Origin of the sequence: Pelagibacterium lentulum (assembly GCF_003992625.1) — a bacterium.
GTDB lineage: Bacteria > Pseudomonadota > Alphaproteobacteria > Rhizobiales > Devosiaceae > Pelagibacterium > Pelagibacterium lentulum.
Window position 1 is genome coordinate 1 of the sequence record NZ_RZMW01000007.1, and the last position, 93870, is coordinate 93870.

Annotated in this window: 98 protein-coding genes, 1 tRNA gene, 1 pseudogene and 1 other annotated feature; of the genes and pseudogenes, 50 read left to right on the forward strand and 50 right to left on the reverse strand. The window is 57.2% G+C overall.

What is annotated here, in order from left to right; all coding sequences use genetic code 11:
• Positions 1 to 113: 113 nt before the first annotated feature.
• The 4 genes from EO133_RS01270 to EO133_RS01285 form a co-directional block, all read right to left on the reverse strand.
• Positions 114 to 1268 carry a flagellin N-terminal helical domain-containing protein gene (locus EO133_RS01270; protein ID WP_127070823.1) on the reverse strand — a complete coding sequence of 385 codons (1155 nt, stop codon included), beginning with the start codon at positions 1266 to 1268 and terminating at the stop codon, positions 114 to 116.
• 617 nt (positions 1269 to 1885) lie between these two features.
• Complete coding sequence (locus tag EO133_RS01275; protein ID WP_127070825.1) at positions 1886 to 2353, reverse strand: hypothetical protein; 468 nt, start codon at positions 2351 to 2353, stop codon at positions 1886 to 1888.
• Positions 2350 to 2685, reverse strand: a complete 336-nt coding sequence (locus tag EO133_RS01280; protein WP_127070826.1) for a rod-binding protein — start codon at positions 2683 to 2685, stop codon at positions 2350 to 2352. The genes EO133_RS01275 and EO133_RS01280 overlap by 4 nt, the downstream gene beginning before the upstream one ends.
• Entirely contained in the window at positions 2685 to 3785 is a 1101-nt protein-coding gene (locus EO133_RS01285; protein ID WP_244640724.1) for a flagellar basal body P-ring protein FlgI, read from the reverse strand. Before EO133_RS01285 ends, EO133_RS01280 begins: the two co-directional genes overlap by 1 nt.
• 288 nt (positions 3786 to 4073) lie before the next feature.
• On the opposite strand from EO133_RS01285, the gene EO133_RS01290 reads away from it, so the two are divergent.
• Together EO133_RS01290 and dksA are read left to right on the forward strand one after the other, a co-directional pair.
• Positions 4074 to 4493: a flagellar assembly protein FliX gene (locus tag EO133_RS01290; protein WP_127070828.1), complete on the forward strand. Its 420-nt coding sequence runs from the start codon at positions 4074 to 4076 to the stop codon at positions 4491 to 4493.
• A 184-nt stretch (positions 4494 to 4677) separates the two neighbouring features.
• Complete coding sequence (dksA, locus tag EO133_RS01295) at positions 4678 to 5097, forward strand: RNA polymerase-binding protein DksA (RefSeq protein ID WP_127070830.1); 420 nt, start codon at positions 4678 to 4680, stop codon at positions 5095 to 5097.
• A gap of 14 nt (positions 5098 to 5111) precedes the next feature.
• Here dksA and EO133_RS01300 read toward each other — a convergent pair whose 3' ends face one another.
• Both EO133_RS01300 and EO133_RS01305 read right to left on the reverse strand, forming a co-directional pair.
• A complete protein-coding gene (locus EO133_RS01300) occupies positions 5112 to 6692 on the reverse strand; it encodes an ABC-F family ATP-binding cassette domain-containing protein (protein WP_127070832.1) in 1581 nt (526 codons plus the stop codon).
• Positions 6693 to 6830: 138 nt separating this feature from the next.
• Positions 6831 to 9221: a S8 family peptidase gene (locus EO133_RS01305; RefSeq protein ID WP_164734832.1), complete on the reverse strand. Its 2391-nt coding sequence runs from the start codon at positions 9219 to 9221 to the stop codon at positions 6831 to 6833.
• Positions 9222 to 9522: 301 nt separating this feature from the next.
• Between EO133_RS01305 and EO133_RS01310 the strand changes: the two genes are divergently transcribed.
• Positions 9523 to 10146 carry an SH3 domain-containing protein gene (locus EO133_RS01310; protein ID WP_127070836.1) on the forward strand — a complete coding sequence of 208 codons (624 nt, stop codon included), beginning with the start codon at positions 9523 to 9525 and terminating at the stop codon, positions 10144 to 10146.
• A gap of 31 nt (positions 10147 to 10177) precedes the next feature.
• Here the strand turns inward: EO133_RS01310 and EO133_RS01315 are convergent, their stop codons facing one another.
• A complete protein-coding gene (locus EO133_RS01315; protein WP_127070838.1) occupies positions 10178 to 11659 on the reverse strand; it encodes a carboxypeptidase M32 in 1482 nt (493 codons plus the stop codon).
• A gap of 152 nt (positions 11660 to 11811) precedes the next feature.
• Between EO133_RS01315 and EO133_RS01320 the strand changes: the two genes are divergently transcribed.
• Positions 11812 to 12174 (forward strand): hypothetical protein, encoded by a 363-nt coding sequence (locus tag EO133_RS01320; protein WP_127070840.1) that lies wholly within the window; start codon positions 11812 to 11814, stop codon positions 12172 to 12174.
• A 203-nt stretch (positions 12175 to 12377) separates the two neighbouring features.
• Here the strand turns inward: EO133_RS01320 and flgH are convergent, their stop codons facing one another.
• Genes flgH through flgF form a run of 4 tightly spaced genes read right to left on the reverse strand, consistent with a single transcriptional unit; the run spans position 12378 to position 15701 of the window.
• Entirely contained in the window at positions 12378 to 13118 is a 741-nt protein-coding gene (gene flgH, locus EO133_RS01325) for a flagellar basal body L-ring protein FlgH (RefSeq protein WP_127070842.1), read from the reverse strand.
• Between the two features lie 58 nt (positions 13119 to 13176).
• On the reverse strand, positions 13177 to 14133 hold the full coding sequence (flgA, locus tag EO133_RS01330) for a flagellar basal body P-ring formation chaperone FlgA (protein ID WP_164734833.1): 957 nt from the start codon (positions 14131 to 14133) through the stop codon (positions 13177 to 13179).
• 25 nt (positions 14134 to 14158) lie between these two features.
• The gene (flgG, locus tag EO133_RS01335; RefSeq protein ID WP_127070846.1) at positions 14159 to 14944 is read right to left on the reverse strand and encodes a flagellar basal-body rod protein FlgG; all 786 of its coding nucleotides are present in this window, start codon (positions 14942 to 14944) and stop codon (positions 14159 to 14161) included.
• A 13-nt stretch (positions 14945 to 14957) separates the two neighbouring features.
• Positions 14958 to 15701: a flagellar basal-body rod protein FlgF gene (flgF, locus tag EO133_RS01340; protein WP_244640709.1), complete on the reverse strand. Its 744-nt coding sequence runs from the start codon at positions 15699 to 15701 to the stop codon at positions 14958 to 14960.
• Positions 15702 to 15983: 282 nt separating this feature from the next.
• Here flgF and EO133_RS01345 point away from each other — a divergent pair, with 282 nt between their 5' ends.
• The 5 genes from EO133_RS01345 to EO133_RS01365 all read left to right on the forward strand — a co-directional run bounded on the left by EO133_RS01345 (position 15984) and on the right by EO133_RS01365 (position 22265).
• Entirely contained in the window at positions 15984 to 16478 is a 495-nt protein-coding gene (locus EO133_RS01345; RefSeq protein ID WP_127070848.1) for a flagellar basal body-associated FliL family protein, read from the forward strand.
• A 9-nt stretch (positions 16479 to 16487) separates the two neighbouring features.
• A complete protein-coding gene (gene fliM, locus EO133_RS01350; protein ID WP_127070850.1) occupies positions 16488 to 17585 on the forward strand; it encodes a flagellar motor switch protein FliM in 1098 nt (365 codons plus the stop codon).
• Positions 17582 to 18007: a DUF6468 domain-containing protein gene (locus EO133_RS01355; protein WP_127070852.1), complete on the forward strand. Its 426-nt coding sequence runs from the start codon at positions 17582 to 17584 to the stop codon at positions 18005 to 18007. The genes fliM and EO133_RS01355 overlap by 4 nt, the downstream gene beginning before the upstream one ends.
• Complete coding sequence (locus EO133_RS01360; protein ID WP_127070854.1) at positions 18004 to 18819, forward strand: MotE family protein; 816 nt, start codon at positions 18004 to 18006, stop codon at positions 18817 to 18819. The genes EO133_RS01355 and EO133_RS01360 overlap by 4 nt, the downstream gene beginning before the upstream one ends.
• A gap of 95 nt (positions 18820 to 18914) precedes the next feature.
• Positions 18915 to 22265: a tetratricopeptide repeat protein gene (locus tag EO133_RS01365; protein ID WP_127070856.1), complete on the forward strand. Its 3351-nt coding sequence runs from the start codon at positions 18915 to 18917 to the stop codon at positions 22263 to 22265.
• 24 nt (positions 22266 to 22289) lie between these two features.
• Here the strand turns inward: EO133_RS01365 and fliP are convergent, their stop codons facing one another.
• Positions 22290 to 23090, reverse strand: a complete 801-nt coding sequence (gene fliP / locus EO133_RS01370) for a flagellar type III secretion system pore protein FliP (protein WP_127070858.1) — start codon at positions 23088 to 23090, stop codon at positions 22290 to 22292.
• A complete protein-coding gene (locus EO133_RS01375; RefSeq protein WP_164734834.1) occupies positions 23065 to 23697 on the reverse strand; it encodes a FliO/MopB family protein in 633 nt (210 codons plus the stop codon). Before EO133_RS01375 ends, fliP begins: the two co-directional genes overlap by 26 nt.
• A gap of 195 nt (positions 23698 to 23892) precedes the next feature.
• Here EO133_RS01375 and flgB point away from each other — a divergent pair, with 195 nt between their 5' ends.
• The 7 genes from flgB (at position 23893) to cckA (ending at position 30228) form a co-directional block, all read left to right on the forward strand.
• The gene (gene flgB, locus EO133_RS01380; protein WP_127070862.1) at positions 23893 to 24297 is read left to right on the forward strand and encodes a flagellar basal body rod protein FlgB; all 405 of its coding nucleotides are present in this window, start codon (positions 23893 to 23895) and stop codon (positions 24295 to 24297) included.
• Positions 24298 to 24369: 72 nt separating this feature from the next.
• On the forward strand, positions 24370 to 24783 hold the full coding sequence (flgC, locus tag EO133_RS01385; RefSeq protein ID WP_127070864.1) for a flagellar basal body rod protein FlgC: 414 nt from the start codon (positions 24370 to 24372) through the stop codon (positions 24781 to 24783).
• A gap of 12 nt (positions 24784 to 24795) precedes the next feature.
• The gene (gene fliE / locus EO133_RS01390) at positions 24796 to 25125 is read left to right on the forward strand and encodes a flagellar hook-basal body complex protein FliE (protein WP_127070866.1); all 330 of its coding nucleotides are present in this window, start codon (positions 24796 to 24798) and stop codon (positions 25123 to 25125) included.
• A gap of 183 nt (positions 25126 to 25308) precedes the next feature.
• The gene (gene fliQ / locus EO133_RS01395) at positions 25309 to 25575 is read left to right on the forward strand and encodes a flagellar biosynthesis protein FliQ (RefSeq protein WP_127070868.1); all 267 of its coding nucleotides are present in this window, start codon (positions 25309 to 25311) and stop codon (positions 25573 to 25575) included.
• A 13-nt stretch (positions 25576 to 25588) separates the two neighbouring features.
• Positions 25589 to 26350 carry a flagellar biosynthetic protein FliR gene (gene fliR / locus EO133_RS01400; protein ID WP_127070870.1) on the forward strand — a complete coding sequence of 254 codons (762 nt, stop codon included), beginning with the start codon at positions 25589 to 25591 and terminating at the stop codon, positions 26348 to 26350.
• 10 nt (positions 26351 to 26360) lie between these two features.
• Positions 26361 to 27446 carry a flagellar biosynthesis protein FlhB gene (flhB, locus tag EO133_RS01405; protein ID WP_127070871.1) on the forward strand — a complete coding sequence of 362 codons (1086 nt, stop codon included), beginning with the start codon at positions 26361 to 26363 and terminating at the stop codon, positions 27444 to 27446.
• Positions 27447 to 27684: 238 nt separating this feature from the next.
• Positions 27685 to 30228, forward strand: a complete 2544-nt coding sequence (gene cckA, locus EO133_RS01410; RefSeq protein WP_127070873.1) for a cell cycle histidine kinase CckA — start codon at positions 27685 to 27687, stop codon at positions 30226 to 30228.
• Positions 30229 to 30259: 31 nt separating this feature from the next.
• On the opposite strand, the gene EO133_RS20115 is transcribed toward cckA, so the two are convergent.
• A complete protein-coding gene (locus tag EO133_RS20115) occupies positions 30260 to 30415 on the reverse strand; it encodes a glycine zipper domain-containing protein (RefSeq protein ID WP_164734830.1) in 156 nt (51 codons plus the stop codon).
• A 192-nt stretch (positions 30416 to 30607) separates the two neighbouring features.
• On the opposite strand from EO133_RS20115, the gene recA reads away from it, so the two are divergent.
• Both recA and alaS read left to right on the forward strand, forming a co-directional pair.
• Positions 30608 to 31684, forward strand: coding sequence for a recombinase RecA (gene recA / locus EO133_RS01415; protein ID WP_127070875.1), 1077 nt, complete (start codon positions 30608 to 30610; stop codon positions 31682 to 31684).
• A gap of 187 nt (positions 31685 to 31871) precedes the next feature.
• Positions 31872 to 34535 (forward strand): alanine--tRNA ligase, encoded by a 2664-nt coding sequence (alaS, locus tag EO133_RS01420; RefSeq protein WP_127070877.1) that lies wholly within the window; start codon positions 31872 to 31874, stop codon positions 34533 to 34535.
• Between the two features lie 157 nt (positions 34536 to 34692).
• On the opposite strand, the gene EO133_RS01425 is transcribed toward alaS, so the two are convergent.
• Both EO133_RS01425 and EO133_RS01430 read right to left on the reverse strand, forming a co-directional pair.
• Positions 34693 to 35793: an OmpP1/FadL family transporter gene (locus tag EO133_RS01425; protein WP_127070879.1), complete on the reverse strand. Its 1101-nt coding sequence runs from the start codon at positions 35791 to 35793 to the stop codon at positions 34693 to 34695.
• A 251-nt stretch (positions 35794 to 36044) separates the two neighbouring features.
• Positions 36045 to 37256: an NADP-dependent isocitrate dehydrogenase gene (locus EO133_RS01430; RefSeq protein ID WP_127070881.1), complete on the reverse strand. Its 1212-nt coding sequence runs from the start codon at positions 37254 to 37256 to the stop codon at positions 36045 to 36047.
• A 151-nt stretch (positions 37257 to 37407) separates the two neighbouring features.
• Here EO133_RS01430 and EO133_RS01435 point away from each other — a divergent pair, with 151 nt between their 5' ends.
• Together EO133_RS01435 and fabF are read left to right on the forward strand one after the other, a co-directional pair.
• Entirely contained in the window at positions 37408 to 37851 is a 444-nt protein-coding gene (locus EO133_RS01435) for a MarR family winged helix-turn-helix transcriptional regulator (protein ID WP_244640726.1), read from the forward strand.
• Positions 37852 to 37902: 51 nt separating this feature from the next.
• Positions 37903 to 39183 (forward strand): beta-ketoacyl-ACP synthase II, encoded by a 1281-nt coding sequence (fabF, locus tag EO133_RS01440; protein WP_371870915.1) that lies wholly within the window; start codon positions 37903 to 37905, stop codon positions 39181 to 39183.
• A gap of 43 nt (positions 39184 to 39226) precedes the next feature.
• On the opposite strand, the gene EO133_RS01445 is transcribed toward fabF, so the two are convergent.
• From EO133_RS01445 to EO133_RS01465, 5 genes are all read right to left on the reverse strand, one after another.
• Positions 39227 to 40348, reverse strand: coding sequence for a baeRF11 domain-containing protein (locus EO133_RS01445; protein WP_127070884.1), 1122 nt, complete (start codon positions 40346 to 40348; stop codon positions 39227 to 39229).
• Positions 40349 to 40488: 140 nt separating this feature from the next.
• On the reverse strand, positions 40489 to 40914 hold the full coding sequence (locus EO133_RS01450) for a GFA family protein (RefSeq protein WP_127070886.1): 426 nt from the start codon (positions 40912 to 40914) through the stop codon (positions 40489 to 40491).
• A gap of 46 nt (positions 40915 to 40960) precedes the next feature.
• Positions 40961 to 41296 carry a TfoX/Sxy family protein gene (locus EO133_RS01455; RefSeq protein ID WP_127070888.1) on the reverse strand — a complete coding sequence of 112 codons (336 nt, stop codon included), beginning with the start codon at positions 41294 to 41296 and terminating at the stop codon, positions 40961 to 40963.
• Positions 41293 to 41667, reverse strand: coding sequence for a ribbon-helix-helix domain-containing protein (locus EO133_RS01460; RefSeq protein WP_127070890.1), 375 nt, complete (start codon positions 41665 to 41667; stop codon positions 41293 to 41295). Before EO133_RS01460 ends, EO133_RS01455 begins: the two co-directional genes overlap by 4 nt.
• Before the next feature lie 86 nt (positions 41668 to 41753).
• Complete coding sequence (locus tag EO133_RS01465; RefSeq protein ID WP_127070892.1) at positions 41754 to 42362, reverse strand: DJ-1/PfpI family protein; 609 nt, start codon at positions 42360 to 42362, stop codon at positions 41754 to 41756.
• Positions 42363 to 42517: 155 nt separating this feature from the next.
• Here EO133_RS01465 and EO133_RS01470 point away from each other — a divergent pair, with 155 nt between their 5' ends.
• The 5 genes from EO133_RS01470 to EO133_RS01490 all read left to right on the forward strand — a co-directional run bounded on the left by EO133_RS01470 (position 42518) and on the right by EO133_RS01490 (position 46630).
• Entirely contained in the window at positions 42518 to 43312 is a 795-nt protein-coding gene (locus EO133_RS01470) for an RNA methyltransferase (RefSeq protein WP_127070894.1), read from the forward strand.
• Between the two features lie 101 nt (positions 43313 to 43413).
• Complete coding sequence (locus tag EO133_RS01475) at positions 43414 to 44337, forward strand: DMT family transporter (protein WP_127070896.1); 924 nt, start codon at positions 43414 to 43416, stop codon at positions 44335 to 44337.
• A 209-nt stretch (positions 44338 to 44546) separates the two neighbouring features.
• Positions 44547 to 45164: a 30S ribosomal protein S4 gene (gene rpsD / locus EO133_RS01480; protein ID WP_127070897.1), complete on the forward strand. Its 618-nt coding sequence runs from the start codon at positions 44547 to 44549 to the stop codon at positions 45162 to 45164.
• A gap of 211 nt (positions 45165 to 45375) precedes the next feature.
• Positions 45376 to 45786, forward strand: coding sequence for a hypothetical protein (locus EO133_RS01485; protein WP_206513447.1), 411 nt, complete (start codon positions 45376 to 45378; stop codon positions 45784 to 45786).
• Between the two features lie 16 nt (positions 45787 to 45802).
• Positions 45803 to 46630, forward strand: coding sequence for a glutathione S-transferase (locus EO133_RS01490; RefSeq protein WP_244640710.1), 828 nt, complete (start codon positions 45803 to 45805; stop codon positions 46628 to 46630).
• Here the strand turns inward: EO133_RS01490 and sbmA are convergent, their stop codons facing one another.
• Entirely contained in the window at positions 46631 to 47872 is a 1242-nt protein-coding gene (gene sbmA, locus EO133_RS01495) for a peptide antibiotic transporter SbmA (RefSeq protein ID WP_127070899.1), read from the reverse strand. It abuts the gene before it with no gap.
• Positions 47873 to 48307: 435 nt separating this feature from the next.
• Between sbmA and ttcA the strand changes: the two genes are divergently transcribed.
• Positions 48308 to 49174: a tRNA 2-thiocytidine(32) synthetase TtcA gene (gene ttcA, locus EO133_RS01500; RefSeq protein ID WP_127070901.1), complete on the forward strand. Its 867-nt coding sequence runs from the start codon at positions 48308 to 48310 to the stop codon at positions 49172 to 49174.
• On the forward strand, positions 49171 to 49983 hold the full coding sequence (locus EO133_RS01505) for an inositol monophosphatase family protein (protein WP_127070903.1): 813 nt from the start codon (positions 49171 to 49173) through the stop codon (positions 49981 to 49983). The genes ttcA and EO133_RS01505 overlap by 4 nt, the downstream gene beginning before the upstream one ends.
• Here EO133_RS01505 and EO133_RS01510 read toward each other — a convergent pair.
• The 6 genes from EO133_RS01510 to EO133_RS01535 form a co-directional block, all read right to left on the reverse strand.
• Complete coding sequence (locus tag EO133_RS01510; RefSeq protein WP_164734839.1) at positions 49980 to 51203, reverse strand: multidrug effflux MFS transporter; 1224 nt, start codon at positions 51201 to 51203, stop codon at positions 49980 to 49982. The two genes, EO133_RS01505 and EO133_RS01510, sit on opposite strands and share 4 nt — an antisense overlap.
• A 142-nt stretch (positions 51204 to 51345) precedes the next feature.
• Complete coding sequence (locus EO133_RS01515) at positions 51346 to 52569, reverse strand: MFS transporter (protein ID WP_127070907.1); 1224 nt, start codon at positions 52567 to 52569, stop codon at positions 51346 to 51348.
• Positions 52570 to 52642: 73 nt separating this feature from the next.
• Positions 52643 to 53665 carry an alpha/beta hydrolase gene (locus tag EO133_RS01520; protein WP_127070909.1) on the reverse strand — a complete coding sequence of 341 codons (1023 nt, stop codon included), beginning with the start codon at positions 53663 to 53665 and terminating at the stop codon, positions 52643 to 52645.
• Between the two features lie 133 nt (positions 53666 to 53798).
• Positions 53799 to 54134 carry a Grx4 family monothiol glutaredoxin gene (grxD, locus tag EO133_RS01525; RefSeq protein ID WP_127070911.1) on the reverse strand — a complete coding sequence of 112 codons (336 nt, stop codon included), beginning with the start codon at positions 54132 to 54134 and terminating at the stop codon, positions 53799 to 53801.
• A 106-nt stretch (positions 54135 to 54240) separates the two neighbouring features.
• On the reverse strand, positions 54241 to 55482 hold the full coding sequence (gene arsK / locus EO133_RS01530) for an arsenite efflux MFS transporter ArsK (protein WP_164734836.1): 1242 nt from the start codon (positions 55480 to 55482) through the stop codon (positions 54241 to 54243).
• A gap of 71 nt (positions 55483 to 55553) precedes the next feature.
• Entirely contained in the window at positions 55554 to 55892 is a 339-nt protein-coding gene (locus EO133_RS01535; RefSeq protein ID WP_127070960.1) for an ArsR/SmtB family transcription factor, read from the reverse strand.
• A gap of 158 nt (positions 55893 to 56050) precedes the next feature.
• Between EO133_RS01535 and EO133_RS01540 the strand changes: the two genes are divergently transcribed.
• The gene (locus EO133_RS01540) at positions 56051 to 56803 is read left to right on the forward strand and encodes a TVP38/TMEM64 family protein (RefSeq protein ID WP_127070912.1); all 753 of its coding nucleotides are present in this window, start codon (positions 56051 to 56053) and stop codon (positions 56801 to 56803) included.
• Here the strand turns inward: EO133_RS01540 and EO133_RS01545 are convergent.
• Genes EO133_RS01545 through purQ form a run of 4 tightly spaced genes read right to left on the reverse strand, consistent with a single transcriptional unit; the run spans position 56778 to position 60358 of the window.
• Positions 56778 to 57182, reverse strand: coding sequence for a DUF6665 family protein (locus EO133_RS01545; RefSeq protein ID WP_127070913.1), 405 nt, complete (start codon positions 57180 to 57182; stop codon positions 56778 to 56780). The genes EO133_RS01540 and EO133_RS01545 overlap by 26 nt on opposite strands.
• Before the next feature lie 17 nt (positions 57183 to 57199).
• Positions 57200 to 57433, reverse strand: coding sequence for a BolA family protein (locus EO133_RS01550; RefSeq protein WP_127070914.1), 234 nt, complete (start codon positions 57431 to 57433; stop codon positions 57200 to 57202).
• A gap of 24 nt (positions 57434 to 57457) precedes the next feature.
• The gene (gene purL, locus EO133_RS01555) at positions 57458 to 59668 is read right to left on the reverse strand and encodes a phosphoribosylformylglycinamidine synthase subunit PurL (RefSeq protein WP_127070915.1); all 2211 of its coding nucleotides are present in this window, start codon (positions 59666 to 59668) and stop codon (positions 57458 to 57460) included.
• 30 nt (positions 59669 to 59698) lie between these two features.
• The gene (purQ, locus tag EO133_RS01560) at positions 59699 to 60358 is read right to left on the reverse strand and encodes a phosphoribosylformylglycinamidine synthase subunit PurQ (protein ID WP_127070916.1); all 660 of its coding nucleotides are present in this window, start codon (positions 60356 to 60358) and stop codon (positions 59699 to 59701) included.
• 187 nt (positions 60359 to 60545) lie between these two features.
• Here purQ and EO133_RS01565 point away from each other — a divergent pair, with 187 nt between their 5' ends.
• Entirely contained in the window at positions 60546 to 61199 is a 654-nt protein-coding gene (locus EO133_RS01565; RefSeq protein WP_127070917.1) for a glutathione S-transferase family protein, read from the forward strand.
• A 14-nt stretch (positions 61200 to 61213) separates the two neighbouring features.
• Here the strand turns inward: EO133_RS01565 and EO133_RS01570 are convergent, their stop codons facing one another.
• The 3 genes from EO133_RS01570 to purC form a co-directional block, all read right to left on the reverse strand.
• Positions 61214 to 62305, reverse strand: a complete 1092-nt coding sequence (locus EO133_RS01570; RefSeq protein ID WP_127070918.1) for an acyltransferase family protein — start codon at positions 62303 to 62305, stop codon at positions 61214 to 61216.
• A 307-nt stretch (positions 62306 to 62612) separates the two neighbouring features.
• Complete coding sequence (purS, locus tag EO133_RS01575) at positions 62613 to 62855, reverse strand: phosphoribosylformylglycinamidine synthase subunit PurS (protein WP_127070919.1); 243 nt, start codon at positions 62853 to 62855, stop codon at positions 62613 to 62615.
• 44 nt (positions 62856 to 62899) lie between these two features.
• On the reverse strand, positions 62900 to 63664 hold the full coding sequence (gene purC / locus EO133_RS01580; protein WP_127070920.1) for a phosphoribosylaminoimidazolesuccinocarboxamide synthase: 765 nt from the start codon (positions 63662 to 63664) through the stop codon (positions 62900 to 62902).
• Between the two features lie 287 nt (positions 63665 to 63951).
• Here purC and EO133_RS01585 point away from each other — a divergent pair, with 287 nt between their 5' ends.
• Positions 63952 to 64281 (forward strand): DUF1476 domain-containing protein, encoded by a 330-nt coding sequence (locus EO133_RS01585; protein ID WP_127070921.1) that lies wholly within the window; start codon positions 63952 to 63954, stop codon positions 64279 to 64281.
• Between the two features lie 58 nt (positions 64282 to 64339).
• Here the strand turns inward: EO133_RS01585 and EO133_RS01590 are convergent, their stop codons facing one another.
• The 8 genes from EO133_RS01590 to EO133_RS01625 all read right to left on the reverse strand — a co-directional run bounded on the left by EO133_RS01590 (position 64340) and on the right by EO133_RS01625 (position 69760).
• Positions 64340 to 65038 carry an RES family NAD+ phosphorylase gene (locus EO133_RS01590; RefSeq protein WP_127070922.1) on the reverse strand — a complete coding sequence of 233 codons (699 nt, stop codon included), beginning with the start codon at positions 65036 to 65038 and terminating at the stop codon, positions 64340 to 64342.
• Complete coding sequence (locus EO133_RS20470) at positions 65038 to 65454, reverse strand: antitoxin Xre-like helix-turn-helix domain-containing protein (RefSeq protein ID WP_127070923.1); 417 nt, start codon at positions 65452 to 65454, stop codon at positions 65038 to 65040. Before EO133_RS20470 ends, EO133_RS01590 begins: the two co-directional genes overlap by 1 nt.
• A 53-nt stretch (positions 65455 to 65507) precedes the next feature.
• The gene (locus EO133_RS01600) at positions 65508 to 66059 is read right to left on the reverse strand and encodes an RBBP9/YdeN family alpha/beta hydrolase (RefSeq protein ID WP_127070924.1); all 552 of its coding nucleotides are present in this window, start codon (positions 66057 to 66059) and stop codon (positions 65508 to 65510) included.
• Between the two features lie 18 nt (positions 66060 to 66077).
• A complete protein-coding gene (locus tag EO133_RS01605) occupies positions 66078 to 66485 on the reverse strand; it encodes a GNAT family N-acetyltransferase (RefSeq protein WP_127070925.1) in 408 nt (135 codons plus the stop codon).
• 48 nt (positions 66486 to 66533) lie between these two features.
• The gene (locus EO133_RS01610; protein WP_127070926.1) at positions 66534 to 66752 is read right to left on the reverse strand and encodes a helix-hairpin-helix domain-containing protein; all 219 of its coding nucleotides are present in this window, start codon (positions 66750 to 66752) and stop codon (positions 66534 to 66536) included.
• Positions 66753 to 66814: 62 nt separating this feature from the next.
• Positions 66815 to 68119: an adenylosuccinate lyase gene (purB, locus tag EO133_RS01615; protein ID WP_127070927.1), complete on the reverse strand. Its 1305-nt coding sequence runs from the start codon at positions 68117 to 68119 to the stop codon at positions 66815 to 66817.
• Positions 68120 to 68155: 36 nt separating this feature from the next.
• Positions 68156 to 68833, reverse strand: coding sequence for a ribulose-phosphate 3-epimerase (gene rpe / locus EO133_RS01620; RefSeq protein ID WP_127070928.1), 678 nt, complete (start codon positions 68831 to 68833; stop codon positions 68156 to 68158).
• A 78-nt stretch (positions 68834 to 68911) separates the two neighbouring features.
• A complete protein-coding gene (locus EO133_RS01625) occupies positions 68912 to 69760 on the reverse strand; it encodes a DMT family transporter (RefSeq protein WP_127070929.1) in 849 nt (282 codons plus the stop codon).
• Between the two features lie 143 nt (positions 69761 to 69903).
• Between EO133_RS01625 and EO133_RS01630 the strand changes: the two genes are divergently transcribed.
• Both EO133_RS01630 and EO133_RS01635 read left to right on the forward strand, forming a co-directional pair.
• Positions 69904 to 70641, forward strand: a complete 738-nt coding sequence (locus tag EO133_RS01630; RefSeq protein ID WP_127070930.1) for a cytochrome c biogenesis CcdA family protein — start codon at positions 69904 to 69906, stop codon at positions 70639 to 70641.
• Between the two features lie 128 nt (positions 70642 to 70769).
• On the forward strand, positions 70770 to 71945 hold the full coding sequence (locus tag EO133_RS01635) for a GNAT family N-acetyltransferase (protein WP_127070931.1): 1176 nt from the start codon (positions 70770 to 70772) through the stop codon (positions 71943 to 71945).
• Between the two features lie 165 nt (positions 71946 to 72110).
• Here the strand turns inward: EO133_RS01635 and soxR are convergent, their stop codons facing one another.
• Positions 72111 to 72632, reverse strand: coding sequence for a redox-sensitive transcriptional activator SoxR (gene soxR / locus EO133_RS01640; protein WP_127070932.1), 522 nt, complete (start codon positions 72630 to 72632; stop codon positions 72111 to 72113).
• A gap of 142 nt (positions 72633 to 72774) precedes the next feature.
• On the opposite strand from soxR, the gene EO133_RS01645 reads away from it, so the two are divergent.
• Positions 72775 to 73239 carry a hypothetical protein gene (locus EO133_RS01645; RefSeq protein ID WP_127070933.1) on the forward strand — a complete coding sequence of 155 codons (465 nt, stop codon included), beginning with the start codon at positions 72775 to 72777 and terminating at the stop codon, positions 73237 to 73239.
• Positions 73240 to 73257: 18 nt separating this feature from the next.
• On the opposite strand, the gene radC is transcribed toward EO133_RS01645, so the two are convergent.
• The 3 genes from radC to sfsA are packed head-to-tail and all read right to left on the reverse strand — an operon-like array spanning position 73258 to position 75536.
• The gene (gene radC / locus EO133_RS01650; protein WP_127070934.1) at positions 73258 to 73968 is read right to left on the reverse strand and encodes a RadC family protein; all 711 of its coding nucleotides are present in this window, start codon (positions 73966 to 73968) and stop codon (positions 73258 to 73260) included.
• Positions 73965 to 74798, reverse strand: a complete 834-nt coding sequence (gene map / locus EO133_RS01655; protein ID WP_127070935.1) for a type I methionyl aminopeptidase — start codon at positions 74796 to 74798, stop codon at positions 73965 to 73967. Before map ends, radC begins: the two co-directional genes overlap by 4 nt.
• Positions 74799 to 74825: 27 nt before the next feature.
• The gene (gene sfsA, locus EO133_RS01660; protein WP_127070936.1) at positions 74826 to 75536 is read right to left on the reverse strand and encodes a DNA/RNA nuclease SfsA; all 711 of its coding nucleotides are present in this window, start codon (positions 75534 to 75536) and stop codon (positions 74826 to 74828) included.
• Between the two features lie 135 nt (positions 75537 to 75671).
• On the opposite strand from sfsA, the gene EO133_RS01665 reads away from it, so the two are divergent.
• The 6 genes and pseudogenes from EO133_RS01665 to EO133_RS01690 form a co-directional block, all read left to right on the forward strand.
• On the forward strand, positions 75672 to 76445 hold the full coding sequence (locus EO133_RS01665; protein WP_127070937.1) for a competence/damage-inducible protein A: 774 nt from the start codon (positions 75672 to 75674) through the stop codon (positions 76443 to 76445).
• Complete coding sequence (gpt, locus tag EO133_RS01670) at positions 76442 to 76936, forward strand: xanthine phosphoribosyltransferase (RefSeq protein ID WP_127070938.1); 495 nt, start codon at positions 76442 to 76444, stop codon at positions 76934 to 76936. The genes EO133_RS01665 and gpt overlap by 4 nt, the downstream gene beginning before the upstream one ends.
• A gap of 24 nt (positions 76937 to 76960) precedes the next feature.
• On the forward strand, positions 76961 to 77539 hold the full coding sequence (locus tag EO133_RS01675; RefSeq protein WP_127070939.1) for a hypothetical protein: 579 nt from the start codon (positions 76961 to 76963) through the stop codon (positions 77537 to 77539).
• 63 nt (positions 77540 to 77602) lie between these two features.
• A tRNA-Leu gene (locus tag EO133_RS01680) sits at positions 77603 to 77688 on the forward strand.
• A gap of 344 nt (positions 77689 to 78032) precedes the next feature.
• Positions 78033 to 78176: a hypothetical protein gene (locus EO133_RS20385; protein ID WP_188681875.1), complete on the forward strand. Its 144-nt coding sequence runs from the start codon at positions 78033 to 78035 to the stop codon at positions 78174 to 78176.
• 193 nt (positions 78177 to 78369) lie between these two features.
• Positions 78370 to 79159: pseudogene (locus tag EO133_RS01690) on the forward strand (IS3 family transposase); the annotation flags it as partial.
• Positions 78672 to 78768 (forward strand) — a sequence feature (AL1L pseudoknot). Its footprint overlaps the pseudogene before it by 97 nt.
• A gap of 474 nt (positions 79160 to 79633) precedes the next feature.
• Here the strand turns inward: EO133_RS01690 and EO133_RS01695 are convergent.
• Together EO133_RS01695 and EO133_RS01700 are read right to left on the reverse strand one after the other, a co-directional pair.
• The gene (locus EO133_RS01695; protein WP_164734837.1) at positions 79634 to 80578 is read right to left on the reverse strand and encodes a sugar-binding transcriptional regulator; all 945 of its coding nucleotides are present in this window, start codon (positions 80576 to 80578) and stop codon (positions 79634 to 79636) included.
• 19 nt (positions 80579 to 80597) lie between these two features.
• Positions 80598 to 81311 (reverse strand): beta/alpha barrel domain-containing protein, encoded by a 714-nt coding sequence (locus EO133_RS01700; RefSeq protein ID WP_164734838.1) that lies wholly within the window; start codon positions 81309 to 81311, stop codon positions 80598 to 80600.
• Positions 81312 to 81436: 125 nt separating this feature from the next.
• Between EO133_RS01700 and xylB the strand changes: the two genes are divergently transcribed.
• The 10 genes from xylB (at position 81437) to EO133_RS01750 (ending at position 92183) form a co-directional block, all read left to right on the forward strand.
• A complete protein-coding gene (xylB, locus tag EO133_RS01705; RefSeq protein WP_127070942.1) occupies positions 81437 to 82951 on the forward strand; it encodes a xylulokinase in 1515 nt (504 codons plus the stop codon).
• Complete coding sequence (locus EO133_RS01710) at positions 82948 to 83865, forward strand: sugar phosphate isomerase/epimerase family protein (protein ID WP_127070943.1); 918 nt, start codon at positions 82948 to 82950, stop codon at positions 83863 to 83865. The genes xylB and EO133_RS01710 overlap by 4 nt, the downstream gene beginning before the upstream one ends.
• Positions 83858 to 84409, forward strand: coding sequence for an SIS domain-containing protein (locus EO133_RS01715; RefSeq protein ID WP_127070944.1), 552 nt, complete (start codon positions 83858 to 83860; stop codon positions 84407 to 84409). The genes EO133_RS01710 and EO133_RS01715 overlap by 8 nt, the downstream gene beginning before the upstream one ends.
• A 27-nt stretch (positions 84410 to 84436) precedes the next feature.
• The gene (locus EO133_RS01720; protein ID WP_127070945.1) at positions 84437 to 85474 is read left to right on the forward strand and encodes a sugar ABC transporter substrate-binding protein; all 1038 of its coding nucleotides are present in this window, start codon (positions 84437 to 84439) and stop codon (positions 85472 to 85474) included.
• A 93-nt stretch (positions 85475 to 85567) separates the two neighbouring features.
• Positions 85568 to 86323 (forward strand): ATP-binding cassette domain-containing protein, encoded by a 756-nt coding sequence (locus tag EO133_RS01725; RefSeq protein ID WP_127070946.1) that lies wholly within the window; start codon positions 85568 to 85570, stop codon positions 86321 to 86323.
• Complete coding sequence (locus tag EO133_RS01730; RefSeq protein WP_127070947.1) at positions 86323 to 87312, forward strand: ABC transporter permease; 990 nt, start codon at positions 86323 to 86325, stop codon at positions 87310 to 87312. Before EO133_RS01725 ends, EO133_RS01730 begins: the two co-directional genes overlap by 1 nt.
• A 333-nt stretch (positions 87313 to 87645) precedes the next feature.
• Positions 87646 to 90108: an alpha-ketoacid dehydrogenase subunit alpha/beta gene (locus EO133_RS01735; RefSeq protein WP_127070948.1), complete on the forward strand. Its 2463-nt coding sequence runs from the start codon at positions 87646 to 87648 to the stop codon at positions 90106 to 90108.
• A gap of 19 nt (positions 90109 to 90127) precedes the next feature.
• A complete protein-coding gene (locus EO133_RS01740) occupies positions 90128 to 90370 on the forward strand; it encodes a lipoyl domain-containing protein (RefSeq protein WP_127070949.1) in 243 nt (80 codons plus the stop codon).
• A 9-nt stretch (positions 90371 to 90379) separates the two neighbouring features.
• Entirely contained in the window at positions 90380 to 91141 is a 762-nt protein-coding gene (locus EO133_RS01745) for an alpha/beta fold hydrolase (RefSeq protein ID WP_127070950.1), read from the forward strand.
• A 61-nt stretch (positions 91142 to 91202) separates the two neighbouring features.
• A complete protein-coding gene (locus EO133_RS01750) occupies positions 91203 to 92183 on the forward strand; it encodes a sugar-binding transcriptional regulator (RefSeq protein ID WP_127070951.1) in 981 nt (326 codons plus the stop codon).
• 22 nt (positions 92184 to 92205) lie between these two features.
• Here EO133_RS01750 and EO133_RS01755 read toward each other — a convergent pair whose 3' ends face one another.
• Positions 92206 to 92661 (reverse strand): PfkB family carbohydrate kinase, encoded by a 456-nt coding sequence (locus tag EO133_RS01755; protein ID WP_127070952.1) that lies wholly within the window; start codon positions 92659 to 92661, stop codon positions 92206 to 92208.
• A gap of 54 nt (positions 92662 to 92715) precedes the next feature.
• On the opposite strand from EO133_RS01755, the gene EO133_RS01760 reads away from it, so the two are divergent.
• Positions 92716 to 93815, forward strand: a protein-coding gene (locus EO133_RS01760) for an IS3 family transposase (protein WP_371870951.1) whose coding sequence is annotated in 2 segments (ribosomal slippage) — positions 92716 to 92977 and positions 92977 to 93815 — 1101 coding nt in all. Because the reading frame shifts where the segments join, the coding sequence is not laid out codon by codon here.
• Positions 93816 to 93870 lie beyond the last annotated feature (55 nt).

The following is a 93870-nucleotide window of genomic DNA, read 5'->3' on the forward strand; positions in this document are numbered from 1 at the left end:
GCCGTCCATCTCTATCGCACAACCCAAAGGCATAGCCGGAGGGCGCTTTGACATGGCCCATAAAAAAGGCGGGCCGAAGCCCGCCAGTTTTTTTGAATATATCTGGAAAAGGATCAGAACAGGCGCAGAACCGACTGGTCGGCCTGGCTGGCCAGCGAGAGCGCGGTTTGCGAAAGCTGCTGGCGGGTCTGGAGGGCCAGCATGTTTGCCGCTTCTTCGTTGGTATCGGCAAGCGTCAGATCGGAGGCTGCGGTTTCCAGCGTGTTGATCATGTTCTTGGTGAAGTTTTCGCGGTTCTGCACGATCGAAAGGGTGGAGCCGAAGTCTGAAGCCTGCGAGCGTACTTCACCGAGTGCCTGTTGAACGTCGCGCAGGAAGCCGTCGATACCGGAGTCGAGATCGAGTTCTTGTTCCGCAATGTCGCGCAGTCCGAGCGTTGCCGAATTGATTGGGCGCACTTCGCCATCGCGGTTCTTCGCTTCAATTTCAAGGAATGAGGTTCCAAGCTCGTTGAACACAATCTTGAGCTGATCGCCGCGCAGAAGGTTGATACCGTTGACCGAGGAATCGTCAGCAAAGCCGTTCAACTCATTGCGCAACTCGTTGAACTGCTTGGAGAGGTTGGCGCGAACGTTATTGCCCTTGATCGTATCGTTGACCCCAACGGTGATGCCGGCATCCACAGCGTCACCACTGACCTCAAGGTCCTGCGTTGAAATATTTTCAATGCGCAAGGTGCCCTTATCGTTGGAGGCGCGAATGCGGTTCTTGAGATCGGGTTCGTTGTTGAGATAGGCAACCAGATCATCCAGCGTGTCGATTGTCTGAATCGGGTTGGCAGGATTGAGATTGCCGCCATCGAGCGTGTAGGTGCCGCCATCGATACTGCCGCCAGTGAGGGTAATCACGTCAGCGGCGCCGAGTTGTGCAACATCAACTGCGTAGCTCTGCACCATGAAGCTCTTGTCCTGGCGTGCCTGGCGCAGCGTGGATTGCATCTGCTCAAGCGTCTTGGTGATCGAGCTGAGGCCGTTATCGGCGGCTTCGATGATGCGGATGCCGGTGGACATGGAATCGAGCAGCGAACCGATATCGGATGCGCGGGCCTTGAGAGCCGACGAGGTGAAGAAGTTCGTTGGGTTGTCCAATGCAGAGTTGACCCGCTTGCCCGTTGCGAGCCGCGTTTGGGTCTGATCCATCATCTTGGACGTCCCCTGCAAGTGCAGGAGATTGGAGCGCACGGCTTTGGAAAGGGTCACATCGGACATGATTGCAAGGTCTCTCTCAAATAAACAATGGTCGAATCAGCCCCCCAGATACGAGCTGTTAACCATGATTTTGCTGACCAAGTGCTACCGAATGGTTAATAAACTTTGACTTAAGCCGTTAAAATTAACGCTTGGGTCTTAAATAGTCCGGTCGCGGAGAGAGAGGGAGGATTGTGGTGGGGACCAACGCTCGCGCATCTGACTGGCGAGCGCTTTTTGCTCCGGTGAAGGAGGGGGGAGCTCGGCAGCAATACGGCTTGCATCAAACAGTGTCGATGCAGAGACGGGAACGCTAGCGCATTGATCTGCATCGTCTTTATGGATGTATGGGACGTCCGGCGCATCGTCCCGGCTGGCGCGCAGGTCAAGGCCAGCGGTGGCGCTGCCGGTGATTCTCGCAATGCCGCGCTGGCGCGGTTTGGAGGGCCGTGCCGGGGCACTTGAAAGAACGCCTAAAGGGCCTTGCAGTAGTGTAATTGCGCCTGCCACGTGTTAACCATTTCATCCGGCAATGGGAAATTCTTGCCGGGTAAAATATGCCTATGCACGTGAGCAGGCCGTCAAGTAAATCGATAAAACTGTACTAAAATGGTACCGTTTTACTTTTGCGGGTAAGATTACGAGGCACGGTTGACCGAAATCCCTTTGAAAACCGGGGTGGCCTGCTGGGGTGAATTGCCCAGGGCATCATAGACTTTGGGAACCTCGTCGCGGCCGCATTGGCGGGCTACGTCGAGCAGGATGGTTTCGGAAACTGACTTTGCCGTGGCCAGAACCTTGAGGTTTTCTGCCATTTGCGTTGCCAGCGCCTCATGTCCGCGGCGAAGGATTTCAACACGTTCGGGCGCTTCGTTTTTGAGACGTTCCGCGGAACGCTGTACGGCGCGGGCGACCGTCACATAGTCCTGAGCCAATTGCGCCTTCTCGGCTGTGAGTGCGCCAGCTTCCCGAATATGACCGGCATGCAAGTGCATGGTTTCGCGGGCCATAACGTCGACAAGGCTGTTCAGCGCGCTTTCCGCGCGCTCACAAAGCGTTACAGCATCAAGCGTTTCAAGGGTTTCGAGGCGATCTGCAGCGCTCATCGTCTATAGGCTCCGATTGCAGCCGAAGCGGGCATAGCCGCCTGCGGCATCTGTTGTTGTTCCAAAAGAGTTGCGACAAGCTGATCGGCAATACCGATGCCGCCTGCCTTGGCCATTTGATCGGCATATTGCTCGGCCATCATGCCGCGCCAGGTTTCCTCGGCATAACCGCCGCCGAACATGCCGTCGGTTTCAAGGCCCTTGAACATTTCGCTGACCAGCGTGTTGAGAAACACGCCTTCGAGTTCCTGGGCCTTTTCCCGCAATTGGTTGACGGGGTCGGATTTCGACCCAAGGCCGTGGGCGAAGGTGTTGAGTGTTGCGATGCTCATCAGATCACCTCGATTTCGGCTTGCAGTGCGCCGGAGGTCTTGATCGCCTGAAGAATGGCGATGAGGTCGCGCGGGCTGATGCCCAAAGCGTTGAGGCCATCCACAAGCTGTTGCAGCGTGATCGATTCCGGTACGACTGCGAGCTGAGTCTCGTTGGTGATGACGTCGATCTGCGTGTTGGGTTCGATAGCCGTTTCGCCGAACGAGAAGGGCTCAGGCTGAACCACCTGTGGATTTTCGGCGATCGTTACGGTCAGGTTGGAGTGGGCAATGGCAACCGTGGAAACGCGCACTTCCCTGCCGATAACGATAATGCCGGAATTTTCGTCGATGACGATGCGGGCGGACTGGTCGGTCTGTACCACGAGTTGCTCGATGTCGGTCAGGAGGTCGACAATGTTGCCATTGAAATGGGCGGGCAGGGTGAGGCGCACAGTTGCCGGATCGGTCGGGATTGCAACCGGCACGCCGATCAGGTCGTTGATGGCAAGAGCTATGCGGCGCGACGTGGTAAGATCGGGATTGCGTAGCGACAGCCGCAGTGAATCCTGTGCGCCGAGCGAGAAGTTGATTTCGCGTTCGATCAATGCACCTGAAGCGATGCGGCCTGTGGTTGGCACGCCTGAGATTACCGTGGCAGCATCGCCCGAATATTCAAAGCCATTGATGAGAACCGAGCCTTGGGCAATGGCATAAACTTCGCCATCGGCACCGAGGAGCGGCGTTACGAGCAACGTGCCGCCCTGGAGGCTGCCTGCGTCGCCCAGCGCGGAAACCGTAACGTCGATGCGACTGCCTTGTGTCGAGAAGGCTGGAAGGTTGGCCGTCACCATGACTGCGGCAACGTTGGCGGTGCGCAGGTTTTCTCCGCGCGTGTTAACACCCATGCGTTCGAGCATGGCCTGCAGGCTTTGCCGGGTAAATGGCGAGTTGTTGAGGCTGTCGCCTGTGCCGTTGAGGCCCACCACAAGGCCGTAGCCCACGAGTTGGTTATCGCGAATCCCCTCGATCTCGACGATGTCTTTAATACGTGCCGGCGCAGCTTGTGCCGGGAGCAAAGGGGCAAGGAGCGACGTCAATGCGACTGCTCCTGCCATCATGATCCTGAATACCTTGTGCGTCATTGCTTTCCCGATTCCGTTGCTTGCCAACCCTTCCCCAAGGGCAGGCGAATGTTTCGGGTATAACAAAGCGAAAAGCGTGCCAGTTTTTGATGCCTGGTTATAAGGCGTTGTTTTATATAGATTTTAGTCGTATATGGGCAGCTTTTGCCTAGGCCGAGACAGGTGATGGCGGCATGAGTTGCCGGGCAATTAATGTAAAATTAACAGGTCTGGGCAAATTCTGCCGCTCAAGAAACGGTTAACCATAAGGGGCCGCGGCACATCATGCGGATCGGCGGAACAGGACGGCCATTGCCAAGTAGCGGAAGGACGAAAGTATCCGGCGCTCAGGGCGGTGGTGTATTTGAGCCTGACGTTGCCGGAGAGCCACAACGCGCTGCAAATATTTCTGCTTCGTCCACGGCGAATGGCATCGGTGCGCTGCTGGCGATGCAAGCCGTGGAGGATGCGGTCTATGGGCGGCGTAAGGCGATGAAGCGGGCGAATCTGTTGCTCGATACGCTTGAGGAAATGCGGTTGGATTTGCTGGCCGGCCGTGTGAGCGAAGGGCGTCTCAACCGCGCTATCGCATTGTTACAGCAGGCGAAAAGCCATTCCGAACCTGGGCTGGACGAGGTTGTTGCCGATATAGAACTGCGGGTCAGGGTGGAATTGGCAAAGCTCGGCAAATACCCCAGCTTCTAGCAAATGCCCGAAATTGTTTCGAGTTAAGGCGCCCAAATTTCCTGAAGCGGGGCCCAGCGCCTAATTCTGCTTTCTTGTGGAAGTCTTGAGCTGCATTCACCTTCACCGCGAATCTTTGTTGCCCGCCCATTCCGCAGACTCTATATAAGCGGCGACCCAGTGTCTGAGGGGAGTGAGTCTATCGATGTCGGTTGAAGCCCTTGCCGAAAGTTATCGTCCTTCTGAGGACGAAGACTTCATGAACGCACGCCAGCGAGAATACTTCCGCAAAAAGCTTGAGGCGTGGAAAGACGATATTCTACGTGAGAGCCGCGGAACACTCGAGAATTTGCAAGAAGAGAGTACCAATCATCCTGACATTGCCGATCGTGCATCGTCGGAAAGTGATCGGGCTCTGGAATTGCGGACGCGCGACCGCCAGCGCAAGCTCATTGCCAAGATCGATTCGGCCCTTAAGCGTCTCGATGAAGGCACCTACGGCTATTGCGAGGAAACGGGGGAACCCATAGGGCTTGCTCGTCTCGACGCACGGCCGATTGCAACCCTGAGCCTTGAGGCCCAGGAAATGCATGAGCGGCGCGAAAAGGTCTATCGCGACGACTAATCGCCGGTCAGGCGTTAGCCGAGCTGAATTTTCCGGGTGATGCCTATCGCTTCGAGAAATGGCTGGTCATGGCTAACGACAAGCAAGGCGCCGTCATAGGCACGCAAGCCTGCCTCGGCGGATTCGATCGCCTCGATGTCGAGGTGATTGGTTGGCTCATCGAGAATGAGCAGTTGCGGTGGCTCGCCGCCTGAAAGCACGCAAGCAAGCCCTGCACGCAAAATCTGCCCACCGCTAAGACTGCCCACTTTCCGTAGCGCTGCATCGGCCCGGAACTTGAAGCGGGCGAGGGCTGCGCGGCACATATTTTCCGTTGCGCCAGGATTGAGGCGGAGGAAGTTATCCCGAATGGTCAACGCCGGATCAAGCAAGCTCACCTGCTGGTCGAGCAGGGCATGGGGCACAAGGATCTCCACTTTCCCTTGATTGGCGGGCAGGATGCCGGTCAGTAATTTGAGCAGCGTCGTCTTGCCCGACCCATTGGGGCCGGCAAGGGCAATCCGCTGCGGGCCAATTATTTCGAGCGAAAGATCCCTGATGGCCGGATTGTCGAGATCGTGGCCGCCAGTAAGGTTCTCGATTGTCACGACGCGTTTTGTCGACGGCAGGCCGCATGAGGGCAGGGTGACGGAAAGCGGTTCGAGCCGTTCGATTTTTTCCTGTGCCGAATGCACTTCGCCCATTGCTTGCTGGCGCTGCCGGTTGGCAATACGGGCGTTCTCGCCGCTGGTATTTTCGGCCCGGCCCTGCATGGCATTGAGCAAAATGCGCGGCACGCCACCCTTGGCCTTACCCTTTTTGCCCGTCGAATCCTTGCGCGCCTTACGCTCCTTGACGATCTGGGTCTTGCTCTCGATCCGGGCAAGGCTTTGCCGGGCCGTTTCGAGATCGTGACGGGCGGCTGCAAGTTCGAGCGCCTTGCGTTCCCGATAGTGGCTCCAATTGCCGCCATAGGTCGTTGCGCCCAGCGTTGTCAGTTCCACAATCGTATCCATGGTCTCAAGCAATTCCCGGTCGTGGCTGACAACGACAGCCCCGCCGCGCCATGCTGCAAGCATATCGATGATTGCCAGCCGGCCAGCGCGATCGAGATTGTTGGTGGGCTCATCGAGCAGAATGAAATCGGGCCTGGCAAAAACGAGCGCCGCGAGCATGGCGCGGGTGCGCTGTCCGCCCGATAGAATTTCAAGTGACGTCTCCGGCGCCGCTTCGATACCGAATTGGGCGAGAGCGGCCGCCAGACGCGCTTCCAATGTCCAATCGGTATTGGCGAGATCCTCAGCATTTGCAGTGCCTGCCTCGGCACGTGCCAGAAGCGCCAGCGCTTCGGTGATGCCAAAGACCGACGCGATGGTCTCGCCCGGTTCGGGTTGGAGCGTTTGTCGAAGGGTGCCGATGGTGCCTTCGATGGTGACGGTGCCCACATGAGGGGCAAGGCGACCGGCAATGATGGCCAGCAACGTGGATTTCCCCACACCGTTACGGCCCACGAGGCCTGCGCGTGCACGCGGGAAACTCAGGCTAAGATCGGAAAAGAGGTTTTGCCCGTCAGGTGTCGACCAGGAAAGATTTGAAACAGTGATTTGAGCAGGCATGGGTGCGGATATCCGTCATGACAGAAGAATGGCGAGTAGCTGTCAGGTGGAAATCCAATTGGGCACACATCCTGTTGGTGTTTCGGATGGCTGAGAAGATAGGGTTTTGGCGCTTGTTGTCAACGCCATCGATAAAACTCAGTAGCTGTGGCGGAACGCGGCCGCAACGGCGGCTGCTTCATTGCCTGCGATGTGGCCTGCATCGGCGCTATAGACAAAGCCGAATTCCAAAACCGACTGCTCGAAGGGCGAGAATTCATAGGAAAGCCCGAGATCAACCTGTCGGCCTGATGTCTGCAAGGTCGTATCGACACGCTCATATGTGAGATTGCCGTCAGGATCGCGATGGGGAACCATAAAACTCATGGCGCCGGATTCAACCCGCAAGGGCTGGGACAGCGTGAAGGTCAGCCGGTCCTTGTCGGCCCAGAGGTCAGCGAAGCGCAGGCCGAGCTGATAGCCGGTAAAACTGGCCTCATCGACCGATGCGAGTAGGCCGGTGCCAGCCCCGCCAGCGGCAATTCCATATTCAATGCCGCCAAAAAGCGCGATGGCTTGCGACAACTCGGTGGAGGCCGAAAGGCTGAAGGTGCTGATGGCGGTATCTGCGGGCGCACCGAAGCCACCATTTGCCGTCATACCGAGGAATGCGCCTTGTTCGGCCAACCGGGTTGCGCCGAACTTGATCGTTACGGGATCGAAATCGAGGGACAATACGCCGCCGATGCCCGACAGGCTGCCGTCGAGCGTTTCGCTATGGGTGCCGATAAATCCGAAGGTTTCAACCGCGCCACCTTCAAAATTGTAGCGGCTGACGACCGCGCTGGTATCCTGCGCGAACGAAAGCACAGAGGAACCGGCTACGTTTTCGCTGCTGAGGCCCAGGCTGTCCTGCAGGAACTCATGGCCATCGACGGCCGAAATCCCGAAGGACCAATTGCCCATTTCCACCGATTCCGATGACTGCAATTGATCGAGACCCCAAGAGCCACGGTCGATGATGGCATTGGTATTGGAGACTGGCGTAATGCGCGGGATTGCGCGGGAAGTTGCAACGCTGGAGCGGGAGGACGTAACCATATTGCCCAGGGAGAGATCGAAGGCGCTCAAAGCAAAATCGCCGTTGAGGTCGTCATAAACGACCATATCGACATCGCTCAAGCCGCGCGCGAGGCCGTCGCCAAAGGCGGAGGAGCCACGCAGAAGGGTGTTGTCGACCAAATGGCGTTCGGCTGTTTCGATGGTTGAGCCGTTGGAGAGATAGGAGACGTTGCCAATAGGGCTGAGGGCAGCAGCCACATCCAAAAAGCCGTGACCAAACTCCCAATCGTAGGATTTTACGATTCCGTTGCCGAAGTTGACGGTGCCGTCACTGCTGAAGCCGGGGATGTCCATGTTGGCGGAAGCCAGCAGGCGCCGTGTCCAGTCGCGCGGCGATAGATTTGGGAAGGCTTCGGCCAGAAGGGCAACCGAACCTGTGACGATTGGGGCGGCATAGGACGTGCCTGTGCCGCTGGCGTAGGTGTTATTGCCCACTGCCGAGGCTGCCCAAGTCGTTCCATCTGCGGTGATGCAGTGCTGGGCGGTTGCGCCGCAAATCGATGAAAGACGGTCAATTGCCGTAATATTGAGATTGCCATCGTAATTTACGAGTGCGTTCGCGACCGTGATGTATGATTCCGACAATTGGGGAAACAGTACTGCGAAACCCGCGGTCGCATCAGCATCGTGCGGATCGTTGAGTGTTTCGTCGTTTGAAAGTGCCCAAACGATGACGCCATTGTTCTGGAACTGATCAAGGGCAGCAATGTAGCTGTTCCAGTGGACAGTGTCGGATCCATAGAAGTGTTTCAGCGCTGTCGCTGCACTGACATTGTGTGTCGCCATGCGGTCTTGGACTTCGGAAATCAGAAGTTCACCGCCGCCGAGCGCCGCGCGCTTGTTATAGCCCCAGGAGTTGTTTTGTGCCACGGCACCTAGATTGGCCGCGTGCAACGTCGCCTGTGCGAGATAATCAGGATTGAAATTCCCGGACGTAAGGACTAGGCGAACATCAGGAGCAACCCCCATCATCTCGCCAGCGTTGGCGCCGATGAGTGATGCTACGTGGGTGCCGTGGTGTGCCGGTGCAGCAGGGTCATAGGCCGTATTAAATACTGTCCCTGCAAAAACCTCATGCGTTTTCCGGAAACCCTCGTCGACAACATGCACCCAGTGTCCTTGGCCGTTCGGTCTTTTGCCGGTCAAGCCTGCGGACATTGCGATGTGCAGGCGAGCCGCAGTGTAGGGATGGCCAATAAATCCGCCAAGATCGTAGTCGACAAACTGATAGCGAGCGGAGTTTCTGATCTGATTGGCGAGTGTTGAATTGAAATTGCCAGAGTAGTCCAGCGTATGCCAATTGCCTGAGCCGGACGGTGGCGACCAGTCACCACCCCCGCCACTGCCTCCACCACCGCAGGCGGCAAGTGCGAGGCACAACACTATTGCGGCGCTTCCGGTCGCCAGACTACGCGCTTTCGCTGTCATCGTTTCCCCAAATCGCGGCGGGCGATAAGCCCGAATCATTGCCTTCTGGCATAATGCCGACCAGCAAACTCCGTAACAATACGGATCAAATTCTTGCCGAAGGCGTCGGATGACCTGTTCTGCTTGGAACGATCAGTTTCGGGCGGATTTTTACTATAAAAGGGCCGGTGCTTCTTGGGGTTCAAACTGTAGTTACGCGATTGCGACACCTTCCGACAAATTCATGCAGCGTTCAGCATGAAAGGTGATATTTGCGGTCAGTGAGCAGCGCGTAGGCGATGCAGCAATCGGGAATGAAGCAATGATCAAACGGATTTTGAGCTTGGTTGCATCGGGGGTGATCCTGATGCTTGCAATGCCGGTGACGGCCAATGCCCAGGAAATGTATGCCACCACAACGGTGAACCTGCGCACCGGGCCGGGCACCAATTATGCCATTTTGGGTGCGCTGCGCCCCAATGAGATTGTAACCGCCCTGCGGTGCAACGCGACAAATACCTGGTGTGAAGTCACCAGTAGGGTGCAACGTGGCTGGGTTTCCGCGCGATATCTTGCGCCGCTTTCCGACAGCACGCGGCCGACCTTTCCGGTCCGTCCTCAGCCGTTGCCCGTGCCGCAACCAGTGCGCCCGCCGGTTCCGCCGCGCCCCGGTATTACGCTGCCGGTTGAACCGCAGGTGTGTTTTTACGACGATTACAACTATGAAGGGCGCGAGATGTGCGCGGGTGCTAACGACTACGCCCGGACGCTGACCCGGCTTTGGGATGACAGCATTCGATCTGCGCGCCTGGATCGCGGTGTTGAGGTCATGGTTTGCACCGAAGCTTATCTGCGCGGTCGTTGTGAGACGATTGACCGTTCAATCCGGGATTTCGGGCAATTTGCCGACGACATCTCGTCCTATCGCGTGACCGCCACGCGCTGAGCAAGCAGATTATGGGTGGCGCCTGGCGGCGTCACCCGTAGCGCTTTTTCAGATGCGCGATGAAAAATTGCGGATCGAGCGGGGCGCCGGTTGCGCGGGTTAAAAGCTCGGGCGTCGAATAGCGCGAGGCTTGCTGCCAGATATGCTCGGATCGCCAAGCGTTGACCGCATGGAAATCGCCACGGGCGATGTCGTCATTGAGCGATGGGTGAGCCTTTTCGATTGCTGCCCATTGCTGGGCGGCCATCATCGCGCCGAGCGTGTAGGATGGGAAATACCCAAACGCGCCAGCGGGCCAGTGAACGTCCTGCATCGGGCCATCGGCGGGGTTGTCGATGGTTTTCAGGCCCAGATAGGCTTCCATCTTCGCGTCCCAGACTTCCGGCAGGTCCACAACAGACAGCGCGCCTGAAATCAGGTCCTGCTCGATTTCAAAGCGCAGGATGATATGGAGCGGGTAGGTCACTTCATCGGCATCCACGCGGATAAAGCCGCGTTCGACCATATTGACGCGAGCAAGCACATCCTGCGCCATCCAGCCGGGCAGCGCGTCCGCGCCCAGATGCTCTTGCAGGTGCGGCAAGGCCCAGTGCCAGAAGGGCTCGGTGCGGGCCAATTGCTGTTCGACAAAGAGCGACTGGCTTTCATGGATGGCCATGCCGCGCGCCTTGCCCACCGGCATATGGCTCAAATCGCGGGGCAGACCCTGTTCGTACAGTGCGTGACCGGTTTCGTGCAGGATGCCCATGAGGGCGGTCAAAAACTCATCGGTCCGGTAGCGGGTGGTCATGCGCACGTCGGTGGGCACGCCGCCGCAGAACGGGTGGTGGGAGACGTCCAGCCGTCCATGGGTAAAATCGAATCCCAGTGCTGCCATCATGGCGAGGCCGAGGGCGCGCTGGTCTTCAATGGCGAACGGGCCTGTTACAGGCTTGAGTGGCAGATCGGCTTGGTTTTCAAGGGCTTCGGGTACGAAATCGACGAGAAAGGTCTTGAGCTGGTCGAAGATGGGCGCGATCTCGGCGGCGCGATTGCCCGGATCGTATTGCTCCATCATCGCATCGTAGGGGGCAAGGCCGAGCTTGTCGGCGCGCATGGCGGCTTCCTCGCGCGCCAGTGCAACGACGCTTTCAAGCGCGGGGGCAAAGCCTGCCCAATCGTTTTTGGCGCGCAGATCGCGCCAGAGCTGTTCGGAGCGCATATTGGTGCGGGTCTGTTCGCGCACGAAATCGGCGGGAAGGCAGGTTGCGTTAGTGTAAACGCGCTCAAATTCAGCGAGCGAGAGCTTCTGTTCGGCGGAAAGGTCTTCGCTTTTCGCAGCGTCCAGCCAATCGGCGATTTCTGGCGCGGTGAACGTTTCATGTCTCAGCCCGGCGAGATGCGCGACCGCCTCCGCGCGTTTTTCACCGCCGCCCACGGGCATGTTCGTTGCCTCATCGGCAGAGAGAATCGCGATGGCATGATCGACTGCTTCGAGCTTGCGGCCAAGGGCTTCGAGTTGGGCATAGGACATGAACGACTCCGTTATGCGTACTGTTTAAGTGATGTAGCCGCACCCCGCGCCGAGGTCCATAGTCGGGCATTTTAACAATATGGGTTGGTGAATCTTAGGCCATTGGTCTCACGATAGAGGTCGTTGCGAGCTAAAATGCAAAGGGCCACGCTATGAAATTCAAACCATTTATTCTCGTTCTCGGACTGGCAATCGTGCCCGTTTCTGCTTTTGCGCAGGATTCGGGAACCGGCGAGGAGGCCGGCGATAACTGCCGCCCGAAAACACTGGCTCAAGCCTTTGGCTTCGAGGCCATCGCCGGTTGTCTTCCCGACGCTGCCCAGCGCGGGATCGATACGGCCACAACAGCGACGCAGCAAGGCGGCCTGGCCGTTGCCGCCAGCGCGTCAGAAGGCCGGGTTACAGAAGCACTTGATCGGGCACGCGAACAAAGCGGCGGTGCCGCTGGCGGCGGAAATCGTCCGGACAACGCCGGTGGTGGTCGCCCGGATGGTGTGGGGCAAGGCAAGCCGTAGGCCACGACGGAACGCGAAAAAGGGACGCAGCCGGGAAAGAACTGCGTCCCTTTTCGTTCAGGCCCGCCGAGGGGACAGGCCTTGTTCAAACCGCGCGCCAGAAAATGGGGAAGCTGCGCGGTTTGGGGGAAGTTGGCAGGTCCGGCGAAAATGTTCGCCGGGCGCTTTGCCGTTTGTTGGTAAGGCCGGTTAAGGCTTCCTCGTCAGAAGGGCAGGATGGCGTCGAGGAACTGCTGGCCGTAGCGGGGCTGCTGGACGTCGGTGATCTGACCGCGACCGCCGTAAGCAATCCGGGCTTCCGCGATCTTGGATGAGGGGATCGTGTTATCCGAATTGATGTCTTCGGGGCGCACGATACCGGCAACGATCAGGTCGCGCACTTCAAAGTTCACGCGCACTTCCTGTCGGCCTTCGATCACGAGATTGCCGTTGGGCAGGATCTGGGTGACGACCGCTGCAACCTGGGTGGTCATACGTTCGGAGCGATTGACCGAGCCATTACCCTGGTTGGATATGCCCGAACTCGATCCGATGGCGGCGTCTGCGTTCACATCCGCGGGGGTCACTGCGTTAAAGACAGAGCCCAAGGCGCCGCCAAGGCCGACTTCATTGCTCGAAGTGCGCGAGGTCGACGTGGTGTTGCCGATCTGGGCGCGGTCGTCGATGGTCACAAGAACTGTCAGGATGTCGCCGAGCTTTGCAGCGCGCTGATCCTTGAAAAAGCCGCGCGCGTCAGAGCGGAACAGAGAGTTCGGCTGGTAGCTGGCAGGTTCCTGCGCGGGCATTGGCATAGAGACTGGGCGATAGCCTGCCGTCACGGTCGGATCGACGATAGGCGTCAATTCCGGCGCGCGGCCGATATTGTTGATCCGATCGGTGGTAGCGCAACCGGCAACGGTTGCAACCAGCATCAGGCCTGTAACGATTTTGCTGAGAGCGTTCATTTGAAAGGTTTCCCGTTTTTGAGCCGCACTGCTTCCCCAAGCGCTGCGGTGAATTTGGTTATTCGAGTCCGGCAACCTGCTGGTTGCCGCCGGTGACAAGGACGACGCCGTTTTCAATGGCGGTGCCCTGCAGCACCTTCTTGGTCATTGGATTGAGCACATTGACAGGCTGGGACATGCTGGCCGCGTTGAGGGCCTGACCTCGCGTGGTGAGCGTCAATGCTCCCTGCCGGTAGATGATGGTGACATGTTCGTTGCGCGAGATCAGCTCTGGCGCTGCAATGTCGTTTGGCCGGATCATGACACCCTGGCGGATCTGACGCTGCAGCTGCTTTCCAACCAGGTCTTCGATGGCCACGATGCCGGTGTTTTCAGCATAGGTGAGCGGTACCTTGCGCATCTCGAAATCGTTGGCGCCAAGGATGGTGCCTGCGGGCAGTGAGCGCGAAAGGTGCGGAGTTTCGACCATGAACTGAATCTGGCCGGAAACATCGAGCGGTGTATCCAGACCGGCGATCTGAAAGCGCGCCGAAAAGGTGGAAGAGCCAGGCAGGTAGCGCAGGATGACGAGCGATGCAGGGTTGTCGAGATCGCCAGCCATGATTTCAGGCAGCGGACGATCCAGCGCCAGTTGCATATCCATGGTCGCATTGAGAATGCCGCGCGCTTTCAGGTCATCGGCAATAATGTCAGCGATCAATGGCATATCGACCGGCACACCCGCCCGAGCAATGCGCACCCGGTCGATGCCGGTTGCGTCAAAATCATTCAGACCCGCGCCTTGCACGGCCTGGACGATGGTGTCGAGATCGAGCACGCCAGCGGTGCCGGGGGCCGGTGCCCGAAATACCGGAGTTTCGGCCATCAGACCGGCATTGTCGAATATATCGCCGATGGTGACGATTGCTGAATTTACGATGACATCGCCGCGCAATTGAGGTGCGGCCTGCGCGCTGCTGACCGCAAGGGACAGCATCAGGGTCGTTGCAGCTTTTTTGAACAGCGAGATCGACATCGTCATTTCCCCCTAGTTGAGCCGGTTAGCGAAGGTTCGAGGTGGCCTGAAGCATCTGGTCCGCACCGGAAATGATCCGGGCATTCATCTCATATGCGCGCTGAGCGGCAATCAGATCTGCCATTTCGGTGACGGCATTGACGTTGGCGGCTTCAAGATAGCCCTGCAAAAGGTTGCCCATGCCATCGGCATCAGGAACGCCTATCTGCGCTTGACCGCTGGCTGCGGTTTCAACAAACAGGTTGTCACCGATGGCTTCCAGGCCGCCCTTGTTGGTAAAGCGGGCCATCTGAAGCTGGCCAAGTTGTACCGGAGCGGCATTGCCAGCAATGAACGCTTCGATAATCCCGTCACGGCTGATGGAAACTGCGGTGGCATCTCCTGGAATAATGATGCCGGGCTCGATCTGGAAACCGTCGACGGTTACAAGCTGGCCGGTTGCGTCGCGTTCGAGCGTGCCGTCGCGGGTGTAGGCTATGCGGCCATCGGGAAGGGCAACGGTCAGGAAGCCTTCGCCGCGAATGGCGACATCAAGCTCGCGCTCGGTCGGGGTGACGCTGCCTTGCGTCATGACGCGGGCGGTAGCGGCGACCTTGACGCCCGAGCCGATCTCGATGCCCACGGGAACCTGAGTCCCGGCGTCGGAGGTTGCCGAGCCTGCACGGCGGTAGCTTTGGTAAAGCAGGTCCTGGAATTCGGCGCGCTGGCGCTTGAAACCCGTGGTCCGCATGTTGGCAATGTTGTTGGAAATAACTTCCACATTGCGTTCCTGAGCGGCCATGCCCGTCGATGCGATATAAAGAGCTTTCATAATCTATATGTCCTTAAGCTTGGGTGTCGCCCAGACGCTGAATGGCGGAGCGGCGCAGTTCATCCTGGCGCTGCATGAGTTCGGCAAGTGAGGCATAGGCGCGCGAAACACGGATCATTTCCGACATTTCGAGAATGCCCGAGACGTTGGAGCGCTCGACGGCACCCTGAACGGCGTAGGTAGCTTGCGCTGCGATAGGTGCGCCGCCGGCAAACAAGGTGCCGCCTTCGCGGGTCAATTGCTGCGGATTGGCAAATTCGACAATCATCAGATTGCCCTTTTCGCCGGCGCTGGAACTCATGGTGCCATCAGCAGCGATGGCAATGTCGGTTTCGTCCGCGTCGAACTGAAAGACGTCATTATTGGTGGAAAGGACCGGATGGCCGCTCTGATTGACCAGAATGCCCTCGGCGTTGATTTCAAAGACGCCGTTGCGTGTCCAGCGGTCGCCCTGCGGCGTGCGAACGGCGAAGAAGCCTTCGCCCGAAAGGGCGACATCCAGCGGGTTGCCGGTGGTCGTGATGGCGCCTGCTTCAAAGTTGTGCAGCGTTGCCCAGTCATGGACATAGGACAAGGGCTGATCGCCGCGCGGAAAGGTGCGGTCGCGGGCAACCGGCATCTGATATTCTTCAAACAGGATGGCTTCAGACTTGAAACCCGTTGAATTGATGTTGGCCAGATTATTGGCAACCACATCCATCTGGCGCTGCAGCGCCATCTGCTTGGAAAGGCCAATAAGTTGCGCGTTCTGAATCATGCGCTTTTCCCTCGTTCGGTTTGAGATGGCCACTTCCCCAAGCGGCAAGCTCGTGTCCATTGCATTGCATGATGCGTGCCAAACTGAGAATTTTAATAAAATCAATGTGTTGAGGTGAATGCGGTGGTGGATTTAGGTGTGCAACCCTGGCTGGTAGGTAAAACTTACCCGGCAAATCCTGCCGGTTTGGCGTAAATGGTAACTATTCGTTAACCCTGTCCAGATTAGCTCGTTGGTGAAGAAAACGCCCGGTCAGCGGGCAGATTCGTTTAGGGGCATGGCATGACTGACGTAACCGAGCGCGAAGACCTCCAGCAGGAGGACGGTCAGGAGAGCCAAAAAACAAGCCGCAAGAAATTCATTCTTATTGGTGCCATCGGCGTTGCGCTTCTCGCGGTTGCGGGGGGCGGCACATTTTTCCTCACCCAATCGATGGGCGGTGGGCGTGCTGCTCATTTGGCCGAGGTGCATGATCCCGTATTCTATGATTTGCCGGAAATTACGGTCAATCTGAGTGGAGATGGCACCGATATTGCCTTTCTCAAGCTCCTGATTTCCCTCGAACTGCGCGATCAGTCGATGGTCTCGATGGTCGAACCGCGCATGCCGCGGGTGCTCGACGCCTTTCAAGTCTATCTGCGCGAGCTGCGCCGTCAGGACCTCGATGGGTCAGCGGGCATCTACCGGCTCAAGGAAGAGTTGCAGCGTCGGGTCAACCTCGCGGTCTATCCGGCGACGGTGGACAATATTCTCTTTAAAGAAGTGCTGATTCAGTAGGGGCGGGCAATGAGCGCAGAAAACGACGATACCGACGGCGCCGGGCTCAGTGAAGACTGGGCAGCAATGCTGGAGGCCCAGGAAGGCGATGATGGCGTCGATCGCGTTCTCAATCAGGATGAAATCGACAACCTGTTCGGTTTTGATGCCAGCGCGGCGGAAAATGTCGAACTGAGCGGCGTCAAGGCGCTGATCAATTCTGCGCTGGTGTCCTATGAGCGCTTACCGATGCTCGAAATCGCGTTCGACCGGCTGGTGCGGTTGGCCACGACGACATTGCGCAATTTCACATCGGACAACGTGGAAGTCGCTCTGGATTCGATTACGTCGGTGCGGTTCGGCGACTATCTCAATTCAATTCCGCTGCCTGCCATCCTTTCGGTCATCAAAGCCGAGGAATGGGACAATTTCGGGCTGTTTACCGTCGACAGCAATCTCATCTATTCGATGATCGATGTGTTGCTGGGCGGACGGCGTGGATCCAATGTCATTCGCATTGAAGGGCGCCCCTATACTACGATCGAACTGGGTCTGGCCCAGCGTATGATCGAGCACATTCTCGACGATATGCACAAGGCGTTCGAGCCGTTGGGTCAAGTGACGTTCAAGCTCGACCGGATGGAAACCAATCCGCGCTTTGCCGCGATTTCCCGTCCGGGCAATGCGGCAATTCTTGTCGAACTTCGTATCGATATGGATGATCGCGGCGGCAAGATCGAAATTCTTCTGCCCTATGCCACCATCGAGCCCATCCGCGAGCAGTTGCTCCAGATGTATATGGGCGAAAAGTTCGGTCGCGATCCGATCTGGGAAGGGCATCTGGCAACCGAGATTTATCAGGCCGATACCGAAATCCACGCTATCCTGCATGAACTGGACCTGCCCATTTCCCGTGTTCTCAAGCTCGAGGAAGGCGATACGATCATGTTCGACCGCGGCCCATCCGATCCGGTGACGCTCAAATGCGGCGACGTGGAAATCACCAAGGCCGTCATGGGCCATATCGGTAAAAATATTTCGGTACGCGTAACGCGTCCTCTCAACCCACCCAAAGTAACAATGGCAGCGTTCGAGGCCATGGACGAGAAAGCGGAGAAAATAAAATGAGCGGCCTGCCACTTGGATTGATCATCGAGCTTTCAGTAGCAATTCTGCTCGCTACGACAATCGGCTACTGTATTGTTCTGAACCGCAAGCTCAATAACCTGCAGGCTGACAGGACTGCCCTACGTCAGATGGTGGGCGATCTCGTCCAGGCCACCACCATGGCCAATGGCGCAATCAAGGGCCTGCGGGAAACCGCAAGCGAGGCTGACGAGCAACTCAAATCCCGCCTCGATGAAGCAGAGCAGTTCGCCATCGAACTGGCCAATCACATTACGTCCGGGCAGGCCGTTCTGGAGCGCATCTCCATGATCACCGAGGCTGCGCGGCACCAGAATTCGCCCGATGCCATTGACACCAAGCGTGCGCGCAGGGCTCTCAAAACGCTCATGGACCATCAGCGTCGCCGGGAGCATGCTGCATGAGATCGGTTCGTCTGCTGCCCATAGTTGTTATGGCTGCATCCTCTCTTCTGGTTCTGAAGACTGTCGGTATCGTCAGCGGCGAAGGCTACACGTTGACTGGTGTCAATATGGCCTTTGCACAGGAACAGGAGCAGGCGGAAGGGCAGGTGCCTGACTTTCTTGCCGATATGCAAGCCGCCGAGCTGGCCGATGGAGAAGAGGTTCCGGGGGGGTATTCGCAGGAAGATCTGGCTGCTGCCGAAGCGGCGGCCAGTTCTCTCTTTAGCGGTATTCCGAGCACGTCGGTGGGTGAAGACATCATCTATTACGAGCTTGACGGGACGCGCTATCAATTGCTTGATGCCAACGGTGAGCCAACAACCCAGCAGGTTGTCTTGCAGCGCCTTGCAGAACGTCGCATCGAACTGGATTCATTCGCTAGCGAACTTGAAACGCGACTTGCGGTGGTCGAGGCAGCGGAGCTGCGGCTTCAAGAGCGGATGGCCGAGATCTCAGCGGTGGAAGCGCGGATCGACGAACTCGTCGCTCAGCGCGAGGCGGAAGAATCCGCGCAGTTTGCAAGCGTTGTTGCCATGTATGCCGCCATGCGGCCGGCAGATGCGGCCAATATCTTTAACGAACTGGACATGTCGGTTCTCACACGCGTCAGCCGGGAAATGAATCCTCGCGCGCTTGGCCCGATCCTGGCCAAGATGCGACCCGAACGTGCGCAGCAGCTTACGATCCGTCTGGCATCGAGCGAAGAACCGGCGCCGCAGAATATGGCGGTCGGCTCAGAGTTTTCGCATTTGCCTCAAATTGTTGGGCAATAAATAGCGCGATTTAAATCGGAGTTCGGTTGCGAAAAGTAAGGCCATTTTAAGAGCTGCCCCATACCTTTGGTCGCGAATATAGACGGTTAGGCAGAATGCTTATGATGACCCAGAACGGGGCGACCTTCATCTCCCGGCCTATGCGACGCATCGCATGGGCCGTTGTTATGCTGTTCATGCTGCTGACATCGGCTTCGGTGGTAAAGGCTCAGGAGCGGTTTGAACTTGAGGTTCAGAACCACGAAACCTTTGGGCGTCTGATCGTTAATTTCCCTGATCGTATGGCGCTGCCCGGCTATCAGGTGAGCAGCGAGAATGGCGTTCTGGCCATCACATTCGACGAGGCGCTGCGCGGCATTCTGCCTGACGTTCCGCTTGCGCTTGGTAACTATGTTTCTGTCGCTCGCATCGACCCGGGCGCAACGGGCATCCGCATGGGGTTGCGAGGGCCGATCCAAGTCAACACGATTGAAGCTGGTGAAGCCTTATATATCGATCTCCTGCCGCCCAACTGGGTTGGACTGCCGCCGTCGCTGCCGCCGGAAGTGATCGCGAGACTGTCCGAGCGCGCCGAAGAGGCGGCGCGGCTTGCCGAAGAGCGCCGTCGTGCCGAACTGGTCGAGGAATTTAACCCCTTAGCAAAAGTACGCGTTGGCCGTCATCCGACCTTTGCGCGCGTGATTTTTGACTGGAATGTCGGCTCGCAAGCGGAGTTTGTGCAAAATGGGACCGAAGCCAGCATTAAGTTCGATTGGCCGGTTCCTATCGATCTCTATGCGGTCTTGTCCGACATGCCTGCGGAGATCGTTTCGGTCGAAAACAGCGTCAACCCGTCAGGCAGTTTCATAAATCTCGAACTCGCGCCAGACGTCGTGGCGCGGTTTTATGAAGAAAGTCCGGCGCAGTTCATTCTCGATATCGATGTGCCAGACGCCGCTCAAACGGTTGTCGATGCCCGCGACCTGGCACGTAACACACCAATCTCGAGCAATCGGAGCGATTCTCTGGTCATTCCCGCTGCGCTCAATGGTAGTGGTTCGCCTGCGATCGACCCCGAACCACAGGCAGTCGTTCAGCCCTATGTCGATGTCGTCGGCACCTCGGTACGGGTTGTCTTTCCGTTCAGGCGCGATACCGCTTCGGCTGTATTCAGGCGCGGCAATGTTGTCTGGATGCTTTTCGATACCAATGCACAGGTGCAGGCGCCGGGCCGGGATCCTGTCTATGATTCCCTGATTGCCGATTTTGCCGTTCATCAAAGCGGTGGCGCACAGGTCATCCGTATGGAAATGACCGAAGACCGGCTGGCAACACTTGGTTCGGAAGGCCGCGCCTGGGTGCTCTCGCTGGGCGATGTGCTGCTCAATGCGACTGTGCCGATTGCACTGGAGCGCCGGCAGAACTCGACCGGCCTCTTTGAGATGACCGCCGATCTTGAGCGGCCGTCGCGCGTTCATCATTTGCGCGACCCTGACGTGGGCGACATTCTTGAAGTGGTAACGGCCTATCCGCCGGCGCGTGGCATCGTGCGCGATTTCCGCTATGTGGATTTTACCGCACCCAGATCGGCGCATGGCCTGGTGATCCGGCCAAACCATGATGAGATCGAGGTGTCGATCGATCGCAACCTTGCTGTCATTTCCGCAAAGGAGGGCCTTACGCTCTCGGCTGTGCAGGCGTCCCAATTCCGCCTGCCGGAAGAGCCGCAGAACGCGACAATGGATTTGCTGAATGCCTATGTGACCCAGCCAGAACAGTTTGCCCCACGCCGCGATGAAATTCTGGCGCGCGTTACGGTGGCGCAGGGCAGGGAACTTGATCGGGCGCGCCAGCAATTGGCCGAATTCTATATTGCAAACAATCTTGCGCATGAAGCGCTTGGCATCTTGCGGGTCATGGGCGATGAGCAGCGCCCAGTCGACAGACCTGAGGCCGTGCTGATTGCGCAAGGCGCTGCAAATGCTCTTGCAGGGCGTTCTCAGGAGGCCATTGCTGCACTGACTTCCAACAGCGTCCGGTTTGAGCCGGACGCAATGCTCTGGCGTGCAATCGCGCGCAGCGAGATGGGCGATTATGAAGCGGCGAGAATGGATGCGATTGGCGCAGAGCAGATCGTGAAATCCTATCCCAACTGGGTGGGCGCGCGCTTCGCGCTTGCAGGGGCCCGCGCCGCCATCATGGCTGAAGATGTCAGCACAGCCAGCCGGTTTCTTGCCAGCGCAACACTGCCGCAGTTGACGCGAGATCAGGCTGCACAATATCAATTGCTGACCGGGATGCTCGATGAGTTGCAGGGCCGCGATCTTGATGCCATTGAAAGCTATGGCCGCGTCATAACCGCCGACCGTCGACCAACGACGACCCAGGCGGTGCTGCGTACGATGTCGGTGCTTGATCGTATGGAACGCCTCGATGTCGCCCGCGCAGTCGATACGCTTTCGGTTCAGGCAGCAATCTGGCGGGGTGACCGCACCGAGCTGGCTGTTCTCGAGCTGCTAACCCGGTTGCAATATCGCAATGGAGATTATCGGGATGCTTTCCAGATTACGCGCGATGCTGCGGCGCGGCATCCGGATTCGCCGGTTCTGAGCACAATGCTCGACAATGCGCGAACTGAATTTGCATCACTTTATCTTGACGGTGCGGCCGATGGCATGGATGCCGTGGAAGCACTGGGGATCTATTACGATTACCGTCATTTGACACCTCCGGGATCGCAGGGCGATTTGATGATCCGCAATCTGGCGGGGCGCCTTATCAAGGTTGACTTGCTCCATCAGGCGGCCGAACTGCTTGAATATCAGATTGACAATCGTCTCCAGGGCGCAGCGCGCGCGCAAGTGGCCGCCGATCTTGCGGTGGTCCATATCGCCAACCGCGCTCCTCAGAAGGCACTCGATGCGCTTTACCGGTCGCGGATCGCTAACCTTCCGCCGGCGCTGGAGCGTCAGCGTCGTGTGTTGGAAGCTCGCGCGCTGGTGGATGCCCGGCGGCACGACCTCGCGCTGGACATCTTGCAATCGGTGGAAGGACGCGATGCGGATATGTTGCGTATCGATGCCTATTGGAATGGACAGCGCTATCAGCAGGCGGCCGAGTTGATCGAGCGCGTTTATCTCGATGACTTGCGCCGCGGCGCCTTGAGCCCCGTGGCCAGAGCCAATCTGGTCAAGGCGGCCGTCGGCTACGTCATGGCAGGGGATATGATCGGGCTTTCACGGCTTAATGGCCGCTATGCCGATGCGCTTTCCACGACGCCGGAATGGCCGCTGTTTGCCTATGTCTCGGAATCTGTGGAGATTACTGAACGCGAATTCCGCGAGATTGCGCGTCAGATTGCATCGACCGACTCGCTCAATGCTTTCTTGAACGCCTATCGCGATCTCTACACCGCGGAAAATGCGATTACGCCCATAAGGGCGGCGCGTGTAGCGGAAGCGAGTTGACGGCTCAACCGGCTAGCGCCTCAGCTAGCCGGTGAAACTTCGGATCAGCGATCCGGCAACAAGGTGCCACCCGTCCACGAGCACAAAGAAGATGAGCTTGAAGGGCAGTGAAATGATGACTGGCGGCAGCATCATCATGCCCATGCTCATAAGGACCGATGCCACCACCATGTCGATAACGACAAAGGGCAGGAACAATAGAAACCCGATCTCAAACGCTCTTCGCAATTCCGAAATCATGAAGGCGGGGATCAATATCCGCAGTTCGAGATCTTCCGGCTCGTCGGGAACGGGCGTCTCTGTCAGATCGAGAAACAGCAGAACGTCGCGATCGCGCACATGAAAGCGCATGAATTCGTGAACCGGCCCGGATGCAAGCTCAATGGCTTCGGACATTTCCACCTGCCCATCGATCAAGGGCGCGATACCCGCATCGTAACTGGCCTGAAGCGTTGGTCCCATGATGAAGGCGGTCAAAAAGAGCGCCAATGAAATCATCACGGAGTTTGGTGGTGCTGTCTGCAGGCCGATGGCCGTGCGCAAAAGGGAAAGCACGACCACGATGCGCGTGAAGCTCGTTACCATTACGAGAATGGACGGCGCGAGCGCCAGTATGGTGACGAGCGCGATCAATTGTATCGCGCGTTCGGTCAGCCCGGTATCGTCACCAAAATCGATCGATATGTCCTGCGCGCTTGCTACATCGGGGATGATGGCAAAGGCAAGCGCCAGAGATACCAATATGCCAAGGCGCAACAGAAGGTTCCAAGGCTCGACAAGCGAACCGGAAGCCCCATTGTTATCGGGATTTGCCCTCGTCGGCATATTCGGTTTCAACTGCATCCGGCGCGGTTTCCTGCAGGTCCCCGGTTTTATTGGGACCAAAGCCGTTCTTAGCTGAGTCGTTACCTTCATTGGGCCGATTGTCGGACTTTCCACTGACAAGTTCGTCAGTGTCATCCTTTATAGAGCGTAGAAGTGCCGTATGGCGCAGCGACGATCCCTTGCGCGGCTTGTCCGAGCGCAGCCGGGCGATGTTGGCCTTGTCCTCATCTTCCTCGGTTCCGGCCGGTGCTGCCGATGCAATAGGCTGTGTGCCGGGGAGAGGCTGGCCACGGCGCGGGGCACGAGCCGGCAGGGAAGGCGGGGCTGGGAAGCCGGCGTCGACGACCAGATCGTTCGGCCCGCCGGTCACGATGAGATACTCCACCTCGTCGCGGCGAATGATGATTGCCTGACGTTTCTGATCGATGGCAACGGAGTCGATAATGGAGAGGCGCTTGTTGCGTCCACGACCCACTGAGCGCGTGGCTTCACCCAGCATCTTGATGAGCCAGACAGCGAAGACGATCAGAACCAGCACGATTCCCAAGGCGAGAATCATCGTTACATATGTCGCCTCAAAGCCAAGCAGATTCGTAATCGTTTGCACCCACATCTCCTGAGTCGTTTATTAAATTTGCCTATTCCAGCGGAATCGGCAGGCAGATTTTGCCTACCATAGCCCCGAAATGTGCCAAAATGCGATAAATCTTGAGGCTTTGGTAAGTATTGTTAACACCCCGTTAACCATCGCTGGGCAACATTTGCCGGGTCAGCAATGCTTATCAATTCAAGGCCCGCTTAAATGGCTATCGGCGATCTTCCAATCTTTACTGCTCTGCGTGATCGCATGCAGTGGCATCAGACCCGGCAAACACTACTTGCCGAGAATGTCGCAAATGCGGAGACCCCCGGCTATGAGGGGCGAGACCTGAAACCTTATGCGTTCAGCGACCATCTAACGCGATCACGGGCCAGTGTCAGCACCGTGACGACAAATGCACGACATTTTTCCGTCGGTGGCTCAGCGGCAGACGCCTACGGGGCGAAACGGATGAATAATTTCGAAGTCACGCCCAAGGGTAACGGGGTCACGCTGGAAGAGGAAATGATGAAGGTCACGACCAACCAGATGGATTACCAGGCTGTGACCACTCTCTACTCCCGCTCGATGCGTTTGGTTCGTATCGCATTAGGAAAACAAGGTTGATCGCACGGTAGTTCCCTGCATTGCGGCAAGAACATGAAGGCCACACGATGCTGAGGTGGCAAGGAAGGGCCTATGAACGATTTTATGACGTCAATCAAAATTGCGGGCAGCGGGCTTAATGCGCAGACAGCGCGCATGCGGGTGATTGCCGAGAATATGGCCAACGCGGATTCGGCGGGTAATACGCCGGGTGAAGATCCGTACCGGCGCCGCATTCCGACATTTCATGCGACCCTCAACAGGGAACTCAATGCTCACGAAGTGCGGATCGGCCGGCTGTCTTATGACATGTCCGCCTTCGATACGCGCTTTGAGCCGGGCCATCCGGCTGCCGACGAGAACGGGTATGTCAAGTATCCCAATGTCAATACGCTGATCGAAACGATGGATATGCGTGAAGCGCAGCGTACTTACGAAGCAAATCTTAATGTCGTGACGGTTTCGCGCCAGATGCTGGGCCGCACACTCGATATTTTACGCGGCTAGGGGCAATAGAAGATGTCAACTCCATTCAATATAGCGGTTGCGGCTTACGGCAACGTTTCCAAACTCGCTTCCGAGCAGCCAGCTGCACATGTGTTGCCTGTGGCCGGAGAAGTGCCGGGCGCAGGTGGCGATTTCGGACAACTTCTCAGCCAGCAGCTTGAAGGTATTTCTGCGGTGGGTAAGGTCAGCGATCAGGTCAGCCTCGATATGGTCAATGGCAATGCCAATGTCGTTGACGTGGTTACGGCGCTGGCAGAAACCGAAGTGGCCATGGAAACCATGGTGACGGTGCGCGATCGCGTGATCTCAGCCTACGAAGAAATCATGCGGATGCCGATCTGACCCTGGCATTGGCGCGTCGGTCCCCGATTTTAGGCCGGTCGAACTTTTGGTGCCCTAGTCCTTGTGCAGGGTTCCGGGTTCGGCCGGTTTCGCATTTTCTGGTGGGAGCCGCTGTCTGCGCGAACAATTCGGTTAATAATGGGTTTAGACTAGCCTCGATTCGGGATTGGCAGGAGCCATAACATGGGTGGTGCAGAAACGCTGGATATCGCCCGCGACGGGATTTGGACGCTGATCCTGATCTCAAGCCCCATGATGCTTGTCGGGCTGGCTGTCGGCGTCATTATCGCGTTGTTTCAGGCGCTTACGCAGATTCAGGAAATGACCCTGGTCTTTGTTCCCAAGATCGTGGCGATCTTTATCACCATGTTGTTTGCCCTGCCGTTTATGGGCGCGACCATGGGCAGCTATATGGATCGGGTGGTCGATATGATCATCATGGGCGGCTAGAAATGGCCGTGTCATGACAGTCTCGTGGGGCCCGGACGTCGCCTATTACTTTTTGCTGCTGTTCGCCCGTGTCGGCACCATTATGATGCTGCTGCCTGCCATTGGCGAGCAGACGATACCTGCTCGCATCAGGCTTGGTTTTGCCCTGGCGTTTTCCTTCGTTCTTTATCCCCTGATTGCCCCTGAACTCGCTGCGACGCCTGCTACGATTGCCGGTGTCGTTGGAACCGTTGCCCATGAATTTGCGGTGGGATTGATCATTGGCGGGCTGATCCGGCTCATTTTGGTGGCCGCGCAGGTAGCAGGGGCGGTTATCGCCTATCAGATGGGGCTTTCGATGGCACAGACGGCCGATCCGACACAGGGCGGCGTGCAAGGCGCGATCGTGGGCAATTTCCTCGCCTTTACCGGGGTAACGCTGATCTTTGTCACCGATATGCACCATATGCTTCTGGCCGGAGTTTATGAGAGCTATTTCTATTTTCCGCCCGATGCGCCGCTGATGTTCGGCGATGCCGCAGAGATGGCTGTCCGGATCATCGCGGGCGGATTTGTGGTTGGTGTGCAGATGGCTGCGCCGCTTTTGGTCTTTGGTCTGGTCTTTTATCTCGGGCTTGGCATTCTCGGGCGCCTCATGCCGCAGATCCAGGTGTTCTTCATGGCGATGCCCGCCAATATCATTATCGGGCTCATCCTGTTCGCCACACTGCTTGGCCTGATGATGACCTGGTACATGACGCATCTGGAAAGCCAGTTCGCGATGTTCAGGGGCTAGGAGGGCGTAAGTGAGCGATCAACCCGAACAGAGCGAAAAGACCGAAGAGCCAACCCTGAAGCGGTTGGAAGACGCGCACAAGAAGGGTGACGTTGCAAAGAGCCAGGAGGTGACGACCTGGTTCATGATCCTTGGTTCGGCCCTGGTTTTTGCCTTTATCGCGCCATCGACGAGCGCATCGGTCATGCAAAGCCTTAAAGGCGTCATCGAGCATGCCGATAAGTTCGAGGTCGGTGGGGATGCTTTCGGGCAGTTTTTTTATCTGATTGCAACTGCCGTCCTGGGCGCGGTCCTTATCCCCATGGCGCTGCTTGCCGTTTGCGGAATTGCCGGCAACATGGTGCAGCACAAGCTGGTGTTCTCGGTCGATCCGATAAAGCCGAAACTCAAGAAGGTTTCGCCGATCTCTGGGTTCAAACGATTGTTCTCGACTGAAGCACTGGTCAATTTCGCCAAAGGGCTATTTAAGCTTGTAGTCTTTTCGACCGTGATGTTTGTCGTTGTGTGGCCAGAGCGTGACCGTCTGGACACGATGGTGACCGCCGACCCGATGATGATCCTGGCGATCTTTCAGGAATTGGGCATCAAGCTCTTTGTCGTAACCTTGATTACGATCACTATCGTTGCGCTGCTCGACTTTATGTATATGCGCCACAAGTGGTGGAAGCGTCAGATGATGACGCTCAAGGAAGTCAAGGATGAGCACAAGCAGATGGAAGGCGATCCGCACATCAAGGCGCGCATCCGTCAAATTCGCCTTGAGCGCAGCCGTCGTCGCATGATGGCTGCTGTTCCCGATGCCACGGTCATCATAACGAATCCGACCCACTTTGCCGTTGCTTTGAAGTATGATCGGGAGATGGCGGCACCTGAAGTGGTTGCCAAGGGCGTCGACGCACTGGCCCTGCGTATCCGGGAGTTGGCCGGCGAGCATGAAGTACCCATCATCGAAAATCCGCCGCTGGCGCGTGCGCTTTATGCAGGCACCGAGGTCGGTGACCAAATTCCAGCCGAACACTTCAAGGCTGTCGCCCAGGTTATTGGCTATGTCATGCGTTTGCGTCAAAAAACGAGTTGGAAAGCAACCAGGCGTTAAGCGGACAATGCGCCTTAGAGCGGTTCAGGTTCTGATGGAATCAAAACCCGGTTCTAAGTCTTTGTTTTGTCGCGTGTCCGAACCGCAAAACCGTTTCCACTTTTGCTGGACAGGCTCTAGGATCGTGAACTGTTAGTCCCGTTTAATCCGCACTACCCAAGGCAAAGCCGGTTTTGCTACCAATAGAAACTACGATTCGGTAAGCACCGGACCTTGAATACAAAGGACATGAAGAGCAATGGCAGTGGCCCCTGTGCATGAGGACAGCTACCCCGAGCCGGTGGTTGCGCGCCCGTCCAGTGGCACGGCTGTGTGGCGCGTTCTGCTGCTGGCGCTGGTCTTTATCGGGGTTGCCGTTGGGTTTTCGCTGATGGGCGATGCCGTACCTTCTGACATGATTCTGCTTTTTCTCGGCATTCTGGCGGTTTTTGGGGTCTTCTCCCTTTTTGCCCTTGCGGCGGGCCTTTTCCGTTTCGTTGGCGGGGAAGACAAACGCACTGTTTCGCGCGCGATCGTGGATAGCCTGCCCTATGGCGCGGTGGTTACCGACCGGGATGGCAAGATCGTCTATGCCAATGCCGCTTATGCCGACCTTTCCCGCGACATTGCCAAAGGGATGCCGGTCGGAGTGCCGCGCCTTTTTGCCAGTCAGCCCGAAGCCAGTGAAGCGGTTTATCGTCTATCCCGCGCTGCGCGTGACGGGCGTACGGTTGTCGAGGATATCAGGATTGGCCAACCCAATGGCGGCACCAAATGGCAGCGCGTGAGCGTGCGCCCCTTGCCCGCATTTGAGGGCGACAACGGCCGTTCCGTCATCTGGTCGGTTGAGGACATTTCCCGCGACAAGGAAAGTCAGGAAAATTTCTACGCCGAATTGCAAAAGGCAATCGATTATCTCGATCATGCGCCGGCCGGATTTTTCTCGGCCAATTCGCGCGGGCGCATTCAGTATCTCAATTCAACGCTGGCCGATTGGCTCGGCTACGATCTTGCGGCGTTCGAGCCTGGCGACCTCGATCTGAACGAGATTGTGCAAGGCGATGGGGCAGGGTTGCTGCTCGGTGGTGGGCAGGACGGAACAGTGCGAACCGAGATCGTCGATCTCGATCTCGTGCGTCAGGACGGCACGAGCTTTCCTGTGCGTTTGCTGCATCGGGCGGCCCGGCTTGCCGAAGGCGAGTTGGGCGAAACACGTACGCTGGTGCTCGATCGCTCCCGTGCTGGCGATGGCAATGAAGCCTTGCGCGCGGCCGAAGTCCGCTTTTCGCGGTTTTTCAACAATACACCGGTGGCGATCGCTGCGCTGGACCGGGAGGGGAAGGTCGTCCGCACCAACGCGCCCTTTACCCGGATTTTCGGTCTTTCGACCGGCGAGCGTGGTATTGAGGGCCTCGATATTGCATCGCTGATTGGCGAGGACAGTCGCGCCAAACTGGCGAAAGCGTTTGAGGAGGCCAATGCGCATCGCTCCGAAATCGCACCGGTCGATGCCAATGTGCGCGGCGAGCAGCAGCGTAACGTTCGGATGTATATTTCCGGGGTGGAGCGCTCCGAGGACAGCAACGAAGCCATGGTGCTCTATGCGCTGGACACGACTGAGCAACGGCTTTTGGAAGAGCAGTTTGCACAGGGGCAAAAAATGCAGGCAGTCGGTCAGTTGGCCGGGGGCGTGGCGCATGACTTCAATAATGTTTTGACCGCCATTATCGGGTTTTCTGATCTGCTGCTCATCAAGCACAAGCCCTCGGACCCTTCGTTTGGCGATATCATGTCGATCAAGCAGAGTGCCAATCGGGCGGCCGGACTGGTGCGGCAGTTGCTGGCCTTTTCACGCCGCCAGACGCTGCGTCCGCAGGTTCTCGATATCCCACAGCATATCGATGACCTTACGGTTCTGCTCAAGAGGTTGATCGGCGAGCATGTTTCGCTCGATGTCGAGCATGCGCGTGAGGTTTGGCCGGTTCGGGCCGATCTTGTGCAGCTTGAGCAGGTCATTATCAACCTTGTGGTCAACGCACGCGATGCGATGCCCGAGGGCGGGCAGATTATCCTGCGCACGCGCAATGTTGATGTCGGGGAGGCTGAAACCTATACCTATCGCGGCATGCCGCCTGCCGATTACGTTCTGATCGAGGTTGCCGATACAGGAACCGGCATGAGCGCCGAGATCATGGAAAAGATTTTCGAGCCATTCTTTTCGACCAAGGAACTGGGCAAGGGGACAGGTCTCGGACTCTCGATGGTTTACGGCATCATCAAGCAGACTGGCGGCTTTATCTATCCTGAATCCGAGGTGGGTGTCGGTACCACGTTCCGGCTGTTCCTGCCGCGCCATATTCCGATCGAGGTCGAGGCGCCGCAAAAGGCTGTTGCAGCACCGATCAAGGACCTTACGGGCCATGAGCGCATTCTCATCGTTGAGGACGAGGAAAGTGTTCGCGCGTTCTCCGCGCGCGCGCTATCGGCGACCGGTTATGAGGTGCTTGAAGCAGGATCAGGCGAAGAAGCACTTGAAGTGCTCGACGAAATCGATGGCGAATTGGACCTTCTGATTTCCGACGTTGTGATGCCGGAAATGGACGGGCCAGCACTGCTAAAGCACGTGCGGCAGCGTTATCCTGATCTCAAGGTCATCTTTGTTTCCGGCTATGCGGAGGAAAGTGTGCGCCGGGACCTTGAGGATGATCGCAGCGTCGAGTTCCTGCCCAAGCCCTATTCGCTCGACCAAATCAACACCAAGGTCAAGGATGTGCTCTCCGGCAAGCAGGCAGAGGAGGATTGATCGTGTTGGCCGGAATTTGTCGACGAGCCGTTTAATCTTTATTGCGTTTGCTGCCTAATGCGACAAAGACGCCGCCGATTGCAGCGCCAATCGCAATTCCAACGCCGATGTTGTCTATAGCAACGCCTATCACCACGCCAATCGCAACACCGATGGCTATGCGTGTGCCCATATTTACTCCGATCATATGATTCTCCCCGCGAGTTGGCATCTTATGACAGCGTCGCGACTTCGCCCAGATTTAGAGCATTGTATGTTCTCATTTTGTCTCTTGACATAAGGCGTACAAAATGAGAACAAATATGCAACAAAAGAATTTGTGTTGAGGGGTCACAGGCGCGTTGCGCTGACCGGGCCAAGGTGAAATAAGGAGACAGATATGGCTGGAAGTCAGCTTCGCGTTGTTGACGGGGGTTCTATGGATAAGGGCAAGGCACTTGAGGCCGCTCTGGGACAGATCGAACGCAGCTTTGGCAAGGGCTCGATCATGCGACTGGGGGAAAATACCTCGGTCAATGTCGAGTCGATTTCCACCGGCTCGCTGGGTCTTGATATTGCCCTTGGCATTGGCGGGTTGCCGCGTGGCCGCATTGTCGAAATTTTCGGGCCGGAAAGCTCGGGCAAGACGACCCTCGCGCTGCATGTGATTTCCGAAGCGCAGAAAAATGGCGGCATCTGCGCTTTTATCGATGCCGAGCATGCGCTTGACCCTATCTATGCACGCAAACTCGGTGTCAATGTCGACGAGTTGCTTATCTCCCAGCCCGATGCCGGTGAACAGGCGCTGGAAATCGCCGATACGCTTGTGCGCTCTGGTGCGATCGATGTTCTTGTTGTGGACTCGGTTGCCGCTCTCACTCCGCGCGCCGAGCTTGAAGGTGAGATGGGCGACTCGCTGCCCGGCCTTCAGGCGCGGTTGATGAGTCAGGCCATGCGTAAGCTTACGGCCTCGATTTCCCGCTCGAAATGTATGGTGATCTTCATCAACCAGATCCGCATGAAGATCGGTGTGATGTTTGGCTCGCCTGAAACCACAACCGGTGGCAATGCGCTCAAGTTCTATTCTTCGGTGCGCCTCGATATCCGCCGGATTGGGGCGATCAAGGATCGCGAGGAAGTCGTCGGCAACCAGACCCGTGTGAAGGTGGTCAAGAACAAGCTGGCTCCTCCGTTCCGTCAGGTCGAATTCGACATCATGTATGGGGAGGGTATTTCCAAGACCGGTGAATTGCTCGATCTGGGGGTCAAGGCGGGCATTGTTGAAAAGTCAGGCGCCTGGTTCTCCTATGACAGTCAGCGACTGGGGCAGGGGCGAGAGAATTCGCGCCAGTTCCTCAAGGATAATCCCGAGATCAGCCTGCAGATCGAAAATGGGGTCCGGGAAAGTGCGGGCTTGTTGGCGACCGATCTCATGATTGCCGGTGGCGACGAAGATGCTGCCGAGAGCGAAGACTGATCTGTTGGTTTTCACGCGCTATTGTGCAAGTGATATGGAAAGGCACCGGGCGACCGGTGCTTTTTTGTTTCATGAAGGCGCCAAGGTGGTCGCGGCACGATTGCAACTGGATGCCGGGCAAGATAGAAGGCATTTCCGGTAGTCTTTGAGCGCAACCGCCGCTCGTGAATGTTTCCAGGTTCGATATATGACAAGCGTAAACGATATTCGTTCGACCTTTCTTGAATACTTTACGAAACACGGCCACGAGCAAGTGGCGTCGAGCCCGCTGGTTCCACGCAACGATCCGACATTGATGTTCACCAATGCGGGAATGGTCCAGTTCAAGAATGTCTTTACCGGCTTGGAAAAGCGTCCCTACAGCCGCGCAACGACCTCGCAGAAATGCGTGCGCGCCGGGGGCAAGCACAACGATCTCGATAATGTCGGCTTTACCGCCCGGCATCTGACGTTTTTCGAGATGCTCGGCAATTTTTCTTTCGGCGATTACTTCAAGGAAAACGCGATCGAATTGGCCTGGAACCTGGTCACCAAGGAGTTCGGTCTGCCCAAGGACAAGCTGCTGGTCACCGTTTATCACACCGATGATGAAGCAGCCGATTACTGGAAAAAGATTGCCGGCTTTGCCGACGACAAGATCATCCGTATCCCGACATCGGACAATTTCTGGAGCATGGGCGATACCGGACCTTGCGGACCCTGCTCGGAAATTTTCATCGATCGCGGCGAGCATGTCTGGGGTGGTCCTCCGGGCACGCCGGAAGAAGATGGTGATCGGTTCCTTGAGTTCTGGAACCTGGTTTTCATGCAGTATGAGCAGACCGCCGATGGCGAGCAGGAACCGCTGCCGCGCCCTTCGATCGATACGGGCATGGGCCTTGAGCGCATGGCCTCGATTATGCAGGGCGTCGATAGCGTTTTTGAAACCGACATGTTCCGGCATGTGATCGATGCTGCTGCGTCTGCTGTCGGCCGGGCGCCGACGTCTGAGACAGTTGCCTCCTATCGGGTGATCGCCGACCACTTACGCTCGATGGCATTTCTGATTGCCGAAGGTGTTCTGCCGGCCAACGAAGGGCGTGGATACGTGCTGCGGCGCATCATGCGCCGGGCCATGCGCCATGCGACATTGCTCGGGACCAATGCACCGACCATTTTCAAGCTCGTGCCGTCGCTGGTGCGCGAGATGGGGCAGGCCTATCCTGAACTGGTGCAGGGCGAGGCGATGATCGGTGAAACGATCCGCCTTGAGGAAGAGCGCTTTCTCAAAACGCTCAGCCGCGGCTTGCAGATTCTCGAAGAAGAGACAGCAGAATTGGGCAAGGGTGACGTTCTTGCTGGTGAGACCGCGTTCAAGCTTTATGACACCTACGGTTTTCCTTTGGATTTGACCCAGGATGCTCTGCGTCTGCGTGAGATCGGTGTCGATCAGGCAGGGTTTGACGCAGCGATGGCCAAGCAGAAGGCAGAAGCGCGCAAGAACTGGTCGGGCTCTGGCGACGCAGCAACGAGCGCGGTTTGGTTTGCCGTTGCCGATAAAGCCGGTGCGACTGAATTTCTTGGCTATGAAAGCGAGGAAAGTGATGGGGCTGTGGTTGCGCTGGTGCGTGATGGCGCCGAGGTTGGGAAGCTGACCGCTGGCGAGGAAGGCTTTGTGGTTTTAAACCAGTCGCCATTTTATGCCGAAAGCGGCGGGCAGATCGGCGACATGGGCATCATGATTGGCGATGGTATCGAGGTCGAGGTGCTTGATGTCACAAAGCAGGCCGGTGGCGTTTTTGCCCATAAGGTGAAGGTGAGCAAGGGCGCGCTTGAGGTCGGCACTCCCCTTACACTGAAGGTCGATCACGGACGTCGCACCGCGATCCGTGCCAATCACTCGGCCACACATCTGTTGCATGAGGCGCTCTGTGAGGTTCTCGGCAGCCATGTTGCGCAAAAGGGGTCGATGGTCGGTCCCGACCGGTTGCGGTTCGATTTTTCGCACACCAAGCCTTTGAGCGACGCTGAAATTGCCGAAGTCGAGCGCATGGCCAATGCCATTGTGCTGCAAAATAGCCCGGTTGAGACACGGCTGATGGCAGTCGATGACGCCGTTGCCGCCGGTGCCATGGCGCTGTTTGGCGAAAAATACGGTGATGAAGTGCGTGTGGTCTCCATGGGAACGGCGCTTGAAGGCGAGAAGGCCGGAAAAACCTATTCTATGGAGTTGTGTGGCGGTACGCATGTGAGGCGCACCGGAGAGATCGGCCTCGTGACGATCGTTCAGGAAAGCTCTGTTGCATCTGGTGTGCGCCGCGTCGAAGCACTGACCGCCGATGGCGCGCGGGCTTATCTTGCCGATCAGGATGCACAATTGCGCGCTGTGGCCGCAGCGCTCAAGGTTGCGCCGCGTGACGCCGTATCGCGTGTCGAAGCGTTGATCGATGAACGGCGTCAGCTTGAGCGGCAGGTTTCTGACTTGCGGCAAAAACTCGCCATGGGTGGCAGCGCTTCGAGCAATGGGGATGCCAGCGAAACAATCAGTGGCGTGCCTTTTCTCGGTCGAGTGGTCGAAGGGCTGCAGCCCAAGGACCTGCGCGGACTTGTCGATCAGGGCAAAAAGCAGCTCGGGTCCGGTATTGTGGTCATCGTGGGTGCAACCGAAGATGGCAAGGCAGGTATCGCCGTAGGCGTCAGTTCCGATTTGACGGAAAAATATAGCGCGGTCGATCTCGTGCGCACCGGCTCTGCCGCCTTGGGCGGGCAGGGCGGCGGCGGGCGTCCCGACATGGCGCAAGCCGGTGGGCCGGATGGGAGCAAGGCTGCCGATGCGGTTGCGGCAATCAAGGCGCAACTGGCCGGCCTCTAGAGCGTGTTCAGAGTAAGTGGATACCACTTATTCGGCTCGGAAGCGCGACTAACAATAACTTGGAGGCGTGCCTTTGCTGGACACGCTCTGACAATAGAAAAGGGGATCGATCCAATGGACCAATCCCCTTTTTGCATCACACTATATGGCACTTGCGTCAGAACGTGCCCTTGAAGCCGCCGCTGATGGCCATAACGGTGCCGTTGCCCCAGCTTTCTCCATCGAGATTTGAGCCAGAGCCTATCGTGCTGAGCGAAATTCCGCCGTTGAATTGAACGCCTTCTGCCGCGTCATAGGCTGCGCCAAGCGTTACACCCCAGCGATCGGTTTGCGATCCTGTTTCCAGAACACTGCCGGAAACAGGCGTCGATGTACCCCGGTCCCAGGTTACGCGACCCAAAACCGTCAGATCCGGCGTAAGCTGGTGTCCGACGCCACCCGAAACGACCCAGCCATCGCGATACTGGAAGTTGGACGACAGAGTGCCGCCGGCTGTCGCCACGTCAAGCGAGTCCAAGATAGACCAATTCACCCATTTGACGGAGGCCAATGCCAGCCAACCCGGAGCAATACCTGTCTGGCCTTTGATTTCAAAGGTCTGCGGCGTGGTAGCGTCGGCAGAAGCTGGCGCACCAAAGGCTGTACCTTCGAGTTCATAGTCAATCGCGGCGTTATAGATTGCACTGACCCGCATCGCATATTCAGGAATTTCATAGGCAACGCCAGCGCGCCAGCCGACGCCCCAGCCGTCAATCGAGAGCGGGGCGGTAGTGGTCAGACTGGTCGGGATGTCCGCATTGTATTTGAGGTATTGCGCTGAAACGCCACCAATAACGCTGGCGATGCCGGGACCGACCTCAATGCCGTAAGCGCAGGTCAGGCCCAGATCAAGAGAACGTAGTTCTTCGGTTGCTGACTTACCCATTAAGGCAGCATACGCAACATCCCGCTCCGTGCCGGACCCCCAAGGGTTCATCGCGGATGCAAGGCAGGACGTGTTTTCCATTAGGTCGGCTTTGAAGCCAACATTGAAATAGATGCGATCAATGGAATTGGCGACTTCCGAGCCACCGAAGTTGATGCCCTGATCGATATGTACAAAGCTGACCACGGCGCGGGTCGCGTATGTATCAGGATCGAAAAGTAAATCCCAGTCATATCCATTGGCTTCAAGCCCGCCAGCATTGGCGGTGCCTGCGCTCAATGCGCTGATTACAAGGGCGGTGAACGCACTTGCCCGGTGCAGTTTGAAACTCATTTAGCTCTCCTCCGGCTACGTATTGAGTAGTCCGTCCCTTTAACCCCGCGCGCCTGATAACCTATCGTTAAGGATGATTGATTGACGCTTGCGTTAAGATTGATCCGATTTGGACAGGAGGTCAATCGCGGCAGCAATGTGGCGGGCATAAATCCACGAGAATACGTATCATTGTGTGAAAAAGAGCACACGAAAAAGCCGCCCCCGAGGGAGCGGCTCTCTTTTTGCCGGCCTTTTCAGGCGGCCTGGCGTTATGCCATGGCCTTTTGCAGGTTGGCATCGACCGCGTCGAGGAAGCCCATTGTGGTCAGCCAAGGTTGATCGGGGCCAACCAGAAGCGCCAGATCCTTGGTCATCTGGCCGCCTTCGATAGTGTCGACAACAACCTTTTCCAATGTCGCTGCAAACTTGGCCAGTTCAGCGTTGTCATCGAGCTTTGCGCGATGGGCAAGACCGCGTGTCCATGCAAAGATTGAGGCCGTGGAATTGGTTGAGGTTTCCTTGCCCTGCTGGTGTTGGCGGTAGTGACGGGTCACGGTACCATGAGCAGCTTCCGCTTCCACTGTCTTTCCATCCGGTGTCATCAGCACGGAGGTCATCAGGCCCAATGAGCCAAAACCTTGCGCAACGATGTCGGACTGCACGTCACCATCATAGTTTTTGCAGGCCCAGACATAGCCGCCCGACCACTTAAGGGCTGCTGCAACCATGTCGTCGATCAGCCGGTGCTCGTACCAAATCTTTGCTGCCTCGTACTTTTCCTTGAATTCGGCCTGGAAAACTTCCTCAAAGATGTCCTTGAAGCGCCCATCATAGACCTTCAGAATGGTGTTCTTGGTCGAAAGATAGCAGGGCACGCCACGCTGAAGCGCGTAGTTGAGCGATGCGCGTGCGAAATCCCGGATGGAGTCATCGAGGTTGTACATGGCCATGGCCACGCCCGATGACGGCGCATCGAACACTTCATGTTCGATTTCCTGTCCATCATCACCCACGAACTTGATGGTCAGTTTGCCTTTGCCGGGAAATTTGAAGTCGGTCGCGCGGTACTGATCGCCGAAGGCATGACGCCCGACGATAATCGGCTGGGTCCAGCCGGGAACAAGGCGTGGTACATTTTTGCAAATGATGGGCTCGCGGAAAATAACGCCGCCAAGGATGTTGCGGATGGTGCCGTTGGGCGACCGCCACATCTTCTTGAGGCCGAATTCTTCAACGCGGGCTTCATCCGGCGTGATGGTGGCGCATTTGACGCCGACGCCGTGCTTCTTGATTGCGTTGGCCGAGTCGATTGTCACCTGATCGTCGGTCGCATCCCGGTTTTCAACCGAGAGGTCGTAATATTCGAGATCGATATCGAGATAGGGGTGGATCAGTTTATCCTTGATCGCCTGCCAGATGATGCGGGTCATCTCATCGCCGTCGAGTTCGACGACCGGATTGGCGACTTTAATCTTGCTCATGAATCACTCCTCGGCGCGCAATTAAATATCCGGCTCTGAGCGAGCCGGAAGGAAAGGCTGGCGCCCCTATAGCATTGGTGGGGCAAAGCGCAAAGGTCTTCGAGGGAGAATGGAGGTGTGCTGTGCGGCGAGGGCAGATGACTTGACAGCCGTGTATATGCACGGCATAGATTTGCGCGTGACCGACGAATTCAAAGACTGCCTGGTTCTCAATACGCGCATGGCGGCGCGCGCGATTACGCGCCGCTATGATCGGGCATTGCGTCCTTACGGGGTAACGGCGGCGCAGTTTTCGATTCTGGCGACGATTGCGCGCAAGCCTGGGCATTCGATAACGGAAATGGCCAAAGGGTTGGCCATGGACCGCACCACGCTCTCGCGCAATCTCGATTTGCTCGCGGCCAAGAAACTGATCGTTTTGAACGATGGTCCGACCGGGAACAGCAAATTGTGCTCGACCACGCAGATGGGGGCTAAACTGCTTGAAACCCTCATGCCCGAATGGCGAAAGGCGCAGGCGGAACTGCGTAAGTTGCTGGCCGAACAACCGCTTGAGGATTTCCTAGCCAGTTTGAAGCGCCTGTCGGCGCTTTGAGCGGGCCTCTATTTGCCTTTCGTCGTGTAAATACACTACAGGAGTTTTTAAGTGCTGAAATCAGATGGAAGTGATCCGGTTGTCGTCACCGGCATGGGGGCGGTTAGTCCGCTTGGGGTCGGTGCCGACATCAATTGGGAGCGGCTGCTGGCGGGCAAAAGCGGCATCGTGCCAAATGACCGGTTCGATGTGAGCGCCTATGGCTCGCAGATTGCCGGGCTGGTGCCGCCCAAATCGCGGGATGAAAACGGATTCGATCCAACCGATTTCATCGACCCGAAGGACATCAAAAAGATGGACCTATTCATCCAGTACGGTCTTGGCGCGGCGCACGAAGCGCTCGAACAGGCAGGTTGGACGCCTCAGAGCGATAAAGACCGGGCGGCGACGGCGACAATTATCGCATCGGGCGTGGGTGGTTCTCCAATCATGGCGCAGACCGCGCAGACAATTGCCGAGAAGGGACCCAGACGACTCTCACCATTTACCGTGCCAGCTTTTCTCGCCAACCTGGCAGCGGGATGGATCTCGATCCGCTATGGGTTCACCGGGCCTATCGGAACACCGGTGACTGCTTGTGCCGCGTCGGCTCAAGCGATAGGTGACGGGCTGCGGTTGATCCTGACGGGAGAGGCCGATGTGGCTGTAGTGGGCGGCGCGGAGGGATCGGTCGATCCGATTTCGATTGGCGGTTTCGCCGCGGCCAGGGCACTCTGCACCAGCTTCAACGATAAACCCAAATCCGCCTCGCGGCCCTTCGATGCGGCACGGGCAGGGTTCGTTTTGTCCGAAGGGGCAGCGGTTCTGGTGATTGAAAAATTGAGCCACGCGAGGGCGCGGGGAGCTACGCCGCTGGCGATCGTTTCGGGGTATGGCACTTCAGCCGATGCCTATCATCTCACGGCAGGGCATCCCGAGGGCCTGGGGGCGCAGGTGGCAATGCGCAATGCGCTCAGGATGGCGGATATTTCCCCGGAAGAGGTGGATTACATCAACGCGCATAGCACCTCGACTGAGGTGGGCGATGCGGCAGAAATCGCGGCCATTTCCGGTGTGTTCGGCGCGCGGGGCAAAAGCCTTGCCATATCCTCGACCAAATCGTCGACCGGGCACCTGCTCGGTGCGGCTGGAGCGATAGAGGCAGCGTTTTCGGTCATGGCACTACGCGATCAGATTACGCCCGCAACGCTCAATCTGGAAAATCCCGATCCTGATGCAGACAGGTTCGACCTTGTGCCGAAAACGCCGAAGAAAAAGGCGTTGCGGCATGTGCTGTCTAATTCCTTCGGCTTTGGCGGGGTCAATGCGTCGCTGGTGTTCAGCCGGGTGTAACATGTACCGGTTGGGCACTGGATGCCCAACCGGTAGGCTCTGATCAGAGTGCGTAGCGCAGCACTGCGGCGAGCGACTTGCCGCCAGGAATATCGCTTTTGCGGGCACCTAGGACGCGCGCGCCATTGTTGAGCGCCCGTCCCATGATCTCATCGACAACGCCATAGTTGGCAGCGGTTTCTTCCTTGTCGAAGCTGACAGCGCCGGTTTCTTCGTCCACGGCACCATGTACCACTTCATCGATGTCAACAACGAGCGTATCGATTGCGCCGAACGTGGCTGCCTTTGCAGCGTCGGAAATGTCGGAGATCGCGCGGCCTTCGTTGGAGCGCTGCTTGAAGAGCTTGGCAAACTCGGCCAGTTCGGCTTCGTAGCTCTTGTCGAGAACCGGAATGGCAGCCTGCGCGATTTCACCCTCGGTCGAGCGATCATTGGTGCTCGTGATGGTGTCGGGCAGCAGATGCGAATAGGTGCAGACCGAACGAAAAATCGATGCCATCGGGTCTGTTGCAGCAATGATCAGCGGGGTTTCGCGGCCCGAAAGAACAGGACGCAATGCAGTATCGACCATGCGTGCAAACTGGGTCAGGCGGACCTTCTGGCCCTCCGATCCTGTGATCCTGCGCTTTGCGGAACGGTCATTGAGTGTCGAGCGTCCTAGTGCGCTGGCCGCGTCACTGGGCAAATCGGGTACGCGGATAATCTGCGGGGGGAGATCGGAGAATGTTTCGATCAGGCGAACGTTGTTTTCCGAGAGTGCCAAAACGAAGGCGCTGTGGGGGAAGGTGATGGCGCGCAAAAGCGGCTTGAGATGAAAGCGATCCGAAACTTCGATATTGGCTTCCAGTTTGTTGGCCAGGCGATATGTGCGCACCGAATCCGGTGTGGCGAACACGGCAAGCGAATTGGCCTGAACGCGCCAGAACTCATCGTCTTCGAGCAGATCGTCCAGCGCCTCGCCAAGTGTCGCAAGTCTGCGCTTATCGAAGCCTTTGGCTTGGAGTTGCTCTATGCCTTCCTTGACCAGATTGCCCAACTTGATGCGTGCCTTTTCGATTTCGGACGTGACCGGGGTTGTGGGCACATAGATCGAAACGCAGGCGTCGGCGCGTTTTGCGTTAAGGGCCTTGAAATCGGGCAGGGTGGGAGTATCGACATAAAGCATGGATTTTCCTCATTTTTTAATTTTTCGTGTCGGGGTCGCCTATGGAGATAGGCCCCCGCTCAGGGTTTACAACCAGTCCGCGACAATAAGGTTGCGGCAGTCCTTCTAACGCCCGATTTCGGGCAGCAAGATGATCTTGATCAATCCTTTGGCCGGTAGGTCTGGTGTCGGGCAATAGCTTCGGGCAAATGATCCCAATCGAGATGGCTGCGCGCGAAGATGAGTTGGTTGGGCGTAAACCAGTCGGGATTGTCGAAAACGCCTGTAGCGATCAGAACGATTTCGGGCGCGCGGCTCGTCCGGGCAAAAAGCGGCGTGCCGCAGCGGGGGCAGAAATGGCGTGTGATTGTTGCGCCGGAATTGGCCGTGCGGGCGAAGCCTTTCGTCTCCCCGGATATAGCAACGGATTTTTCCTGCATTATAGTGATCGTCGAATGCGCCGTTCCGCTCGCCTTGCGGCAATCAAGGCAAGCGCAGAGCAGCATCGATAGCACCGGGCCCCTGGCCGAAAGGGTGACGGTACCACAGGCGCATGAGGCGGATTCGTCGATAAGTGTTTTTTCCATGATGAGAAGCTGTCACGCGGCGCGCGCCGATGCAATCGCGATCAGCCTATTTCGCAGGAAGTGCTGAGGCGAAGGCGTAGGATATGTCCAGCCATTCGGCAAGGTTTTCGTCGTCTTCCAGCACATCGCCATCCACGATGACAAAGCCCGACATTTTGCGGCCTTGCATGTCCATCTCGTGGCACCCAGGGCGGAGGAGAGCAGCGGCCATGCCGTCCTTGCCGACGCGGGCGAGCAGGGTGCCTTCTTTCATCACGCCCGCCACCATGTTGCCGCGAGCCATGAAGCAGATGCCGCCGAACATCTTCTTTTCGACGGTGGGCGTTTTAAGCGATAGATAGTCGCGGACACGGCCTGCCAGTTCTTCGAGTGCCTGGTTCATGCAGAGAGACGCGCTATGCTGGCTGTTCTGCGGTTGCGCTCGCGCGAGAGAATCGTATCAGCATCCAGCGACCGGATCGGGATATTGCTGTCGAGCGGTATCTCGCCTTCGAGCTGCAATGCGAGGTAGCGTCCGCAACACACGCGCAGGAACGAGGCGAAGTTATCGACGTTGTGCCCTTCTTCCAAGGCTTCGCTATAGAGCCGCGTCATGAGTTGGGCGAGGGACAGGCCGTCGCGTTTGCCTATTTCCTCGAGCGCGCTCCAGAAGAAGTTTTCCAGCCTGACGCTGGTTGATACACCGTCTATGCGCATGGACCGGGTCTGGACATCCCAGAGCTCGGGATCGGCGCCGATGAACAATCTGCACATGGTCTTTCTCCCTTTCGTCCAGTATGCCTCCATACCGGCGGTGTGAGAAGCGCGATTTCTTTGATCGCGCTCCTCTAGAGCCGGGTTCAGGCTGCCGCAGATGCCTGACTGGCCCCATGTGAAATGCGCGTGCCGAGAACCGTCAGGAACTGCCCGATCCATGCCGGATGCGCAGGCCAGGCTGGCGCCGTCACGAGGTTGCCGTCAGTCACGGCCGCATCGATTGCGATATCCGCGTATGTTCCGCCAGCAAGTTCGACTTCCGGGCGGCAGGCCGGATAGGCCGAACAGGTGCGACCCTCAAGAACGCGTGCGGCGGCGAGTATCTGCGCGCCATGGCAGACGGCAGCTACGGGCTTGTCGGCGTCGAAAAAGTGTTTGACCATCGCGATAACCTTGGGGTCGAGCCGCAGATATTCAGGCGCGCGACCGCCGGGGATAACCAGTGCGTCATAGGCTGATGCATCGATAGCGTCGAAGGTTGCGTTGAGCGCGAAGTTATGCCCGCGCTTTTCGCTGTAGGTCTGGTCGCCTTCAAAGTCGTGGATCGAGGTGGCGATCGTGTCGCCAGCCTTTTTGCCGGGGCAGACGGCACTGACCTCATGCCCGACTGCGAGCAGGGCCTGGAACGGCACCATCGTTTCGTAGTCCTCGCCGAAATCGCCGCAAAGCATAAGAATTTTCTTGCCAGACATGCCTTCCTCCTCTGATGTCGTGGAGAACAATTGTCGCACGATGCGGCGCGGGGCTGGTGTTAATCGGATACTACATCGCGCGGCGGGCTTGATCGTTTTGGCGTTGCCGCGTAATCCCGGCGCGCACTGTCTTTAAAGCGCCCAAAGGAATTCCGATGGCCGGAACCGATACGTCAAAAGAGTTTGTCTTTCGCCCCAGCCCGGCGATCATTCTCGTCGAGCCACAGCTAGGCGAAAATATCGGCACGGCGGCGCGGGCCATGGCCAATTTCGGGCTTTGGGATATGCGGCTGGTCGCGCCGCGCGATGGCTGGCCCAACCCCAAGGCGGTTGCCGCGGCGGCCAAGGCCGATCACGTGATCGATCGCGTTCAGGTTTTTGACACGCTGGCCGAGGCGATTGCCGATCTGACGCTGGTTTACGCGACGACCGCGCGCAGCCGGGAAATGTTCAAACCGGTAATCGGGCCTGATGTGGCTGCCGACACTATGACCGCACATATCGGCGCAGGGCATAAGGCGGGCATATTATTCGGGCGCGAGCGCTGGGGTCTCAATAATGAGGAGGTCTCGCTTGCCAATGCCATTGTGACGCTGCCTGTCGAGCCTGCCTTTGCCTCGCTCAATATTGCGCAAGCGGTGCTGGTGCTCGCCTATGAATGGCGGCGCGCGGCGCTGAGCGGAGAACCTCTGCCGTTCGATGAGGACAAGGGTGTGCCCGCAACCGGAGAGGAGATGGTGGGGCTGGTCGAACAACTCGGCGATGCGCTTGATCGCAGCAATTTCTTCAAATCGCCAGGCAAGCGGCCGGGCATGATGAACAACATCCGGTCGATGTTTACCCGCGCCGGTTTCAACCAGCAGGAGGTGCGGACGCTTCGCGGCATCATCGCTTCGCTGGACCGGCGGCATGAGAGGCCAAATCCCTTTCGGGTGAAGAAGGGGGAATGAGCGAGGGGGATTGTAGGTGATTTGCAGTGCGTATCCCGCCCCCAATTGAGCCGCACCCGCTCGCGTGCTAGGGCTAACGTTTCAGTTTGCAAGTGAATCCTATGCCTGCCTCATCCGCGTCTCCAGCCATCAGGACCCATGCCCCTGAAAGTGGTATTGCCTTGATGGTGTTGGCCATGTTGCTCGTCCCGATTGGCGACACGCTGAGCAAGCTTCTAACCGACATCATGGGGCCTCTGGAAATCGGGTTCTGGCGATTTTTGCTGCAGGGCGGTATTTTGACAGTCGCCGTTCTCGTGATGCGCAAGAAGCTGACCGGAGCGCCGATCTGGCTTCTGATCGTGGGCGGGGTATCCTCGGCCACGACGCTTGCGGCGTTGATCGGAGCGTTTGCGGTGATGCCGATTGCAACGGCGATTGCGATCTTTTTCGTCGAACCGCTTATCCTTACGGTTCTGGCCGGACTGATCCTGCGTGAACCGACGGGCTGGCGGCGCTATATTGCGGTGGCTGTCGGTCTTATCGGAGCCATTATCGTTATCCGCCCAAGCTGGTCCATTTTCGGATGGGCGAGCCTGCTGCCCCTGCTGGCCGCGTTCGCCTTTGCGATCAATGCAATCACCATGCGCCAGCTTTCAAAGCATCTCGATTCCCTTGCGATCCAGTTCTGGTTTGCGATTATTGCGGCGATATTTCTTGGTGTGATGCAGTTGTCGCTCGGTGATCTCGATCTTTTCAGTTTCACCAACGGACTGGATCTTTCCGGCCCGTGGTTCATGCTGTTTTGCATGGGGCTTTTGTCCGGGCTGACGTTTTTCCTGATTACCGAAGCCTTCCGCCGCACGCCCGCGACAACCCTGGCGCCGTTCCAGTATCTTGAGATCGTGGGGGCGACGGCATTGGGCTATATCGTCTTTGGCGACTTCCCCGACTTCTGGACATGGGTGGGTACGGCGATCATTCTGGCGTCGGGGCTTTATGTGTTTGATCGCGAGCGCCGGGCAAAAAAGCACGGCCTGGCTTGACTTTCGGGCATTCGGGCAATAACTAGCAGCCATCCTGATCGGTCGTTTAAGATTGGTTGGGCGCACCCGAGACCGTCGGTTTGCCGTACCGGTTGGGCCAAAGGCTTGAACCGGTTTCGTTTTTTCGCACGGTCTGTCAGCTTGCAGAAGCGATTTTGCAATGCAGAGGAGGGCGCAGTCTTTAAAATTCTGATGAAAAAGGACATGCGATGTCAAAGCGTCATACGCAAAAGCACAAGATCGACCGTCGCCTCGGCGAAAATATCTGGGGCCGCCCCAAGAGCCCGCTCAATGCACGTGCCTATGGTCCGGGCCAGCACGGCCAGCGCCGCAAGGGCAAGCTCTCGGATTTCGGCATTCAGCTCCGCGCAAAGCAGAAGCTGAAGGGCTATTACGGTTCGATCACCGAAAAGGCATTCAAGCGCGTTTATGCTGAGGCTGCCCGCCGCCGCGGTGATACCGGTGAAAACCTCATCGGCATTCTGGAAAGCCGTCTGGACGCGATCGTTTACCGCGCCAAGTTCGTGCCGACCGTTTTCGCAGCGCGTCAGTTCGTCAACCACGGCCACGTTATGGTCAATGGCAAGCGCGTTAATATTCCGTCCTACAACTGCAAGCCGGGCGACGTTGTTTCCATCCGCGAGCGCTCCAAGCAGCTCACAATCGTGCTGGAGGCCGTTCAGCTCGCAGAGCGTGACGTGCCCGATTACATCGACGCCGATCACTCCAAGATGACCGCGACCTATGTGCGCGTTCCGGCCCTGGGCGATGTACCTTACCCGGTCCAGATGGAGCCGAACCTGGTCGTGGAATTTTATTCGCGCTAAGCGAAATTCTAAAAGTTTTCCAGAAAAGGCCGTCTGTTCGCAGGCGGCCTTTTTCTTGCGCGAATGCTTGGCTGCCGGGGGGCATTTAAGCCTATTCCCAGGTCTAAAAGTTAAGGATAGAATGTAGAGCAATAAAAATACTGCATGGTGCAATGCAGAATGGACGGCTATTCGGTTTGTTTTTGTTTTTCAGAATGGACGGAGAATAACCATGAAGCGTCTATTTATTGCTGGTCTTTCAGCTATTACAATTTTACCGCTTGCTGCAAATGCCACAGACGACATCTCCAGTCTGCCGTTGGTCAGTGAGGTCGCTCCTGGCGCGATCCAGATCAGTCCGCATGTCCCGCATATGGGTGAGCACTGGGCCGTGCCGGCCAATCTTCCGGGCGGTCCAATCTATTGCGTGATTGAAGGGAGGGTCGTTTGCGTCGAATATATGTTCGATCAGGCCGATCTGGCGGAGGGTATGAGCTGGACGCGGCTGGATACCGGTATCGAAACGCCGCCGATAACGCATATCGATGTTGAATTCATGCCAGATGGAATCGAGCCGCATCCGGTGCCGCTTTATCAATTGCATATCTATTTTGCGGATCGAGCGGTTCTCGAGGGGCATTAAGCCCGGAAGCTGTTGAATGCGGATGTCGAGGGTTTCCAGACCGATAATTTATCACATTCCTATCTGCCCCTTTTCCCAGCGTATTGAGATATTACTGGCGTTAAAAGGGGCAGAGGAGCAGGTCGATTTCTTCGTGGTCGATGTGACGGTCCCGCGGCCCGATTGGCTGTTGCGGCTTTCGCGCGGGCGCACGTCCATGCCATTGGCCGTCATGCCGGATGGGCGCGTGATCTCGGAAAGCCTTGATATCCTTGAATGGTTTGATTTTGAAATTGGAGAAGGCCCTATCGCCCGGCGAGATGCAGCCGAGTTGGCTCTCATCGCTCTGGCGGAAGGTTTTACCGATGCCGGTTATGCGCTCATCCTGAATCAGGATTGGAGCAAGCGCAGCGATCTCGTGACCGCGTTGCTGGACCGGTACGCGGAACTCGATGACGTGCTCAACGCCTGTAGTCCAGTCGGACCGTTTCTTGGGCAGCGGTTCGGATTTGTAGAAGCTGTATTCGCACCGATCTTCCAGCGCTTCGCCTTTCTCGAATATTACGAGAATTTCGCGTTGCCGGCGACTTCACGATACAGTCGGGTGGCGCGCTGGCAAGATGCCTGCAAGGCCTATCCAATGGCGCAGCAGGTCACACGCGAAGAGATCGTCAAACTCTATTACGACTATTCAAAAGGTGCTCCCAACGGCGCTTTGCCGCCGGGGCGATGTCGCTCCAGCTTTTCGTTCCTACCCCATTGGTCGGAACGGCCATGGCCGCCGCGTGAGAAATATAGCTATGCGGCGACCGATGCAGTTCTTGGGCTCGTATGCACCGATATCGAACCCGTGGCACGATTCTGATTATTGCGGCACGACCGCAATATCGGCGTCGGGCGCTTCGAGATCGCGAGGGATTTGACTCTCGAAAGCGCGAAGCCGCTTGTAGACCGAAATTAACTCGATAATCGTGGTCCAGGAATTGGCCAGGTACTGGAAGGAGTTTTCCACCCGGTCGAAAGCGTTGGCGACCTGCTGATAAATGCCCAGCGTGATGGCGCCGGTAACGATCGAGGGGCCGAGCGCGACCAGCGGTACGAAGTTCGAGCCTTGCAGATAGGTGAAGCGGGCCACGTTAAAATAGAGATAGTGCAAGTAAAGCCGGAAATAATTGCGTTGCACGGCAGCGAAGAATTCGCGGAATGAAACCGGGTCGGCGCGATCAGCATCGTCTTCACCATAAACCAGTTCCTTGCGCAAAGCGGCCTCAACCTTCTGGTTCTCAAATTCGAGGCCTGGCAGCTTGATGCCGACAACGGCGAGAAGCACCGTGCCGAACGATGCCGAGAGCAATGCAACGAAAACGAGGCCGCCATCGACTTGCCCGATCAAAGGAATTTCCGCGATCTGCTGGGAGAGCGAATAGAGCAGGGGCAGGAACACCGCCAGCGTGATCATTGAGCCCACGAAAGTCGTGCCGAGCGAGCGGACGATCTGGGCAAAGCGCATGGTGTCTTCCTGAATGCGCTGGGCAGCCCCTTCGATATGGCGCAGATTCGGCCAGAAATGCATGTAGTAAAAGCTCATGGCGCGGCGCCAGCGGAACACGAAATGGGCGTTGACGAAGGCCAGTAGTACGGCCACTGCTATGTTGGGGATAAGGACGATCAGAACGGTGAACATTTCACCATAGAATTCTTCGATTGTGAAATTGCCCGGAGCGGTCAGCGCTTCCTGTACGAGATTGAAAAACCGGCCATACCAATCGTTGAGCCAGGCAGATACCTGGACCTGGAAATAGATCGTCAGCAGGATCGAGACGGCGATTACGACAGACCACCAATACCAGCGGTTGCGCTTGAAGAAATACCACGGCACGCAGAAGCCGTAGCCAACCATAAGCACGTATTGGTAGAGCCATACACGGTCGGCATTAAAGAATGGATCCGGATCGAGTTCTGTTGGTTGAACAGCAAGGATGGCCCCCAAACTGAGTATTGTCTGCAACTGCCCTCCTGCAAGATGCCAGATGAGCATGAACAGGACGACCCAAAGTACGGCCGATGAAAAATATAGCCTTGGCTCGGGAAAAAACGATCGAAACACTTGGCACCCCTCGTTGCTGCGCCGGTGCGGCCCCATGCGCCGCGATGGTTCATTTATGTACTGTCATAAATGATACGCAATAGAGATGAGCGCAGATTGCGGCGGCTTTGCGCGAGCTTTTGTCAACAATCCCGTGTTTGACGCTGAGCCATAACAAATTTGATCAAAATTGCCTGCGCTCACTTCAGCATGACGCAATGGATGGCTGCTAAGTATGAGGTGTGTGCAAAGGGGTGCTCCACCGGCAGATGGTGTGCCCGCTGACAAAATGCAGCCATTTCATCTCTGCGTCACCCAAAGGATGGCGGTGCCACTGCCCCCAAGCTGGCACTTCCATCCAGCGGGGCTTTTCTCATCAGCTTTGAGCCTGTATCAAGGCGCGCATATTCGCAGCCTTCTTCCATCGATTTTCAGGCTGTGCGCGGAGAAACGACCATGAGCACAGCCGAACCACTTGCGCTTGCCGACGACGACAGCAATTGCCATCCGATGTTCCGCAACGCGCCTTCGGGTGTAGAGTTCAACAAACTGCGCAAGAGGCTGATCCGGCAAGTGCGCGAAACCTTGGATTCGTACGGAATGGTGCGGCCGGGTGCAAAATGGCTGGTCGCCCTTTCGGGGGGCAAGGACAGCTATGGCCTTCTGGCCATTCTGCTCGATTTGAAATGGCGTGGGCTATTGCCGGTTGATTTGCTGGCCTGCAATCTCGATCAGGGCCAGCCTAATTTCCCCAAGCACATTCTGCCTGAATTTCTTGAGGCCAACGGCGTTGCGCATCGGATTGAATATCAAGACACATATTCGATCGTGACAGACAAACTGCCGCAAGGCAGCACCTATTGCTCGCTTTGCTCGCGGCTGCGGCGCGGACATCTTTACCGGATCGCCAGAGAGGAAGGGTGCTCGGCGCTGGTGCTTGGCCATCATCGGGAAGACATTCTCGAAACGTTTTTCATGAACCTGTTTCATGGCGGCAAGCTGGCGGCCATGCCGCCCAAACTGCTTAACGATGAGGGGGACATGGAAGTTCTGCGCCCCTTGGCGCTATGCGCCGAGGCGGACCTGGAGCGGTTCGCGCAGGCGATGGATTTCCCAATCATCCCATGCGATTTATGCGGGTCGCAGGATGGTCTGCAACGCAATGCCATGAAGGCCATGCTCGATGATTTCGAGCGCAAGATGCCAGGGCGCAAGGATGTAATGATCCGCGCCATGGGCAATATCAATCCTAGTCATATGCTTGACACACGCTTGTTCGATTTTGCCTCTCTTATGGCCAAGACTCCCGGTGATTCCCTATGAATATCGATCGACTTGCTGCGATTTTGCGTGACGCAGCGAAAGCTGAGATCCTTCCGCGCTTCCGCCAACTTGAAGCCGGTTCGGTTGAAACCAAATCCCATGCGTTCGATCTTGTGACCCAGGCCGATCAGCAGGCCGAAATCGCCATCACAAAGGCGATAAATGAAGCCTCCCCGCATATGGTTGTCATCGGGGAAGAAGCGGTCGCGGCCAATCCTGCCTTGTTGTCGCAATCTCTCGGCGATGAGACAGTGATTTTTATCGATCCCGTGGACGGAACATGGAATTTTGCCGCCGGGCTGCCGCTTTTTGCGGTGATGGCCTCGGTGGTGCAGCGCGGCGAGACGGTTGCCGGTGTGATTTACGATCCGCTGGGCGACGACTTTCTTATGACGGAGAAGGGTTGTGGCGCCTGGCATGTTTTTGCGGACGGCCATCGCGTGCGCCAGAAGTTTGCTGAACCGGCTCCCCTGGATGCCATGGGGGGCGTGGCGTCGGCATCGTATTTGCCAGATGAAACCCGTCGCGAAGTCATGGGCAATCTGGCCAAGGTACAGATGTTTGCCAGCTATCGTTGTGCGGGCCATGAGTACCGGTTGGGGGCAGGGGGCAACCTGCATTTCATGATGTACAACAAACTGATGCCCTGGGATCATCTGGCAGGCGCCCTGATGATGGAAGAGGCCGGCGCCCATGTCGCGCGGTTCGACGGCTCGAAATACGAGCCGCACCATCGCGATGGTGGATTGCTGATCGCGCCGGATGCCGAAAGCTGGCAGATCGTCCGGCGCGAGGTGTTTACCGTTTAGTGCGCCTCGACAACCGCCTCGTCCTGATACTCCTCTCCGACGCCGAACAGTTTGCCGTTTTCAGCGATCAGGATGAAGATCAACGCCACTATGCCAAGGATAAAATAACCTGCGGCGATGGGAATAACGGTGCCGTTGAAAAACTGGCCGATAATCGTGCCCAGCAGCGCTCCGCCGACTGTCTGAATCAGGCCGAAAACCGATGATGCCGTGCCGGCAACCGCTCCAAGCGGTTCCATGGCCAGAGAGTTGATATTGGCCATCGACCAGCCGAACATGAACATGATGATCGAGAGCAGGCCGAAAAACAGCCAAAGCGGCATGAAACCTGTAAGCGCGATGGCAAGCCAGATTCCGCTTACGATCGTGAAGACGATCATCGCGCCGTGGCTGAGGCGGCGCATTCCCACTTTACGGACAATGCGTGAGTTGGTGAAGGACGATATGGCCATCAGGCCCGCCATGGCCGCGAAGGCCACGGGGAAGTACGCACCGAGCCCGTAGATATCGACATAGATCTGCTGAGCCGTGCTGATGAATCCAAACAATGCACCGAAGATGAACATGGCGGAAAGACCATAATTGAAGGCCATGCGGTTGGTTACAACCAACCGGAAGCCTTCAACGATGACGCCAAGGCGCAGCGCGCGGCGGTTTTCCGGCGCGAGGGTTTCGGGCAGGCGGATGAAGGCCCAAAGCGAAATCGCAAAGCCAAGCATGGCCATGAAGATGAAGATATATTCCCATGGTCCCGTCAGCAGCAGAATCTGGCCGATTGCCGGGGCGATGACGGGAATGATCATGAAGACCATGAACACAAGCGACATGACTTCGGCCATGGCCCGGCCGCCGAACTTGTCGCGCACAAGTGAGGTTGCGATAACGCGGGTAGCCGCGGCTCCCATGCCCTGGATAAAGCGCAGCACCAAAAGCGTGGCGAATGTCGGCGAAAATGCTGCCGCGAAAGCGGCGATCACATAGATCGCAAGGCCGGCCATAAGCGGTGCTCTGCGACCAAATCTGTCAGAGAGCGGGCCGAAGACGATCTGGGCGAAGCCAAAGCCCAGCATATAGGATGTAAGAACGAAGTGCCTGTCGTTCTCGTTGATGACATTGAGTGCCTCGCCCATATAGGGCAGCGCGGGCAGCATGACGTCAATCGCCAATGCGTTGAGCGCCATCAATCCGGCGATCAAGGCGATGAATTCAGGCCGGGACACGTCCCGGTTGCTGCTGGATATGGTGGTCATTGGGAAACTCGCGAAAATGAAAAGGCGCGGTTCGGGCCGCGCTTCTTCGTAAAACTTGAACCCATTGGACGGCTTTGACAACCCCAAAACCGTCAAACACGGAGGCAGGTTGTCAGGTTGCCGCTGCTATAAATGCGGGGGCCTTGTTCTCCCTTATCGGTAGGTGAATTGCTGCGGAAAACAGGCCAATCAGGATGCCCAGATACCAAACAAGGTCGTATGAGCCGGTCATGTCGAAGGCCAGACCGCCAAGCCAGACGCCGAAAAACGATCCGATCTGGTGGGAAAGGAAGGCCACGCCATAAAGCATCCCCATATAGCGCGGGCCGAAGAACAGGCTGACAAGGCCTGCGGTCAGCGGCACCGTAGCGAGCCAAAGCAGGCCTAGTGTCGCCGCATAGATATAGGCACTGACCTCGGTAATCGGTAGCAGCAGGAACGCGGCTGTGCCGATCGCGCGCAGGAAATAGATGACAGCGAGCAGGATCTGCTTTGGCAATCTGTCACCGAGCCATCCGGCAAGCAGAGAACCGGCCACATTGAACAAGCCGATCAGCCCCAGCGCCCAGGAGCTGGCTTCCGGAGTCAGGCCGCACTGGATCAGGAAGGCCGGGAAGTGGACCGTGATAAAGGCGAGGTGAAAGCCGCAGACGAAAAATCCGATAATCAGCAGGCGATAGGAATTGTGGCCCAACGCTTTTGCCAGCGCCTGCATGAAGGGCATGTCGGCGTCGCCGGGCGCGCTGTTGGTCCGGCCCCGCAGGGACGCAGAGAGTGGCACGACCATCAGGATAATGAGCGCGAGATAGACCAGTGCCATCTGCCAGCCGAAATTGGAAATGAAGGCCTGACCAAGCGGCGCGAACACGAACTGGCCCATGGATGAGGCAGCGGTGGCAATACCAAAGACGAAGGAGCGCTTTTCCGGCGGCACGGCGCGGCCGAAGGCGGCCATGACGACGCCGAAGGATGCGGTGCCGATACCAATCCCCATCAGAACGCCACCGGTAACGATGAAAAGCTCAACCGTTGGGCTGAAAGCTGCGAGCAGCAGGCCGATGGCGTAGATAACTGCGCCAATGGCAAGGGTGCGTCCGGTGCCAAATTTGTCGGCAAAGCCTCCTGCAAAGGGCTGTGTGATGCCCCAGACGAGGTTTTGCACGGCCAGCGCCATTGCATACCCTTCCCGCGACCAGCCCAGATCGGCGGTCATGGGCAACATGAACAGCCCGGCGGTCGAGCGTGTGCCAAACGTCACGAGTGCTATAAAACATCCGGCAGCAATGATGAGGGGGAGCGGTATGGGCAGCGGTGCCCGCGCGGTCGTTGTCGTCATGGAAGGAGACTCGTCTTATCGGCAGATAACGATATACGCGGCCAGCGAAATCCCGAAACGAAAAAAAGCGATGCTATCCATCACCAGAACTGATGATTGCCGATGGCGCGGGAGACACGCGCCGCCCGAGAAAATCCAGAATGCGGTCAAGCGCATCCTGTCCTGCGTCAATATCGAGGTTGAACTGATATTCGTGTTGCAGCGGCGGCTCGTGATCGATTGGGAAGAACAACGCTTCGACCGGAACGCCCTGTGCTGTGAGGCGTTCGGCCATACGGACCGATTGCGGCGTGAGCGGGTCGGCATTGCCCCCGGTAATAAAAGTGGCCGGGAAATCGGGTGTTACGAAATTGGCGACAGAGGCGGTCCTGACTTCAGGATCGTTCATGAAATCGCGCGTGCCGGTATAGGCCCATAATACGGTACGCAAGAACCAGCCAAACTGGCCATCCAGATCGACTCCGCCCAGGTCGTAGGCTCCGCAAAACAGCAGGATGGCTGCCAATCGGTGCGACGCAATCGACGGTTCTACCCCCACCATTTCACCATATGAGGGATCGGTGATGATGGCGGCCGCCTGCGCGGCGAGCTGTGCGCCTGCGGAATCGCCAGCCAATACGATAGTATTCGGGTCGATATTGAGCGCAGGGGCATTGTCAACGAGGTAGGCGAGTGCGTCCATGACCTGTTGCGTTTGCGTGGGATACACGGCCTTAGGCGCAACCGTATAATCGATGCCGACTGCGGTATAGCCGTGGCTTGCCAGAATGCGGAGGTAGTTGGCTACCCCTTCCTTGCTGCCAGCCACCCAGGCCCCGCCATGTACCCAGACAATGGTCGGCAGCGGGGTTTGTGTCCCTTCGGGATAAAAGACATCGAAGACTTCATAGGGACTTTCGCCATAGGCCAGATTGTGCTGGCCTGTGATGCCGGGCGGAACATGCGCCTGGAGCGCTGACATCGCAGTTTCATCGCCTTGGGCGAAGATATAGCGAATGGCCAGAACCGATGGCACCGGGCTGACTTGAAACGCCACATATATGCCGGTGGCCAGAACGCCAAGGACGAGAAAAGTCCCGAGAATAAAGCGCTTCATGGTTCTGCCGCCCCCGGTTTCGCCCTGCCGTCATTGCCTCTGACATTACAGGTTTTCGGGAGCCAATCATATGAAAAAGCCCGCAACGCGCCATTGCATTGCGGGCTTCAGAATTGACTGATGAGGGGATGGATCAGGCGCTTTGCTTGACCGCGATCCCGGCATTTTCCATATGGCTCTGGAGTTCGCCGGCCTGGAACATTTCACGCACGATGTCGCAACCACCGACAAATTCGCCCTTAACGTAGAGTTGGGGAATGGTCGGCCAATTGGAATAGGCCTTGATGCCTTCGCGCAGTTCGTCGGTTTCCAGCACGTTCGCACTGCCATACTCAACGCCGAGATAGTTCAAAATCTGGACGACCTGCCCGGAAAACCCGCATTGGGGGAAGTCCGGCGTGCCCTTCATGAACAGCATCACGTCGTTGGACTTGATCTGATCTTCGATGAACTGGTTGATGTCGCTCATAGTCGCTGGTTCCTTTCGTCCGCGAGAGGGCGGCGTGTAATCGGTCTTTGCCGATAGATAGGGGATGAATGCCGCCATGTCGAGGGTGCGGCCCTTCACCTTTGCATTAGGCGAAGGGACCGGATGGCGCGAGCCTTCTATTTTTCTGCGTCATGAAATGAACGGCGATAAAGGCGAGGCCTGCCGCGATGCCGGTGACGAGCAGGATAACAAGTGCGCCCTGAATCGAAATTCCAGCCATCAGAAGGGCGAAAATGAATGGGGCGAAGGCAGACGAAAACTGCCGGGCCGCGGTGAGCATGCCGACATGGTGGCCATAGGTTCCGCTGCCGAAAGCTTCAAGCGGCAAGGTTCCGCTGACAATCGAAATGAGGCCCGAGCCTAGCCCAAACAGAACAACGAACAGAACGATGCCGGCTATCGCTGGTGTTGTCGTCAGAAGTGTCGTCAGGCTCGCGATCAGCAGGAAGGCTGCAAGGATCGCCAGCACCGTCTGGGGCAATCTCCCGCCAAAGATCATGTTGATCAGCCGACTTGCGACTTGAGCCGGTCCAAACAGCGTTGCAGCGGCGACACCGGCAGCGCCAAGGCCCAGTGCGGTCAGCAGCGGCACCATATGCAGCAGGAGTGCGGAGAGCACAAAACCCTGAAGAGCGAAGCCGCCCATCATCACGAACAGCAGGGCCCTTGTTTTCCCTACCGAAGCGGGCGCGGGCACGTCCATAGGCGGATTTTCCGAAATAATCGCTGCGGCCGCCGACTTGCGCCTCTTGGCCAGCCGGGAAAGCCACGCATGAATTGGCAGGCATACCAAAAGATTGAGCGCGGCAAAGCCCAGATAGATTTCGCGCCATGTCAGGTGTTCATGCAGGGCCGCCGTCAACGGCCAGAACAGGGTCGATGCAAAACCCGCGATCAATGTAAGATGGGTGATCGAACGCTGCGCTCCGCTTTTGCCAATCTGCACGATGGCCACGAAAGCGGTGGCATAGAGCACAAAACAGGCCGCCAGCTCCATCGTGATAAGTGCAAGAACGAAGCTGTATCGCTCGGGGGCCAAAGCGCATATCGCCAGTGCAAGGGAAGCGGCGATCGAGCCAATGGTCATAACCTTGCCGGCGCCATGGCGATCTGCCAACCGCCCGGCATAGGGCGCTAAAAAGCTTCCCAAAGCCAAAGCCACGGAGAGGGCACCGAAAACCCATTCGGTCGCTATGCCGAACGTGTCGGCCATCGCTGGGGCGAGAATGGGAAAGCTGTAATAGAGAGTGCCATAGCCGACGATCTGTGTAATGGCCAGGCCGAGTACGGCCGATATGGGCACTTTATTTTCTGCGGACTGGAACACGAAGCGATGCCCTTTGCCAAGTTGTACGATTGTATTTCTATATTACCAGTATAATCGAACTATGACATGGGCTAGTCGCGAATGGGTGCCTTGTGCTGGTGCCCTGCAAACCGTTCGGGCTGGCTACCTTCGACGCAGCATTGGTCGGACAGGAAGTCGATAAGCGCTTGCATGGCGGGATACTGGGCGCGGCAGATCAGTGAGGTGGCTTGCCGTTCCTGGCCGATCAAGCCAGTTTCAACAAGCCGTTTGCAATGGTGCGAAAGCGTGGACGCTGGAATGCCGAGGCGCTCCTGAATCCGGCCCACGGGCATGCCTTCGGCTCCGGCGCGCACAAGCACGCGGTAGATGGTGAGACGCGTCGGATTTCCGAGAGCCTCAAGCTGCGAAGCGGCCTGTTCGAGATCCATGGCATGAATGTAAGCGGAAGCGAAAACTGCGGTCAATGCTATTTCTATAACACTCGAAATAGAGGGGCCTTGTGCCGCCAAACCACCCGTGCAAAGCTTACCGTCTGCAATGCGCTTTGAAAGATCAGCGGCGCGATGATCAAGGCCTGCCCCTAACGATGAGCGATGTTGACGGCCACGACTTGGCTGGACTTCTTAAATACGTTGTTTCCGTTGCCATATTCGCTGTGGTCGCGATCAGTGCCTATTATCTGATTGTGGGCCAGTTCAGCTTTTCCGCCTTCGCCCGCGAGTATGGTGAACTCAATGCCCGCATTGCCGAGCATCCCTGGCGGGCGGGTGCGGTGGGTATCGGAATATATACATCGCTGGTTGTGCTGCTGTTGCCGGGCGCACCTTTTTTCGCCATTGCGTTCGGGCTGGTCTATGGCTGGCTGTCGGCCTCGATTGTGGTCCTTATGGGGACCGGTATCGGTGTTGCCGCTCTTTATGGGGCGGTGATCTGGCTCTTGCCCGAGCATATTAGCGGGCGTGCGGGGACCGCGCTTGAGAAAATGGCCAAGGGCCTTGAGCGCAACACGATGATCTACCTTCTTTTTCTCCGTATGATGCCACCGGTGCCCTTCACGCTGCTCAATGTTGCCGCGCCTGCGCTCAAAGTGCCGTTCTGGATGCAGCAGGGCACGACGCTTGTAGGCATGGCGCCACGGATTGCCGTTTATGCTTTTGCGGGGGAAAGTCTCCGGGCGGTTATCGACCAGCGGATTGCGGCCTGCCAGGGTATTCCCGATTGCAGTCTCGACCTGTCGGTCGATGAATTTCTCACCGATGACATCGTGCTTGCTCTCGTATTGTTGGCTATTGTGTCGCTCGCACCGCTGATTATCAGGCGCTGGATGAGGGCGGGGTAGGTTTCTTCTCTGTGGCGCCCAGCCCATTGAGCACTTCGCGCGTGATGCCGAACGCGGAAATCACGTCCTGATGGCGCCTGAAGCCGATGAGTTCGCGCTGCACGAAGTAAGCCCAGACCGCTTTTCGCGCTTCAGCGAGTTCATCGGCCTTGTTATCCGGATCGGCGGCGCGCAGGGCATCCATGGTTTTGGCGACGCGCTGCTCAGCGGCGTTGAGCGAAGAGGCGCGCTCGCCCATGATCTCATGCTCGAGAACAGCATGACCGCCTTCCAGAGCGTTTCCAGAAAAAGTGGACCCCACTTTTTCGGTTCGGGAAGGCGATCTGCCTACCGAACGATTGACGGCCTTGATCAGATCGAGGCTGTCACGCAGGGACATCGCCGCTCGCCCTGGTGCTAATCCGGCACACTGGTCGTCAAGGCCAGTGCGTGCAACTCGCCACCCATATTGCCCTTGAGCGCAGCATAGACGAGCTGATGCTGCTGGACCCGCGATTTGCCGCGAAATTCTTCGGAAACAACGGTTGCGGCGTAGTGATCGCCGTCCCCGGCCAGATCGCGGATGTCAACCTTGGCATCGGGTAGGGCCTGTTTGATAAGGCTCTCGATTTCGGCTGCATCCATTGGCATGTGAGGCTCCAGATTTGGTTGGGATCAGTTTATTGTAGCGCCCATGAAAGCCGGGAACCAGCCCTCGTAAGCGTCTCTCAACTCTTTGATCGATATGGGATCGGTGGTTCCAAGCTTCAAGCCATCCCCGCCGGTTGTGCCGATGCGGATCGCGGAAACCGGCGCATTGGCAAGGACGGCTTCGACTTCGCTTGCAGGCAGGGTAACGAGATAGCGGCCCTGATCTTCCCCAAAGAAGGCCGCAATGGCTTCTGAGGGCGGGGTGCCTATAACGGCGCCGATATTGCCCTTGATCGCCATTTCAGCCAGTCCCAGCGCCAGCCCGCCATCGGACAGGTCGTGCACCGACGTTACCTGCCCGCCGCGAATGAGCGAAAGAACGAAATGGCCAACGGTCTTTTCGTGGTCGAGATCGACATGGGGTGCCGTGCCTTCACGCCGACCGATGACGTCGCGCAGGTAAGCTGATTGCCCCAGATGAGTACCCCAGCCATCGGGTGCGCCGACCAGCACAATCGCCTCACCATCAGCAACAAAACGATTGCGGGCCATCTTGGCGTAATCGGGGATCAGCCCCACACCGGCGATGGTTGGCGTGGGCAGAATGCCGCGGCCGTTGGTTTCATTGTAGAGCGACACATTGCCCGAAACGATCGGGAAATCGAGCGCCGAACAGGCTTCGCCGATGCCTTTGATGGCAAAAACAATCTGCCCCATGATTTCAGGGCGCTCGGGGTTGCCGAAATTGAGGTTGTCGGTTGCGGCAAGCGGTTCGGCGCCTGTCGCGATAAGGTTGCGCCAGCATTCCGCGACGGCCTGCTTGCCGCCCTCGAAGGGATCGGCTTCGCAATAGCGCGGGTTCACGTCGGATGAGAAGGCCAGCGCCTTGGTGGGGTGGCCCTCGACCCGCACGACACCGGAATCGCCGCCCGGGGTTTGCAGAGAGTTGCCCTGGATGAGCGTATCGTATTGCTCATAAACCCAGCGGCGCGACGAGTTATTGGCCGAACCAAGCAGCGCGAGCAGGGCCGCTGCGATGTCCTTTGGTTCAAGCGCGGTCTGATCGAGCGGCGCCGGAATGGTGGGTTCCACCCATGGGCGATCATATTCGGGGGCTTCGTCGCCCAGTTCCTTGATGGGAAGGTTGGCCACTTCCTCTCCCTGGAACAGAACACGGAAGCGCAGATCGTCCGTGGTCTTGCCGACAGTGGCGAAATCGAGTTCCCATTTCTCAAAGACTGCGCGGGCCTGCGCCTCCTTTTCGGGATGCAGGACCATGAGCATCCGCTCCTGGGACTCAGACAGCATCATTTCATAGGGAGTCATGCGCTCTTCGCGGACCGGCACGGCATCGAGGTTGAGTTCGATGCCGAGATCGCCCTTTGCGCCCATTTCGACCGCCGAGCAGGTCAGCCCGGCAGCGCCCATGTCCTGAATGGCGATCACGGCGCCAGTGGCCATGAGTTCAAGGCAGGCTTCGAGCAGGCGCTTTTCGGTGAAGGGGTCGCCGACCTGAACGGTGGGCCGCTTTTCTTCAATATCGTCGCCGAATTCGGCAGATGCCATTGTCGCGCCGCCCACGCCATCACGGCCTGTTTTCGCGCCGAGATAGACGACCGGCAGTCCGACGCCCTTGGCTTCGGACAGGAAAATCTTGTCGGTATCGGCGAGACCGGCGGCAAAGGCGTTGACCAGAATATTGCCATTGTAACGGGCGTCAAATTGCACTTCGCCGCCAACGGTGGGCACGCCAAAGGAATTGCCATAACCGCCAACACCGGCAACGACGCCGGAAACCAGATGTCTGGTTTTCTCGTGATCGGGTTCACCAAAGCGCAGGGCATTCATCGCAGCGATGGGCCGGGCGCCCATGGTGAAAACATCACGCAGGATGCCGCCAACGCCAGTCGCTGCGCCCTGATAGGGCTCAATGAACGAGGGGTGATTGTGGCTTTCCATCTTGAAGACGACAGCCTGGCCATCGCCAATGTCAACGACACCGGCATTTTCGCCCGGACCCTGAATGACGCGCGGTCCCTTGGTGGGCAGCGTGCGAAGCCATTTTTTCGAGCTTTTATACGAACAGTGCTCGTTCCACATGGCCGAGAAAATACCCAGTTCCGTATATGTCGGCTCGCGCCCGATCAGATCGAGGATTTTCTGGTATTCGTCGGGCTTCAGGCCGTGGCTGGCGACGAGTTCGGGGGTGATTTCGATGTCGTTGCGAAGGGTCATGGAGCGGAGCCTGCCAGTTCTGCGGGTCGGTCAGGCCAGAAGGCCAGCGAAGATGCCGCGGCCATCGGTGCCGCCGTGCTCGGGTTCGATCAGGTTTTCCGGGTGGGGCATCATGCCCAGCACGTTGCCCCTGGCATTGGTGATGCCGGCAATGTTGTTGATCGAGCCGTTGGGATTGGTCTCAGGGGTATAGCGAAAGATGACCTGTCCGTTACCTTCAATCGATGCGAGTGTCTCGGTATCGGTGAAGAAATTTCCGTCGTGGTGGGCCACCGGGCAGCGGATCACCTGACCATCCGAATACTGGTTGGAGAAGGGGGTATTGGCGTTTGCGATTTCCAGCTCGACTTCGCGGCAGACGAATTTCAGTGAAGCGTTACGCATCAGGGCGCCGGGCAGAAGGCCCGCTTCTGTGAGGATCTGAAAGCCGTTGCAGACGCCAAGCACCTTGACGCCCTTATCGGCACGCTCGCGAATGATGTCCATCATGGGGGAGCGGGCGGCGATGGCGCCGCAGCGCAAATAGTCGCCATAGGAGAAACCGCCGGGAATGACGATCAGATCGACATCGGGCAGTTCAGTCTCCTGATGCCAGACCACAGCCGGCGCCTTTCCGCCGATCTTGGTCAGCGCCGCGATCATGTCGCGGTCGCGATTGAGGCCGGGAAAGACGACAACGGCGGATTTCATCACGCGGGTCTCGCTTATCGATTTTGGGACGGCTGCAGATGCGCGCCTTGTCGGGATTTCCGTGACAAAATGCAAGGGGATTCGGCGTAATGGGGAAAAAAATGAAACCGGGTGTCGGAGATCGGGTCGGTGGAACGTCTTCTGCATATGATAATATCGCGACTGCGCAATCACACGGAGCATTTCAATGCCCCCGATCATTACTGCATTTGAACGGTCTCCCGATGGCGGCAAAGGTCTGGCGCGGGACACGCGGGTTCGCTGGGCGCTGGAAGAGGTGGGGCAAAATTACGAAGTTCGTCTTGTTTCGTTCGGTGCGATGAAGGAACCCGCGCATATGGCACTTCATCCTTTCGGGCAGATACCGACTTTTGAAGAGGGCGGCCTTGCCATTTTCGAAACAGGGGCGATCGTATTGCACATCGCGGAAAGCCGCGCGGGCCTTTTGCCGGACGATGCGAATGCGCGGGCGCGAGCTATCACATGGATGTTCGCCGCGCTGAACACGGTGGAGCCGCCAATCCTTGAGTTTGCGAATGCCAGGCTACTTGAGAATGATAAGCCTTGGTCGGCGCAACGTTTGCCTCTCGTTGCGGATCGTGTCCGCGACCGTCTGACCCAGCTTTCCCGCCGTCTTGGCAAGTCCGACTGGCTCGATGGCACGTTCAGCGCGGGTGACCTGATGATGGTATCGGTGCTGCTCAGATTGAAGCCGTCGGGCATGCTGGACGAATATCGGAACCTCTCCGCCTATGTTGCGCGCGGCGAAGCGCGGCCCGCTTACAAACGGGCCTTCGACGCCCAACTGGCGGTCAATACCGGCCAACTGCCTAGGCGCTGATAGCGTCGAAGCGGCTATTCGGCTGGCGCTTGAACGGGCTTTTCCGCCGGCGTCCATCGGCTGCCAGGCGCACCAGGAACAACAGCCCAGGCCGGGCGCTCGAAGAGGAAGCGGCCAAAGCCGATCTTGCCGATGATCCAGTAAACGACTGCCGGGCCGGCTATGGCGACGAAAAGGACCAGAAGGCTGGCTAGCCCTGCATCGATATTGGGCACGACTGCCAGCAGCAGCGTCCGGAAAATGCCCATTGGAATGACGAAGCTGAGATAGATCACGATAGAATGAGCGCCGACCCAGCGGAGCCAGCCAAAAGCGCGGGCGTTTCCGATTAGCGCCGCTATTGCGCAGACCGCCATTGCGCCTGCGATGGCAAGAGCGAAAGTTGCGCCGGGAATATGCGCAATGCCGGTGACGATGTGGCCATAGGCAACGATATGTCCGGGGGCAAAGACGAGGGCTGCATTGAGGAGGGCCCAAAGCATTAATGCGCCCGCAGCGATCATCGGACGGGCTTGAACCTTGTCGGCAAAGGAGAAGATATATGGTGCCAGTGCGTACCCGGCATAGAAATAGACGAAATAGCTGGCTGTATAATTGAGAATCGAGATTGGCGTGTGTATCGGCGCGATGGAGCATAGCGCTGCTACGATCAACACCGCCCAGTGGGGCAATCGTGCCTGGTAGAACAGCTTTGCCATCAGGCTGAAAACGGCCAGCGCATAGATGAACCAGAGGATCGAATAAGGCTCGTAGATTGCGCTTGCGAGCATCGCGACAGTGCCTGCCGGGTCGCGGTCGACAAGCAAATGTTTGAATCCGATCAGGATGATGGCCCAAAGAGCGTAGAAATAGATGTAATGGACGATCCGCCTGTCGGCATAGTGACGCCAGGGCCGGGCAATGACGGCGCTGAGGAAAAGACCTGAAATCAAGAAAAATTCCGGCATGCGGAAGGGCGCCGCAAAGCCGAGGACATAATGCATGAAGCCCACGCGCTCGGTGGCTTCGCCCACGCCGAAAGTGGCGTGCATCATCACAACAAGGATGATGGAAATCCCCTTGGCGATATCGACCCAGTTATGTCGTTGTTTGGCTTGAATGCTCATCTTGCGTCCCCACACGCTCGTGCCGGTTTGGCGGCGAGACTAGCGCGCAAAAGACCAAAGGATTGCTTTACAAAATGACCAGATTTCCGGGCTGGTTAAGAGAATGAAAAAAGCCGGGCTAAAAAGCCCGGCTTTCTAGGCGCTTTCGCCCGAATTTCCGTCTGCTCAGACGGGCACGGTGCCATAGGCGGCAACCATGATGCCCAGAGCAACGAAGAACATGGCAGAAAGGGTCACTGTTTTAAGCATAGGTCAGGACTCCTGGCGCGCTGCTTTAATGCACGGCCTTTGATTTAACATTGAGAGGTTAACCGATGATCTCGATTGCGAAGTTTTCGATCACCGTGTTGGCGAGCAGCTTTTCGCACATGGCCTCGATCTGGGCTTTGGCCTCATCGGCATCTGCGGTTTGCAGTTCCAGATCGAAAACCTTGCCCTGGCGAACGGATTGAACGCCGTCAAAGCCCTGACTGTGCAATGAACCTTCGATGGCCTGACCTTGAGGGTCGAGTACACCATTTTTCAGGGTGACGATGACGCGGGCTTTCATATTTTTGGTTCCGTTCACGGTTTTTCAGGCAGTTGGCGGAAAAGCTATTGTACCAGACGAGGGCCGGTGGTCAGGGCGTTTTCGGCCTCGACCAGGATACCGAGGCGCTGGGCGACTTCGCGATAAGCATCGACGAGGCCACCGAGATCCTCGCGGAACCGGTCCTTGTCCAATTTGTTGCGGGTCTTGACGTCCCACAGGCGGCAATTGTCCGGAGAAATCTCATCAGCCAGAACGATTCTCATCATGTCGCCTTCAAAGAGGCGGCCACATTCGATCTTGAAGTCCACGAGCTGGATGCCGACACCCATAAAAAGCCCGGTGAGGAAATCGTTGACGCGCACAGCAAGCGCCATGATGTCATCGAGCTCCTGGGGCGTGGCCCAGCCAAAGGCCGTGATGTGCTCTTCCGATACCATCGGATCGTTAAGCGCATCGTCCTTATAGTAAAATTCGATAATCGAACGCGGAAGCTGTGTGCCGGATTCAAGACCGAGACGCTTGCAAAGCGAACCGGCCGCGACATTGCGCACAACCACTTCGATCGGGATGATTTCAACTTCGCGGATCAATTGCTCGCGCATGTTGATGCGGCGCACGAAATGGGTCGGGATGCCCAGCGTGTTGAGCTTGGAAAAGACAAATTCCGAAATTCGGTTGTTTAGCACGCCCTTACCATCGATCACTTCGTGTTTAGCGCCGTTGCCAGCGGTCGCATCATCCTTGAAATGCTGAATAAGGGTTCCGGGTTCCGGGCCTTCGTAAAGGACCTTGGCCTTGCCTTCGTAAATCTTGCGACGACGGTTCATTTCACCTGTCCGTTGGTCTGCAGATATTGGACACGGGGTCCAGTGTGCGCGCACTCATGCGCTCTTTTGACCACTCTTTGCAACCCCCTTTGCGTAAAGGTGAGGGGAATGCTGCGCATTCATATAGCGATTCCCACTCTTGTTGCCAAAAAACACATGGGCAGGTGGAAAATGGGGTGGGGTGCGACCTGGTTGTCGTTGATTTGAAATGCCGAAACGCATATCTCGAATCCATCAAATGCCGTATAGTACGGCCAGTTCAGGACAAAAGGTGAGGGATAGAACTCATGTCTTCGTTTGAGGAACGCGAAAGAGCTGAAGAAGCCAAATTTGCATTTGACGCAGAGTTGCGTTTCAAGGCCGAGGCGCGGCGGAACAAGCACCTTGCCTATTGGGCTTGCGACGAGATCGGTATCGAGAGCGCCAATGACCGCGCAAATTACCTGGCGGAAGTGATTACAGCCGATCTGACAGAAGCCGGGCCTGAAGATGTCGTGGTGAAGATCAAGGCTGATTTTGAGGCGCATTCCGTCCAGATCGATGAAGCAACAATCCGTACGAAGGTTGCGGAGTTCGATGAGCTGGCCAAAAGGGAAGTTATCGACGAGGCCAAATAGGTCCTGCCGGATATTTTGCTATCAGCCCCGCATCATTGGATGCGGGGTTTTTTGTGGCCTACTCTGCTTTGGAAATTGTTGGTTGGGGCGAGCCGGACCACTCAAAATGCCAGCAATCGCCCAGCCTTATGTTCTGGATGATCGCGGGCCGGAAGACGGCGAGGCATTCGCCGCCGTCAAAGCGCACCGATGGGTAAACCAGGCCGCTGGATTTTTGTGTGAGCAGCGTCCGGGCCAGAGCCTGCCCGTGTGGATATGCGACCGAGGGATCAGGATCGAGAAAGGGTTCACTGGCAAAAGCGCTAGCATCATGGACGCGGGTTGAAAATCCGGCGCGCAATTCTCGATAGGCCGTCAGATTTTCAAATGTCGCTGTGGCGATGAGTTCCTGAGTCAGGTGCCAGGCGACCTCGGCTTGCGCGGTCTTTACGGCGGCCTGGCCATAGGCTGCATACCAGGCGCCGCGCTCTTCGCCGTTAAATCGGTTGCCGCCTGCACGCGTATAGCAGAATGCAGCGTTGATATAGGTCCAGCCAAAGCCATGCGCGGCTGTCACCAGTTCATCCTGCGTAATACCAAAGGGCAGGGGCAGATGCGGCGTGTGCCTTGCAGATGTCAGGGTTTCGATTTCTTCGAGAATAGACAGTTCTGTAGGGTCGTCGGCAAGCGGGGCCATTGCCGGTTCGGCGATATAGGCGGTTGAGATCAGCCGGATGGTATCCGGTTCAGCAAAATCGCGTTGGGGTAATTGGACCATTACATCCCGCCGCGCAGGCCATCGATGTGGCGCCGGACGGCCATCATGGCGGGGATGCCGCCATCGATCATGACTTCTAATGGAGTCTTTCCGGCAAAGCCCGGCCCGGAATTGGTTGTCTTGGGCCAACCATAGGTCAGTGGGCCGTTGAACAAGAGGCGCAAGCCTTTGAACAAACCGATCATGAGGCTGGCGCGTGTTACCTTGTCCTGATCGAGCAGGCCCTTGAATGTGCCCGCTTTCATGCGGCCCCAGGTGGCGCTGGGAACATCGAACAGGGCGGCCGCTTCCGCATTGGAAAGTTGCCAGGCCTCGGCGATGCGTACGACAGCCTTGACCACCGCAGCGATGCGGTCGCGCTCGTTGATCGGGCGTACCGGATTCGCTTCTGTGGGCAGTTCAAAGATCGCAGACATGACATTTCACCATTTGACTGGCAAAATCATATCATATGATGCGAAATTGTCAATCAAATGCGGCCCATCAGGCGCGTGAACATCAGCAGGCCTTCTGGCCAGGGGCCGTGCCCGGATTCGACATTTATGTGTCCGGCATCGCCCGCGATATGGAAATCGGAGCCCCAACAGCTTGCAAACTCAGCCGCGCGCTCAATTGAGCAATAGGGATCGTTGCTCGAAGCAACGAGCATTGAGGGGAATTTGAGCGGATCGCGTGGCAGCCCCTGAAACGGCGCGGTAGCTTCCGGCACGTCGGGATGTTCATCCACATCGGGCGCTGAAACCAGAAAAGCGGCTTTGACCTTGGTGTCTGCAAGCTTGCCATTGGCTGCAACGATATTGAGCACGCCGAGCGAATGACCGACCAGAACGACAGGCCGGGTCGCCATCATGATTTCACGTTCGAGCGTTTCCGACCAGTCATCAATCGAAGGGGCGTCCCAATCCTCCTGCTCCACAAAGCGGGCATTACGGATCTTTTCGACCCAGCGTTGCTGCCAGTGGCCTGGGCCGGAATGGCCAAGGCCGGGAACAATCAGAATATCGGCGTCAGCGGTTTTCATGGATTTGAGGTTAGGGCCTTAACTGTTGACGTGAAAGCGGAATGTATCGGCGAGCCGTTCACATCCAGCCTGTTCGTAAAAGGACACTGCGCCGGGCGCCGAGGTCAAGAGGCAAGACTTGACCTTTGGTGCCGCCTTCGCCGTCTCTTCGAGCAGCCGCCTGCCGATGCCGTTGCCTTGCGCCGATGTGTCGACAGCGAGATCGGAGCAGTAGAGGCAATAGGCGTAGTCCGTTATCGAACGCGCCACGCCGACAATCTTTCCCTGATCGTCACGCGCGACAACGATCACATCGGCATTGGCAAGCATCTTTTCAAGGCGCGGCGTGTCCTCGATGGGTCGACGCTCGGCCAGCCCGGAAGCGATAAGAACCTGCTTGAACTCGCTCACAGACAGATTCGGTTCCAGCGCGTAAGTTATTGGCATCAGATTCAAATTCCGAGGTAAGGGTTGGAGCAGTTTCGTGCCAGTCGTTCAAGACTTCTTGTAGTCGAGCCCTTTTGCTGCAAGCGCCTCGCCCAGAATTCGTATCGCTTTGGGGCCGACACCATGAATTGCCAGAAGCTCATTTTTCGAGTGGCTGGCAACATCTTTTAGGCTGGCGATGCCGTTGTAAGACAGTTCGCGTGCGGCAGTCTTGCCAATTGCGTTGGGCAGGTCGCCCACAGGGCGAATGTCGGGTGTCGGGGCCATCGCTTTATCTCCTCTTTGTCGTAGCCAAAGATACAACGTGCGGCGATGGCCGTTTCCGACAATCAGGCCCCGAAAACGCGCTTGAAGATCGTATCCACATGCTTGAGGTGATAGTCATCGTCAAAGCTCGCGTCGATTTGCTCGTCCGACAGCTTTGCCGAGACTTCGGGATCTGCCTTGAGGAAATCGGGGAATTTGCCTTCGCCGCGCCAGACCTTCATGGCGTTGCGCTGGACGGCTGAATAGCTTTCTTCGCGGCTCATGCCTGCCTGGGTGAGCGCCAACAGGAAGCGTTGCGAGTTATGCAGACCACCGAGCTTGTCCATATTGGCCTTCATGTTCTCGGGATAAACCACAAGATTTTCGATAACATTGGTCAGCCGTGCCAGCGCGAAATCGAGCGTTACGGTGGCGTCAGGGCCGATCATGCGTTCCACCGAGGAATGCGAAATATCGCGCTCATGCCAAAGGGTCACGTTTTCCAGTGCCGGTGTCACCATGCCACGCACGAGACGCGCAAGGCCCGTCAGGTTTTCGGTCAGCACTGGGTTGCGCTTGTGCGGCATGGCCGAGGAACCCTTCTGGCCTTTTGAGAAGAATTCTTCCGCTTCCAAAACCTCGGTGCGCTGCAAGTGCCGGACTTCGGTTGCCAGACGCTCAATCGAGGACGCGATGACGCCCAATGTCGCGAAATACATCGCGTGCCGGTCGCGCGGGATGACCTGCGTGGAAACCGGTTCGATTTCCAAGCCCATCTGCTCGGCAACATAGTCTTCCACCGAGGGATCGATATTGGCGAAGGTGCCAACCGCGCCGGAAATGGCGCAGGTGGCAATTTCCTTGCGCGCATTGACCAGTCGCTCGCGGCAGCGTGCGAACTCAGCGTAGGCTTGTGCCAGCTTGACCCCGAAGGTTGTCGGCTCGGCATGGATACCGTGGCTGCGGCCGATGGTGATCGTATCCTTGTGTTCGTAGGCGCGCTTCTTCAGCGCCGCCAGCAGGGCATCGATATCGGCAAGCAGCAGGTCCGATGCGCGTGCAAGCTGGACCGAAAGGGTTGTATCGAGCACGTCCGATGAGGTCATGCCCTGATGTACGAAACGCGCTTCAGGCCCGACGATTTCGGAAAGATGGGTGAGGAACGCGATAACGTCGTGCTTGACCTCGCGTTCGATCTCATCGATCCGGTCGACATCGAACTGTGCGTTACGGCCTTTTTCCCAAACCACGTCCGCTGCTTCGGGTGGGACGACGCCCAGTTTGGCCTGCGCGGTCGCCGCGTGCGCTTCGATCTCGAACCAGATCCGGAACTTGGTCTCGGGCGACCAGATGGCAACCATTTCTTGGCGGGAATAACGCGGGATCATGGGTTTAGCGGACCTTCTTTGGAAAGTGATTCAGATTTAACGGGCGGCTTCTGCCGCCTCACGAATGGCCTTAATGCGCGCAGCATATGTGGCGGGGTCATTGCCCTTATAGATTGCCGAACCTGCGACCAGCGCATTGGCGCCAGCCTTGGCAAGTGCTCCTGCATTGGATGGATCGACACCACCATCGACTTCAATATCGATGTCCCGGTCGCCTGCAAGGGCTTTGGCCTGCGCAACCTTGGTCAGCGATTCTGCAATGAAGGCCTGGCCGCCAAAGCCCGGATTGACGCTCATTATCAATATAAGGTCGAGTTTATCAATGACATGCTGGATGGCTGAAACCGGCGTTGCCGGGTTGAGCGACACCCCGGCTTTCTTGCCTTGTGCCTTGATCGCTTGAAGGGAACGGTCCAGATGCGGGCCGGCTTCGGCATGGATTGTGATGATGTCCGATCCGGCCTTTGCGAAGGCTTCGATATAGGGATCGGCAGGCGCGATCATCAGATGCACATCGAGCGTGAGTTTTGTCACCGGGCGTATTGCTTCGACGATCAGCGGGCCGATGGTGATATTGGGCACGAAATGTCCGTCCATCACATCGACATGCACCCAGTCGCAGCCCGCTTCCTCAATCGCACGGACTTCATCGCCAAGGCGCGCGAAGTCGGCTGAAAGGATGGAAGGAGAGATTTTGATGGGCCGGTTGGTCATTTTGATCCCCGCAACGCCTGTGTCGCGCGCTTCTTAGTATGATGGCGCGCGGATTCCCAGTCCCAATTGGTTCTATTTTCACCGCTTGCGGTGTTCTGAGCCCCATAGAGCAAAGGCTACACCACCCAGAATACCGATAGAGGCAACAGCCAAGCGCAGGGTGATACTCTCCCCGATGAAGATGACACCACCCAATGCGGCAATGGCTGGCACCGTCAATTGCACGGTGGAGGCCTGTACACGCGAAAGGGCAGGCAGGGCCAGATACCACACCGCATAACCGAGGCCGGAAGCGAGGGCTCCCGAGGCAACGGCATAGGCTACACCCTCGAGAGATACCGGCAGCGTCAAAAGACCGAAAGCAGTCAATGCGATGCCGACTGGCAAGCAACGCACGAAATTGCCTGCGGTATCGCGCAGCGGTGAATGCGATCCGCGTCCAATCAACGAGTATGCCGCCCAGGAGGCGCCAGCGATCGCCATGAGCATCGCTCCAAGCGGGTTGGGCGCAGACAGTCCAGGCGATACGAGATAGACGAGAGCAGCAAGAGCGAGCCCAATCCCGGCCCACTCGATCATTCCCGGCCGGTCGCCTTTGAACATCGCCCATCCCAGCATGCTCATTTGCACGCTGGCAAAAAGGATCAGGGCGCCCATGCCCGCGCCGAGCATCACATAAGCGATGGAAAACAAGATGGCATAGCCGAACAATGCTGCTGCACCTGACCAGTTTCCGCCGACCCTGCCTCGCGGATGGGCAGTCGATCCCCAAAAGAGGATTGCATAAAGCAACACTGCTCCAGCTATGAGCCGGATGCCGGTATAGCTTGCAGCATCGATTGCCCCATCGACCAGCGCCAGGCGCGCAAGAACGGAATTGGCGGCAAAGGCCAGCATGGCAATTGCGGTTAGCGTAATGATGCGCATGAGAACCCCCACGCTTCCTGCTGCACATTACCCGCTCGGTGGCAAACGCGCCATGGCTCATCAAAATGGCGCGATGAGACAATAAGGGCCATTTGCCCGAGCGCTTCCAGTCTGTACAAGGCAATTAGACATCTGGAGACATTATGTTTGGCTTTGAGTTGCCGGTTATTTTCGGCGCGGGGATATTGAGCTTTTTGAGCCCGTGCGTTCTGCCGCTGGTGCCGCCTTACCTTACCTATATGAGCGGGGCAACTTTCGAGCAGTTGCGCGATGAAGGCACCAAGGGCGGCGTGCTGTATCGCCGTACTGTCATTACGGCGCTGGCGTTCGTTATCGGCTTTTCTCTCGTCTTCATTGCTTTTGGTGCGACTGCGACCTTCTTTGGCCAGGCTTTGCGGCGGGCATTGCCGGTCCTGATGCCGCTGGCCGGTATCGTGATCATCATTATGGGGCTACATTTTATCGGTGTTTTCCGGATTTCCGCACTTTATCGGCAGTTCAAGCTCGAAGGGCCGAAAATCGCCAGTGGTCCGACAGGCGGCTTCCTGCTCGGCCTTGCTTTCGCGATTGGCTGGACGCCGTGCATCGGGCCGGTTCTCGCGGCCATTCTGACGGTAGCTGCCAATCAGCAGACAGCCTGGGAAGGCGCGGCTCTATTGGGTGTCTATTCAGCCGGGTTGGGCGTGCCGTTTCTGTTGGCGGCGCTGGCGCTTGGGCCGTTCCTGTCGTTCTTTGAGGATTTCCGCAAGCATCTCGGGACGGTCGAGAAGGTGATGGGCGTCTTTCTCGTTTTCATAGGCATTCTCTTCCTGACCGGCAACTTCACCCGCATCTCGTTCTGGTTCCTTGAGACGTTCCCCGCGCTCAGCCAGTTCGGGTAAGCATTGATGAACCATAGTTGCCGATTTCGCGCCGCCAACGGGAAGTCTTCAAACTTGAATGAATTCACGAAACCGTGAATTTACCAATAGCGGTCAAAGCTCCTGTGCCATAAAGTTTGGGGGACGATATGACCGCGAGAGCGTTGGCGCAGGCGCGACAGGGTGATTTACCCGTTGTAAACGAAAATGCGCTGAACGCGTTTTCGGTCTCGGCTTCCGGCAAGCTATCCGATGTGGCGGAGAACTGGCGTGGATTTGAGGCGCAAGGGATCGACTCGCCGGGCCAGAGTTTTGATTTCGTCCGTTGCTGGATCGCCCGTAACCGGATTGCTGAAAAGGACTGCCTGTTTATTTCCGCACGCATCAATGAACGCCCTTTGGCGTTGTTGCCGTTGGTGCGGACCGCAATGTTGGGCGGACAGGCGGCGTGTTTTTTCGCGGGCGATCATGTGGGATGCAACGGGCCTCTGTTCGATCGGGCAGCGTTTGGCGCCTTGACCCATGCAGAAAAGGCATCGGTGTGGCGCCGTATGCTCAAGCTGGCGGTCGGCGTCGATATTGTGCTGATGCCCAACATCATTGCCGAGCATGGCCGGGAAATGGGCCTTGATGCCGCTTTTTCCCGCACCGCGGCTCCTGATTTCCTCTATCGCGCGGAATTTGCCGACTGGGCTCAATGCGATCTCGAGCGTCGCGACAAGAAAAAGCGCAAGATCGATCGCCAGCAAAGGGCCAAGCTCGAAGCGCTGGGGGCCGTCAGCTTCGAGAGTGTCGGGCCCGGTGCCGAAGGGCGGGCCATCATTGAAATCATGTTCGCGCAAAGGGCACGGCGTTTCGAAATGCAGGGCATTGCCGATCCTTTTGCCGCGCCTGAAGTTCGCGCCTTCTACATGGACTTGTTTGAAGCCGCCGGTGGTGTGCTGCAAGTGCTGCGGCTCAATGGAGAGCCTGTGGCGGTGCGCTACAATATACCGACCGAGGACAGGCTGCATTGCCTGATTTCATCGATGAGTTGGTGCGAAGTCACTCAGACCGGTTCGCCAGGCAAGCAAGCGCTGCTGCATGTTATGCAGAATGTGTTCGATGAGGGCTGGACGTCATTTGATATGGGCAAGGGGCTCACCGACGAGAAAAAGCTCTGGTGCAACAAGGTGATCGACCTCGATTGCTATCATCATGCCCGAACCCCGCTTGGCCACATGATGATGCTTGGTCACCAGGCGCGCATGCAGGCTAAGGGCATGATCAAGAACAATTCCATCTTGTTCGACATGTTCCGTCAGGTGCGCAAGCGGTTGGGATAGGTCAGAACAGCTTCATACCCTTGAGCGATGCGTGGCCCGTCCGTCCGACGATAATGTGGTCGTGGACAATGTGGGTTGTTGTGTTTCTTATTTTCGTAGGCGTTTAATTCCTGACCGAGAACATCACTCGTATCTCATTGTGGTGCCCCGAAGTTTTTGTCGCGCTCAACCAGGTCGGTTTCGCTCGGAAGCAGCCATGACTCTGGCAACTTCCTCCGCGAGAATGTCCGGGTCGAGGAAATGCGGTCCGGCACCATAGGCGGCCAGTTTGTCTTCAGGATTGCGCAGGGGGCAGATTTCGGTCGAGAGACATCCGCAGCCGATACATCCTGAAAGCAGATCACGCAAAAGCTCCAGCCGTTTGATGCGCATGTCGAGATTTGCACGCCAATGTTGGGCCATGGCATCCCATTCGGCAGAAGAGGGCGCACGATCCTCCGGCAAGACGGCAAGTGCATCGGCAACTTCATCAAGCGAAAGACCGAGAGACTGGGCGGCCTTGATAACGGATACGCGACGCAACATGCTGCGTGGGAAGCGGCGTTGATTTCCTGTCGATCGATAACTCGCAATCAGGCCCCTGCGTTCGTAGAAATGCAGGGCGGAAACCGCAACGCCTGCGCGCTTCGCCAGTTCTCCGACGGACAATGTGGGCTGCGATGATGCGCGTGCTGTAGTGTTCTGCATCGAATTTTTCTTCATGGATACTGGAAATCAAACCTTGACCTAAACTTAGGTTGAGATTGTAGGTTGCGCAGCGCAACGATTGCAAGCCGTTATGAAAGTGCCGTTTGCGGTGAGAATTCAAGTGTATGGGAGACCGTAGGAGATGTTGGAGTTGGTCCACTATTTGCACATAGTTTCAGGCGCGACCTGGGGCGGTGCGGCAATCATGGCGACGCTGGTTTGGATACCGGCAATGCAGGCGCTGCCGCCCGATTCCATATCGGGTTTCTTCTCCGCTGCCGGTAAACGGGCCCGCAGGATCATCGGCCTTGCCGGAATGACGGTCATAATCACCGGACTGCTCCGGGCATATCTAGGCGGCGGCGTCCGGTCATTGGAGGATCTCTGGAGTCCCTATGGCCTTTGGGTGTTGGCAGCGTTGGGCGTTTTTTTCGGCATGCGACTATACGGCAAGCATAGCGGCAAGGGAATCGGAGAGGCGCTGAAACGGGGCGAGGACCCGCGCCCGGCAATGCGTGAAAGTTTCAAGGTCGATGTTCTGGTCTATCCGGGCGGTGTGCTTTTGCTTCTGGGTATAATGGTCATCATGCGGATGGGGCTTTACTGAGCTGCCACCGTCGCACGTTCAGAACAGCTTCATGCCCTTGAGCGATGCGTGGCCCGTCCGTCCGACGATAATGTGGTCGTGGACAACGATGCCGAGCGGTTTGGCAATATCGGCAATCTGACGTGTCATCTGAATGTCGGCGGTGGAGGGTTGAGGATCGCCCGAGGGATGATTATGCACGAGAATCAGTGCGGTTGCCGATAGCTCGAGCGAGCGCTTGATGACTTCGCGAGGATAAACCGGCGTGTGATCGACGGTGCCGACCTGCTGGACTTCATCGGCGATCAGCTTGTTCTTTTTGTCCAGAAACAGGATACGGAACTGCTCCTTGGTCTCGTAGGCCATCTGCGCCTTGCAATATTCGATAACGGCCGTCCATGACGCGAGCACTGGCCGTTCTTGAATGGCGTCGCGCCCTATGCGTTGGGCTGCGGCAAGGATTACCTTGAGATCGATGATGGCGGTTGGACCAAGCCCGTCAATTTCTTCAAGCAGATGCGCGGGCGCGCCCAGCACTTCGGAAAAACTTCCGAAACGGTCCAGCATCGCCTTTGCGATCGGTTTGGTATCGCGGCGCGGCAGAATGCGGAACAGAATGAGTTCGAGCAATTCGTAATCCTGGAGCGAGGCGGCTCCATTCGTTACGAAGCGCTCACGCAGGCGGTCACGATGCCCGTGATAATGCGGGCGGGCAGGCTGGCTCTCGGACAGACCCCCCGTCTTGCTCATGCGGTCCGGGCAGCCAATGGATTGAACAGACCGGCTGGCGAAAGCGTAAAGATTTCGGCGCCGGTTTCGGTAATGCCGATCGAATGTTCACACTGGGCAGAGAGCGTGCGATCGCGGGTTACAGCCGTCCAGCCGTCATTTAGAATTTTGACTTGCGGACGTCCCAGATTGATCATCGGTTCGATGGTGAAGATCATGCCAGGCTTGAGTTCCACGCCGGTGCCCGGATTTCCAAAATGCAGGATGTTAGGCTCGTCATGGAAGAGCTTGCCAATGCCATGCCCCACGAAATCGCGCACAACGCTCATGCGTTCGCCCTCGGCATAGCGTTGGATCGCCGCCCCTATATCGCCGGTCGTATTGCCCGGTTTTGCCGCTTCGATGCCCAGTCGCAGACATTCATAGGTGACATTGATCAACCGTTCCGCTTTGCGGGAGATTTCGCCCACCGGGTACATTCGGCTTGAGTCTCCATGCCACCCGTCAAGAATGAGCGTTACGTCGATATTGACGATGTCGCCTTCGCGCAGAGGGCGTTCCGAGGGCATGCCGTGGCAGACGACGTGGTTGATCGATGTGCAGGTGGAAAAGCGATAGCCACGGTAATTGAGCGTTGCCGGGATTGCGCCATTGTCGCGCGCGAACTCATAAACCATCCGATCGAGCTTTTCGGTCGGAACGCCGGGTTCGACCATTGGCACCAAAAGATCCAGCGCCTGCGCCGTGAGCGCGCCAGCCTTGCGCATCCCTGCAAAGCCCTCCTCGCCATGCAGGGGAATTACCCCTGGCATGCGCTTTTTCTTGGCGGTAGCGTCGACGTAAGTGGTCATCAAATTCTCCAGACTACGCACCGGAATTTAGTCATCGCGCTTAACAAAGGGAAGGGGGTGCGCAATGGTAATCGAAGTCATATTCAGATGCGTTGCATAGCACAGCGCTTCAACGCCGCGTGCATGGGCGCCCTCGAAGGCGCGCGCGTAGGCTGGATCGATGTCGCTGGCGAGGGCAAATTGCGTGCAGTCGGTGCGCTGGACCAAATAGAGCATGACCGCGCGATGGCCAGCATCGACCATTTTTCCGAGATCCTCCAAATGCCGCGTTCCGCGTGCCGTCACCGAATCCGGGAACTCTGCCAACCCCTCCTGGCGCACCAGATGCACGTTTTTGACCTCCAGGTAACAATCGGGCAGGCCCTCGCCTGAGAGGAAGAAATCGACCCGGCTCTTCTCGCCATATTTCATTTCCGGCCGGACGCTGGAATAGGCTGCAAGTTCGGGAATAGCCTTTTCGGCCAATGCCTTTGCGACAATGCGATTGGGGTGGGCGGTATTGATGCCGACCAGGCCTGTCGGCAGTTCCACAAGCTCCAGCGAATAGGCCAGTTTACGCTTGGGATCGTTCGATTTTGAAAGCCAGACCGGCAGGCCCGGCATGGCCAGACCCGTCATGGCGCCGGGATTTGCACAATGGGCAGTGATCACAGAACCGTCGCCAAGCGTTATGTCTGCGAGGAAGCGCTTGTAGCGCTTGATCAACGTGCCGGGGATAAGGGTGGAAGGAAACTGCATATTCGATCAGACTTGCTTGATTTTTTCAGGCGGTAAGGGCATCCATGACGTCCCTTGTTTGCGGTTTGGCTCATTGTCGAACCGCAAGGAAAATTTCATCGTGTTCTGGACAACGCATCAGGCTTGGTCAACCCAATGAATGCAAAGATCGTGACGGCCGGTTTGCTGGTCATTGGGGATGAAATCCTTTCGGGGCGGACCAAGGACGTCAATATCAACGCCACTGCACAATTCTGCACTGACCTGGGGATCGAGCTTTCCGAGGTTCGGGTGGTGCCGGACGTCATCGATACGATCGTTGAGGCGGTCAACGCCCTGCGCAAGCGCTATACTTACGTCTTTACGACCGGCGGGATCGGTCCGACCCATGACGATATTACCGCCGATGCGATTGCCAGGGCATTTGGCGTTGCGCTGCCTATCCATCCGGTGGCGCGGGAAATGCTTGAATCGCGCTGGAAGGAATCGGGCACTGAAGTCACCGCCGCCCGGTTGCGCATGGCGCGTATCCCTGAAGGCGCCGATCTTGTGGTCAATGCCGTTTCCGCTGCGCCCGGTTTCAGGATAGCTAATGTGTATGTGATGGCCGGTGTGCCGGTAATCATGAAGGCCATGCTCGAAGCGATAGCGCCCACGCTTGAGGGTGGCCGCAAGGTCGAAAGCCGGTCTGTCAGTGCCGGAGTGGGCGAGGGCGCGCTCGGCGACCCCTTGGCTGAAATCCAGAGCCGGTACGATGACGTCAAGATCGGTTCTTACCCGCAAATGGGGTATGGCCACATTATGACCTATCTTGTCCTGCGCAGCCACGACATTGCCCGGCTTGATACCGCGACTGCCGAGGTGCAGGCGCTGGTCGATAAAATTCATCGCGACAAAAATATTACCTTGCCCGAGGAGGCAAAACCATGAGCCAACCCAACAAGTCCTTTCCGGTATCCTGGGATCAGTTCCATCGCGACTCGCGCGCGCTCGCCTGGCGCCTGACCAGCGAAGGTCCGTTTCATGCGATCGTTGCCATCACGCGGGGCGGACTGGTGCCTGCGGCCATCATCGCGCGCGAACTCAATATCCGTGTTGTGGAAAGCGTTTCGGTCAAGTCATACGACCATCAGGCCCAAGGCGAAGTGCGCGTACTCAAGTCGATCAGTCCAGAACTTGTCACCGCCGATGCTACTGGCGAAAAACTGCTGATCATCGACGATCTTGTCGATACGGGCGCAACCGCGCGCGCCGTCCGCGACATGCTGCCGAATGCGCACTTCGCTACCGTTTATGCAAAGCCGCTCGGACGGGAACTGGTGGACACGTTCATTACGGAAGTAAGCCAGGACACCTGGATATATTTCCCGTGGGATCTCGATTTCACCTATGCGCCCCCGATCACTGGCGGCACGGACTGACGGTGCAGCGAAAGCGTTTCCGCGATGCTTATCAAGCGCGAGATTCTTGAAAGAATTAAGTGTGGCGAGATAAAGCTGCAATTTCGCCGCTGGCGTCGGCGTACGATCCGGCCAGGCGGGACGCTCAAGACCGCGGTGGGCATGTTGCAGATCGGCGCAATCACTCCGACCTCGGCTGACCTGGTAACAGACGCCGATGCCCGAGATGCCGGGTTTGCCGACAGGGCCGATTTTCTGCGATGGCTCGATATGATGAAGCCGGGCGAACTCGATCGGATCGAGGTTAGCTACTTGGGCGAAGATCCACGAATCGCTCTGCGCATGGATACCAATTTCGATAACGCAGCACTGGCCCAGATCAGTCATGCACTCGACAAGATCGATAGTGGAGCATATCCGGGCTGGAGCCGGGACGTTCTGGCCTTGATTGCGGAACGGCCAGGGGAGCGCGCGGAGGCGCTGGCGGAAGCCGTGGCAATGGAAAAGGCTGCGTTTAAGCCGCGGGTGCGCTTGTTAAAGGAACTTGGCCTCACCGAAAGCCTTGACACTGGGTACAGGCTTTCCCCGCGTGGGCAGGCGGTGTTTGACCGGATTGCGAAGTGAGCCATCTTGCGTTTTTCGTAAGGGGCGTTAGAACCCGAACGGATTGTGAACTTTGAAGAACACGCGGGCGTGGTGGAATGGTAGACACACAGGACTTAAAATCCTGAGAGGGTATCCTCGTGCGGGTTCGAGTCCCGCCGCCCGCACCAACGCTCATCCACGCCCCGGAGAAGCCTCACCTTTGCCTCGACTCCAATAGCCGCGATCAAGTGAAGCCCAGAGGTAGGCCGCAAGAAGCGTCCTGTTCGACGCGGCGCGACCGGGATCAAAGGTCGGCGCGAGGTGCTCGGTCACCAAGGCAGATGCTCGGGCGATGCTTCCGTCGGCCGAGGGAAAGACGTCGGGATGGCCGAAGTGGAAGATGGCCAGCATCTCGGCTGTTCAGTCGGACACCCCCCAGAAGGCCCGAACCTCTCCCCTGAGGTTTTCGTACGCGAGTTCCCCCCATCCAGCGAAACGTTCAGGGCTCGACCGATGCAGCAACCCAAATTCCGTGATCGTCCGCACCTTTCGGGCGCTGAGGCCGCACGCTGCCAGCCTCTCAGAGGACGAATTGGCGGCGCTGGCCGCCCTCATCGGCGAATACGACACGCGGGGACAGCAGGGCTATCAACTCACCGAAACCTTCTTCGACTAGTTCGAGGAAACCTTCGCAGGCCGCCTCGCGATCCAGGGCCCAAGACGAGCCGGGCGGGATGTGGAACGGAGCACCATATTCCCCGACTTCAAGGGCAACTACCCTGCGACTTCGTTGTGAGGGGCGACGCCGATGCGGATTTAACTGCACCGGGTTTGCCGGAGGCTCTAACTTCTGAGAAGGTGGAGCCGATATGAGCAAGACAACGAACAAATTTGCACCTGAAGTGCGCGAGCGGGCCATTCGTATGGTTCTGGACCACCAAGCGGAATATCCGTCCCGGTGGGCCGCAGTTTCCTCCATCGCTGCCAAGATCGGATGTTCACCAGCCACGTTGCACGACTGAGTTAAAAAGACCGAGGTCGACACTGGAAAGAGGGTCGGCCTGCCCAGCGATGTGGCTGAGAAGATGAAGGCTCTCGAGCGTGAGAACCGCGAACTTCGGCAAGCCAATGAACCGAAGGTCCGCGTCAGCGAGTTCTTGCGCAAGGCATCTGCATATTTCGCGATGGCGGAGCTCGACCGCCCACTGAAGCGATGATTTCCTTTATCGATGAGCAGCGTGAGGGGTTTGGTGTGGCCCGCTGCACCGTCGCTCGGCTCATGAGTTCGATGGGCTTGCAGGGTATCATTCGTGGCAAGCCAATGCGCACGACCATCTCGGATAAAGCGGCTCCGAACCCGCTCGATGGGGTGAACCGCCAGTTCAAGGCTCCTGCGCCGAACAGGCTCTGGGTTTCGGACTTTACATACGTGGCCAGTTGGCAGGGCTTTGTCTATGTGGCCTTCGTCATCGACGCCTTCGCACGTCGGATTGTGGGCTGGCGGGTGAGCCGGACAGCACATGCCGGGTTCATCCTCAATGCTCTTGAGCAGAGACCCTTCATGACCGACGCCCTGTTCACGGTGACGGCCTTGTCCATCACTCGGACAGGGGCGTTCAGTATGTGTCGATCAGATATTCCGAGCGCCTGGCTGAAGCCGAGGAAAACTACTACGCCATGATGGACGCATCAGTCATAGCCGCATAACTTAAACCAAACAGCCTCCGGCAAACCCGGTGCGGTTCAGTTGACATGGTTCATTGTCCTTCGTGGCCAACGCCGTTGGCTCGATATGTTGAAGGCTTAGTTTGTAGCTGAAACGCTGGTGGAAGGAGCGACGGTCAATGCGGTGGCCCGCCGCTTACCAGGTAGATGCCGCGGGGTGCGAGAAATCGATTTGAGAGTTCTGGGCAACCTCCGAAAATAGAAGTCACGACTTCTTGGAAGTTCGAAGCACCGAATTTTAGCAAAGCGGGGATTTCAGGGGACTTGATCGATTCAGTTCGCTTTGGTCCTGACAACTGACAAGCAGAGGTCAAACCCCGGAACAGACCGATCACCCATAGTTCAAGTATTCATCGATCCTGATTTGCGCTGAACCAATGTATGGCACTCGTGCCACTCGCGGCGTGACTACGCTTCAAGCAAGCTTTGTGCCGTCTGCGCATCTGTTCCTAACGCGTTGACAATACCGCCTAGCAGGGCGCCGCGTATCGCTGGAACCTTGACGGCGCCGTTAGCCACCAGAACGCGGCGCGGACATTGCATGAGTTCGTCGAGATGGATCGCAATCGTCTGATCCTCAAGTTCTGTGTAAATAATTTGGCCCCGGGCATCAAAAAACCGCGCGCAAATGGTTCCGACAGCTCCATTGGCCGTTGCTGAGCGCATCTGTTCAAGCGTGATGACACCATGCCGGAATATCGGTGCCTCATCATCGAGCGCTCCGAGACCAACTATGGCCATATCGAGCTTCTGCATCATTTCGAAGATCGGTCGGATTGAAGATGTTTGTCGCAACACCTTGGCGCTTGCAGGGTCGTCAGCCATAGCCGGAACAGGCAGGTTCCAGGCATCGCCGCCAAGATGTAGCGCCATGACTCTGCAGATCTCGGAAGGATGTGTGGGCAGCTGCCGGACTCCCACTCCGCCTATGAGAGGGAACACATTAATCTTTTTGTAGGCGGCCGTGCGCAGGCCATTGGCAACTGAAGCGACTGATCGTCCGTCTGAGATGCCGATATTCATTCCGTCTGAAAGGCGGCTTTCTACGAAATGAGCAACGGCGCCGCCCAGAACGCGCAATGTCTCCTCGGCCGTTGTTCGCATCTCCACGACAATGGCATCTTGGAGCCCGTATCGGTCTTCTAATTGTTCTTCGAGCTCCCGCGCCCGGAGGGCGTGCGGTACAACACGTATTTCCACGAACCCAAGTTCGAGCGCCTTTTTAAGTGCGCGGCTGACGGTCGAGTTCGATACGCCCAGACGCGCCGCAACTTCATTCTGAGGGAGGCGATCCTCGTAGTGCATACGAGCGATCATAACGATTTCATCCTGCCGACTCAGTCTCCGGGCCATTGCTGCTCCATTGTATTTGTTATAGAGCTGCATTGCGGCAGCCGAGCGCGTCAAGCAATGGTTCGTATCCCACATCCGGCGTCGGTTTGAATAGGGCTCCACCCACAACAACGCGGTCTGCGCCCGCCGATATGACATCGACAATGTTGGACGTGTCAATTCCGCCATCGGCAATGATGGCAATATCCGGCCATTGCAATCGCATTGCTCGCAGTTTCGCTATCAGTTCGGGGCGGCTGGACTGCGCGCTGGTGCCGGGTTCTATAAGCATGACGAGCAGGTAATCCGCCCATTGAACAAGGGGTGATATCGCCTCGATCGACAATGCCGGCGAAATCGCAACTCCTGCTAAGACCGATTCTCTCCGCATTCGTTCCAGTATGGCTCTCGGATCATCGCAAGAGTCGGGATGAAAGGCCAGCGCTCCAGCCTTGTTGATGACATCTTCGATATGAGCCTGTGGATTCCAGGCCATGAGGTGGACATCGAACTGGCATTGTGGAAAGCGCGCTCCCAGTTCATCCAGAGTCTGAAGCGACAATCCATGCGCTGGTACGAATAGACCGTCCATCACGTCGAAATGGAAGTGGTTCAAACCCAGATCCAGGCAGCACTGAACCATTCGGGCTAACTGGGATTGATCGGCGGCATAAAGGCTCGGCAACACCAGGGGTGGGGCAAATTCCGCTTTGCGTCTGCCGTTGTCCGGCCACACAGATATAACTGTACCCATCCATCTCCTCCCGCTCGCGGTTTGGCGAAGTCGCATCAAAAATCCGTCTTGACGAGAACCTAACCTCGGGTTTAACTGAATGCAATAAATTCCATAATGCAAAAAATTGCAGTTTGGAGGAGGGGATGAAGGTCGCAGGTTTCGATGTCGGAACGACCGGATTAAAGGGCGTTATCGTCGATAGCGACGGCAGCATCGTTGCCGAGACTACGATCCCATACGCCCCTTCAGTTCCGCGTCCTGGCTGGTCGCAGCAAGATCCGGAAGTCTGGTGGGCAGCATTTATCGCGTGTGCTGCAGCGCTTGTCCAAAAGGCCGGCGCGCCCGATGCTATTGGCTTGTCAGGCCAGATGCATGGCTCGGTGTTTCTCGACGCTGCCGCCAAGTCCATCTCCCCTGCCATTCTTTGGAATGACCAGCGCACCGAAGCCGAGTGTGCCCAACTGATTGAGATGACCGGTAACAAAGCTGTCGACTGGACGCTCAACGAACCCAGGACTGCATTTACGGCCGCCAAAATTCTTTGGCTTCGCAACAACTATCCTGAAATTTACGCGCGGTTGCATTCGGTACTTTTGCCCAAGGATTTCCTTCGGTTTCGGATGTCAGGCGAGAGACTTTCCGATGTCACCGACTCATCGGGCACCAATTTGCTCGATGTACGCAATCGCGAATGGTCGCAGCCGATGCTCACGGCCACCGGAATCGAAAGGTCGCTCCTCCCTGATCTTGTCGAGTCCGTGGACCGCGCGGGCGCCGTCACCCGGATCGTCGCGGAACGTACTGGCTTGAATGCTGGAACGCCCATCGTGGGTGGCGGCGCCGATCAGGCTTGCGCGGCGATTGGAAACGGCATTGTCGAGTCAGGAACCCTATCGATCACCATCGGGACCAGCGGTGTCGTTTATGTGCAGCTCCCCGAAATCGCGCTCGATCGAACCGGAGCGTTTCACACATTCTGCCATGCAGTGCCCGGCACCTTCATGGCGATGGCTGGCGTCTTGGCTGCTGGAGGCTCCTTCCAGTGGTACCATGATACTATCGGGGCCAGCGATGCCGAAAAAGGTGGATTCTCGGGCATCGTGCAGTCCCTCGATACACTTCCCCCCGGTGCTGGCGGATTGGTCTTCCTACCGTACTTAACAGGCGAACGTTCACCGCATAACGATCCGCGGGCCAGGGGGGCGTTCATCGGCCTGAGCAATCGCCACACGCGCGCCCATATGGCTCGAGCTGTTATCGAGGGGGTCTGTTTTGCCTTGCGCGATCTCGTGGAGATCATCGAAGGCATGAATGTTTCTGTGTCGGGTGTTCGGGTGGCCGGCGGCGGAGCGCGCGGTCGCATCTGGCTGACAACACTTGCCAGCGTCCTGGGACGCCCAGTCATGGCCACCGAAACGCCTGACGCCTCGGCCTTTGGTGCGGCAATGCTTGCCATGAGCCATCGGACGGATATTGCAATCGGCGATCTTGCTACCAGTTGGGTTAAAACAGCGCCACCGGTTGAACCGGAAATGACGGCTCAGGCGATTTATCAGGATCTCTATCAAGTGTTTCGCAGTCTCTATCCTGCGAACCGATCCGCAATGCATGCCCTTTTCGAGATCGATTCCAGAACCAGTCAGGATGTCGTTCAATGAAACTTGCTGCCGTAACATCGCTATTCAAATATTATCCCCTGCCAGTTGCGCTCGACCAGATCTCTCGGGCTGGATACGAGGGGGTGGAGCTCTGGGGCGGCCTGCCGCATGGGTATATCGAGGATTTTTTCGACAACGGCCGGATTAATACCGCCATTATAAAGGCCTGCCGCCGCCTCGTGGACGACGCGGGTCTAAAACCGGTGCAGTTTCTGCCCGAGCAATGCTTTTATCCAGTCAATTATGCGATTGGCGATGCGCCCCCATTCGAGGGGCACTCGCTGCGAAAGCGTTCGCTGGATTATTTTCGTCGGGCAGTCGAGGTCACAGCGGCACTAGAATTTCCGCGCATGTGCGTAACGACGCCATTCTGGGGCTGGGTTCAGTCGAATGGAGAATGGCGCCATCACGGCAAGCACGATCTGGAGGGGGTGATCGATGCGGTCGGCCAGATCAACCGCCACGCTGAACGCTACGGCGTTGAGATTGTCCTTGAACCGCTCAGCTATCTTGAAACCACGGGGGTTGAGACGCTCGATGAAGTCGGCGCGCTGCTTACTGGGGTTGGGTCGGACAATCTTAAGATTATGCTCGATACGGGCCATATCCATGTCACTGCACGGTCACTTGGCCGCGACAGTACGGAATATTTCAGAACACATATCGAGGCTCTTGGCGACAAACTTGTTCATATCCATCTGAGCGACAATTTCGGCGACCTTGATGCGCATCTGGTGCCCGGGGAGGGCAGTTTCGCTTTCGAGCCCGCTTTTTCGCAACTCAAGGCTGTGCATTACGATGGGTATTTGTCTGCCGAACTGATGATGTTTGGTGCAAATCCGATCCCACCCACCCCGTACGACCTGTTGGTCGCAACCCGCGAGTTTGTTCGGGAGGCCGAATCTCGTGGCTGATATCGGCGCGCGCATTCTCGATGAGATGGTCGAAACGGCCAGAAGCATCCCGTTCAGCGAAACGACCCGGTTGGCTGCGACGGTCATGGGCGCACCGCGCGTATACATTCAGGCGCTGGGGCGGTGCGGGCACATCATGCGTACTTTTGCAATCCGGCTCGCACAAATGGATATATCTGTCCATGTTGTTGGGGAACCAAGTGCTTTGGCGGCCCGACCCGGCGATTTGCTGGTGATCGGCTCTGGGACTGGCGAGACCGGTGGAAGCGTCGCTATTGCGCAAAAAGCCCGGGATCTGGGACTGGATTTACTGGTGATGACCGCGTCGCCACAATCACGGCTGGCAGCAATCGCAGGCATTCCGATCATCCTGCCGGGCGTCAGCAAGGACGATATCGACGCGCAGTTACATTCGATCCAGCCGCCTGGCTCGCTTTTTGAACAGATGCTGTTTTGTTTTCTAGAGCAAACGATTTTCGAAATCGCGCAGAAGCGTGATCCTGGCTATGCCGTCATCCGCCGGCAGCACGCCAATCTGGAATGAGCGGATACATCTGTGGAGGAGGAAAAAATGGACAGACGAGACTTTATAAGGACGACAGGTGCCGTAGTCGCTACCGGTGCCATGGTTTCCAGTGCACTGGGGCAGACCTTGCCTGATCGGCGCATTCGCGTCGGGTTTGCGGCGCACAGTATCGACCTTCAAGCCCTTTTCGGTCAATTGCGTGAAGGTTTCCGAGGAACACTCGATGAAGCGGGACTTGACTACGAATATGTCGAAGCCGCCCCCAATACGAGCTCAGATCACGCTGGAATGCTGTCGATACTGGAGAATATGGCTGCCCAGCAACCCGATTACGTTCTTGTAGGGCCGACCTCGCTTGAGCTCAATGAACCGGGGCTACGGCTTATCGCCGAATCTGGTGCCAAGCTGCTTATGACCGATTATGTGCGGCCCGAAGAAGGCGTGTCCTATGACGACGCCGTACTGAACTGGGTTGTTTATAGCCACGAAGAGATGGGGTTCAAGGCCGGTGAATGGCTGGGCGACCAAATGCGCGCCAAGGGCATCCGTAACCCCAAAGTCGTCATGCTCTGGGGACCGGCCGCTTCGGAAATTTCGGTGCAGCGCGGGGAAGGGGCCATTGCTGGCATGAACAGTCATGACGATCTCGATTTCGAAATCGTTTACGAAGCAAATGCCGATTTCGACCGTCGACTTGCATACGATGAGACCGAGCGGGCCATCGCCGCATATGACTTCGATGCCATAATGTGTCTCAACAGTTACATGTCGGTGTCGGCGTCCAACGCAATCGCCGCGAATAATCGCAGCGGTGACATCGTGGTTTGCGGCATGGGTGGAACAATAGACGAGTTGCAGGGCATCGCTTTGGGCGAAATCGGTGTTGCACCTTTCCGGGATCCACGCTCGATGGGACGAGCTTCGGCGCAAGCCCTGCTCGCTCATTTGACAGGACGCGAAAGCGAAATCGAGCGGACTGTTTATGCTGAAATCCCCGTTCTCGAAAACGCCTATCGCATCAGAAAGTCAGTGCCGCGTGAAATGTTCGATGTGGCCGATTTCCTCAACGATCATTTGGGCTAGATCCCCGACCTACCTCGGAATGGCATTTGCCATTCCGAGGTGTTGCCCCAATTGGGCAGGATGTCGCCGCCCATCCAAAGAATTGGAACTGTTATGACCAGTCAGAACGCACTGCTTGAAGTGCAAAATCTAAAGAAGAGTTTCGGCGGCGTGCAGGCCGTCAAGGGAGTGAGCTTCTCCTTGTTTTCTGGTGAGGCCGTCGCTGTCGTCGGCGACAATGGTGCCGGAAAGTCAACGGTCGTGAAAATGATCTCGGGCGCCTACGCACGCGATGAAGGGGAAATCAGGTGGAACGGATCGCTCGCAGAGATCAACGATCCCGACGCTGCGCGCGGGCTAGGCATCGAGACGATGTATCAGGATTTAGCATTGATTCCAGATCTCGATGCACCGGGTAATGTATTTCTAGGCCAAGAGCCGATGAAGCGGCTGCTCGGACTGGTTCCGGTGCTCGACCGCAAGAAAATGGAAGAAGAAGCGCGTAAGCTACTTGAGCGCGTGCGGATCAACCTGCCGTCCCTGGATCGCCCCGTCCGCCAATTGTCGGGTGGGCAACGGCAGGCCGCGGCCATCGCTCGGTTTCTGCTTTCTGAGCGGGCACGTCTGATTATCATGGACGAGCCGACCGCAGCACTGGGCGTTCAAGAGCAGAGGAAAGTGCTCGACCTGATCCAGACTCTCAAGGCACAGGAAATGACCATTCTGGTGGTCAGCCACAACCTCGAACATGTCTTTGATGTTTGCGATCGGATCATTGTGTTCCGTGCAGGAGAAATTGCGGGAATCGTCCGCACCGATGAAGTCGACAAGCAGACAGTTGTCAGCCTTATCATGGGAGGGAACACCTGATGTCCAGTTCAACAAACGACACGCGTCCATCCGGGCAGGAAACAGGTATTCTGGCTGTCTTGGGCAAAATCAATCCTCTTATATTCGTCCTACTGGCCCTCTACATCCTGATGCTGATTATGAGTGACCGGTTCTTTTCGTTTTTCAATCAGATGAACATTATGCGGCAGGCATCAGTCTTTCTGATAATTGCCATCGGCCAGACCTTTGTTATCGGTAGCCGGGGGATCGATCTTTCGGTGGGCTCTGCGGTGGGTGCCGTAGGATGTTTTATGGCCTCTCTGATCGCCTGGGGCGTTCCTGTGCCTTTTGCATTGCTGTTGGGCGTCTTGATGGGAATGGCCATTGGGTTAGTCAATGGCCTGGTCATTACAAAGCTCAAGGTGAACCCGCTCATTGCAACGCTCGGCATGATGGTCGCTTTGCGGGGTGCAACGCATTATCTGATGGGCGACCAAGTGGTGACAAGGCTTCCCGCTGCGGTGCAATATCTGGGACAGGGTATTGTTTTCGGTATACCCATGCCCGCTATTATTGCAGCGATGGCCGCAATAGTCGGCTACTGGCTCTTCTTCCACACGCGATTTGGCCGTTACACGCTTGCTATCGGATCAAATGAGGGCGCAGTCGGTCTTGTCGGCATTTCGGTCGATTGGATGAAGATCAAGATCTATATGTTCCAGGGCGTCTGCGTGGCTGTGGCGGCCGCAGTTCTGATCGGTCGCCTTAACGGTGCATCACCCGATCTCGGCCTCAATTATGAGTTGCACATCATTGCAGGCGTTGTGCTTGGCGGAACCGCTCTCTATGGCGGTGTCGGTTCGATCATCGGGACTGTCCTGGGGATTCTGACCATTGGCATTGTTGAAAATGCAATGGTGCTAATCCGCGCAGACTTCCACCTCCAGCGCGTGTTGATCGGCGCACTGCTTATTGCGGCAGTCGCCTATCAGAATTACCGCCGAAGGAAACAGGGAATTGGCGAATAAGCCAATATCCAAATACGCGCAGGCCATTTTTTGGCCTGCGCTAAATGATCGCCAATGATGCGTCCATAGCTGGAACTCCAGCGCGCTTGACTTGAAAAATCGAACTTTCCCGGATGCAACGCGTCCGTCGGACTCGATGGAGTGGGCGCTCGACATACAGTGCGCCCTGAAACATCCATGGGTTGTCCGATCGGGACCGTGCGCGATCAGGCCCGGCAACCGCGGCTCGATGACAGTCTCAATAGCAAGTACATTTGCGTATTTAATTTGACAAATGTTGCATAAGGCGCAATAGCTGACCCGAAACGAGATCTTCGGAATAGGGGGAGAGTTATGCCTAAACAACTCGTAATCGAGCCTGAACACATGCGCCGGAAAGGCGAGATCAAGTTCGCTTCGATTCCCGTTCACAGCTATGATCGAGCGTTTTCTGAAGAGCGAGCAGCGCGTGGCGACGCCGCACTCAAGAACATTTTGCGCCATATGATGATCGTTCGCGAATTCGAAACGATGCTGGGCACCTTCAAGGCAACGGGCGCATATCGTGACATCCCCTTTACTTATAAAGGGCCCGCGCACCTGTCGATCGGGCAGGAAGGTGCTGCCGTTGGTGCTGCTCTCGCCCTTGCTCCCAATGACCACATTTTCGGGTCGCACCGAAGCCATGGCGAGTTTATTGCCAAGAGCCTCGCGGCCATCGACCAGCTCGATCCAGCCTCTCTTGAGGCCATCATGGCCGAGCACGAAGATGGTCGACTGCGCGATGGGACAGCAGCCCATATCGGCGGGGAAGGAAAGGCGCTCGCCGAAAACTTCATGCTCTTTGGACTCCTCTCGGAGATATTCATGCGCTCCAACGGGTTCAATGGTGGCATGGGCGGATCCATGCATGCCTTCTTTCCTCCGTTTGGTGCGTATCCCAACAACGCAATCGTTGGCGGTTCGGCAGGGATTGCGACAGGCGCCGCACTACGCAAGAAGCTCGCGCGCGAAAACGGCATATGCGTTGCCAATGCAGGCGACGGGTCGACAGGCTGTGGACCAGTATGGGAGGCGATGAACTTCGCATCTATGGCCCAGTTCAACGCCTTGTGGGATGAGTCCCGCAAGGGAGGATTGCCGGTTCTCTTCTTCTTTAGCAACAATTTCTACGCCATGGGTGGCCAAACGATCGGAGAAACCATGGGCTGGGAGCGCCTCTCGCGAATTGGTGCTGCCATCAACGCTGACTCGATGCACGCGGAAACCATCGATGGTACCAATCCGCTCGCCGTTGCCGACGCCGTTGCTCGCAAGAAGGCTCTGTTGCTTGAAGGTCGGGGGCCCGCCTTACTCGATGTCGAATGCTACCGCAGTGCTGGTCATTCAACCACAGACGCCAACGTTTACCGCTCGCGCGACGAACTCAAGGCATGGGAGGCCTTTGACCCGATCGTTCGGTTCCAGACCCAACTGGTCGAAGACGGCGTCATGACTGAAGGCGATGTTCTTGAAATGCGCGAGATCGTTGGTCGTACGATCGAGGCAGTGACGCGTGCAGCGGTCGACCCGGAGGCAGCGCCAATCGTCAACGTTGAAGGCGACCCGACGCTGATCGGGAAATTGATGTTTACCCACAACGATATCGCACCGCCCTCCAGTCCAGTACCTCTGATCAAGCAGCCTGAAGACGTGGCGGCGTTCCGCCAGCTCAAGCGTAAATCTCGGTTCGGTCTTGATGCCGACGGCAATATCCTTTCCGGCATGCGTGCGATCACCCTGCGTGACGGGCTCACCGAATCCATCCTGCATCACATGACTCTCGATGAATCGCTGGTCGCTTATGGCGAGGAATGTCGCGAATGGGGAGGGGCCTTCGGCGTCTATCGTGGCCTCTCCGAAATTTTGCCTTATCACCGGCTGTTCAACTCTCCCATTTCTGAAGCTGCTATTGTTGCAACTGCAGTCGGTCACGCGCTCGAAGGCGGGCGTTCTCTTGTTGAATTGATGTATGGTGACTTTATCGGTCGGGCAGGCGACGAAATCTTTAATCAAATGGCCAAATGGCATGCCATGTCGGGCGGAATGCTCAACGTCCCGGTCGTCCTTCGATGTTCGGTGGGCAGCAAATATGGAGCCCAGCATTCTCAGGACTGGTCGTCCTTGATCGCGCATATCCCAGGCCTCAAAGTGATCTATCCGGCAACGCCCTACGATGCCAAGGGGCTCATGGCTTCGGCTCTTTCGAGCAACGATCCCGTGGTATTTTTCGAAAGCCAGCGTCTCTATGACACCGTGGAAAAATTCCAACCCGAAGGTGTGCCCGAAGACTACTACCGCATACCAATCGGTGAGCCCGACATCAAACGGTCGGGCAACGACCTAACTATCCTCACCATTGGCCCCTCACTCTATCCCGCACTTGCGGCGGCCGAGGCGCTAGACAAGAGCGCAGGCTTGTCGGTGGAAGTGATCGATGCTCGTTCGCTCGTTCCGTTCAATTACGACAAAGTCCTCGAGTCGGTCAAAAAGACCGGTTTCCTGCTCATCGTTTCTGAGGCATCCGAACGCGGCAGTTTTGCCATGACGCTCTCGTCCAATGTATCCCGCTTCGCCTTTGGCGATCTTAAAGCCGCGCCCAGAGTTCTTGGCTCGCCGAATTGGATTGTGCCGGGCGCGGAAATGGAATCGACCTACTTCCCTCAGGTCGCCGATATCATCGACGTCGTCACCGGCGAATTTTTTCCTGAGAAAAAGACGCCCGCCCAAGGTAGCCGCAACTGGGACGCCCGCGATCTTGCGCGCATGGCGCTCTGAACACCAATACGGAGAAACCATGACTTCCACGCCATTGCTGATGCCCCAATTGGGCAATGAGATCACTGAAGCCGAGGTCACAGAGTGGCTCAAGCAGCCCGGTGATACGGTAGAAAAGGATGAACTTGTCGTCATCATCACCACAACAAAGATGAGCATGGAGCTTGAGGCGCCCGCAGCGGGCAAACTTGGGGAAATTCTCGTACCCGAGGGTGAACTTGCTGAAGTCGGAGCAGCCCTTACAATGATCGAAAGCCGGTAAGGAAAAGCGATGACCGAGGCGTTTGCCAAACCGGCCACGGCCATTCATTGGCTAGGTGGCGTCGAACGAGCCATGCCAGTTGTATTCATCCACGGATTGGGCGCGGACCGCTACGCTTGGGCGGCAAATGGGCCAGCGCTTTTCGATAGCTACGCAGTTTACGCGGTCGATCTACCCGGCCACGGGAGCGCAGGGAGCCTGCAGGACAATGCTGACTTGCCTTTGCTCGCTGATGATGTGGCGGCAGCGCTCGAACCGAAATTCAGTACCCCCTATTGCCTGGTCGGCCACTCTCTGGGCGGAGCAGTCGCCCTTAGCATGGGGAAACGCTATTCTGAAAGGATCGCGCAAATTGTCGTAATTGCTCCGGCCGGGCTTGGGCGGAACCTCGATCAGACATTTCTGCGTTGTCTGCCCGACCTTAAGACCGTTGAAGATGCCAGAAGCCTTCTTGAAAGACTTGTTGCGCTGCCCCGCCATATCAGATTGCCCATGGCCCAGCATCTTTTGGCGAGCCTTGAGGTGCCCGGACGCAGGGACGACTTGCGTGCCTATGCCGGAATACTTTCGGGCCTCGAACGCCGTGATGTCCCTCAAGTTCAAGCCACCTGGATCTGGGGAGCGCTCGATTCGATGAACCCGCTCGACGCCGACGGGTTCGACGCTAGCGTTGATAGTATCAATGTCATCCCCGACGCTGGCCATATGCCACAGATCGAAAGCGCGACAAAAGTAAACCGATTGATCAGGTTGGCGCTCTCGCGTTGCTAGCCACGAATGATTTTTTGCAGGTATAAGCGGGTCGCATTGTGGTTGGATATGGAGACTTGTAATGGCGCGATTACGTGGAGAAACCAACCGGACGCTCTCAAGTGCCGCGTCGCTCCGTTTGCGCGCCGCGTGGCTCTATTTCAACCAGAAGATGACGCAAAAAGAGATTGGCGACCGTCTTGGTGTCTCACGCGCGACGGTTATGCGAATGCTTGAGGAGGCTCAGCGGCGTAACGAAGTTCAGATATGGATCAGCGAAGGCATTGACGAGTGCATTGCGCTTGCGATCGAACTCGAAAAGAGCTTCTCGCTTGACGAAGCCGTTGTCGTACCGACTTCCCAAGAAACGGATGATCCCTCCCGCGCGGTGGGGGCGGCTCTCGGGCGCTTTCTTTCCGAGACGGTAGCCGAGAATATGACATTAGGGGTCGGTTGGGGACGGACGCTTACTGCATCGCTGGACACCTTCGCGCCTATGCGTCGCGACGGCGTTAAGGTTGTCTCGCTCCTTGGTGGGTTGATCCATCCACGTCACACCAATCCGGTCGAATACTCTTGGCGACTTGCCAGTCTTATGGATGCAGAGTGTTATTTCTTCCTCGCTCCTTTGATCGTTGACTCGATTGATACAAAACGGACTCTCATTGAGAAATGCGGGCTGGAGACGCTCATCGATATTGCGACCAAGCTCGACGTTGCCGTTATAAGTTGTGGCAATGTCACGCGAGAGGGCGCTTCGCTGGCGCGCGACTTTGTCACTGCTGACGAACTTCGCGAGCTCATCGCGGCAGGCAGTGTATGCGATGTCATGTGCAATTTTCTCGATGCTCAAGGTCGGACAGTTGATCATCCTGTCAACCAGCGGGTAATGTCAGTTGATCTCGATACTATGGGCAAAGCGGGGCACGTTGTATTGGCAACCGGCGGACAAGAGAGGGCCGGGGCTTTGCGCGCAACGATGCAGCGCTTGGACGTTAATACACTGATTACGGATGAAGGTGCAGCACGAGCACTCCTTGATAAAGGTGTGCCAAGTCAATAGTCGACCCGTTGTCTAAGCCGTTCTAAAGTATCCGAACCTCGCTTGCCCAAGGCGGATCGGCTCCATCGCGGCTACATGTGATAGCTGCTGCTCGCGTGGCAAACTCCCCGATGGTTTCGAGATCATGCTTTTTGAGCGCGCCGAGTGCCGCCTTGTTCAACAGCCCTCTGTTTTCAAGCTCTGACAGGAGTGCGCCGTGAAAACTGTCACCGGCCCCAATCGTATCTTTGACAACACATGGTTGGGCTTTGAGAACGATCCGGTCAGCGACGGTCTGGAGCAAAACCCCGCGCTCGCCGCGCGTCAGAACAACAAGTTTCACACCTTGCTCGAGCCGGTCGTTTATAAAGGCGTCTATAGAGACGCAAGGATCGAGATAGACCAGATCTTCGTCGGAGAGCTTCAATATGTCGGCTTGGTCAATAAGCCTAAAGATCCTTTTGCGATAGGCTGACCTGCTGCCGTGAATTTGGACCATTCTGAACTGGAATTTTCCAATTATGATCCCGTGGTCGGGAGATGGAGAATGCTCATGAAGAAGTCCAAGTTTACCGAGGCCCAAATCGCCTTCGTGCTCAAGCAGGCCGAGGATGGCACGGCGGTCGGGGAAGTCTGTCGCAAGGCAGGCATTTCGGAAGCCACGTTTTACAACTGGCGCAAGCGGTATGCGGGGCTGATGCCATCGGAGATGAAACGGCTGCGTCAGCTCGAGGAAGAGAACGGCAAGCTCAAGCGGATCGTCGCCGATCTGAGCCTGGACAAGGCCATGCTTCAGGATGTGCTGTCAAAAAAGCTCTGACGCCTGCTCGCAAGCGCTCGCTTGTCGATGAGATCAGAGCGACCTGGAAGGTCTCGATCCGAAAGACCTGTGATGCCTTGAGAGTCGACAGGTCGCTCTACCACTACAAGTCCAGGCGCGGCGAGCAGGCTGATCTGCAGCTACGGATCAAGGAGATTTGCGAGACCCGTGTCCGCTATGGCTATCGTCGGGTTCACATCCTGTTGCGCCGGGAGGGCTGGGATGTGAACCCGAAGAGAATCTACAGGCTTTACAAAGAGATGGGGCTTCAGCTGCGCAACAAGACGCCCAAGCGGCGGGTTAGGGCAAAGCTGCGTGATGACCGGATGGCTGCCACGAGCACCAATCAAGTGTGGGCCATGGACTTTGTGCATGACCAGTTGGCCACCGGCCGCAAGATCCGTATCCTGACTATCGTGGACACCTTCTCACGCTACGCACCAGCCGTGGACCCTCGGTTCAGCTACAGGGGCGAGGATGTGGTTATGACACTCGAAAAGGTCTGCAGGGAAATAGGATATCCGAGGACGATCCGGGTCGACCAAGGCTCGGAGTTCATCTCCCGCGACCTTGATCTCTGGGCGTATCAGAAGGACGTCGTGCTCGACTTCTCCCGCCCTGGAAAGCCAACCGACAACGCCTTTATCGAGTCGTTCAATGGCAAGTTCCGAGCCGAATGCCTGAACGCTCACTGGTTCATGAGCCTTGACGACGCCCGCTCGAAAATGGAGGATTGGCGTAGAGACTACAACGAAGTCCGCCCGCACAGCGCAATCGGGAACAAACCCCCGATATCGCTTATGAACGCATCAGGGGCAGCCGGCCCACCCTGATCGTTTATCCCCGGAAATTCCCAATCCGGGTGGTCCAAAGTCGGGGAGCACGTCA

What these genes read in the sequence shown, in the direction of transcription:
- EO133_RS01625 (WP_127070929.1), bottom strand. Translation starts at nt 69,760, where the DNA reads ATGCGCATCATTACGCTAACCGCAATTGCCATGCTGGCCTTTGCCGCC.
- sfsA (WP_127070936.1), bottom strand. Translation starts at nt 75,536, where the DNA reads ATGCAGTTTCCTTCCACCCTTATCCCCGGCACGTTGATCAAGCGCTAC.
- soxR (WP_127070932.1), bottom strand. Translation starts at nt 72,632, where the DNA reads ATGCAGAACACTACAGCACGCGCATCATCGCAGCCCACATTGTCCGTC.
- xylB (WP_127070942.1), top strand. Translation starts at nt 81,437, where the DNA reads ATGAAGGTCGCAGGTTTCGATGTCGGAACGACCGGATTAAAGGGCGTT.
- EO133_RS01725 (WP_127070946.1), top strand. Translation starts at nt 85,568, where the DNA reads ATGACCAGTCAGAACGCACTGCTTGAAGTGCAAAATCTAAAGAAGAGT.
- purL (WP_127070915.1), bottom strand. Translation starts at nt 59,668, where the DNA reads ATGACCCTTCGCAACGACATCGAAATCACCCCCGAACTCGTCGCCAGC.
- EO133_RS01355 (WP_127070852.1), top strand. Translation starts at nt 17,582, where the DNA reads ATGAGCGGCCTGCCACTTGGATTGATCATCGAGCTTTCAGTAGCAATT.
- cckA (WP_127070873.1), top strand. Translation starts at nt 27,685, where the DNA reads ATGGCAGTGGCCCCTGTGCATGAGGACAGCTACCCCGAGCCGGTGGTT.
- EO133_RS01695 (WP_164734837.1), bottom strand. Translation starts at nt 80,578, where the DNA reads ATGGCCCGGAGACTGAGTCGGCAGGATGAAATCGTTATGATCGCTCGT.
- EO133_RS01430 (WP_127070881.1), bottom strand. Translation starts at nt 37,256, where the DNA reads ATGAGCAAGATTAAAGTCGCCAATCCGGTCGTCGAACTCGACGGCGAT.
- flgF (WP_244640709.1), bottom strand. Translation starts at nt 15,701, where the DNA reads ATGATTCAGAACGCGCAACTTATTGGCCTTTCCAAGCAGATGGCGCTG.
- rpe (WP_127070928.1), bottom strand. Translation starts at nt 68,833, where the DNA reads ATGACCAACCGGCCCATCAAAATCTCTCCTTCCATCCTTTCAGCCGAC.
- EO133_RS01710 (WP_127070943.1), top strand. Translation starts at nt 82,948, where the DNA reads ATGAAACTTGCTGCCGTAACATCGCTATTCAAATATTATCCCCTGCCA.
- EO133_RS01515 (WP_127070907.1), bottom strand. Translation starts at nt 52,569, where the DNA reads ATGACGACAACGACCGCGCGGGCACCGCTGCCCATACCGCTCCCCCTC.
- EO133_RS01300 (WP_127070832.1), bottom strand. Translation starts at nt 6,692, where the DNA reads ATGCCTGCTCAAATCACTGTTTCAAATCTTTCCTGGTCGACACCTGAC.
- EO133_RS01490 (WP_244640710.1), top strand. Translation starts at nt 45,803, where the DNA reads ATGCGGATGTCGAGGGTTTCCAGACCGATAATTTATCACATTCCTATC.
- flgH (WP_127070842.1), bottom strand. Translation starts at nt 13,118, where the DNA reads ATGAACGCTCTCAGCAAAATCGTTACAGGCCTGATGCTGGTTGCAACC.
- EO133_RS01740 (WP_127070949.1), top strand. Translation starts at nt 90,128, where the DNA reads ATGACTTCCACGCCATTGCTGATGCCCCAATTGGGCAATGAGATCACT.
- EO133_RS01315 (WP_127070838.1), bottom strand. Translation starts at nt 11,659, where the DNA reads ATGTCCTATGCCCAACTCGAAGCCCTTGGCCGCAAGCTCGAAGCAGTC.
- radC (WP_127070934.1), bottom strand. Translation starts at nt 73,968, where the DNA reads ATGAGCAAGACGGGGGGTCTGTCCGAGAGCCAGCCTGCCCGCCCGCAT.
- fliM (WP_127070850.1), top strand. Translation starts at nt 16,488, where the DNA reads ATGAGCGCAGAAAACGACGATACCGACGGCGCCGGGCTCAGTGAAGAC.
- EO133_RS01275 (WP_127070825.1), bottom strand. Translation starts at nt 2,353, where the DNA reads ATGAGCGCTGCAGATCGCCTCGAAACCCTTGAAACGCTTGATGCTGTA.
- EO133_RS01310 (WP_127070836.1), top strand. Translation starts at nt 9,523, where the DNA reads ATGATCAAACGGATTTTGAGCTTGGTTGCATCGGGGGTGATCCTGATG.
- EO133_RS01460 (WP_127070890.1), bottom strand. Translation starts at nt 41,667, where the DNA reads ATGTGCAGATTGTTCATCGGCGCCGATCCCGAGCTCTGGGATGTCCAG.
- flgA (WP_164734833.1), bottom strand. Translation starts at nt 14,133, where the DNA reads ATGTCGATCTCGCTGTTCAAAAAAGCTGCAACGACCCTGATGCTGTCC.
- EO133_RS01450 (WP_127070886.1), bottom strand. Translation starts at nt 40,914, where the DNA reads ATGGAAAAAACACTTATCGACGAATCCGCCTCATGCGCCTGTGGTACC.
- EO133_RS01600 (WP_127070924.1), bottom strand. Translation starts at nt 66,059, where the DNA reads ATGAAAACCGCTGACGCCGATATTCTGATTGTTCCCGGCCTTGGCCAT.
- EO133_RS01345 (WP_127070848.1), top strand. Translation starts at nt 15,984, where the DNA reads ATGACTGACGTAACCGAGCGCGAAGACCTCCAGCAGGAGGACGGTCAG.
- EO133_RS01425 (WP_127070879.1), bottom strand. Translation starts at nt 35,793, where the DNA reads ATGAGTTTCAAACTGCACCGGGCAAGTGCGTTCACCGCCCTTGTAATC.
- flgC (WP_127070864.1), top strand. Translation starts at nt 24,370, where the DNA reads ATGAACGATTTTATGACGTCAATCAAAATTGCGGGCAGCGGGCTTAAT.
- purQ (WP_127070916.1), bottom strand. Translation starts at nt 60,358, where the DNA reads ATGAAATCCGCCGTTGTCGTCTTTCCCGGCCTCAATCGCGACCGCGAC.
- alaS (WP_127070877.1), top strand. Translation starts at nt 31,872, where the DNA reads ATGACAAGCGTAAACGATATTCGTTCGACCTTTCTTGAATACTTTACG.
- EO133_RS01755 (WP_127070952.1), bottom strand. Translation starts at nt 92,661, where the DNA reads ATGGTCCAAATTCACGGCAGCAGGTCAGCCTATCGCAAAAGGATCTTT.
- EO133_RS01520 (WP_127070909.1), bottom strand. Translation starts at nt 53,665, where the DNA reads ATGAAGCGCTTTATTCTCGGGACTTTTCTCGTCCTTGGCGTTCTGGCC.
- EO133_RS01540 (WP_127070912.1), top strand. Translation starts at nt 56,051, where the DNA reads ATGAGCGATGTTGACGGCCACGACTTGGCTGGACTTCTTAAATACGTT.
- EO133_RS01745 (WP_127070950.1), top strand. Translation starts at nt 90,380, where the DNA reads ATGACCGAGGCGTTTGCCAAACCGGCCACGGCCATTCATTGGCTAGGT.
- grxD (WP_127070911.1), bottom strand. Translation starts at nt 54,134, where the DNA reads ATGAGCGACATCAACCAGTTCATCGAAGATCAGATCAAGTCCAACGAC.
- EO133_RS01445 (WP_127070884.1), bottom strand. Translation starts at nt 40,348, where the DNA reads ATGCTTTATGTCGATACTCCCACCCTGCCCGATTTCAAGGCCCTTAAC.
- EO133_RS01585 (WP_127070921.1), top strand. Translation starts at nt 63,952, where the DNA reads ATGTCTTCGTTTGAGGAACGCGAAAGAGCTGAAGAAGCCAAATTTGCA.
- EO133_RS01545 (WP_127070913.1), bottom strand. Translation starts at nt 57,182, where the DNA reads ATGTCCCTGCGTGACAGCCTCGATCTGATCAAGGCCGTCAATCGTTCG.
- map (WP_127070935.1), bottom strand. Translation starts at nt 74,798, where the DNA reads ATGACCACTTACGTCGACGCTACCGCCAAGAAAAAGCGCATGCCAGGG.
- flgG (WP_127070846.1), bottom strand. Translation starts at nt 14,944, where the DNA reads ATGAAAGCTCTTTATATCGCATCGACGGGCATGGCCGCTCAGGAACGC.
- EO133_RS20115 (WP_164734830.1), bottom strand. Translation starts at nt 30,415, where the DNA reads ATGATCGGAGTAAATATGGGCACACGCATAGCCATCGGTGTTGCGATT.
- EO133_RS01550 (WP_127070914.1), bottom strand. Translation starts at nt 57,433, where the DNA reads ATGCCAATGGATGCAGCCGAAATCGAGAGCCTTATCAAACAGGCCCTA.
- EO133_RS01700 (WP_164734838.1), bottom strand. Translation starts at nt 81,311, where the DNA reads ATGGGTACAGTTATATCTGTGTGGCCGGACAACGGCAGACGCAAAGCG.
- gpt (WP_127070938.1), top strand. Translation starts at nt 76,442, where the DNA reads ATGAGCCAACCCAACAAGTCCTTTCCGGTATCCTGGGATCAGTTCCAT.
- dksA (WP_127070830.1), top strand. Translation starts at nt 4,678, where the DNA reads ATGTCGGTTGAAGCCCTTGCCGAAAGTTATCGTCCTTCTGAGGACGAA.
- purS (WP_127070919.1), bottom strand. Translation starts at nt 62,855, where the DNA reads ATGAAAGCCCGCGTCATCGTCACCCTGAAAAATGGTGTACTCGACCCT.
- EO133_RS01605 (WP_127070925.1), bottom strand. Translation starts at nt 66,485, where the DNA reads ATGCCAATAACTTACGCGCTGGAACCGAATCTGTCTGTGAGCGAGTTC.
- EO133_RS01470 (WP_127070894.1), top strand. Translation starts at nt 42,518, where the DNA reads ATGGCCGGAACCGATACGTCAAAAGAGTTTGTCTTTCGCCCCAGCCCG.
- EO133_RS01675 (WP_127070939.1), top strand. Translation starts at nt 76,961, where the DNA reads ATGCTTATCAAGCGCGAGATTCTTGAAAGAATTAAGTGTGGCGAGATA.
- EO133_RS01665 (WP_127070937.1), top strand. Translation starts at nt 75,672, where the DNA reads ATGAATGCAAAGATCGTGACGGCCGGTTTGCTGGTCATTGGGGATGAA.
- EO133_RS01505 (WP_127070903.1), top strand. Translation starts at nt 49,171, where the DNA reads ATGAATATCGATCGACTTGCTGCGATTTTGCGTGACGCAGCGAAAGCT.
- ttcA (WP_127070901.1), top strand. Translation starts at nt 48,308, where the DNA reads ATGAGCACAGCCGAACCACTTGCGCTTGCCGACGACGACAGCAATTGC.
- EO133_RS01750 (WP_127070951.1), top strand. Translation starts at nt 91,203, where the DNA reads ATGGCGCGATTACGTGGAGAAACCAACCGGACGCTCTCAAGTGCCGCG.
- fliE (WP_127070866.1), top strand. Translation starts at nt 24,796, where the DNA reads ATGTCAACTCCATTCAATATAGCGGTTGCGGCTTACGGCAACGTTTCC.
- EO133_RS01290 (WP_127070828.1), top strand. Translation starts at nt 4,074, where the DNA reads ATGCGGATCGGCGGAACAGGACGGCCATTGCCAAGTAGCGGAAGGACG.
- EO133_RS01590 (WP_127070922.1), bottom strand. Translation starts at nt 65,038, where the DNA reads ATGGTCCAATTACCCCAACGCGATTTTGCTGAACCGGATACCATCCGG.
- EO133_RS01320 (WP_127070840.1), top strand. Translation starts at nt 11,812, where the DNA reads ATGAAATTCAAACCATTTATTCTCGTTCTCGGACTGGCAATCGTGCCC.
- EO133_RS01485 (WP_206513447.1), top strand. Translation starts at nt 45,376, where the DNA reads ATGAAGCGTCTATTTATTGCTGGTCTTTCAGCTATTACAATTTTACCG.
- EO133_RS01365 (WP_127070856.1), top strand. Translation starts at nt 18,915, where the DNA reads ATGCTTATGATGACCCAGAACGGGGCGACCTTCATCTCCCGGCCTATG.
- EO133_RS01630 (WP_127070930.1), top strand. Translation starts at nt 69,904, where the DNA reads ATGTTTGGCTTTGAGTTGCCGGTTATTTTCGGCGCGGGGATATTGAGC.
- fliP (WP_127070858.1), bottom strand. Translation starts at nt 23,090, where the DNA reads ATGCCGACGAGGGCAAATCCCGATAACAATGGGGCTTCCGGTTCGCTT.
- EO133_RS01610 (WP_127070926.1), bottom strand. Translation starts at nt 66,752, where the DNA reads ATGGCCCCGACACCCGACATTCGCCCTGTGGGCGACCTGCCCAACGCA.
- EO133_RS01735 (WP_127070948.1), top strand. Translation starts at nt 87,646, where the DNA reads ATGCCTAAACAACTCGTAATCGAGCCTGAACACATGCGCCGGAAAGGC.
- EO133_RS20470 (WP_127070923.1), bottom strand. Translation starts at nt 65,454, where the DNA reads ATGTCTGCGATCTTTGAACTGCCCACAGAAGCGAATCCGGTACGCCCG.
- EO133_RS01360 (WP_127070854.1), top strand. Translation starts at nt 18,004, where the DNA reads ATGAGATCGGTTCGTCTGCTGCCCATAGTTGTTATGGCTGCATCCTCT.
- flgB (WP_127070862.1), top strand. Translation starts at nt 23,893, where the DNA reads ATGGCTATCGGCGATCTTCCAATCTTTACTGCTCTGCGTGATCGCATG.
- EO133_RS01305 (WP_164734832.1), bottom strand. Translation starts at nt 9,221, where the DNA reads ATGACAGCGAAAGCGCGTAGTCTGGCGACCGGAAGCGCCGCAATAGTG.
- EO133_RS01635 (WP_127070931.1), top strand. Translation starts at nt 70,770, where the DNA reads ATGACCGCGAGAGCGTTGGCGCAGGCGCGACAGGGTGATTTACCCGTT.
- EO133_RS01720 (WP_127070945.1), top strand. Translation starts at nt 84,437, where the DNA reads ATGGACAGACGAGACTTTATAAGGACGACAGGTGCCGTAGTCGCTACC.
- EO133_RS01570 (WP_127070918.1), bottom strand. Translation starts at nt 62,305, where the DNA reads ATGAGCATTCAAGCCAAACAACGACATAACTGGGTCGATATCGCCAAG.
- EO133_RS01565 (WP_127070917.1), top strand. Translation starts at nt 60,546, where the DNA reads ATGCCCCCGATCATTACTGCATTTGAACGGTCTCCCGATGGCGGCAAA.
- recA (WP_127070875.1), top strand. Translation starts at nt 30,608, where the DNA reads ATGGCTGGAAGTCAGCTTCGCGTTGTTGACGGGGGTTCTATGGATAAG.
- purB (WP_127070927.1), bottom strand. Translation starts at nt 68,119, where the DNA reads ATGATCCCGCGTTATTCCCGCCAAGAAATGGTTGCCATCTGGTCGCCC.
- rpsD (WP_127070897.1), top strand. Translation starts at nt 44,547, where the DNA reads ATGTCAAAGCGTCATACGCAAAAGCACAAGATCGACCGTCGCCTCGGC.
- fliR (WP_127070870.1), top strand. Translation starts at nt 25,589, where the DNA reads ATGACAGTCTCGTGGGGCCCGGACGTCGCCTATTACTTTTTGCTGCTG.
- EO133_RS01280 (WP_127070826.1), bottom strand. Translation starts at nt 2,685, where the DNA reads ATGAGCATCGCAACACTCAACACCTTCGCCCACGGCCTTGGGTCGAAA.
- EO133_RS01455 (WP_127070888.1), bottom strand. Translation starts at nt 41,296, where the DNA reads ATGAACCAGGCACTCGAAGAACTGGCAGGCCGTGTCCGCGACTATCTA.
- EO133_RS01730 (WP_127070947.1), top strand. Translation starts at nt 86,323, where the DNA reads ATGTCCAGTTCAACAAACGACACGCGTCCATCCGGGCAGGAAACAGGT.
- EO133_RS01475 (WP_127070896.1), top strand. Translation starts at nt 43,414, where the DNA reads ATGCCTGCCTCATCCGCGTCTCCAGCCATCAGGACCCATGCCCCTGAA.
- EO133_RS01285 (WP_244640724.1), bottom strand. Translation starts at nt 3,785, where the DNA reads ATGATGGCAGGAGCAGTCGCATTGACGTCGCTCCTTGCCCCTTTGCTC.
- EO133_RS01535 (WP_127070960.1), bottom strand. Translation starts at nt 55,892, where the DNA reads ATGGATCTCGAACAGGCCGCTTCGCAGCTTGAGGCTCTCGGAAATCCG.
- fliQ (WP_127070868.1), top strand. Translation starts at nt 25,309, where the DNA reads ATGGGTGGTGCAGAAACGCTGGATATCGCCCGCGACGGGATTTGGACG.
- EO133_RS01645 (WP_127070933.1), top strand. Translation starts at nt 72,775, where the DNA reads ATGTTGGAGTTGGTCCACTATTTGCACATAGTTTCAGGCGCGACCTGG.
- EO133_RS01270 (WP_127070823.1), bottom strand. Translation starts at nt 1,268, where the DNA reads ATGTCCGATGTGACCCTTTCCAAAGCCGTGCGCTCCAATCTCCTGCAC.
- EO133_RS01465 (WP_127070892.1), bottom strand. Translation starts at nt 42,362, where the DNA reads ATGTCTGGCAAGAAAATTCTTATGCTTTGCGGCGATTTCGGCGAGGAC.
- purC (WP_127070920.1), bottom strand. Translation starts at nt 63,664, where the DNA reads ATGAACCGTCGTCGCAAGATTTACGAAGGCAAGGCCAAGGTCCTTTAC.